General features: G+C 63.3%; 89 protein-coding genes and 5 tRNA genes. 51 read left to right on the plus strand and 43 right to left on the minus strand.

Annotation, left to right across the window (positions count from 1 at the left end; genetic code table 11):
* The 3 genes from AC2FMN_RS14560 to cls all read left to right on the plus strand — a co-directional run.
* Positions 1–338, plus strand: a 338-nt coding sequence (locus AC2FMN_RS14560) for a haloacid dehalogenase-like hydrolase (RefSeq protein ID WP_496689022.1), incomplete at its 5' end; no start/stop codon positions are given.
* A gap of 153 nt (positions 339–491) precedes the next feature.
* Positions 492–638 (plus strand): hypothetical protein, encoded by a 147-nt coding sequence (locus AC2FMN_RS14565; RefSeq protein ID WP_496689024.1) that lies wholly within the window; start codon positions 492–494, stop codon positions 636–638.
* A 75-nt stretch (positions 639–713) separates the two neighbouring features.
* On the plus strand, positions 714–2,126 hold the full coding sequence (cls, locus tag AC2FMN_RS14570) for a cardiolipin synthase (protein ID WP_496678259.1): 1,413 nt from the start codon (positions 714–716) through the stop codon (positions 2,124–2,126).
* Here the strand turns inward: cls and AC2FMN_RS14575 are convergent.
* A complete protein-coding gene (locus AC2FMN_RS14575) occupies positions 2,123–2,557 on the minus strand; it encodes a potassium channel family protein (protein WP_496678258.1) in 435 nt (144 codons plus the stop codon). The genes cls and AC2FMN_RS14575 overlap by 4 nt on opposite strands.
* A gap of 163 nt (positions 2,558–2,720) precedes the next feature.
* Here AC2FMN_RS14575 and AC2FMN_RS14580 point away from each other — a divergent pair, with 163 nt between their 5' ends.
* The 3 genes from AC2FMN_RS14580 to AC2FMN_RS14590 are packed head-to-tail and all read left to right on the plus strand — an operon-like array spanning position 2,721 to position 6,806.
* A complete protein-coding gene (locus AC2FMN_RS14580; RefSeq protein WP_496689142.1) occupies positions 2,721–3,368 on the plus strand; it encodes an ABC transporter ATP-binding protein in 648 nt (215 codons plus the stop codon).
* Positions 3,365–5,770 carry an ABC transporter permease gene (locus AC2FMN_RS14585; protein WP_496689026.1) on the plus strand — a complete coding sequence of 802 codons (2,406 nt, stop codon included), beginning with the start codon at positions 3,365–3,367 and terminating at the stop codon, positions 5,768–5,770. Before AC2FMN_RS14580 ends, AC2FMN_RS14585 begins: the two co-directional genes overlap by 4 nt.
* On the plus strand, positions 5,760–6,806 hold the full coding sequence (locus AC2FMN_RS14590) for a lipocalin-like domain-containing protein (RefSeq protein WP_496689028.1): 1,047 nt from the start codon (positions 5,760–5,762) through the stop codon (positions 6,804–6,806). The genes AC2FMN_RS14585 and AC2FMN_RS14590 overlap by 11 nt, the downstream gene beginning before the upstream one ends.
* Here the strand turns inward: AC2FMN_RS14590 and AC2FMN_RS14595 are convergent.
* The 4 genes from AC2FMN_RS14595 to AC2FMN_RS14610 all read right to left on the minus strand — a co-directional run bounded on the left by AC2FMN_RS14595 (position 6,803) and on the right by AC2FMN_RS14610 (position 11,433).
* Positions 6,803–7,234 (minus strand): universal stress protein, encoded by a 432-nt coding sequence (locus AC2FMN_RS14595; RefSeq protein WP_496678252.1) that lies wholly within the window; start codon positions 7,232–7,234, stop codon positions 6,803–6,805. The two genes, AC2FMN_RS14590 and AC2FMN_RS14595, sit on opposite strands and share 4 nt — an antisense overlap.
* Positions 7,231–9,840, minus strand: coding sequence for a TRAP transporter permease (locus tag AC2FMN_RS14600; RefSeq protein ID WP_496689030.1), 2,610 nt, complete (start codon positions 9,838–9,840; stop codon positions 7,231–7,233). The genes AC2FMN_RS14595 and AC2FMN_RS14600 overlap by 4 nt, the downstream gene beginning before the upstream one ends.
* 113 nt (positions 9,841–9,953) lie before the next feature.
* Positions 9,954–10,922 (minus strand): TAXI family TRAP transporter solute-binding subunit, encoded by a 969-nt coding sequence (locus tag AC2FMN_RS14605; RefSeq protein ID WP_496678249.1) that lies wholly within the window; start codon positions 10,920–10,922, stop codon positions 9,954–9,956.
* 425 nt (positions 10,923–11,347) lie between these two features.
* Positions 11,348–11,433: transfer RNA gene (locus AC2FMN_RS14610), tRNA-Leu, on the minus strand.
* A 145-nt stretch (positions 11,434–11,578) separates the two neighbouring features.
* Here AC2FMN_RS14610 and AC2FMN_RS14615 point away from each other — a divergent pair.
* Together AC2FMN_RS14615 and AC2FMN_RS14620 are read left to right on the plus strand one after the other, a co-directional pair.
* Positions 11,579–12,157 carry a YqaA family protein gene (locus tag AC2FMN_RS14615; RefSeq protein WP_496689143.1) on the plus strand — a complete coding sequence of 193 codons (579 nt, stop codon included), beginning with the start codon at positions 11,579–11,581 and terminating at the stop codon, positions 12,155–12,157.
* A complete protein-coding gene (locus tag AC2FMN_RS14620) occupies positions 12,154–12,618 on the plus strand; it encodes a disulfide bond formation protein B (RefSeq protein WP_496689032.1) in 465 nt (154 codons plus the stop codon). Before AC2FMN_RS14615 ends, AC2FMN_RS14620 begins: the two co-directional genes overlap by 4 nt.
* Before the next feature lie 2 nt (positions 12,619–12,620).
* Here AC2FMN_RS14620 and AC2FMN_RS14625 read toward each other — a convergent pair whose 3' ends face one another.
* Positions 12,621–13,208, minus strand: a complete 588-nt coding sequence (locus AC2FMN_RS14625; protein WP_496678242.1) for an HNH endonuclease — start codon at positions 13,206–13,208, stop codon at positions 12,621–12,623.
* Positions 13,209–13,420: 212 nt separating this feature from the next.
* Between AC2FMN_RS14625 and AC2FMN_RS14630 the strand changes: the two genes are divergently transcribed.
* Positions 13,421–14,026 carry a pseudouridine synthase gene (locus AC2FMN_RS14630; RefSeq protein ID WP_496689034.1) on the plus strand — a complete coding sequence of 202 codons (606 nt, stop codon included), beginning with the start codon at positions 13,421–13,423 and terminating at the stop codon, positions 14,024–14,026.
* Positions 14,027–14,057: 31 nt separating this feature from the next.
* Complete coding sequence (locus AC2FMN_RS14635) at positions 14,058–14,483, plus strand: VOC family protein (RefSeq protein WP_496689035.1); 426 nt, start codon at positions 14,058–14,060, stop codon at positions 14,481–14,483.
* A 10-nt stretch (positions 14,484–14,493) separates the two neighbouring features.
* On the opposite strand, the gene AC2FMN_RS14640 is transcribed toward AC2FMN_RS14635, so the two are convergent.
* On the minus strand, positions 14,494–15,159 hold the full coding sequence (locus tag AC2FMN_RS14640; RefSeq protein WP_496689037.1) for an alpha/beta hydrolase: 666 nt from the start codon (positions 15,157–15,159) through the stop codon (positions 14,494–14,496).
* A complete protein-coding gene (locus AC2FMN_RS14645; protein WP_496689039.1) occupies positions 15,156–15,788 on the minus strand; it encodes a DNA-3-methyladenine glycosylase family protein in 633 nt (210 codons plus the stop codon). The genes AC2FMN_RS14640 and AC2FMN_RS14645 overlap by 4 nt, the downstream gene beginning before the upstream one ends.
* A 97-nt stretch (positions 15,789–15,885) precedes the next feature.
* Between AC2FMN_RS14645 and AC2FMN_RS14650 the strand changes: the two genes are divergently transcribed.
* On the plus strand, positions 15,886–17,112 hold the full coding sequence (locus AC2FMN_RS14650) for an MFS transporter (RefSeq protein WP_496689041.1): 1,227 nt from the start codon (positions 15,886–15,888) through the stop codon (positions 17,110–17,112).
* Here AC2FMN_RS14650 and AC2FMN_RS14655 read toward each other — a convergent pair whose 3' ends face one another.
* Genes AC2FMN_RS14655 through cysS form a run of 3 tightly spaced genes read right to left on the minus strand, consistent with a single transcriptional unit; the run spans position 17,113 to position 21,025 of the window.
* Complete coding sequence (locus AC2FMN_RS14655; protein WP_496689145.1) at positions 17,113–17,889, minus strand: squalene/phytoene synthase family protein; 777 nt, start codon at positions 17,887–17,889, stop codon at positions 17,113–17,115.
* A 2-nt stretch (positions 17,890–17,891) separates the two neighbouring features.
* Positions 17,892–19,526, minus strand: a complete 1,635-nt coding sequence (gene cimA / locus AC2FMN_RS14660) for a citramalate synthase (RefSeq protein ID WP_496689043.1) — start codon at positions 19,524–19,526, stop codon at positions 17,892–17,894.
* The gene (gene cysS, locus AC2FMN_RS14665) at positions 19,523–21,025 is read right to left on the minus strand and encodes a cysteine--tRNA ligase (protein WP_496689044.1); all 1,503 of its coding nucleotides are present in this window, start codon (positions 21,023–21,025) and stop codon (positions 19,523–19,525) included. Before cysS ends, cimA begins: the two co-directional genes overlap by 4 nt.
* A 265-nt stretch (positions 21,026–21,290) precedes the next feature.
* On the opposite strand from cysS, the gene AC2FMN_RS14670 reads away from it, so the two are divergent.
* Positions 21,291–22,478 (plus strand): pyridoxal phosphate-dependent aminotransferase, encoded by a 1,188-nt coding sequence (locus AC2FMN_RS14670; RefSeq protein ID WP_496689046.1) that lies wholly within the window; start codon positions 21,291–21,293, stop codon positions 22,476–22,478.
* A 16-nt stretch (positions 22,479–22,494) separates the two neighbouring features.
* Here the strand turns inward: AC2FMN_RS14670 and AC2FMN_RS14675 are convergent, their stop codons facing one another.
* Positions 22,495–23,013 (minus strand): outer membrane protein, encoded by a 519-nt coding sequence (locus tag AC2FMN_RS14675; protein WP_496689047.1) that lies wholly within the window; start codon positions 23,011–23,013, stop codon positions 22,495–22,497.
* Positions 23,014–23,428: 415 nt separating this feature from the next.
* Here AC2FMN_RS14675 and AC2FMN_RS14680 point away from each other — a divergent pair, with 415 nt between their 5' ends.
* Positions 23,429–24,973, plus strand: a complete 1,545-nt coding sequence (locus AC2FMN_RS14680; protein ID WP_496689049.1) for a trimethylamine methyltransferase family protein — start codon at positions 23,429–23,431, stop codon at positions 24,971–24,973.
* Positions 24,974–25,025: 52 nt separating this feature from the next.
* On the opposite strand, the gene AC2FMN_RS14685 is transcribed toward AC2FMN_RS14680, so the two are convergent.
* The 3 genes from AC2FMN_RS14685 to AC2FMN_RS14695 all read right to left on the minus strand — a co-directional run bounded on the left by AC2FMN_RS14685 (position 25,026) and on the right by AC2FMN_RS14695 (position 29,875).
* Entirely contained in the window at positions 25,026–25,271 is a 246-nt protein-coding gene (locus AC2FMN_RS14685; protein ID WP_496689051.1) for an EF-hand domain-containing protein, read from the minus strand.
* Positions 25,272–25,791: 520 nt separating this feature from the next.
* On the minus strand, positions 25,792–29,421 hold the full coding sequence (locus AC2FMN_RS14690; RefSeq protein WP_496678216.1) for a vitamin B12-dependent ribonucleotide reductase: 3,630 nt from the start codon (positions 29,419–29,421) through the stop codon (positions 25,792–25,794).
* Between the two features lie 265 nt (positions 29,422–29,686).
* Positions 29,687–29,875: a hypothetical protein gene (locus AC2FMN_RS14695; protein WP_496689053.1), complete on the minus strand. Its 189-nt coding sequence runs from the start codon at positions 29,873–29,875 to the stop codon at positions 29,687–29,689.
* Between the two features lie 74 nt (positions 29,876–29,949).
* Between AC2FMN_RS14695 and AC2FMN_RS14700 the strand changes: the two genes are divergently transcribed.
* Positions 29,950–30,390 carry a hypothetical protein gene (locus AC2FMN_RS14700; RefSeq protein ID WP_496689055.1) on the plus strand — a complete coding sequence of 147 codons (441 nt, stop codon included), beginning with the start codon at positions 29,950–29,952 and terminating at the stop codon, positions 30,388–30,390.
* 8 nt (positions 30,391–30,398) lie between these two features.
* Here AC2FMN_RS14700 and AC2FMN_RS14705 read toward each other — a convergent pair.
* From AC2FMN_RS14705 to pdxH, 4 genes are all read right to left on the minus strand, one after another.
* Positions 30,399–30,475: transfer RNA gene (locus AC2FMN_RS14705), tRNA-Pro, on the minus strand.
* A 43-nt stretch (positions 30,476–30,518) separates the two neighbouring features.
* A complete protein-coding gene (locus tag AC2FMN_RS14710; RefSeq protein WP_496689057.1) occupies positions 30,519–30,983 on the minus strand; it encodes a DUF192 domain-containing protein in 465 nt (154 codons plus the stop codon).
* 7 nt (positions 30,984–30,990) lie between these two features.
* Positions 30,991–31,497 carry a cold-shock protein gene (locus AC2FMN_RS14715; protein WP_496678206.1) on the minus strand — a complete coding sequence of 169 codons (507 nt, stop codon included), beginning with the start codon at positions 31,495–31,497 and terminating at the stop codon, positions 30,991–30,993.
* Positions 31,498–31,639: 142 nt separating this feature from the next.
* Positions 31,640–32,245, minus strand: a complete 606-nt coding sequence (gene pdxH / locus AC2FMN_RS14720; RefSeq protein ID WP_496678204.1) for a pyridoxamine 5'-phosphate oxidase — start codon at positions 32,243–32,245, stop codon at positions 31,640–31,642.
* A gap of 135 nt (positions 32,246–32,380) precedes the next feature.
* Between pdxH and fabI the strand changes: the two genes are divergently transcribed.
* The 5 genes from fabI to trpE all read left to right on the plus strand — a co-directional run bounded on the left by fabI (position 32,381) and on the right by trpE (position 38,364).
* Positions 32,381–33,187 (plus strand): enoyl-ACP reductase FabI, encoded by an 807-nt coding sequence (gene fabI / locus AC2FMN_RS14725; protein ID WP_496689059.1) that lies wholly within the window; start codon positions 32,381–32,383, stop codon positions 33,185–33,187.
* 4 nt (positions 33,188–33,191) lie between these two features.
* Positions 33,192–33,701, plus strand: coding sequence for a xanthine phosphoribosyltransferase (gene gpt / locus AC2FMN_RS14730; RefSeq protein WP_093962173.1), 510 nt, complete (start codon positions 33,192–33,194; stop codon positions 33,699–33,701).
* Between the two features lie 40 nt (positions 33,702–33,741).
* A complete protein-coding gene (locus tag AC2FMN_RS14735; protein ID WP_496689061.1) occupies positions 33,742–34,917 on the plus strand; it encodes an aminotransferase in 1,176 nt (391 codons plus the stop codon).
* Between the two features lie 81 nt (positions 34,918–34,998).
* Positions 34,999–36,840 (plus strand): peptidyl-prolyl cis-trans isomerase, encoded by a 1,842-nt coding sequence (locus tag AC2FMN_RS14740; RefSeq protein WP_496689063.1) that lies wholly within the window; start codon positions 34,999–35,001, stop codon positions 36,838–36,840.
* Positions 36,841–36,852: 12 nt separating this feature from the next.
* Positions 36,853–38,364: an anthranilate synthase component I gene (gene trpE / locus AC2FMN_RS14745; protein WP_496689065.1), complete on the plus strand. Its 1,512-nt coding sequence runs from the start codon at positions 36,853–36,855 to the stop codon at positions 38,362–38,364.
* A gap of 54 nt (positions 38,365–38,418) precedes the next feature.
* Here trpE and AC2FMN_RS14750 read toward each other — a convergent pair whose 3' ends face one another.
* Complete coding sequence (locus tag AC2FMN_RS14750) at positions 38,419–39,894, minus strand: divergent polysaccharide deacetylase family protein (RefSeq protein WP_496678196.1); 1,476 nt, start codon at positions 39,892–39,894, stop codon at positions 38,419–38,421.
* A gap of 194 nt (positions 39,895–40,088) precedes the next feature.
* On the opposite strand from AC2FMN_RS14750, the gene AC2FMN_RS14755 reads away from it, so the two are divergent.
* The 6 genes from AC2FMN_RS14755 (at position 40,089) to lexA (ending at position 44,916) form a co-directional block, all read left to right on the plus strand.
* The gene (locus AC2FMN_RS14755; protein WP_496689067.1) at positions 40,089–40,670 is read left to right on the plus strand and encodes an anthranilate synthase component II; all 582 of its coding nucleotides are present in this window, start codon (positions 40,089–40,091) and stop codon (positions 40,668–40,670) included.
* Positions 40,667–41,686 carry an anthranilate phosphoribosyltransferase gene (gene trpD, locus AC2FMN_RS14760; RefSeq protein ID WP_496689069.1) on the plus strand — a complete coding sequence of 340 codons (1,020 nt, stop codon included), beginning with the start codon at positions 40,667–40,669 and terminating at the stop codon, positions 41,684–41,686. Before AC2FMN_RS14755 ends, trpD begins: the two co-directional genes overlap by 4 nt.
* A complete protein-coding gene (gene trpC / locus AC2FMN_RS14765; protein ID WP_496689070.1) occupies positions 41,683–42,495 on the plus strand; it encodes an indole-3-glycerol phosphate synthase TrpC in 813 nt (270 codons plus the stop codon). Before trpD ends, trpC begins: the two co-directional genes overlap by 4 nt.
* Positions 42,495–42,968 (plus strand): cyclic pyranopterin monophosphate synthase MoaC, encoded by a 474-nt coding sequence (gene moaC / locus AC2FMN_RS14770; protein ID WP_496678187.1) that lies wholly within the window; start codon positions 42,495–42,497, stop codon positions 42,966–42,968. The genes trpC and moaC overlap by 1 nt, the downstream gene beginning before the upstream one ends.
* The gene (locus AC2FMN_RS14775) at positions 42,965–44,137 is read left to right on the plus strand and encodes a molybdopterin molybdotransferase MoeA (RefSeq protein ID WP_496689072.1); all 1,173 of its coding nucleotides are present in this window, start codon (positions 42,965–42,967) and stop codon (positions 44,135–44,137) included. Before moaC ends, AC2FMN_RS14775 begins: the two co-directional genes overlap by 4 nt.
* A gap of 80 nt (positions 44,138–44,217) precedes the next feature.
* Entirely contained in the window at positions 44,218–44,916 is a 699-nt protein-coding gene (lexA, locus tag AC2FMN_RS14780) for a transcriptional repressor LexA (RefSeq protein WP_496689074.1), read from the plus strand.
* On the opposite strand, the gene AC2FMN_RS14785 is transcribed toward lexA, so the two are convergent.
* Positions 44,910–46,946: a ComEC/Rec2 family competence protein gene (locus AC2FMN_RS14785; RefSeq protein WP_496689076.1), complete on the minus strand. Its 2,037-nt coding sequence runs from the start codon at positions 46,944–46,946 to the stop codon at positions 44,910–44,912. The genes lexA and AC2FMN_RS14785 overlap by 7 nt on opposite strands.
* A 78-nt stretch (positions 46,947–47,024) precedes the next feature.
* Between AC2FMN_RS14785 and gltX the strand changes: the two genes are divergently transcribed.
* Together gltX and gltA are read left to right on the plus strand one after the other, a co-directional pair.
* Complete coding sequence (gene gltX / locus AC2FMN_RS14790) at positions 47,025–48,431, plus strand: glutamate--tRNA ligase (protein WP_496689077.1); 1,407 nt, start codon at positions 47,025–47,027, stop codon at positions 48,429–48,431.
* A gap of 102 nt (positions 48,432–48,533) precedes the next feature.
* The gene (gene gltA / locus AC2FMN_RS14795) at positions 48,534–49,829 is read left to right on the plus strand and encodes a citrate synthase (protein WP_496689079.1); all 1,296 of its coding nucleotides are present in this window, start codon (positions 48,534–48,536) and stop codon (positions 49,827–49,829) included.
* Positions 49,830–49,863: 34 nt separating this feature from the next.
* On the opposite strand, the gene AC2FMN_RS14800 is transcribed toward gltA, so the two are convergent.
* Complete coding sequence (locus tag AC2FMN_RS14800; RefSeq protein WP_496689081.1) at positions 49,864–50,934, minus strand: PA0069 family radical SAM protein; 1,071 nt, start codon at positions 50,932–50,934, stop codon at positions 49,864–49,866.
* 290 nt (positions 50,935–51,224) lie between these two features.
* On the opposite strand from AC2FMN_RS14800, the gene AC2FMN_RS14805 reads away from it, so the two are divergent.
* The 3 genes from AC2FMN_RS14805 (at position 51,225) to AC2FMN_RS14815 (ending at position 53,850) form a co-directional block, all read left to right on the plus strand.
* Positions 51,225–51,923 carry a corrinoid protein gene (locus AC2FMN_RS14805; protein ID WP_149774433.1) on the plus strand — a complete coding sequence of 233 codons (699 nt, stop codon included), beginning with the start codon at positions 51,225–51,227 and terminating at the stop codon, positions 51,921–51,923.
* Positions 51,924–52,069: 146 nt separating this feature from the next.
* Positions 52,070–53,104, plus strand: coding sequence for a Hint domain-containing protein (locus tag AC2FMN_RS14810; protein WP_496689083.1), 1,035 nt, complete (start codon positions 52,070–52,072; stop codon positions 53,102–53,104).
* 77 nt (positions 53,105–53,181) lie between these two features.
* On the plus strand, positions 53,182–53,850 hold the full coding sequence (locus AC2FMN_RS14815; protein WP_496689085.1) for a DUF1638 domain-containing protein: 669 nt from the start codon (positions 53,182–53,184) through the stop codon (positions 53,848–53,850).
* A gap of 9 nt (positions 53,851–53,859) precedes the next feature.
* On the opposite strand, the gene AC2FMN_RS14820 is transcribed toward AC2FMN_RS14815, so the two are convergent.
* The gene (locus AC2FMN_RS14820) at positions 53,860–54,270 is read right to left on the minus strand and encodes a SufE family protein (RefSeq protein WP_496689086.1); all 411 of its coding nucleotides are present in this window, start codon (positions 54,268–54,270) and stop codon (positions 53,860–53,862) included.
* 212 nt (positions 54,271–54,482) lie between these two features.
* On the opposite strand from AC2FMN_RS14820, the gene AC2FMN_RS14825 reads away from it, so the two are divergent.
* Complete coding sequence (locus tag AC2FMN_RS14825; protein ID WP_496678171.1) at positions 54,483–54,935, plus strand: hypothetical protein; 453 nt, start codon at positions 54,483–54,485, stop codon at positions 54,933–54,935.
* A 6-nt stretch (positions 54,936–54,941) separates the two neighbouring features.
* Here AC2FMN_RS14825 and rnd read toward each other — a convergent pair whose 3' ends face one another.
* The 3 genes from rnd to purM all read right to left on the minus strand — a co-directional run bounded on the left by rnd (position 54,942) and on the right by purM (position 57,853).
* Positions 54,942–56,099: a ribonuclease D gene (rnd, locus tag AC2FMN_RS14830; protein WP_496678169.1), complete on the minus strand. Its 1,158-nt coding sequence runs from the start codon at positions 56,097–56,099 to the stop codon at positions 54,942–54,944.
* 114 nt (positions 56,100–56,213) lie between these two features.
* Complete coding sequence (gene purN, locus AC2FMN_RS14835) at positions 56,214–56,810, minus strand: phosphoribosylglycinamide formyltransferase (protein ID WP_496689088.1); 597 nt, start codon at positions 56,808–56,810, stop codon at positions 56,214–56,216.
* Positions 56,807–57,853 (minus strand): phosphoribosylformylglycinamidine cyclo-ligase, encoded by a 1,047-nt coding sequence (gene purM, locus AC2FMN_RS14840; protein WP_496689089.1) that lies wholly within the window; start codon positions 57,851–57,853, stop codon positions 56,807–56,809. Before purM ends, purN begins: the two co-directional genes overlap by 4 nt.
* A gap of 106 nt (positions 57,854–57,959) precedes the next feature.
* Here purM and AC2FMN_RS14845 point away from each other — a divergent pair.
* Positions 57,960–58,036: transfer RNA gene (locus AC2FMN_RS14845), tRNA-Ile, on the plus strand.
* A 9-nt stretch (positions 58,037–58,045) separates the two neighbouring features.
* Here the strand turns inward: AC2FMN_RS14845 and AC2FMN_RS14850 are convergent.
* Positions 58,046–59,365, minus strand: a complete 1,320-nt coding sequence (locus AC2FMN_RS14850) for an ATP-binding protein (protein ID WP_496689091.1) — start codon at positions 59,363–59,365, stop codon at positions 58,046–58,048.
* 48 nt (positions 59,366–59,413) lie between these two features.
* Between AC2FMN_RS14850 and AC2FMN_RS14855 the strand changes: the two genes are divergently transcribed.
* From AC2FMN_RS14855 to AC2FMN_RS14865, 3 genes are all read left to right on the plus strand, one after another.
* A complete protein-coding gene (locus tag AC2FMN_RS14855; protein WP_496689093.1) occupies positions 59,414–60,325 on the plus strand; it encodes an MBL fold metallo-hydrolase in 912 nt (303 codons plus the stop codon).
* A 73-nt stretch (positions 60,326–60,398) separates the two neighbouring features.
* Positions 60,399–60,473 (plus strand) — tRNA-Asn (locus tag AC2FMN_RS14860).
* A gap of 139 nt (positions 60,474–60,612) precedes the next feature.
* A tRNA-Asn gene (locus tag AC2FMN_RS14865) sits at positions 60,613–60,687 on the plus strand.
* Positions 60,688–60,708: 21 nt separating this feature from the next.
* Here the strand turns inward: AC2FMN_RS14865 and AC2FMN_RS14870 are convergent.
* The 5 genes from AC2FMN_RS14870 to AC2FMN_RS14890 all read right to left on the minus strand — a co-directional run bounded on the left by AC2FMN_RS14870 (position 60,709) and on the right by AC2FMN_RS14890 (position 66,828).
* Positions 60,709–62,328, minus strand: coding sequence for a long-chain-fatty-acid--CoA ligase (locus tag AC2FMN_RS14870; RefSeq protein ID WP_496689095.1), 1,620 nt, complete (start codon positions 62,326–62,328; stop codon positions 60,709–60,711).
* 175 nt (positions 62,329–62,503) lie between these two features.
* The gene (pgi, locus tag AC2FMN_RS14875) at positions 62,504–64,114 is read right to left on the minus strand and encodes a glucose-6-phosphate isomerase (protein ID WP_496689097.1); all 1,611 of its coding nucleotides are present in this window, start codon (positions 64,112–64,114) and stop codon (positions 62,504–62,506) included.
* A 3-nt stretch (positions 64,115–64,117) separates the two neighbouring features.
* Positions 64,118–64,789 (minus strand): 6-phosphogluconolactonase, encoded by a 672-nt coding sequence (gene pgl, locus AC2FMN_RS14880; RefSeq protein WP_496689099.1) that lies wholly within the window; start codon positions 64,787–64,789, stop codon positions 64,118–64,120.
* Positions 64,786–66,240, minus strand: coding sequence for a glucose-6-phosphate dehydrogenase (zwf, locus tag AC2FMN_RS14885; RefSeq protein ID WP_496689101.1), 1,455 nt, complete (start codon positions 66,238–66,240; stop codon positions 64,786–64,788). The genes pgl and zwf overlap by 4 nt, the downstream gene beginning before the upstream one ends.
* A 318-nt stretch (positions 66,241–66,558) precedes the next feature.
* Positions 66,559–66,828 carry an usg protein gene (locus AC2FMN_RS14890; protein WP_149774447.1) on the minus strand — a complete coding sequence of 90 codons (270 nt, stop codon included), beginning with the start codon at positions 66,826–66,828 and terminating at the stop codon, positions 66,559–66,561.
* Positions 66,829–67,051: 223 nt separating this feature from the next.
* Between AC2FMN_RS14890 and gyrA the strand changes: the two genes are divergently transcribed.
* Positions 67,052–69,751 (plus strand): DNA gyrase subunit A, encoded by a 2,700-nt coding sequence (gene gyrA / locus AC2FMN_RS14895; protein WP_496689147.1) that lies wholly within the window; start codon positions 67,052–67,054, stop codon positions 69,749–69,751.
* 39 nt (positions 69,752–69,790) lie between these two features.
* Here the strand turns inward: gyrA and yghX are convergent, their stop codons facing one another.
* From yghX to AC2FMN_RS14915, 4 genes are all read right to left on the minus strand, one after another.
* Complete coding sequence (yghX, locus tag AC2FMN_RS14900; protein ID WP_496678152.1) at positions 69,791–70,687, minus strand: YghX family hydrolase; 897 nt, start codon at positions 70,685–70,687, stop codon at positions 69,791–69,793.
* A gap of 63 nt (positions 70,688–70,750) precedes the next feature.
* Positions 70,751–72,220, minus strand: a complete 1,470-nt coding sequence (locus AC2FMN_RS14905) for a carboxypeptidase M32 (RefSeq protein ID WP_496689102.1) — start codon at positions 72,218–72,220, stop codon at positions 70,751–70,753.
* A gap of 4 nt (positions 72,221–72,224) precedes the next feature.
* Positions 72,225–73,370, minus strand: a complete 1,146-nt coding sequence (gene ctaA / locus AC2FMN_RS14910; protein WP_496689104.1) for a heme A synthase — start codon at positions 73,368–73,370, stop codon at positions 72,225–72,227.
* A gap of 60 nt (positions 73,371–73,430) precedes the next feature.
* Positions 73,431–74,174, minus strand: a complete 744-nt coding sequence (locus tag AC2FMN_RS14915) for an RNA methyltransferase (protein WP_496678147.1) — start codon at positions 74,172–74,174, stop codon at positions 73,431–73,433.
* 162 nt (positions 74,175–74,336) lie between these two features.
* Here AC2FMN_RS14915 and AC2FMN_RS14920 point away from each other — a divergent pair, with 162 nt between their 5' ends.
* Complete coding sequence (locus AC2FMN_RS14920) at positions 74,337–74,957, plus strand: thiamine phosphate synthase (protein ID WP_496689106.1); 621 nt, start codon at positions 74,337–74,339, stop codon at positions 74,955–74,957.
* On the opposite strand, the gene AC2FMN_RS14925 is transcribed toward AC2FMN_RS14920, so the two are convergent.
* Entirely contained in the window at positions 74,954–76,096 is a 1,143-nt protein-coding gene (locus tag AC2FMN_RS14925; protein ID WP_496689108.1) for a HupE/UreJ family protein, read from the minus strand. The genes AC2FMN_RS14920 and AC2FMN_RS14925 overlap by 4 nt on opposite strands.
* A 143-nt stretch (positions 76,097–76,239) precedes the next feature.
* Here AC2FMN_RS14925 and AC2FMN_RS14930 point away from each other — a divergent pair, with 143 nt between their 5' ends.
* The 3 genes from AC2FMN_RS14930 to AC2FMN_RS14940 all read left to right on the plus strand — a co-directional run bounded on the left by AC2FMN_RS14930 (position 76,240) and on the right by AC2FMN_RS14940 (position 78,791).
* Positions 76,240–77,133 (plus strand): PfkB family carbohydrate kinase, encoded by an 894-nt coding sequence (locus tag AC2FMN_RS14930; protein WP_496689109.1) that lies wholly within the window; start codon positions 76,240–76,242, stop codon positions 77,131–77,133.
* Positions 77,130–78,044: a pseudouridine-5'-phosphate glycosidase gene (locus tag AC2FMN_RS14935; RefSeq protein WP_496689111.1), complete on the plus strand. Its 915-nt coding sequence runs from the start codon at positions 77,130–77,132 to the stop codon at positions 78,042–78,044. Before AC2FMN_RS14930 ends, AC2FMN_RS14935 begins: the two co-directional genes overlap by 4 nt.
* Before the next feature lie 69 nt (positions 78,045–78,113).
* Positions 78,114–78,791, plus strand: coding sequence for a DUF502 domain-containing protein (locus AC2FMN_RS14940; protein WP_149774457.1), 678 nt, complete (start codon positions 78,114–78,116; stop codon positions 78,789–78,791).
* On the opposite strand, the gene AC2FMN_RS14945 is transcribed toward AC2FMN_RS14940, so the two are convergent.
* Positions 78,792–79,820, minus strand: coding sequence for a patatin-like phospholipase family protein (locus AC2FMN_RS14945; protein WP_496689113.1), 1,029 nt, complete (start codon positions 79,818–79,820; stop codon positions 78,792–78,794).
* Between the two features lie 28 nt (positions 79,821–79,848).
* Positions 79,849–80,622 carry a 3-hydroxybutyrate dehydrogenase gene (locus AC2FMN_RS14950; RefSeq protein ID WP_496689115.1) on the minus strand — a complete coding sequence of 258 codons (774 nt, stop codon included), beginning with the start codon at positions 80,620–80,622 and terminating at the stop codon, positions 79,849–79,851.
* A 314-nt stretch (positions 80,623–80,936) separates the two neighbouring features.
* Here AC2FMN_RS14950 and AC2FMN_RS14955 point away from each other — a divergent pair, with 314 nt between their 5' ends.
* Positions 80,937–82,763 carry an extracellular solute-binding protein gene (locus tag AC2FMN_RS14955; protein ID WP_496689117.1) on the plus strand — a complete coding sequence of 609 codons (1,827 nt, stop codon included), beginning with the start codon at positions 80,937–80,939 and terminating at the stop codon, positions 82,761–82,763.
* A gap of 457 nt (positions 82,764–83,220) precedes the next feature.
* Positions 83,221–83,448 (plus strand): hypothetical protein, encoded by a 228-nt coding sequence (locus tag AC2FMN_RS14960; RefSeq protein ID WP_496678133.1) that lies wholly within the window; start codon positions 83,221–83,223, stop codon positions 83,446–83,448.
* Here the strand turns inward: AC2FMN_RS14960 and AC2FMN_RS14965 are convergent.
* On the minus strand, positions 83,445–84,068 hold the full coding sequence (locus tag AC2FMN_RS14965; RefSeq protein WP_496689119.1) for a helix-turn-helix domain-containing protein: 624 nt from the start codon (positions 84,066–84,068) through the stop codon (positions 83,445–83,447). The two genes, AC2FMN_RS14960 and AC2FMN_RS14965, sit on opposite strands and share 4 nt — an antisense overlap.
* Positions 84,069–84,133: 65 nt before the next feature.
* Between AC2FMN_RS14965 and AC2FMN_RS14970 the strand changes: the two genes are divergently transcribed.
* From AC2FMN_RS14970 to AC2FMN_RS14990, 5 genes are all read left to right on the plus strand, one after another.
* Positions 84,134–85,651 carry a class I adenylate-forming enzyme family protein gene (locus AC2FMN_RS14970; protein ID WP_496689121.1) on the plus strand — a complete coding sequence of 506 codons (1,518 nt, stop codon included), beginning with the start codon at positions 84,134–84,136 and terminating at the stop codon, positions 85,649–85,651.
* Positions 85,648–86,307: a DsbA family oxidoreductase gene (locus tag AC2FMN_RS14975; protein ID WP_496689123.1), complete on the plus strand. Its 660-nt coding sequence runs from the start codon at positions 85,648–85,650 to the stop codon at positions 86,305–86,307. Before AC2FMN_RS14970 ends, AC2FMN_RS14975 begins: the two co-directional genes overlap by 4 nt.
* 76 nt (positions 86,308–86,383) lie before the next feature.
* A complete protein-coding gene (locus AC2FMN_RS14980; RefSeq protein ID WP_496689124.1) occupies positions 86,384–87,592 on the plus strand; it encodes a multidrug effflux MFS transporter in 1,209 nt (402 codons plus the stop codon).
* 56 nt (positions 87,593–87,648) lie between these two features.
* Complete coding sequence (locus tag AC2FMN_RS14985; RefSeq protein ID WP_496689126.1) at positions 87,649–89,313, plus strand: tetratricopeptide repeat protein; 1,665 nt, start codon at positions 87,649–87,651, stop codon at positions 89,311–89,313.
* Entirely contained in the window at positions 89,310–89,987 is a 678-nt protein-coding gene (locus AC2FMN_RS14990) for an SH3 domain-containing protein (RefSeq protein ID WP_496689128.1), read from the plus strand. The genes AC2FMN_RS14985 and AC2FMN_RS14990 overlap by 4 nt, the downstream gene beginning before the upstream one ends.
* Before the next feature lie 9 nt (positions 89,988–89,996).
* Here the strand turns inward: AC2FMN_RS14990 and mfd are convergent, their stop codons facing one another.
* Together mfd and AC2FMN_RS15000 are read right to left on the minus strand one after the other, a co-directional pair.
* The gene (gene mfd / locus AC2FMN_RS14995; protein ID WP_496689130.1) at positions 89,997–93,455 is read right to left on the minus strand and encodes a transcription-repair coupling factor; all 3,459 of its coding nucleotides are present in this window, start codon (positions 93,453–93,455) and stop codon (positions 89,997–89,999) included.
* Positions 93,456–93,476: 21 nt separating this feature from the next.
* Positions 93,477–94,001: a component of SufBCD complex gene (locus AC2FMN_RS15000; protein ID WP_496689132.1), complete on the minus strand. Its 525-nt coding sequence runs from the start codon at positions 93,999–94,001 to the stop codon at positions 93,477–93,479.
* Between the two features lie 119 nt (positions 94,002–94,120).
* Between AC2FMN_RS15000 and hemB the strand changes: the two genes are divergently transcribed.
* The 4 genes from hemB to AC2FMN_RS15020 all read left to right on the plus strand — a co-directional run bounded on the left by hemB (position 94,121) and on the right by AC2FMN_RS15020 (position 98,962).
* Complete coding sequence (gene hemB / locus AC2FMN_RS15005) at positions 94,121–95,119, plus strand: porphobilinogen synthase (RefSeq protein ID WP_496689134.1); 999 nt, start codon at positions 94,121–94,123, stop codon at positions 95,117–95,119.
* Between the two features lie 144 nt (positions 95,120–95,263).
* On the plus strand, positions 95,264–95,836 hold the full coding sequence (locus tag AC2FMN_RS15010; protein WP_496678111.1) for a lipid-binding SYLF domain-containing protein: 573 nt from the start codon (positions 95,264–95,266) through the stop codon (positions 95,834–95,836).
* A 159-nt stretch (positions 95,837–95,995) separates the two neighbouring features.
* Complete coding sequence (locus AC2FMN_RS15015) at positions 95,996–98,458, plus strand: penicillin acylase family protein (protein ID WP_496689136.1); 2,463 nt, start codon at positions 95,996–95,998, stop codon at positions 98,456–98,458.
* A gap of 108 nt (positions 98,459–98,566) precedes the next feature.
* The gene (locus tag AC2FMN_RS15020; protein ID WP_496689138.1) at positions 98,567–98,962 is read left to right on the plus strand and encodes an SgcJ/EcaC family oxidoreductase; all 396 of its coding nucleotides are present in this window, start codon (positions 98,567–98,569) and stop codon (positions 98,960–98,962) included.
* 3 nt (positions 98,963–98,965) lie between these two features.
* Here the strand turns inward: AC2FMN_RS15020 and hflX are convergent.
* Positions 98,966–100,030: GTPase HflX (hflX, locus tag AC2FMN_RS15025; protein WP_496689140.1), on the minus strand; the 1,065-nt coding region annotated here is incomplete at its 5' end.

The raw sequence follows: 100,030 nt of genomic DNA on the forward strand, positions 1-100,030 counted from the left end.
CGCCGACGTTGGAAGCCGCCGCCAGGGGCGACGCCGAGACCGCATTGAGGGGCGGAGAGGACGCCCTGATCGAAGTCGTCAGCGCCACGCATTCGCGCCTGAGCGTCGAGGCGTTCCACCCAGCCGTCGCCGAATGGTTCCAGACCGTGCGCCATCCCCAAACGGGGCTGGCTTATGACCAGATGACCTATCAGCCCATGGTCGAGCTGCTCAGAGACCTGCGCGACGAAGGGTTCACGACCTATATCGTCTCGGGTGGCGGGGTACATTTCATGCGCGTCTTTACCCAGGATGCCTACGGGATACCCCCCAACCAGGTTCTGGGAACTTATGCCTAACGCGTTTACGAACTGGTGGATGGCGCGCCCACGATCATGAAGACGCCCGCGCTGGCGTTCATCGACGACAACGAGGGCAAGCCCATCAACACCGAGCGCACGATTGGCAAACGCCCCATCATGGCTGTCGGAAACTCGTAAGGTGATTTCGCAATGCTCGAATGGACCACCGCCGGCGACGGGCCGCGGATGGGGGTTCTGATCCACCACACCGACGCCGAACGGGAATGGGCATATGACCGCGACAGCCACATCGGGCGCCTTGTCGACGGTCTGGACAAAGGCCCGGAAATGGGCTGAGTTATCGTGGACATGGCCAAGGACTGGTCCCGGGTTTTCACCGGATCGAACTGAAGCGCGGAAGGGTTGCCCCCAATGTGGACATTCATCGCCTCGCTATCGGTCTTTGCCGTCTATTGCGTCGCGGTGTTTTTCTCGGTGCGGGCGGCGCAGACGGCGCGCACGCCGCAAGGGGCCGTCGGGTGGGCGGTGTTTCTGCTTTCGGCGCCCTTTCTGGCGGTTCCACTGTACCTGTTTCTCGGCCATCACCGGTTTCGCGGTTATCACATCGCACGCAAGGAAAGCGAACGCGTGGTCGAAGGCATTCGCGCCTTTTCCGACGCCGCCAAACCCGACCCTACCGGCCTTTCGATCAATCCTAGGCCGTTCGAGGCCCTAGCCCACCTGCCCGTCTGCCGTGGCAACAGCATGGACCTGCTGGTAGATGGCCAGGCGACGTTTGAGGCGATCTTCGCCGCGATCGATCGGGCGCAAAAATACGTTCTGATCCAGTTCTATATCGTGCGCGACGATGCGCTTGGGATCGAACTTCAGGAAAAGCTGATCGACGCGGCCAGCCGTGGCGTGCATGTACGCTTCATGACCGACGCGGTCGGCAGCTATGGCCTGCCATCGGCCTATCTGGAAGAGCTGCGCCGGGCCGGTGTGGACGTAGCCGACCCACGGGACCAGCGCGGACCGAATTTCAGGTTCCAGCTGAATTACCGCAACCACCGCAAGACCGTGATCGTCGATGGCGAGATCGGATTCATCGGCGGCCACAATGTCGGCATCGAATACCTTGGCCAGGATCCCGAATTCGGCCGCTGGCGCGACACCCACATCCGGATGACTGGCCATATCGTGCGCCAGTTGCAGTTGATCTTCACCGAGGACTGGCACTGGGCCCGCGGCGAAGACCTGATCGATCTGCTGGACTGGGCAGGCAGCGAATCCGACCGGAACATGAACGCGCTGCTGGTGGCGACCGGTCCCGGCGACGACACGGAAACCGGGGCGATGATGTTCTTCGCCGCGATTGCCGCGGCGACCGACCGCGTGTGGATTGCCTCGCCCTATTTCGTGCCCGACATCGACATCATGTCCGCGCTGAAGAATGCCGCCCTGCGGGGCGTGGACGTGCGCATCCTGGTGCCCGACGCGATCGACCATCGTCTGCCCTGGCTGGCGGCCTTCGCCTATTTCGACGAGATTCGCGACTGCGGCGTGCGCGTCCTGCGCTATACCGACGGGTTCATGCATCAAAAGGCCTTCGTGGTCGATGACACGCTGGCGGCCGTCGGTACCACAAATCTCGACAACCGCTCGTTCCGGCTGAACTTCGAGGCGATGGCCCTGTTCTTCGACAAACGCGCGGCCGAGGCAGTGGCCGACATGCTGCGCACCGATTTCGAGAACAGCTATGAGTTGACGCGCCGGCTGATCCAACAGCCGCCGCATATCCGCCATGGGGCCCCGCTGGCCCGCCTGTTCGCCCCTATCCTCTAGGGGTTCACGTGTTCTTCGAACATCCGGGTCATCAACGCGACGAGAAAGGCCGTGGACAGGCCAAAGGCCAGCAGCCCGGTCACGGATGCAAAAGCGCCGAAGATGCGTAACCCCTCCCCCAGAACGATGTCGCCGTAGCCCAGCGTGGTGAAGGTCACCAACGAAAAATACAGCGCCGAGTTCCAGTCGGGCAACACGTCACCCAGAACCCAGACCACCGCCCAGATCCAGACCTGAACGGTGTGCGCCGCGACGATCACACCCAGGGAAAAGGCGATGGGTCCGGCGGTACGCAGGATGCGGCTGCGGCTCTGCCAGTTCTGGTCCAGCCGGCGCAGCACCAAAACGCACCAGGTCAGCAACCCGATCTCGATCAGGAAACACAGCCCCAGATAGAAGCTGCCCCAAAGGATCTGTTGCAGCAATGTCATGTCTCACTCCGGCAATTGTCCAACCCCGAACTCGAAGAATGACGGCATCAAGAGCCCGGCACAAGGGACGTCCACGTGCGGCGAAATGAACGCGTGGAGTTCGGGCACTGGACACCGGCGCCGCGTGCCGCACATTCTGGGGTGGAGTATGACAGGCCCTGACATGTTGCTGGAGTTTCACGATATCCACAAAACCTATCCCGGCGGGCGCCCGGTTCTGAACGGTGTTTCGCTGTCTCTGGATCAGGGGCAGACCCTCGCCCTGACCGGCGAAAGCGGCAGCGGCAAGAGCACGCTGCTGAACCTCGCGGCCACCCTAGACCGGTTCGACAGCGGAGAGATTCTTCTGGATGGCACCGCTCTGTCGCGGCTCGGCGACGCCGACCGCGCGGCGCTGCGCCGGACGCATGTGGCGCTGGTGTTCCAGCAGTTCAACCTGATCCCGTCGCTGACCGTCTCGCAGAACCTGTCGTTCCATGCGCGGCTGGCAGCCCGGCACGACCCCGAGTGGGAGGCGCATCTGATCCGGCGGTTGGGGCTGTCCGATCTGACCGAGCGTTATCCTGAAGGCCTCTCGGGCGGACAGCAGCAACGGGTGGCCATCGGGCGCGCCCTGGCGGTTCGGCCTCGGCTGCTGCTGGCTGATGAGCCCACCGGCAACCTGGACGAAACCGCCAGCGCCGCGGTGCTGGATCTGATGCTGGCGCTGGTTGCGGAAACCGGCGCCGCGCTGCTGCTCGTCACGCATTCCCAGGCCATCGCGGCTCGCTTGGACAGGCAGGCACATCTGACCAATGGCCGGATCGCATGATCGGCACCGCCCTACAGGCGCTGTGGTCGCATTGGCGCTGGCACCGCGTGCAATTGGCCACCCTGCTGACCGGTATCGCCCTGGCGACCGGGTTGTGGTCGGCCGTTCAGGCCATCAATGCCGAGGCGCGCGCCAGCTATGACCGGGCCAATGCGCAACTGGGGCTGGGGCAACTGGACGAGTTGATCCATCCCTCGGGGCGCATCCCGTTGGAAAGCTACGTCGCGCTGCGCCGTTCGGGCTGGCAGGTCGCCGCGGTTCTGGACGACCGGATCGACGCAGGCGGACGATCCGTGCGCCTGATGGGGGTCGACATGGTCACCTACCCGGCCCTGCCGGCGCTGACTGATCCGCAGGGGAACCCACCCGCCCCCGAAACCGTATTGACCGCACCCGGTCGGTTGTTTGCCACACCCGATCTGGCTGCGCAGCTTTCTGAGCGGCCGGATCTGCCTCCGATCCTGACCAGCACGGCGCTGCCGCCGGATCTGGTCCTGACGGATATCGGCACCGCCGAAACCCTTCTGGGTCGGTCGGGCATTCTGACGCGCCTGGTGGTGCTGCCCGACCAGCCCCGTGCGCGACCGCCGCTGGATCAGGTTGCGCCCGACCTGCGCCGCCGGGGCCCGGACAGCCGAGTCGACACGGCGCGCCTGACCGACAGTTTTCACCTGAACCTCTCGGCCTTCGGGCTGTTGTCCTTTGCGGTGGGGCTGTTCATCGTTCATGGCACGGTCGGGCTGGCCTTCGCGCAGCGGCGCGGCATGGTTCGGACCCTGCGCGCGCTTGGAGTGCCGCTGGCTACACTGTCGCGGCTGATGTTGGCCGAACTGGTCGTAATTGCCCTGATCGGCGGAACGCTGGGTCTGATTCTGGGGCATCTGCTGGCTGGCGCGTTGTTGCCCGACGTGGCCGCCACCCTGCGCGGTCTGTACGGCGCACCGGTCCAGGGGCAGTTGCACCTGCGGCCGGAATGGGCCGCCGCCGGGCTGGCGATGGCCGTGGGCGGCACGATTCTGGCCAGCGGACAGGCGTTGTGGCGGCTGGCCAAGCTGCCTCTGCTGGCCGCGCCCGGCGTACAGGCGTGGCGCGGCGGAACCGGCCACCGCGCCAGCGCCTTGACCGGGCTGATTGTCTGTGTGGCAGGAATTGCCGCGTATTCCCTGTTCGACGGGCTGGTGGTGGGCTTTGTCCTGTTGGGCGGCATCCTGACCGGCAGCGCGCTGCTGCTGCCGATACTTGTGTCGACCGCCCTGCGCGTCTTTGGCCGGCGCGCAGGAAAGCCGGTGGCGCAATGGGTCTGGGCGGACATGCAGACGCAGTTGCCGGGGCTGTCTCTGGCGTTGATGGCGTTGCAGCTGGCGCTGGCGGCGAATATCGGCGTGGGCACAATGGTATCCAGCTTTCGGCTGACCTTCCTTGGCTGGCTCGATCAGCGGTTGGTGTCGGAACTGTACGTGACGGCCGAGGACTCGGATCAAGGCCGGCAGATCCAGGCCTGGCTTGAGCCGCGCGCCGAGGCGGTTCTGCCGATCCGCAACGTCGAGCTGTCCCATGAAACTGGGCCGTTGTTCCTGTATGGCATCGTCGATCACCCGACCTATCGCGAACACTGGCCGCTGGTCGCCGGCGACCCCGATGTCTGGGACACGCTGTTTCAAGGCGGGGGTATTCTGATCAACGAACAACTGGCCCGCCGCGCCGATCTGTGGCCCGGCAACCGCTTGCCCCTTGCGCCCGGCAAGACATTGACGATTACGGGGGTCTATTCCGACTATGGCAATCCGACTGGGCAGGCCATTGTGGCCATGGACCTTTTCGATCAGATCGCGCCCGAGGCCGAGAACCGCCGGTTCGGCGTACGGATCGACCCGACTCAGGCTGCCCCTCTGGCCGATGCCTTGCGCGCGCGGTTCGACCTGGGCCCGGGTGCCGTGGTGCCGCAAGCGACCATCAAGGCGCAGTCGCGTGCGATCTTCGAAAAGACGTTCGTCGTGACCTCGGCGTTGAACGTGCTGACGCTGGGCGTCGCCGGATTCGCCATATTCACCAGCCTGCTGACACTGTGGACACAGCGTTTGCCGCAGATCGCTCCGGTCTGGGCGCTTGGGCTGACCCGGCCTCGGCTGGCGGCATTGGAACTGTTGCGCAGCGTGCTGCTGGCCGCCCTGACCGCCTGCCTTGCCTTGCCCTTGGGGCTGGTGCTTGCCTGGATCCTGCTGTCGGTCATCAACGTTCAGGCGTTTGGCTGGCGTCTGCCCATGTTCCTGTTTCCCTGGGCCTGGGTGCAGCTTTTCGTCCTGACGGCCATCGCCGCCCTGCTGGCCGCCGCCCTGCCGGCGTGGCGATTGCGCCGCGTTCCACCCGCCGACCTGCTGAAGGTTTTTGCCAATGAACGTTAAGGCGCTTGTTTTTTTGCTGCTGGCCCCTTTTGCGGCATCTGCCCAAGGCTTTGCCGGTCTGGGCAGCAGCGCCGAAGGCTTTGAAATCCCGCAGCCGGGCTATCGCTTCGACTTCCCGGTCGATCACGGCCCGCACCCGACCTTCCGCATCGAATGGTGGTACCTGACCGCCAACCTGACCGGCGCGGACGGGCAGGAGTATGGCATCCAGTGGACCCTGTTCCGCTCGGCGCTGCGGCCATTCGAGGAGAGCGGCTGGCAGAGTCCACAGCTGTGGATGGGTCATGCCGGCCTGACGACACCGGACACCCACTTCTTTGCCGAACGCCTGGCGCGTGGCGGCATCGGGCAGGCCGGGGTCACAGCCAACCCGTTCGAGGCCTGGATCGACGAATGGCACATGCGCGGCGACACCATCGACGCGCTGACACTGCGCGCCAACGGGGCCGATTTCGGCTATGACCTGACCCTAGCGGCGGAAGGCCCCCTGGTGTTCCATGGCGACGGTGGGTATTCGGTCAAATCCGGTGAGGGGCAAGCCAGCTATTACTATTCGCAACCCAGATACGCGGTTTCAGGGATACTGCACCTGCCCGACCGCGATGTGCAAGTCACCGGCGAAGGCTGGCTGGATCGCGAGTGGTCCTCGCAACCGCTGGCTGCTGATCAGTCCGGGTGGGACTGGTTCTCGCTGACATTCGACACGGGCGACAAGATGATGGCCTTTCGGCTGCGCGGCGGGCGGGGCGATTTCACGGCCGCGACCTGGATCGATGCCGAAGGCACCAGCCAGTCCCTGCCCGATGGTCAGATCCGGTTCACGCCCGTGCAGACCAGTTTGGTGGACGGGCGCGACATCCCGACCGAATGGGCGATATCGCTACCGGCCAAGGGGGTCGATATTCGCGTCAATGCCCTGAACTCCGGCGCCTGGATGGGCACCCGATTTGCCTATTGGGAGGGGCCGGTCACCGTGTCAGGCAGCCACGTCGGGCGCGGCTACCTTGAAATGACGGGGTATGGATCGCCGCCCTAGCGGACGACGTAGACCGAAACATCCGAATGCCGCACGACCCGCGCGGCGTTCGGCCCCAGCAGGTAGTCCTTGAAATCCGGCTTGTGCGCACCGATCACGATCAAATCGCTGCCGGCGCTTTCGGCGGTTTTTAGAATCTCTTGATAGGCCGTGCCGGTGGCCACCACATGCCGGATCGAGGCATTGCGCTCGGCGCCCAGCACATCCTCGCACAGGGCGACCAACTGGTCATGGGCCTCTTGCGTGGCTTTTTCGTGGAAATCCGGCTTGAAGAATCCTGACACCCAGCTTTCACCGAAATCCGGTAATACGGTCACCACGTCCAGTTGCGCTCCGTCCAGATCGGCAAGTTTGACCGCTTCTTTCAGGACCGGGGCGTCGATCTTGCCGTTGCTGATGTCTACGGCGCACAGAACCGATTTGCTCATGCGGGTACCTCTTGTCTGGCGGCACGGCCGCGTTGCAGGAAGGCGATCAACCCCAGCAGCAACATGGCCGGGATGTAGATCAGCTGTTTCGGCGGCTGGCTGACCGGCAGATCGGCGGATGCGATGCGCACCGGCTCGTCGCCGTAATAGTCGAAATTGGCCAGACTGTCGGCGATGGGCGCGCCGAACATCGGTTCGTCCATCTTAACCAGTCCGTCCTCTTCGATCAGCAGAAAGCCCATGGCCTCGACCCGCGCCGCGCCATCGGCTTCGGACCCGACGGTGACGACGACCGTGGTCTCGGTCGAGTTGCCGGTGTCGAAATCCGGCCCGCTGACCACCACCCGCACCTCCGTGCCGGGCTCCGCCTCGCCCACGGCCTGCACGAACCCGGCCGGCTCGACCTCGAGATGCGAGGGCGAGATTCGATCCATGAGGAAATCCGGGCGGAACAGCGCGAAGGCGATCGCGATCAGGGCGACGCTTTCATAAATGCGATTGTGGGTCAGGAAATATCCCATCGTGCCAGCTGTGAACACAAGGATGGCAATCGTGGCGAATACGGCCACTATGATCCCTTCGACCCAGGTGACGTCGATCAGCAGCAGGTCGGTGTTGAAGATGAACACGAAAGGCAGCGCAACGGTGCGCAGGCTGTAAAAGAAGGCGATGAACCCGGTCCTGATCGCGTCGCCCCCCGACACGGCGGCCGCGGCAAAGCTGGCCAAGCCCACGGGCGGCGTCACGTCGGCCATGATACCGAAGTAGAACACGAACAGATGCACGGCGATCAACGGCACGATTAGGCCGCTTTGCGCGCCCAGTTCCACCACAACGCCCGCCATCAGCGAGCTGACGACGATATAGTTCGCGGTGGTCGGCAGCCCCATGCCCAGGATCAGGCTCAGCAGCCCGACCATGACCAACATCAGGATCAGGTTGCCGCCGGACAGGAACTCGACCAGATCGGCCATCACCTGCCCCACGCCAGTCAGGGTCACGGTGCCGACGATCACGCCCGCGGTGGCCGTGGCCAGCGCGATACCGATCATGTTGCGCGCACCGTCGATCAGGCCCTGCCACAGATCGGCGACCCCATCGACAAAGGCATTCGCCAGATCGCTTTGCCCGCGGAAAATCGCCTTGAGCGGTTTCTGTGTCAGCAGGATCACGAACAGCAGCGCCGTCGCCCAGAAGGCCGACAGACCCGGCGATTTCTGTTCGATCATCAGGAAATACACCAGAACGACGATCGGCAGGAGGTAATGCAGGCCGGCCTTGTAGATCTCGGAGATCACCGGCAGCTTCACTTCGGTCGCGTTCGGGTCGTCGGGCTCAAGGTCAGGCACCTGCGCGGCCAGATAGACCAAGGCCACATAGATCGCGCATACGATCAGGCTGAGGATCAGCCCCGCGCTGGACGGCGCCCAAGCGGTGACCGCTTCGACCGGGTATTGCGAGCCATAACACAGCCCCGCAAACACCAGGAAGAACATCAGCATCCCCACGACCGTGCGCGCCAGATGTACGTCGCGGTCGCCCAGGGTGGGCATGTTTCGCTTCACGGCCTCGAGATGCACGATATAGACCAGCGCGATGTAAGAAATCGCCGCCGGCAGGAAGGCGTGGGTGATCACCTCGACATACGAGATGCCCACGTATTCCACCATCAGAAAGGCGGCCGCCCCCATGACGGGCGGCATGATCTGGCCGTTGACCGAACTGGCAACCTCGACCGAGCCGGCCTGTTCGCTGGAAAAGCCCACGCGTTTCATCAGCGGGATGGTAAAGGTGCCGGTGGTGACGACGTTGGCGATGGACGAGCCTGAAATCAGGCCGGTTGCGGCCGAGCCGACGACGGCGGCCTTGGCCGGCCCTCCGCGCAGGTGGCCCAACGCGCCAAACGCCATCTTGATGAAGTAGTTCCCCGCACCGGCCTTGTCCAGCAGCGCGCCGAACAGAACGAACAGGAACACGAATTTGGTCGAAACACCCAAGGCGATGCCGAACACGCCCTCGGACGTGATCCACATGTGGCTCATGGCTTTTTTCAGGCTGGCACCTTTCCAGCGGATCACTTCGGGAACCCATTCGGACGAGCCGAAGAACACATAGGCCAGGAAGATCGTCGCGATGATCGCCATTGCCGGGCCGAGCGCACGTCGCGCGGCCTCGAACAGCAGCAGCAGACCACCCAAGGCGACCCATTTGTCCACGTCGTCAGCCAAGCCGCCGGCATTCACGATCTTGTCGTAGAAGAAATATCCATAAAGCGCCACGCCAGCGCCCAGAACGCCCATGATCCAGTCCTGGATCGGAATGTAGTTGCGCGGGCTGGATTTCAGCGCCGGATAGGCCGCAAAGGCCAGAAACAACGCGAAAGCCAGGTGGAACTGACGCGCGTTATTGACGATGCTGCCGGGCAGGATGACGTTCGACAGTGGCGAGGCCAGAATGACCTGGAAAATCGACCAGATCGCCGCGACGATGGCCAAGAACAGCCCGACGTTGCCCGCTGGATCACGCGCACCCGCGTCCGAGGATGCGACCAGTTCCTGCAGTTCTTCTTCGGATAGCGGACGATTGCCCTGAGGGTCAGCGCTCATTAAAAATCTCCCGTCCCGCGGCCGGTTCTTGGCCTGCTTTGTTTTTTGTCCGGCCTCCCGCCGGCGGAAACGAGGCGCCGTTGGGCGCCTCGCGGTCTTGGGTCAAAGCCGGATTACTGGATCCAGCCCTTTTCGCGATAGTATTTCTCGGCACCCGGGTGCAGCGGAGCGGACAGGCCGTCCTTGATCATTTCCTCAGGCTTGAGGTTGGCGAAGGCCGGGTGCAGCTTTTTGAAGTCTTCGAAGTTCTCGAAGACCGAGCTGACAACGGCATAGACCGCATCTTCCGACACATCGGCCGAGGTCACGAAGGTTGCGCCCACACCAAAGGTCTGCACGTCCTCGTCGGTGCCGCGATACATGCCGCCGGGGATGGAGGCCTTGCGGTAGAACGAGTTGTCCTCGACCAGCTTGTCGACCGCCGGGCCGGTCACGTTGACCAGTACGGAATCACATGCGGTGGTCGCTTCCTGGATCGAACCCGAGGGGTGGCCGACGGTATAGACCATCGCGTCGATCTGGTTGTCGCACAGGGCGGCCGACTGTTCGGCGGCTTTCAGCTCGGTGGCCAGTTCGAAATCATCCGTCGTCCAGCCCACCGCTTCCATAAGCACTTCCATGGTGCCGCGCTGACCGGAACCGGGGTTGCCGATGTTGACGCGCTTACCCTTCAGGTCTTCGAAGTTTTTGATGCCGGAATCGGCGCGGGCCACTACTGTGAACGGTTCAGGGTGCACCGAGAACACGGCGCGCAGGCCCTCGAACGGGCCGGCTTCTTCGAATTTCGAAGTGCCGTTATAGGCATGGTACTGCCAGTCCGACTGGGCCACACCGAACTCCAGCTCGCCTTCGCGGATGGTGTTGATGTTGTAGACCGACCCACCCGTCGATTCGACCGAGCAGCGCACGCCATGTTCCTTGCGGCCCTTGTTCACCAGACGGCAGATCGCGCCACCGGTCGGGTAGTACACGCCGGTCACGCCGCCGGTGCCGATGGTGATGAATTCTTCGGCATAGGCCGCGGGGGCCATCAGCGCGGCAGTGACGACCGCACCCAGGCTCAGCTTGCTTTTCTTGATCATTTGAGGACTCCCAAGATTTTTTGCTTTTTGACGGAAGACGGGTCAAGAACCCGGTCCGGGGATCGAGCGGATAGGGCAATCCGACGCGTCATGCAACGGATGCAACCATCTGTATTCCCAATTTCTCCCAACAGGTTCGAGGTTTGTGTCACCTTGACGCTTTGTCAAGCCTTCTGACCTTGGGGCACCCTACCCGCCGCAGATGTGACGATGGGCCGGAATAATTCCCCCCTGCCACACGACTCGGCACGCCGGCCTTTCGCGGCAAGTGGGCGCAGCAACCGCCCGTTGACCCTGCCGACCCGGCGCACCGCTATGTCACGGCCGTTCGTACCATGCCCGTCGCCACAACTGTCGTTGCAAGGAACGGCGGGCCGAACGCCGCTCTGGTCAACGCATTTTCGTGTTTTGGTGAAAATTCAGCGTGGTGCCCAAGGTGAGACTCGAACTCACACGGTATTGCTACCGGGGGATTTTGAATCCCCTGCGTCTACCATTCCGCCACTTGGGCCACGCGCATTGAATTACCGCCCAAGCGTGCGAAGGTCCAGAGGCAAAAATCACCAAAGACAGGGCAGCGCGATAGCGCAAGAGGTTGACGCTGGGGCGTGCACATGATTTGCCTCGTCAGACTTGAACAGTGGAATTTGGTGCAAATGCTGCGATCGCTGTATGACTGGACCATCCGTCTGGCCGATCACCCGCATGCCCTGTGGGCGCTGGCCGTCGTGGCATTCATCGAAAGCTCGTTCTTTCCGATCCCGCCCGATGTTCTGATGATCCCGATGATTCTTGCGCGCCCGTCGCGCGCCTGGCTGATCGCCACCGTGGCCCTGGTTGCCTCGGTGCTGGGTGGGATGCTCGGCTATGCCATCGGGGCCTTCTTCTACGAAAGCGTGGGCCAGCCTATCCTCGAGGCCATGGGCAAGGCCCACGCCATGGAAGAATTCAACCAGCGGTTCAACGATTTCGGGTTCTGGGCAGTTCTGACCGCCGGCGTCACGCCCTTCCCCTACAAGGTCATCACGATCATGTCCGGCTGGACGGGCATGCCGCTGGGCACCTTCATCGCGACATCCATTCTGGCGCGTGCGCTGCGGTTCTTCATGGTTGCCGGGCTGCTTTGGGGCTTTGGGGAACCGATCCGCGATTTCATCGAAAAACGTCTGGGTTTAATGTTCACCCTTTTCATCTTTCTGCTGATCGGCGGATTTCTGGTGGTGAAATACGTATGACGCGCAAACGCACACTCATTCTTCTGGCCGCCACCGGATCCCTGGGATTGCTGCTGGGGGCCTGGGCCTTTCAATACATCGGCGGAATGGCACCTTGCAAAATGTGCTTCTGGCAACGCTATCCACATGGCGCGGCGATCGCGATCGGCGCCTTGGCCTTCGCCCTGCCGGGCGTACGCCTCCTGCCGCTTCTCGGCGCGGCAGCCGCCGCTACCACCTCGGGCATCGGCATCTATCACGCCGGGGTCGAGCGCGGGCTATGGGAAGGCCCGTCCAGCTGCACCTCGGGCAGCATCAGCGGCCTGTCGACGGAAGAATTGATGGAACAGATCATGGCCGCCCCACTGGTGCGCTGCGACGAAATCCCGTGGGAGATGTTCGGCCTGTCCATGGCCGGTTGGAATGCACTGCTGTCCGCAGGTTTGGTTCTGGTCTGGCTGGCCGCCTGGCGCGCGCGCTGACCCTACTGGGCGTCCAGTTCCGCATCCCAATACAGAAAGTCGATCCAGCTTTCGTGCAGGTGGTTGGGCGGAAACTTCCGCCCGATGTTCTGCAGCATCTCGGCATCGGGCTGGCGCGGCGGCTTGCGCAGGCTCATCCCGGCTTGGCGCAACGATTTCGACCCCTTGCGCAGATTGCACGGGCTGCAGGCGGCGACCACGTTCTGCCAACTGGTGACGCCTCCGGCCGCGCGCGGCACCACATGGTCAAAAGTCAACTCGCCCCGGCTGCCGCAATACTGACAGCGGAACTCATCCCTCAGAAACAAATTAAAGCGCGTGAAGGCCACGCGCTTTCTGGGTTTCACGTAGTCTTTCAGGACAACCACCGACGGTATTCGGATCACCGTGCTGGGGCTGCGGACCACCTCGTCATATTCGGCGATGATATCGACCCGATCCAGCCAGGCGGCCTTTATCGCCTCCTGCCAGGGCCACAGCGACAGCGGATAGTAGGACAGCGGGCGGTAATCGGCGTTCAAAACCAAGGCCGGATGGTGCTTCAGCGCACCCGGCTCCCTGACAAATTCGGTCCTGAAATCTCCGTCCATCGCAGAATCGCTCCTCGCTCTCGGCTGCCTGTATGGGACACCAGAGCGGGGAGCACCCGCCCCGGTCTTGATTCAACTATATATCGTGGCAAAGCTCTGGCAAGCCCTGAGTTTCCACAATATCTCGAGAGCATGATAGGCAGCGGCCGTAACAAGCGCGTGACAGTTATCCACAGCTTGCGCTGGCGATGAACCGCGGGTATGCGAGCCCCATGTCCTGGTTCATCCGTTTCAACAAGCCGTTCGACGTGCTGCCGCAATTCACCGACCGGCAAAACGCCGACTCGCCGCGCCGCACCCTGTCGGATTTCATAGACTTGCCGGGTGTATATCCGGCCGGGCGGCTGGACCGCGACAGCGAGGGGCTGATGCTGCTGACCGACAATGGGCGGCTGCAATCCCATATCGCGGACCCCAAGCACAAGATTCCCAAAACCTATTGGGTCCAGGTCGAGGGCATCCCGGATGCGGCGGCCATTCGGGCCCTGCGCGACGGGGTGGAGTTGAATGACGGCATGACCCGCCCAGCCAAGGCGCGGCTGATCGACGAACCCCAAGGCCTGTGGCCGCGCACCCCACCGATCCGCGACCGCAAGACGGTGCCGGATTGCTGGCTGGAACTGACCCTGCGCGAAGGGCGCAACCGTCAGGTGCGCCGCATGACGGCCGCCGTGGGCCACCCCACCCTGCGCCTGATCCGCGCCAAGATCGGGGACTGGACCCTGGACGACCTCGCCCCCGGCAGCTGGGACAGTCTGCCGTTGCCCGTTCTGGAAACCGCCCCCCAACGCAAGCGGGACAGGCGTCCGCGGCGGTGACTTTTTCGGCGATGTCCGATATCATGTCGCCATGAAAGTAGCAGCCGGAATCCCGTCGCCTTCGGGCATTCTCGAGGCCGCGCTGTATGTCGATGATCTGGATGCCGCCGAACGGTTCTATGGCGAGGTTCTGGGCTTGGAACGCATTCAGCGCGTGGAGGGCCGGCACGTGTTCTTCCGGGTCGGCGCCTCGGTGTTGCTTTTGTTCAACGCTGACCAGACAGAACGGCCTCCGACCAACCCGGACCTGCCGGTGCCGCCGCATGGCGCTCGCGGTTCGGGGCATGTGTGCCTGATCCTGACGCGCGATCAGATCGCGTCGATGCGCAAGCATTTGTTGGACTGGAACGTCCCTGTCGAGGCCGAATTCGACTGGCCCAACGGGGCCCGGTCGCTCTATGTGCGCGACCCGGCCGGAAATTCGGTGGAATTTGCCGAGGGTCACCTGTGGGGGTGACTCTACCCAGTCACAGGCTCAGCTTGTCGCGCATGAAGGCCAGCGCGACGCCCAGCCCGTCGGGTGCGATTCCATGGCCGGTGCCCTTCATGATGTGGGCATAGACCTCCTTGAAACCCGCGCGCTGCAGGGCCTCGGCGGCCTCGGGTAGCGATTGCGGCGGCACCATGTCATCGGCATCGCCATGCACCAGCAGCACGGGCATCCGGCTGACCACCTCGTCGGCCAGCAGGTCAGGCTCCAACAGGCGGCCGGAAAACGCGATCACGCCAGCCACCGGGTCTTCGCGGCGCGGGGCCACGTGCAGGCCCATCATCGTGCCTTGGGAAAAGCCGAACAGCACCACCTGCTCGGGCAGCACGTCCTCGTCCACCATCAGGGCGTCGAGAAAGGCGTTGAAATCCTCGACCGCCATTTCCATGCCGCGTCGGGCCTCCTCTTCGGACGAACCGTCGATCCACGGGATCGGAAACCACTGGAAGCCGTTGGGCATGCCGGGGATCTGCTCGGGTGCGTCGGGGGCCACGAACAGCGTGTCGGGCAGGTGTTCGCCCAGAACATCCGCAAGCCCCAGCAGATCGGCCCCGTTGGCGCCATAGCCATGCACGAACACCACGACCGAGCGCGTGTCACCCGAAACCGGCTCTTTGCGGAGCGCGTTCAAAACCCTTGTCATCTGATCCCTTCCCTATCCTTGGCCACGCGGTAATAGGCCCACAGAACCCGGGCTGCAACCGACCGCCACGGCGACCACGCCTTGGCCATCTGCCGCAGCGCCTTGTCGGTCGGCCGATCTGGCAGGCTGTACAGCATCCGCGCGGCCTCCTGCAGGGCCAGATCGCCCGACGCGATCACATCCGCCCGCCCCAGCGAGAACATGGCATAAATCTCGGCCGTCCAGACCCCGATGCCCGGCACTTGGGTCAGCGTCGCAATGACCACGTTATCGGGTACCTCGCGCAGGGCTTTGTAGTCGATCCGCGCCTCGGCCAGCGCACGGGCATAGCGGATCTTCTGACGGCTCAGCCCGACTGCGCGCAGGTCATCATCGGTGGCCCATTTGATCTTGCGCGGCCCGGTCAGGCCGGCCTGCTGCATCCGCCCCCAAATCGCGTTGGCCGAGGCCACGCTGACCTGCTGGCTGACGATGGCGCTGAGCAGTTGCGCGAAACCGTCGGGCCGGCGGCGCAGGGGCAACGGGCGGGTCAGTTCGATCGCGTGCGCCATGCGCGGACAGGTGTCAGACAGCCACTCGGCCCCTTCCGCAACGCATTCTGGTGTCTCGATAATTCGACCAACGGTCATGGCGGCTCCGGGTGGCGGTTCAAGGCGCAGGTTAGGCTGCTTTGTCGCATATGCAACCCGCTTGTATGTCCGCCGGTTCGCCGATACCCATTTGCGCATGTCGATGACCAGCACAGCCCCCGACGATACCCGCGCCAAGCGCAACGTTGCCGTTCTGGTGGCGGCGCAGGCGATTCTGGGCGCACAGATGCCGATGATCTTCATCGTTGGCGGATTGGCGGGCCAGTCGCTGGCCAGCAACGCCTGCCTGGCCACGCTGCCGATTTCGCTGATCGTTTTGGGCTCGATGCTGGCGGCAACGCCGGTCTCGGCCATCATGCAGCGCTGGGGCCGCCGCGCCGGATTTCTGGTCGGTGCCACCGCCGGAGCGGTGGGCGGCGGCGTAGGAGCCTATGGCCTGTACCTGGGGTCGTTCCCTGTCTTTCTTGTCGGCAGCCTGCTGACCGGCATCTACATGAGCGCACATGGCTTCTATCGCTTTGCCGCCGCTGATACTGCTTCAGACGCATTCCGGCCCAAGGCGATCTCTTATGTCATGGCCGGCGGTCTGGCTGCCGCCATCATCGGGCCGCAGATCGTCAAGCTGACCTCGCAGGCCTATGTCATTCCGTTCCTGGGCACCTATTTCGCAGTGATCGCAGTGAACGTCATAGGGTCGGTCCTATTCCTGTTTCTGGACATTCCGACCCCCGACCGTCCGTCACAGTATGCGCCCAAAGGCCGGTCGCGGCTGGAGTTGCTGAAAACCCCACGTATTGCGGTGGCCATCATCTGTGCCATGGTCTCGTACGCATTGATGAACCTTGTGATGACCTCAACGCCGCTGGCCGTCGTCGGCTGTGGCTTCTCCGAAGGTGATGCGGCGGATGTGGTCACCAGCCACGTTCTGGCGATGTATGTTCCCAGTTTCTTCACCGGCCACCTGATCGCCCGGTTCGGGGCCGAGAAAATGGTCGCGATCGGTTTGGCGATTTTGGGCGGCGCGGGCGTTGTGGCCCTACAAGGCGTTGAGATCGGGAACTTCTTTCTGGCCCTCGTGCTGCTTGGCATTGGCTGGAACTTCGGTTTCATCGGCGCCACCAGCATGTTGGCGGCCCAGCACGATGTGCATGAACGCGGCCGCGTGCAGGGACTGAATGACCTGCTGGTGTTTGGAGGCGTGACGATTGCGTCGCTGGCCTCGGGCGGATTGATGAACTGTTCGGGCGGCTCCCCGGTCGAGGGATGGACGGCCGTCAACCTGGCGATGGTACCATTGCTGACCTTGGCGGGCGGCGCGCTGCTGTGGCTGGTGCTCAAACCCGATGCCGCGGATACGGCCTGATCACCACCGACCTGTGGTCGCGGTCCAGATCAGGGATGCCCGCCGACGAAACTCGCTTTGTTTCAAAGCGCCCGTGCTGACCGCTGTCGGGTCAGCGACCACGCGGCGCAACACCCATTCGGCCTGCCAACCGGCCACAAGCGCCGGGCGCGCCTGATCCGAAACATCGACGCGCCGTGCTCGGGCCGCGGCCATCCGGTCCAGCGCCCGCTCGGCCAATTGACGCACCCCGTCCGGCGTTCCGTCCAACAGGGGAATGCGCCCGCGGGCTTCAAGCTCGGGGATGGCGCGGAACCAGTTCGCCACACCGACCGCATAGCCAAAATCGCGCAGGACCGTTTCGTCGGCGGCACCCAGGGCTTGCGCCGCGGCGACCAGCAGCGACCCTGCGCTGTGGGTCAGATAGGCCTCGAAGTGTTCCTCATCCTCGAACGGATCGCGGTAGATATCCCAACGCCTTACGGCCACGAATTCATCCAGCATCGCCGCCAGATGCGGGGAAAGGACGCGCGACAGGGGCGTGACCACCTCGTGCCGCCGCACAGAGGGCCCTTCGGCGATCTCCTGCAGCGCGTCGCGCCACCATTGCAGGCGCATCTCGGCAATCATCGGCTCTTGGGTGACCCACGGCGCGCGGGCGACCTCGATATTCATCGCATAGATCGGAAACAGCACGGCCCGCGCCTGGACCGGCGCCGCCATCGCGGCCATGAACCGATCGGGGTCGGCCCGGTGGACCAGCGCCGCGCAGGCCTTGACGTCGTCGTCGAAGGGCACGCTCACTCGGCCACCACCGATTGCGGGCTGCAATCGCGCACCAGCTTCCACTGGATCGCCTCCAGCAGCGCCTCGAACGAGGCGTCGACGATGTTCGCGCTGACCCCCACCGTGGACCAGCGCCGCCCCTGCCCGTCTTCGCTGTCGATGATGACGCGGGTCACCGCCTCGGTCCCGCCCTGGGTGATGCGCACCTTGAAGTCCACCAGGTGCATATCGTCCAGGATGGGCGAGTACTGCCCCAGATCCTTGGCCAAAGCTTTGGCCAGCGCGTTCACCGGGCCACGGTCGCTGCCGTTTTCGTCCATCGACTCGCTGACCGAAAGCTTCTTCTCACCATCCACCTTCACCACGACGACCGCCTCGGACAGGCTGACCATCTGGTTGTACTTGTTCTTGCGCCGCTCGACCGTGACCTTGTAGCGCTTGACCTCGAAGAACTGCGGCAGCTGGCCCAGTTCATCGCGGGCCAGCAGCTCGAAACTAGCCTGCGCGGTGTCATAGGAATAGCCTTCGGCTTCGCGTGCCTTGATCCGTTCCAGAATGCGCCCCAGCGCCGGGTCGCCCGGCTCGACCTGCAATCCGGCTTCGGTCAGGCGTTTGCGCAGGTTAGATTGGCCCGCCTGGTTCGACATCGGAATGATCCGCGCATTGCCCACGGTGGCCGGGTCGACATGTTCATAGGTCGAAGGGTCCTTGAGAATCGCGCTGGCATGCAGCCCTGCCTTGTGCGCAAAGGCCGAGGCGCCAACATAGGCCGCCTGTTTGCTGGGCACCCGGTTCAGGATGTCGTCCAGCATGCGGCTGATGCGGGTCAGACCGGTCAGCGCGTCGCGACTGACGCCGATCTCGAAGGCCGAGGCATAGGGCTCCTTCAACAGCAGCGTCGGGATCAGGGCTGTCAGGTTGGCATTGCCGCAGCGCTCGCCCAGCCCGTTCAACGTTCCCTGAATCTGGCGCGCGCCGGCATCCACAGCGGCCAAGGAACAGGCCACGGCATTTTCGGTGTCGTTGTGGGTGTGAATGCCCAGCCGGTCGCCGGGGAAGCCCGCGGCAACCAGGTCGGACACGATCCGCCCCACTTCAGCCGGCAGCGCGCCGCCATTGGTGTCGCACAACACCACCCAGCGGGCACCGGCCTCCAGCGCCGCTTGGCAGACCTGCATGGCATAGGCGGGGTTGTCCTTGTAGCCGTCAAAGAAATGCTCGGCATCGAACAGCGCCTCGCGCCCCTGCGCCACGATATGCGCGACCGAGGCGCGGACGTTCTCGACATTTTCCTCCAGCGAGATCCCCAGCGCGTCGGTCACGTGATAGTCATGCGACTTGCCCACCAGACAGACCGCCCGCGTGCCGGCGTTCATGACGGCGGCCAACACGTCGTCATTCTCGGCCGAGCGCCCGGCCCGTTTGGTCATGCCAAAGGCGGTCAGGCAGGCGCGCGTCTTGGGCGCGGCGTCGAAAAATGCGCTGTCGGTGGGGTTCGCACCGGGCCAGCCGCCTTCGATATAGTCCACCCCCAAAGCATCCAGCGCCTGCGCGATCTGGACCTTTTCGGCGGTCGAGAACTGAACGCCCTGCGTCTGCTGCCCGTCGCGCAGCGTGGTGTCATAGAGGTACAGGCGCTCCTTGGTCATAACAATGCCTTCACGACGGAAGTTGATGGGTTCTCGTTCAAGCTAGCGATGCCTCCATTTACTCCATTCGCTGAACGAGTAGCGCGCAACTCTATGCCGACATTTAAAGCCGCTGACTTTAACGCGTCTGCTAGTTCCCAGTTTTTCTCCCGGCGATATCTCAACCACTTTCGAACTACGGCAAGCAACGCTTCCGACAAATCGTCCGAAATTTCACCCCAACCAATCACGCCGACTGTTGGTTGATAGTCTTCGCCTTCTAACAGGTAAGAACCATCAGTAGCCTCAACTGAAAATGGCTTGGCCCAAGGCGCCTCAGCAATTTTCATCAGATCCAAGCCCAGCAATTTAGCCGATGCGGTCAACGCTTCACGTTGATCTTCGTGGAATAGTTCATGCAATCGATCTAGCGCCGCCCATGTATTCAAGTCGTCCGCGAGGTCAAGCACTACTCGCCGGTCAACATGTGTAACATCAGCTTCAACAGCAACCTGAGCCCAGTTTCTGAGAGTTTCCTTTGCTTCGTTTGCCTTCTTCTCGGTCCAGTCCATCGGCTTGCGATAGTGGGTCTGCAGGAAGACGAACCGGATCACCTCACCCGGCACGCCCTGATCCAGCAGGTCATGCACGGTGAAGAAATTGCCCAGCGATTTGGACATCTTCTTGCCCTCGACCTGCAGCATCTCGTTATGCAGCCAATAGCGCGCGAATTCGCCGTGCGGATGGGCGCATTTGCTCTGGGCGATCTCGTTTTCGTGGTGCGGGAACATCAGGTCGTTGCCGCCGCCATGGATGTCAAAACTTTCGCCCAGCAACTCATAGCTCATGGCCGAGCATTCGATATGCCAGCCCGGACGCCCCCGGCCCCAGGGCGACTCCCAACCGGGCAGTTCATCGTCCGAGGGCTTCCACAGCACGAAATCCATCGGGTTCTTTTTATAGGGCGCCACCTCGACCCGCGCGCCCGCGATCATGTCATCGACTGACCGACCCGAAAGCTTGCCATACTCGTCGCGCCAGCTGTCCACCGCAAACAGAACATGCCCCTCGGCCTCATAGGCGTGGCCCTTGGCGATCAAGTCCTCGATCATCGCGATCATCTGGTCGATATACCGCGTGGCCCGCGGCATCTGGTCGGGCTCCAGCGCCCCCAGCGCGCCCATGTCGTGCAGGTACCAGCCGATCGTCTCGTCCGACCGCTCCTGCACCAACTGCTCAAGCGTTCCTTCGGCCCCGGCCTGTTTGCGCGCCAGGGCCGTCGCGTTGATCTTGTCATCGACGTCGGTGAAGTTGCGTACATAGGTCACATGCTCGGGCCCGTAAACGTGACGCAGCAGGCGGTATAGCACGTCAAACACTACCACGGGTCGCGCGTTGCCCAGATGCGCCCGGTCATACACGGTGGGTCCGCAGACATACATCCGCACGTTGTCGGAATCGATCGGAACGAAATCTTCTTTCGTCCGGGTCCGCGTGTTGTGCAGTTTGATCGTCGTCATGCGTCTGGCTCCTGGATACAGCAATAGCGTCCGCGTTGATGCGGGCTTAGCAACTTGTCTCAGGGAAGAAAACGAAAGAAACCAGCCCGCGTGAAAGTTCAGCAGGGAATGCAGCAGATAATGATGCAGGTCATCCGATTCATGGCCCACCGCGTAGCACGCCCGGTCCCGCGCGCCAAGACTTCTGTTGCCGGCGGGGGAAGCTGATTGACAAATCACCCCGGCTCTGACCCATTCGGCGGACTTGCCGCAACGGAGGCGCGCCATGAAACTTTCGCACCGCATCACGCATCTGACCGGAGGCGGTTCGGACGGGTGGGACGTGTTCTATCGCGCGCGCCGCATGATCGCGGAAGGCGAGGCCGTGACCGAGCTGACCATCGGCGAACATGACATCCGCACCCACCCCTCGATCCTGGCCGAGATGGACCGGTCGGCGCGCGCGGGCCATACCGGATACGCAATGGTGCCGGGCACGGATCTGCTGCGCGATACCGTGGCCGCGCGGGTGCAGACCCGCACGGGCGTTCCGACCACGCGCCACAACGTGCTGATCACCCCGGGCGGACAGGCCGCGCTGTTCGCCGCGCATATGGCAGCGTGCGACCCGGGCGATGTGGGCCTCTATCTCGACCCGTTCTACGCCACCTACCCCGGTACGATCCGCGGGGCTGGCGCGATCGCGCGCGCGGTTCAGACCCGGGCCGAGGACGCCTTTCAGCCCGACGCAACCCTGATCGCGGAACAGGCCGAGGGTGCCGCATCATTGCTGATCAACACGCCGAACAACCCGACCGGGGTCGTCTATTCCCGCGAGACCCTGACCGAGATCGCCGATCTGTGCCGCGAACGCGACATCTGGCTGATCTCGGACGAGGTCTATGACACGCAAGTCTGGGAAGGCGCGCACCTGTCGCCCCGCGCCCTGCCCGGTATGGCCGACCGCACACTGGTCGTGGGCTCGATGTCGAAGTCCCACGCCATGACCGGGTCGCGCTGCGGTTGGATCGTTGGCCCCGAAGAGGCCATCGAACATCTGATCAACCTTGCCACGCACACCACATACGGGGTTCCGGGTTTCATCCAGGACGCCGCCAGCTATGCGCTGACCGCGGGGGACGAACTTGAAGAAGAGGTTGCGGCCCCTTTCCGCCGCCGCCGCGCCCTGGCGATGCAGGTTCTGGCCCGACAGAACACGGTGGGCCTGATCCCCGCACAAGGCGCAATGTACCTGATGCTGGACATCCGCGCGACAGGGCAAAGCGGCGAAGACTTCGCCAATGCACTGCTGGACACCCACGCCATCGCGGTCATGCCCGGAGAAAGCTTCGGCCAAGCCGCCGCAGGGCATGTGCGCGTGGCCATGACCATCGATGATGACCGGTTCGCCGCTGCCCTTCAGACCCTATGCGAATTCGCAGCCCGGCTTGCGGGTCAGACAGCGGCCGAGTGACCGAGACGGGTTTCGTTCAGAACCGGAACGTCGTGCGCAGGTTAAAGGTGTTGGTATCCAGATCGCCCCGCGACCGTGTGACATCGTTAAAATTCTGCCGCAACGCTTCGCCACTGATGATCAGCCGTTCGCCCAGAGGATAGGCTACGCCGATTCCGTAGACCGCTGCTGTGTCGCTGTCGCCCGAAGTATTCGCCCGCGCGGCACCTACCACGACGTAACCCAAAGCGGGCCCGAACTCATATCCGCCGCGCAGTTTCACGCGGGACACGCTGTCCAAACTGCCCTCCGAGGCGCCCAGGTCGAGATTCAGCCGGTCATATTCCAGTTCACCCCCGACGACGAAGCTGCCAAGATCCAGATCGTATCCGATATTTGCGCCGATGCTGCCCGAATTGCTTCCACTGCCGCCGGGTCCGTCCGCGTCGGTATAACCGAAGGTGAACCCGGCGTAAGCGCCCGTCCAATCCTCGGCCAACGCCACCTGCGCCGCTGGAATCAGCAGGGCCGACAGCAAGGCGCGGATCAGTTTCATGCAAGCCTCCGGTTTTCGTTCAGCACCCTTTGCAATTGAAACAGATGCGGTGATGTGCACCTCTACTAAACATGTGCTTTGGTGCAGTCAGATCAATTCAAGTCACGCAAATCTTAACAATAAGTAATGGAAGCATAACATATTTCGCCATCTGCGTGAGGATTTCCTGCCGCGTTCATCAACGTTCCGAGTTTTTGAGGCCAAAAGCGACATCGGTCGCAAACGGGACAGATTACTTGCTCGGACCCTGACACCATTCGTCGCAGGAGTTGAGGGCCACATGCCAAACGATATCTGGAAGATTTGCCTGATTAGCCGCACCATTGGTGCCGATCGGGGGCGTGCGGCACGAGGACGGCCGTGACGGGTTGAAGCTTCCCCCCTTTGACCTGACTTTCAATTTGGAGTCCTCACCATGAACGACCAATCCCGCTCAACGTCCCGCAGTGGCGGCCGCGCCGCCCGTCGCGCCGCCCGTGCCGCAGCCCTGCCCGAACATCTTCGCCCCGTTCGTCCGGGGCTTGAGGGCGGCACGTACAAACCGCTCAGCCAGCAGGACATGGAGCGTATTCACGCCGCCGCGCTGGACGCGCTGGAAACCATCGGTTTGGCCGACGCGCCGCCCAGCGGCATCGATTACCTTGTCAATGCCGGCTGTACGCTGGGCGATGACGGGCGTATCCGCTTTCCCCGCGCGCTGGTCGAGGACACGATCGCCCGTGCCAACCGCTCGGTGACGCTCTACAGCCGCGACGGCAAGACCGATCTCGAACTTTCGGGCAACCGCGTGCACTACGGCACCGCCGGGGCGGCGGTCAGCATGGTCGATGCCCAGGGCCGCAACTATCGCGATTCGACCGTGCGGGACCTGCACGACGCGGCCCGGATCTGCGAGCAGTTGGACAATATTCATTTCGTGCAGCGCCCCATGGTCTGCCGCGACATCGCCGACAACCGCGAAATGGACCTGAACACGATCTATGCCTGCTGTTCCGGCACCTACAAACATATCGGCACCTCGTTCACCGACCCAAGCTATGTGGCGCCGGCGATGGAGATGCTGCACATGATCGCCGGCGGCGAGGACAAATGGCGCGAGCGGCCCTTCGTGTCGAATTCGAACTGTTTCGTCGTGCCGCCGATGAAATTCGCCACCGAAAGCTGCCAGGTGATGGAGGAATGCATCAAGGCAGGTATGCCGGTGCTGCTGCTGTCAGCGGGCATGGCAGGCGCGACGGCGCCTTCGACCATCGCGGGCGCGATCGTCCAGGCCACCGCCGAATGCCTGGCCGGGTTGGTTTATGTCAATGCCGTAAGCCCCGGTGCTCCGGCGGTTTTTGGCACCTGGCCCTTTGGGCTGGACCTGCGCACCGGCGCGATGTCGGTCGGTTCGGGCGAGCAGGCGCTGCTGAGCGCGGGCTGCGCCCAGATGCACAAGTTCTACGACCTGCCGGGCGGCGCCGCGGCCGGTGCTTCGGATGCGAAACTGCCCGACATGCAGGCCGGGTGGGAGCAGATGTGCTCGAACGTCATGGCCGGGCTTTCGGGATTGAACATGGTCTACGAAGCCGCGGGAATGCACGCCTCGTTGCTGGGCTTCTGCTTCGAGAGCCTGATTCTGGGCGATGACTTGATCGGGCAGGCCCTGCGTTGCGTCCGCGGGATCGAGGTGAATGAAGACACCCTGGCCGTCGACCAGATTGCCGAGGTCTGTCTGGGCGGGCCGGGCCATTATTTGGGCACCGATGCCACGCTCAGCCGGATGCAGGCCGATTATGTATATCCCATCCTGGGGGATCGGACCTCGCCCAAGGAATGGGCCGAGCTGGGCAAGCCCGACCTGATTGCCAAGGCCACCGCCCGGAAGGAAGAGATTCTAGGCCAGCCGTCACCAGCCCGGTTCGATCCGGTGCTGGACGCCGAGATCCGCAACAAGTTCAACATTCACTTACCCGCATAACCTATTGTAAAGCGGCCAGGGTTTCCCTGGGGCCGCGCTCCGCCGACAGGTGTCAGCCGTTGCTTGGGGGAAGCAACCCTGCCTCCTGCGCGACGGCGATTTCGGCCTGGTCCAACGCGCCGTCACCATTTGCATCCATCGCCGAGAACGTGTCTGCATCCATGTCCGGCAGAACGGCCTGCACCTCTTCGATGGTCAGAACGCCGTCGCCGTTGGCATCGGCGCTGCATTGGGCCAGAATAACTGCCGGAACGCTCAGGGCCACGGTGGCCAGAAGAGCCAGATTGCGAGGTTTCATTGTCAAATCTCCAAATAAGGGGTGTGTGGTAGTTTGTCCGGCCACCGGCACCAAACACCCCTGAGCGGCCCATCTCACCGCCGCCGAATCGCACAGCCCGATTCGCGCCGATCCCCGCCCCTTTTGCGAACCTGGCGCGCGATCTTTTGCCGTGCAAAATTCCGCCGGGACGTTGCGCCATGACTCCCCTCATGCGGGCGGCCCGATCCGGCAGAACGTCGCCCAAAAAGAAAGGGGGCCGAAGCCCCCTGTCAGTTTTGCCGTCCAGGCTCATTCTCATTGACCGCCCGGTGTTTTTTGCCTGCGGCCTGGACTGCACATGGGACGAGCGCACCCGCCCCGTGAAAGAGTGGGAAGGAGCAAATATTCCGCCCCACCCTGTTCGTGGCCGACACGGGCATGTCGGCCGGGCGGAGAAAGGCCAGATGGTAAGCCTTGCGACCTGTCTCCGTATTCGTCGGGACCGGCACCGTATTGGCAGCGTCCGGCCCCTGCGCCCCGGGTTGCCGGGGCGTTTAGCTCAGCTACACCCGCTGGTTGCGCCGCAGGTGTTGCATTTCATGCAGGTCCCGTTCCGCACCAGCGTGTAGTTCCCGCATTCCCCGCAGGGATCGCCCTCGTAGCCCTGCATCTTGGCCTTGGTTCGGGCATCCATCCCGGTGGCTGTCTCGGCAACGACGGTGGTCTCGCTTTTGGTCTCGAAGGTGACGGACGCCTCGGACATGCCGGTCGCGGCCGCCTGCCCTCCGTTGAACACCACCAGATCCTGCGGAAGACGCTTGCGCAGATAGCCGGTCGAGCTGATCTGTTTCAGCACCTCCAGCGATTTAGACGCCGCGCTGTCGCTGACCTCCGAGACGTTCGACACGCCCTCTTCCTCGCCGCGGCCCAGATCGTCGAAGGTTGCGCCTTGCGGCTTCACATGCGCCAGGTCGGTACGATCCAGATACGACACCGCCAGCTCGCGGAAGATGTAGTCGAGGATCGACGTGGCGTTCTTGATCGAGTCGTTGCCCTGCACCATGCCCGCCGGTTCGAACTTGGTGAAGGTAAAGGCATCGACGAACTCTTCCAGCGGCACGCCGTATTGCAGGCCGACTGAGACCGCGATGGCAAAGTTGTTCATCATCGCGCGGAAGCCGGCGCCTTCCTTGTGCATGTCGATGAAGATCTCGCCCAGTTTGCCGTCCTCAAACTCGCCGGTACGCAGGTAGACCTTGTGCCCGCCCACGATCGCCTTCTGGGTATAGCCCTTGCGGCGATGCGGGAGCTTTTCGCGGTGGCTGCGGATGACCTCCTTGACCACGACCTTCTCGATGACCTTTTCGGCCAGTGTCACGGCCTTTTCCCGCGCCGATCCGCTTTCGAGGATTTCCGCCGCCTCATCGTCATCCTCGACCAGCGCCGCCGCCAGCGGCTGGCTGAGCTTGGACCCGTCGCGATACAGCGCGTTTGCCTTGACGCCCAGGCTCCAGGACAGCTCGTAGGCCTTCTGGCAATCCTCGATGGTGGCATCATTGGGCATGTTGATCGTCTTGCTGATCGCGCCCGAAATGAAGCTTTGCGCCGCCGCCATCATCTTGATGTGGCTGTCGACACCCAGGAACCGCTTGCCCTTCTTGCCGCACGGGTTGGCGCAGTCGAAGATCGCGTAATGCTCAGGCTTCAGATGCGGGGCCCCTTCCAGGGTCATGGTGCCGCAGACATGGTCGTTGGCCGCGTCGATATCCGCCTTGCTGAAGCCCAGATGGCGCAGCATGTCAAAGGTCGGATCGTTCAGCTTGCTGGCCGGGATGCCCAGAACACCGGTGCAGAAATCTTCGCCCAGCGTCCACTGGTTGAAGACGAACCGGATGTCGAACGCACTTTCCAGCGCGGCGTCGATCTTGGCCAGCTCGTTCGGGCCGAACCCGTGACCGGTCAGCGAGGTGTGGTTGATCCCCGGCGCGTTGCCCAAGGTGCCGTGACCCACCGCGTAGGACACAATCTCTTCGATCTGGGCCGAAGAATAGCCCAGCTTCTCGAGCGCCGCGGGGACCGAGCGGTTGATGATCTTGAAGTAGCCGCCCCCGGCCAGTTTCTTGAACTTGACCAATGCAAAGTCAGGCTCGATCCCGGTGGTGTCGCAGTCCATCACCAGACCGATCGTGCCGGTCGGTGCGATCACGGTGGCCTGCGCGTTGCGGTAGCCGTTCTTCTCACCCAGGCTCAGCGCCTCGTCCCAGGCGCTCATGGCCAGATCGATCAGGCGCTTGTCCGGACAATTGGCGTGATCCAGCGGCACCGGCTTGACCGACAGCTTCTCGTAGCCCTCGGTCACACCCTGCGCAGCGCGACGGTGGTTGCGGATGACCCGCAGCATATGCTCGGCGTTGCGCTTGTAGCCGGCGAACGGCCCCAGCTCGCCGGCGATCTCGGCCGAGGTGGCATAGGCCACACCGGTCATGATCGCAGTCAGTGCGCCACAGATCGCGCGACCCTCGTCCGAGTCGTAGCCATAGCCCATATTCATCAGCAGGCCGCCGATGTTGGCATAGCCCAGACCCAGCGTACGGAAGTCATAAGACAACTGCGCGATCTCTTTCGACGGGAACTGCGCCATCGTCACCGAGATCTCGAGCGTCAGCGTCCAGAGACGGGCCGCGTGCATATAGTCGGCCGCCTGAAACTCGCCATCGTTCAGGAAGGTCAGCAGGTTCATCGACGCCAGGTTGCAGGCCGTGTCATCAAGGAACATGTATTCCGAGCACGGGTTCGAGCCGCGGATCTCGCCGTCTTCGGGGCAGGTGTGCCATTCGTTGACCGTGTCGTGGAATTGAATGCCCGGATCGGCGCAGGCCCAGGCCGCATGGCCGACCTTTTCCCACAGGTCGCGCGCCTTGACCACCTTGGCCACCTTGCCGTCGGTGCGGTTGATCAGTTCCCAGTCGGCATCCTTTTCAACCGCCTTGAGGAAGGCGTTGGTCACGCGGATCGAGTTGTTGGAGTTCTGACCCGAGACCGAATTGTAGGCTTCCGAATCCCAGTCGGTGTCGTAGGTCGGAAACTCGATGCTGTCGTGGCCCTGCTTGGCGTAATCCAGCACGCGCTTGATGTAAGTCTCAGGGATCGCGACCTTTTTCGCCTCGCGGATCGCCGATTTCAGCGCGTCGTTCTTCTTGGGATCATAAGCGTCGTCCTGTGCGCCGTCCCACGTGCGGATGGCCTCGAAAATGCCGTTCAACATCTTCTCGTGCATCTTCGATCCGGCAACGATCGAGGCCACCTTCTGCTCTTCGATCACCTTCCATTCGATGAATTGCTCGATATCAGGGTGATCTGCATCGACGATCACCATCTTTGCTGCTCGACGGGTTGTCCCGCCTGATTTGATCGCGCCAGCGGCGCGGTCGCCGATCTTGAGAAAGCCCATCAGGCCCGAGGACTTGCCGCCACCCGACAGCGCTTCGCCTTCTGCACGCAGATGGCTGAAGTTGGTCCCGGTACCCGAGCCGTATTTGAACAGGCGCGCCTCGCGCACCCAAAGATCCATGATCCCGCCTTCGTTCACCAGGTCGTCGTCGACGGACTGGATGAAGCACGCATGCGGCTGCGGGTGTTCATAGGCCGATTTCGACTTGGTCAGCTTGCCGGTTTTGTAGTCGACATAGTAGTGACCCTGCGCCGGGCCATCGATCCCGTAGGCCCAGTGCAGACCGGTGTTGAACCATTGCGGGCTGTTTGGTGCGGCGCGCTGGGTCGCCAGCATATAGCGCATCTCGTCGAAGTATGCGCGCGCGTCCTCCTCGGTCGAGAAATAGCCGCCCTTCCAGCCCCAATAGGCCCAGGCACCGGCCAGACGGTCGAACACCTGTTTGGAAGAAGTTTCACCACCAAACTCGGCGTCCTCTGCCGGAACCGAGCGCCAGAGGAATTCGGGCACGTCTTTTTCGCGGACCTTCTTGAGCTTGTTGGGAACGCCGGCCTTGCGGAAATATTTCTGTGCGATCACGTCGCTGGCGACCTGACTCCAGGTCGAGGGCACCTCGATGCCTTCCAGCCGGAACACGATGGTGCCGTCGGGGTTGCGGATTTCCGAGGTGACGGACACGAAGTCCAGATCGGCATAAGCGTCCTGCCCAGGTTTCGTAAACTTTCTTTCAATCTTCATGTCCGCAGCCCCAGATCATCAAACAGTGCTATTCATGTCCTCGGCACCCAATTCACATTCGGCGGGGTGCCGCCCGCCGTGCCTGCAAGAAACCTCTGGACGTACTGGCCCGGCGCCGCCAAAGCGGCGTGAACCCGACTGAGCGGTACACGTCAGTTTGAGTTTGCTTCCGGCCCTCGCCCGTTGCCCTCTGACTGGCTTTTTATACCAGATTTAGTGGCTATTGCTCCGGCCCATACAATCTGGCGTATCTACCCATAGTTGGTCAACGGCATTTTTTGCTCGAAACGCAGAACTTTTCAGTTGACCCCACCGTGTCCAGAATGCGCCCGCGCACCGAAACCGATTCATCCACAGGGCGATCGGTTTTTTTCTGGCCCGATGCCCATTCGGTTTTTCCGCCTTTTTTCAGACCGGTTGCAGCATAATGGTCAAGCAAGCGCTTCTGCCCCATACTGAATCGGGAATCACGGATCCGGGGCCGATCGGGTTCACGAATTTCGCGCCCATGAGTTGACAGGAATCGTTGTGAAAAAAGCACTCATCGCTCTCGCACTCGCACCGCCCTTTCTGTGGGGGTGTGCGTCGTCGCCCCCGGAACCGACCTCGCGCAGCGCCCAGTTCAGCGACTATCCTAGGCAATTGCTCGAAACATTCGAGATCAGCTGTGACGGCCCCGGCGAGCAATTCCGCAAAACGAAGTCGACACAGTTCGAATGCCTTTCGGCCCTACCACCCGACACCACCGCCTTTTTGATTCTGAATTATGACGGGTCGACCAAGGACTTGCCCAGGGGAATCCGGCGGATGTCCGCCCAACGCAACCCGGCAGGCTATCGTGTAGATGCCGAATTGTTCTTCCTTGTCCCTCAGAAAGACGGCGCACCGGTCAAGGTCCCCATAGAAAGCGCGACCCTGGATCAGGAACTCACGACTCTGTACCGGTATTTCGGTGGAATGCCGCTGTGAGTGAAAAGTGGTCGGGGCGGCGAGATTCGAACTCACGACCCCCTGTACCCAAAACAGGTGCGCTACCAGACTGCGCCACGCCCCGGACCGTGCGTCTTCCTAACCGCGACTTATTGATTTGAAAACCCCTAACAGGGCCAGATCGCAGGGCCGTCCGCAAAAATTTCGTGACGCAGTTGCGTGCCCGGGCCAATCCCGTATCGAGCCGCCAGCCCAGCATTGATTTCAAGAACCGCAAAGACCGCATCACCCCCGTCGATCGGCGTCAGATCACCCGGTATGGCACCGCGATGCACACGGGTGACGACGCCCTTGCGGTCGACAAAGATCATGTCGAGCGGGATCAGGGTGTTCTTCATCCAGAACGCCACAGGCTGCGGGGGGTCGAAAACGAACAGCATCCCGGACTGACGCGGCAGCGACTCTCGGAACATCAACCCACGCGCGCGGTCCTGCGGCGTGACGGCCAGTTCGACATCGAACCGCACCTGCGCCACCGCGTTGCGCAGAAAGACATAATCAGGGCGACAGCTGGCCATGGCAGCCTGCGCCCAGAAAAAGGTCAAAGCTGCCAGAACCAGAGCTCGTATCATTCCCTCATCAATTCTTCAGTGCGGATTCCCAGGCCAGGACCTGCACTGCCATCCGGCCGCGCTTGCCGTCAATGACCCGCATGGCCAGCGCCTCGCCGGGTTGCAGATCCGCAAACCCCGACCGGCGCAATACCTCGATATGCAGGAAGACGTCCTCGTCCCGGCCAAACACATTGGCAAAGCCGAACCCCTTGGCCTTGTCGAACCATTTCACGCGCGCGGCTTCCATCGGCATCTGGGCGATCTGCGCGGGATCCATCTCGGCAAAATCGGCCAGCATCGTCGAGTCGCCCCGCTCGGGCGGGTCGATGCCAAGCACCTCGACCGCCTGAACGCCACGGTCGGTACGGTGGGTCATGATCTCGATCCCGGCCCCGTCCGCGATCGAACTCTGACCGAAATTCCGCAACACGTTCACATGCAGCAAGATATCGGGACCACCCTCGTCGGACACGACGAAGCCGTACCCCTTGGCGGGGTCGAACCATTTTACGTGACCGCGAACGCGGTACATTGTGTTCTGGTCGTCTGACACGGTGCTTCCATCACGAATTATTGCTGCTTGTCCGAGGCTCGTAGATCCCGCAAATCGTTAACTAGTTCAAGGTTAAAAACCGCTGTCTTTTCCGAGTGTTGTATTTCACGTCGCACGAATATCACGGATTCAACCTCTGGATTGTCCAATTCTGACCGGGACTCTCACGCCGCCACTGAAACCTGTCATGCAGCCGGAACGCTCCATCAGCCCAGAATTCGATTTCCACCGGGGTCAGCCGATACCCGCCCCAGAACTCGGGGCGCGGCGGATTGGACCCCAGCCTTGCTGTGACCTTGGCAACTTCGGCCATCAAGGCCGCGCGGCTGCTCAGCGGTTCCGACTGCCGCGAGGCCCAAGCGCCCAAACGGCTTTTCAGTGACCGTGACGCATAATATTCGTCGGCCTTCGCCCCATCTTCCTTGGTGATTGTACCACGAACCCGGATCTGACGCCGCAGTGATTTCCAGTGCATCACAAAGGCGGCTTTGCCTGCCGAGTCCAGCTCTTGGGCCTTGGCGCTGTGATAGTTGGTATAGAAAACGAAGGAGTCGGCCTCGATATCTTTCAGCAACACCATCCGCGCGTTCGGCATACCATCTGGATCCACGGTCGCCAGGGCAATCGCGTTCGGATCGTTCGGTTCCGTCTTTTCGGCCTCGGCCAACCAACGGGCCGCGATCACGAACGGATCTTCACCGGCAAAGATGCCGTTTCGCTCACTCATGTCCATCCCCTGGAACAAATTGAACATGAGCCTAGGGCGAGAACCCGCCGCGGGCAAGGACAGATAGCCTTGATGCAGCGCAATCAATGGCCTAAACCAACGCAACGCAACGCGACGACAGGCGGAGAACCGAACATGTCAAATCAGTTGATGGCCGGCAAGCGCGGCCTCATCATGGGACTGGCCAATGACAAATCAATCGCATGGGGAATCGCCCGCGCCTTGTCCGAAGCCGGAGCCGAACTGGCTTTCTCTTATCAGGGGGATGCACTGAAAAAACGGGTCGACCCGTTGGCGGCCCAATTGGGTAGCGAGATTGTCCTGCCCTGTGACGTCAGCAACGAAGAATCGATTGACGAGCTGTTCGCGGCGCTGAAAGACAAATGGGGCAAGCTGGATTTCGTCGTCCACGCCATTGGTTTCTCGGACAAGAACGAACTTCGCGGCCGCTACGTCGACACGTCGCGCGCAAATTTCAAGCTGACGATGGACGTGTCGGTCTACTCCTTTACGGCGGTGATGCAACGCGCCGAAAAGCTGATGACGGACGGCGGCAGCGCCATCACTCTGACTTATTATGGTGCTGAGCAGGTCATGCCGCATTACAATGTCATGGGTGTGGCCAAGGCCGCGCTCGAGGCGTCGGTGAAATACCTGGCCGAGGACCTGGGCAAGGACAACATCCGCATCAACGCGATCTCGGCCGGGCCGATCAAGACCCTGGCCGCCAGCGGCATCGGCGACTTCCGCTACATCATGAAGTGGAATGAGTACAATTCGCCCCTGCGTCGCAACGTGACCATCGACGACGTGGGCAAATCGGCGCTGTATCTGCTGTCGGATCTCAGCAGCGGCGTGACCGGTGAAAACCTGCACGTGGATTCAGGTTATCACATCGTCGGCATGAAAGCCGTCGACGCGCCGGACGTGGAAAAGGGATAAGACCATGAGCGCAAAGGACCGCCTGCCCCACGAGAAAGGCTTTCACATCAGCTGGGACCAGATCCACCGCGACTCGCGCGCGCTGGCCTGGCGGCTGGACGGTCAGGGCCCCGATGACGGTGCCTGGCGCGCCGTCGTCGCGATCACGCGCGGCGGCATGGCACCGGCGATGATCGTCAGCCGCGAGCTGGACATCCGCACCGTCGATACGATCAGCGTCAAATCCTATCACCATCAGGAACGCGGCGAGGCCGAGGTGCTCAAGGCCCCCGATGCCGATTTGATGGGGGATGGTGAAGGCGTGCTGATCATCGACGACCTGGTCGACAGCGGCAAGACGCTGGAACTGGTGCGCAAGATGTACCCCAAGGCCCATTTCGCCACGGTTTATGCCAAGCCCAAGGGCCGCCCGATGGTTGACACGTATATCACCGAGGTCAGCCAGGACACCTGGATCTTCTTCCCCTGGGATATGGCCCTGCAATATGTCGAGCCCTACCGCGGCACCGACTGATCCCACTTTTCCACCACAAATCAGCAAGACCGGACACCCGATGACATTGACCCGCACCGCCGCCACCTTCGCCCCTCCGGTGATGGAGGCGCGGCGCTGGCTCGAGGGGGTCACGTTCTCGGAAGATCGCCCACTGATCAATGTCAGCCAGGCGGCGCCGGTCGATCCACCGCCGCTGGCTCTGCGGCAGGCGATGGCCGATTTTGCGGTCAATCAAGACGCGGCGCATCTCTACGGCCCGGTTCTAGGTAACCTCGATCTGCGCGCAGAACTCGCGCGTGAGATTGGTGACCACTACGGCGCCGAGGTTCGGCCGGAACAGACAGCCATCACCTCGGGCTGCAATCAGGCCTTCGCCTCAGTCATCTCGGCGATCACCGACCAAGGGGATGAGGTCATCCTGCCAACACCATGGTATTTCAACCACAAAATGTGGCTGGACATGGCCGGTGTTCGGGCGGTTGATCTGCCGACCGGGGCGGACCTGCTGCCCGATCCCGAACAGGCGCGCGCGCTGATCACCGACCGCACGCGCGCCATCGCGCTGGTGACGCCCAACAATCCGGGTGGGGTCGAATACCCGGCAGATTTGGTCAGTGCTTTCTATGACCTGGCGCAACAGCATGGCTTGCGCCTGCTGGTCGATGAAACCTATCGTGATTTCGACAGCCGCAGCGGCCCGCCGCACGCTTTGTTCCAGCAGCCCGACTGGGATCGGACGCTGGTGCATCTCTATTCCTTCTCGAAAGCCTACCGCCTGACCGGGCACCGCGTGGGCGCGATCGCCACCGGTGCGCCGCTGCTGGCCGAGGTCGAAAAATTCCTCGATACCGTCGCCATCTGCCCCGGCCAGATGGGTCAGTTCGCGGCGCTGTGGGGGATGCAGAACCTGTCTCAATGGCTGGCCGGAGAACGCGCCGAGATCCTTGATCGCCGCGCTGCAATCACCGAGAACATGCCCCGCCTGACGAACAAGGGCTGGCGGCTGTTGGGTCTGGGGGCCTATTTTGCCTATCTTGAACACCCGTTCGACATGCCGTCGGACGAACTGGCGCGCAGATTGGTCTCCGAGGCCGGTATTCTGCTGCTGCCGGGTACAATGTTCATGCCCGATCACGACCCCGCCGGGAAACGCCAGGTGCGCATTGCTTTTGCCAATCTGGACCGTGCTGGAATCGGGCTATTGTTCGACCGCTTGCAGGCTCTGTCCTTCTGAGCTTGCCCCCCGGCATCCCGCGTCGTATTCAGGGCCGCAACACAGACGGCAAAACCCTGCCGCAAGATCCAAGAGGGCACTATGGCCGCAGGCATGAAGAACCTTTCCAAAACCTTTGTTTGGATCCTGATGGGTCTGTTGATGTTGGGGCTTGCCGGGTTCGGCGCCGTCAACCTCAGTGGCACCGTGCGCACGGTCGCGCAGGTCGGGGACGAGGTCATCACCGTCGACGCCTATGCCCGCGAGCTTCAGCGCGAAATCCGCGCGGTCGAGGCGCAGACGGGCCAGCCGTTGCAGATGTCTCAGGCCCGCGACCTGGGACTGGACCAGCGCGCCCTGTCGCGGCTGGTCGCGCTGGCCGCGCTGGACAACGAGGTGGCGCAGCTGGGCATCTCGGTCGGCGATGAAAACCTGCAAAAGGAGATCCTGCGCATTCAGGCCTTCCAAGGCGCCGACGGATCCTTCGACCGCGAGGCCTATAGGTTCCAGTTGGAACAGATCGGCATGACCGAAGCGGAATTTGAGGAAGACCTGCGCAAGGAAACCGCCCGCACCCTGGTGCAAGGCGCCATCATGAACGGCATCGAAATGCCCGCAGTTCTGACCGACACGCTGGCCGATTATGTGCTGGCGCGCCGCAGCTTTACCGTGGCCACACTGTCGGAAGACGCGCTGGACGCACCGGCGCCCGAGCCGACTGACGCGGACATCCAGGCCTTCTATGACGCCAACACAGACCGCTTTACCCTGCCCCGCACGAAAAAGATCACCTATGCCGTTCTGTCGCCCGCGATGCTGCAGGACACGGTCGAGGTGGACGAGGACGCCCTGCGCCGCCTCTACGAGCAGCGCAAGGACCAGTATCAGCAGCCTGAGCGGCGTCTGGTCGAACGGCTGGTCTACCCGTCAGAAGCCGAGGCGACCGAAGCCAAGGCGCAGCTTGAAGTTGGCGGGGTGGATTTCGAACAGTTGGTGCGCGCGCGCGAACTGGAGCTCAGCGATGTCGATCTTGGCGATGTCACCCGCGACGATCTGGGCGAAGCGGCGGATGCCGTCTTTGCCGCCGAGGTCGGCGATGTGATCGGCCCGCTGCCGTCGGCCTTCGGCCCGGCGCTGTTCCGCGTGAACGGCACGCTGGCCGAACACAATGTCAGCTTTGACGAGGCCGAACCCGAACTGCGCGAGGAACTGGCCGCCGAACGCGCCCGCCGCGTGATCGAGTCGCAGGCCGAAGAGTTCAACGACATGCTGGCCGGCGGCGCGACGCTCGAGGAACTGGTAGCCGAGACCGAGATGGAACTGGGCCAGATTGACTGGACGACCCAGAGCGACGAGGCCCTTGCCGCCTATGACGCGTTCCGCAGCGCGGCCCAAGCCGTCGGCGAGGGCGACTTCCCCGAGATCGGCTTTCTCGAGGATGGCTCGGTCTTTGCCCTGCGTCTGGACGAGGAATTGCCGCCGCGCCCCGAGCCGCTGGCACAAGCGCGCGAGCGTGTGATCGAGGCATGGAAACAGGAAGAAATCGGCAAGGCTCTGCTGGAAAAGGCCAATACGGTCGTGACTGGTCTGGCCGTTGACGGGGATTTCACCGCCACGGGCCTGCCGTTCCGGGTGGAAAACGCCCTGACCCGCACCGCTTTCCTGGATGACGTTCCCGCCGATTTCATGAACCAGGTGTTCGAGATGGAGCCCGGCGAATTGCGGGTCATTCCCGGTCAGGGCGCGGTTTTCATCGTGCGTCTCGACGAGGTTCTTCCCCCGGCGGAAACCGACGAGCAACGCCAGATGAAAGACGCGGTTGCGGCGCAGCTGAACCAGGCGCTGGCGCAGAACATCTTTGACGCCTATGTGCGCGACGCGCAGACCCGCGCCCGACCTACGTTGGACCAACGCGCGCTGAACGCCGTTCAGGCCAATTTCTGACCGGATCGACAAATGGCTCTGACCCCCGATTTCGACAGCTTCGCCCGCGCCTATGACGTGGGTGAAAACCAAGTGGTCTATACCCGCCTGGCCGCAGATCTGGATACGCCGGTGTCGCTGATGCTCAAGCTGACGGGCGCGCAGAAAAACGCCTTTGTGCTGGAATCCGTGACCGGTGGCGAGGTGCGCGGGCGTTATTCGATCATCGGTATGAAGCCCGACCTGATCTGGCGCTGCCGGGGCGAGACATCCGAACTGAACCGCTCGGCCCGGTTCGACGAGGATGATTTTGCCGCTCAGGACGGCAACCCTATGGACAATCTGCGCGCGCTGCTGGCCGAGAGTCGCATCGCGCTGCCCGACGACTTGCCGCAGGCGGCGGCGGGGCTGTTCGGCTATCTGGGCTATGACATGGTGCGGCTGGTGGAATACCTGCCCGACGTCAACCCCGACCCGCTGGGCCTGCCTGACGCTATCCTGCTGCGGCCCTCGGTCGTGGCGGTTCTGGACGGTGTCAAGGGCGAGGTCACCATCGTCTCGCCCGCCTGGGTCACCGAGGGGCAATCGGCCAAGGCAGCCTATGCTCAGGCGGCGGAGCGGGTGATGGACGCGGTGCGCGATCTGGAACGCGCCATGCCCGCCGAGACCCGCGATCTGGGCGAGGCGCACGAGGTCGCGCCGCCGGTGTCGAATTTCACCAAGTCGGGCTATATGGAGGCGGTCGAAAAGGCCAAGGAATACATCCGTGCCGGCGACATCTTTCAGGTGGTGCCTGCTCAGCGCTGGACGCAGGATTTTCCGCTGCCGCCTTTTGCCCTGTACCGGTCGCTGCGGCGCACGAATCCGTCGCCATTCATGTTCTATTTCAATTTCGGCGGGTTCCAGGTGGTGGGCGCCAGCCCGGAAATCCTGGTGCGGGTCTTCGGCAACCAGGTGACGATCCGCCCGATCGCCGGCACCCGGCCACGCGGCGCCACCCCCGAGGAGGACAAGGCCAACGAGGCGGAGCTGCTGGCCGACCAGAAGGAACTGGCCGAGCATCTTATGCTACTGGATCTGGGCCGCAACGATGCGGGGCGTGTGTCCAAAATTGGAACCGTGCGCCCGACCGAGGAATTCATCATCGAGCGCTACAGCCACGTGATGCACATCGTGTCGAACGTGGTCGGTGAACTGGCCGAGGACAAGGACGCGCTTGACGCCTTCTTTGCCGGGATGCCCGCGGGTACGGTTTCAGGCGCGCCCAAGGTGCGTGCAATGGAGATCATCGACGAGTTGGAGCCCGAAAAGCGCGGCATCTATGGCGGCGGGGTCGGCTATTTCAGCGCCGGCGGTGACATGGACATGTGCATCGCGCTGCGCACGGCCATCGTGAAGGACAAGAAACTGTACATCCAGGCCGGCGGCGGCGTCGTCTATGACAGTGACCCCGAGGCCGAGTACATGGAGACGGTTCACAAATCCAACGCGATCAGGCGGGCTGCAGCGGATGCGGCTCGGTTCACCGGCTCGGGTAACGGCTGAACGGAAAGCGGGTGGCCCCACGACCACCCATTTTTTCATTCCGAAAGCGCCAGCCTACTGGATCTGGCTTTTCATGACCGCCGAGATCGGCGCCAGCGCGACCCTGCTGCTGCGATCTTCGAGCCCCCACAACAGCAGGGCCGAGATCGTCTCGGGCCGCAGACGTCCCAGCATCACCACCGCTCCTTCCTGACCGGCGCGGAACGCGGCCTGGTCCAAGAACCTGCGCATCACGTCGGAGTCCTGCCGCGCCCCATCGATGTCGCGAAACACCACGCTAGAAGGAACCCCGTTGCGCGCGGCCAGTTTGAACGCCGTGTTCAACCCGTTGTCCTGCAACACCAGCCCGCGCCCGGTCCCGTCCGCAATCGCGGCCACTTGATCGGCCAGTTTGCGGTTGCCCTGGATGCCGGTCTGAACGCCTTCGAGGATCCCGACCGTTTCGGGCAACGCGTCCAGCCAGACCGACAGCGAAACCTCGGCATCCTGCGCGCTGGCCGCGGTGGGCAGGTCGGCGATGGCCAGAACCTCGAACCCCGCTTCACGATACCGCTTCATCTTGTCAGCGGCCTCGGGGTCGGACGGGCTGACCGCGAATGTCAGCGGGTAGGGAAAATCCTGCAAGGCCTCTGCGCCGAATGCTCCCGCGTCGTCGATCAGGATGATCGACATCAACGGCTTGCCTTCCGGGTTTTCGAACGGCGCGGCATAGGCGTCGATGGGATCGGCGGGTGCCTTTTCAGCGACTTGAACCACGTCTTCCGCCGGGTCGTCGCGTTCGGTCAGGGGGATCACCCGCCGCCCGATGGTCGGAGAAGCCGAGGCAATCTGTTGTCCGCCGATCTGAGGCAAGGTGGCGATCCGCGCGCGCTTGCGCGGCTGGGTGTTCTCTTCGCCCTCGACGGCGATCGGGTTCGGAGCGGCAGCCTCGGGTTCAGTGACCGCGGCCTGCTGTTCCGGCAGGTCTGCGTCCGGCTCGGCGGCATCAGCCTCGGCCTCCGGGGATGCCGCGGCCTGGTCAGAGTCCGCACGCGGCGACGGCTGCGGCTCGGCAAGCGCGGTGGCTTCGGGCGGCTGAGGCGCGGCTGGCGGTGTCGGATCTACCGAAACCGGCTCGGCGCCTTGATCCTGCGTCACCGGGGCGGTCAACGGTGCAGGAGGTGCGGCCGGTGCAACGCGCGCAATCTCTACCGTCGCCGCAGCACCGGTGGTCGGCTTTTCGACCTGTCCGATCTGCCGTTTGACATCGGGGCGGGCATCGGGCTCGGCCGCGATGCCGATTGGGGCCTCCGCCTGACCTGTCGCGTCGTCCAGAGCATTCAACCCCCGCGGCGCCAATTCGACCAGATCGGCATCAGGTCCGGGCTCGGACAGATCCGTTGCCACGGCCTGCGGTGCGACGCCCTTGGCCTCGGGGGCGGTGGTCAGTAGTTCGGGCTTGCTGCCCAAGGGTGTGTTCAGAGAAAACACGGCCCCCAAAACCACGACGACAACCGCGCCGGTCACGACCCCGCCGAAAAATCCGCCCATCTCTCTTGCCTCTCGCCCTGCAATCTGCCTCGGTGAAACCGGCGCCATCTGTGCGGCGCTTGCCCGCGACCCGTCATCGGCAGCTTGTCCCCTTGACGCTGCCCTGCAAGCCTGAGCATGTATGTGCCAACACTATACCTTGGCACGCGGCTGGATCGCCAGTCCGAATTGCCCAAACACAAGACACGTGCAAAATGCTGCTGCTGATCGACAACTATGACTCGTTTACCTACAACCTCGTTCACTATCTGGGCGAGCTTGGCGCCGAAATGGTGGTGCGCCGCAACGACGCGCTGAACGTGCAGGAGGCCATGGCGATGAACCCCGCCGGCATCCTGCTCAGCCCCGGCCCCTGCGACCCGGACCAAGCCGGCATCTGCCTTGCGCTGACCCAGGCCGCGGCCGAGACCGGAACGCCGCTGATGGGCGTCTGCTTGGGCCACCAGACCATCGGGCAGGCCTTTGGCGGCAAGGTCGTGCGCTGCCACGAGATCGTGCACGGCAAGATGGGCACGATGCACCACACCGGCAAAGGGGTGTTCGCGGGCCTGCCCTCGCCTTTCGAGGCGACGCGCTATCACTCGCTGGTGGTTGACCGGGACAGCCTGCCCGATTGCCTTGAAATCACGGCCAAGCTTGAGGATGGAACGATCATGGGCCTGCAGCACAGGACGCTGCCCATCCACGGTGTGCAATTCCACCCGGAGTCGATCGCATCCGAGCATGGTCATGCCCTGCTCAAGAATTTCCTGAACGAGATGAAAGTCCCCGCATGAGCGACGCACTGAAACCGCTGATCGGGGCCGCAGCCGATCGCGCCCTGACCCGCGACGAGGCCGAACAAGCCTTTGAGATCCTGTTCGAAGGCGAAGCGACACCCAGCCAGATCGGCGGTCTGCTGATGGCCATGCGTACCCGCGGCGAAACGGTCGAGGAATACGCCGCGGCGGCGGCGGTGATGCGCGCAAAATGCAATGCGGTCAAGGCCCCGGAAGGCGCCATGGATATCGTCGGCACTGGCGGCGACGGCAAGGGCACACTGAACATTTCCACCGCCACCGCCTTCGTCGTGGCAGGGGCCGGTGTGACCGTGGCCAAGCACGGCAACCGCAATCTGAGTTCAAAATCGGGTGCGGCGGATGCACTGGGGCAAATGGGCATCAACGTGATGGTTGGCCCGCAAGTGGTTGAAAAGGCTTTGCAACAGGTCGGAATTGGGTTCATGATGGCACCCATGCATCACCCAGCCATCGCCCATGTCATGCCCACACGCCAGGAACTGGGCACCCGCACCATCTTCAACATCCTCGGGCCGCTGACCAACCCGGCCGGGGTGAAACGCCAACTGACCGGCGCCTTCAGTCGCGACCTGATCCGCCCGATGGCCGAAACGCTTGGCCTGCTGGGATCGGATCGCGCCTGGCTGGTGCATGGCTCGGACGGCACCGACGAACTGACGATCACCGGCATCAGCTGGGTCGCCGCGCTGGAAGACGGGCGCGTCAAAGAGGTCGAACTGCACCCTGAAGATGCCGGGCTGCCCGTGCATCCGTTCGAAGAGATCGTTGGCGGCACGCCTGAAGACAATGCCGCGGCCTTCCGCGCCCTGCTCGCGGGCGCACCGTCGGCCTATCGCGACGCCGTGTTGCTGAACGCGGCCGCCGCGCTGGTCGTGGCGGACGCTGCGGATGACCTGCGGGACGGCGTCGCCATGGCCGCCGAAAGCATCGACAGCGGCAAGGCCAAGGAAAAAATCGCCGCTCTGGCACGACTGACACAGGAAGCTGCATGACCGAAACCGTTCTCGACAGGATCAAGGCCTACAAGCTAGAGGAAATCGCCGCCGACAAGGCGCGCAAGCCGCTGGAGGCCGTCGAACAAGACGCCCGCGAGGCGCCTGAAATCCGCGGTTTCGCCGAGGCGCTGCAATGGGCCAGCCGCCAAGGATACGGGCTCATCGCAGAAATCAAGAAGGCAAGCCCCTCCAAGGGCCTGATCCGCGCGGACTTCGACCCGCCCGCATTGGCGCAAGCCTATGAAGAAGGCGGCGCGGCCTGCCTGTCGGTGCTGACCGACACACCCAGCTTTCAGGGCGCGAAGGAATACCTGACCGCCGCGCGCGCCGCCTGCAGCCTGCCAGCTCTGCGCAAGGATTTCATGTACGACCCCTATCAGGTGGTCGAGGCCCGGGCATTGGGGGCGGACTGCATCCTGATCATCATGGCCTCGGTCGAAGACGCGCAGGCGGCCGAACTGGAACAGACGGCCTTTGACTGGGGCATGGATGTTTTGATCGAGGTACATGACGAGGCCGAACTGGAACGCGCGACCGCGCTGAAAAGCCCGCTGATCGGCATAAACAACCGCAATCTCAAGACCTTCGAAACCTCGCTTGATACGACGCGCCGGCTGTCCAAACTGGTCCCGGCAGACCGTACGATCGTGTGCGAAAGCGGTCTGAACACCCCCGAGGACCTGGCCGATATCGCCCGCTATGGCGCGCGGTGTTTCCTGATCGGCGAAAGCCTGATGCGCCAGCAGGACGTGGCCGCCGCAACCCGCGGCCTGTTGGCGAGCCCGCTGGTGCCGGGGGTGATGTGATGCCGCTGACCCATTTCGACAGCGACGGCCAGGCGCATATGGTCGATGTCTCGGGCAAGCGCGTGACCAATCGCATCGCGGTGGCAGGCGGGTACGTCAAGATGGCCCGTGAAACCTTTGATATCATTTCGGAAGGTCGCGCCAAAAAGGGCGATGTGCTGGGGGTGGCCCGGCTGGCCGGGATCATGGGCGCCAAGAAAACCGCAGACCTGATCCCGTTGTGCCATCCGCTGCCGATCACCAAGGTCTCGGTTGACCTGTCCTTGGACCCAAAGCTGCCCGGTGTTCGGATCGAGGCCACCGTCAAGACGACCGGCCAGACCGGTGTCGAAATGGAGGCGCTGACCGCGGTATCGACCGCGGCGTTGACCGTCTATGACATGGCCAAGGCCGTGGACAAGGCAATGGAGATCGGCGGAATCCGCGTAACCTTGAAAGATGGCGGAAAATCGGGACGTTACGAAGCGTCATGATCACGGTGGACGAGGCGCGCGCTCTGGTTCTGGACCTGGCGCCGGACATGGAGACCGAACAGGTTCCGCTGGCCGAGGCGGCGGGGCGCGTCCTGGCCGCCGATCTCACTGCGAATCGTGACCAACCTCCCTTTGCGGCGTCCTCGATGGATGGCTACGCGGTCAAGGCGACCGAGTTCGAACTGCACGCGATGTTCAAAATCATCGGCGAAGCGACCGCAGGCCAGCGTTTTGACGGAACCGTCGGCCCCGGACAAGCGGTTCGGATCTTCACTGGCGCCCCGGTACCGGATGGCGCCGATTTCATCGTCATTCAGGAAGATTCGAAGCGACGTGGCGACCTTCTGACAATCACGAATGATCCGGGTCCCAAAAGCAATATCCGCCCGGCGGGCGTGGATTTCCGGGTTGGGTCCGCGCTCAGCGCACCCCGGAGGCTAAACGCCAAGGATCTGGCCCTGCTGGCCGCGATGAACGTTCCTGCGGTCCCGGTGGCCCGCAAGCCCCAGATCGCACTGATCGCCACGGGGAACGAACTGGTGATGCCCGGCGAAACCCCGGGACCGGACCAGATCATCGCGTCGAACTCCTTTGGCCTCAAGGCTTTGCTGGAAGACGCGGGCGCGCATGTGCGGATGCTGCCGATCGCGCGCGACACGATCAAGTCACTCGAGACCGCGCTGAATCTGGCGCAAGGTGCGGACGTCATCGTGACGATCGGCGGCGCCTCGGTCGGCGACTATGATCTGGTAGGCGAAGCCTCGGACAAGTTGGGCCTGCGGCAATCGTTCTACAAGGTCCGCATGCGCCCCGGGAAACCGCTGATGGCCGGGCGGCTGGGCGACGCCGCAATGGTCGGCTTGCCTGGAAACCCGGTCAGCGCCATGGTCTGCGGATATGTCTTCCTGGTGCCGATGGTGCGCCGGATGCTGGGCCTGACCCCGGCCGAACCTGAGATGAAGCAGGCGCGACTGGCCAAGCCCCTGCGCGCCAACGGCCCGCGCGAGCACTACATGCGTGCCTGGCTGGGCGATGAGGGGCTGAGCGCCTTCGACGATCAGGACAGTTCTCTGCTCAGCGTTCTGGCGCGATCCAACGCCTTGATCGTGCGCCCGCCCCACGACCCGGAACGCGCCAGCGGAGAATTCGTGCAATATCTGCCCATCTGACGTCAGCCACCGCCACCGTTGACACAAAAGGTGAACATGCGTAGAACAAAAGAAAACGCATGAGCGGCGAGGTTTGAGCGATGCTGACCAAGAAGCAGTTGGATTTGCTGGAATTCATCCACAAGCGGGTGCAGGCGGATGGTGTTCCGCCCAGCTTCGACGAAATGAAGACTGCGCTGGACCTGCGATCCAAATCGGGCATTCACCGCCTGATCACCGCGCTCGAGGAACGGGGCTTCATACGTCGCCTTGCCCACCGTGCCCGCGCGATCGAAATCGTCAAACTGCCGGAAAGCCTGGGTGGCGAACCCACTGTCGGCTTCAAGCCCACGGTGATTGAAGGCGACAAGCCCGACGGCCCTCGCCCCGCCAATTTCGAGCCCGTTTCCGTGGACGCGACCGAGCTTCCCGTCATGGGGCGGATCGCGGCCGGCGTGCCAATCGAAGCCATCAGCCATGTCTCGCATCATGTGGCCGTGCCCGGAGCCATGGTGTCCGGTCGCGGCGAGCACTACGCGCTCGAGGTGCGCGGAGATTCGATGATTGATGCCGGGATCAACGACGGGGATGTCGTGGTGATCCGCGAAACATCGACCGCCGACAATGGCGATATCGTCGTCGCCCTGGTAGAGGATCAGGAAGCCACTCTGAAGCGATTCTTTCGCAAGGGAAACGCCATCGCGCTGGAAGCGGCCAACCCGGCCTATGAAACCCGCGTGCTGCCCGAGGACAAGGTCAAGGTCCAAGGGCGTCTTGTCGGCCTGATCCGCACCTACTGAATTTTATCATCGCGCGGCACAACCGCAGACCACAGCCGGTTTCCGCCGATCTCGGCGCTGCTGACTAGCTGCCCGCCCTTCAGCGCAAGGCTGCCGCTGCGCCGCAGTTCCTTGGGTCCGAAAACCGCGCATCCACCGGTCAGTTGCAGCGGTACCGGGCTGACGACGATTTGGCCCTCGCTACAGCCGGTCAACGTTTTCGCCGCGCGTTTGCCGGTGACATGCACCAATTCGGTTTCTCCGACAACAATCCGGCGCACCAGCCCGCCATCGTCGGGCCAACGCCGGGCAGCCTGTTCCTGGGCCGCGCCGTCCCCGTCATTCTCCAGCCAGACCGAGGCGATGAATCCGCCGCCCTTTTCCTTGCTGAGCGCCCGCCCCTGATCGGTCATCACGCCGACCAGACCTCCGGTATCGGCAATCAGAACTTCGGGTCGGCTGGCCTGGTTCCACGCAAGGAACACCCACAAGGCCGGCACGGCACCCAGCCATCGCGCCGCGCCGCGCCACAACACGACCCACAGCGCCCCCAGGGCAAAGACCGGCAGCACATAGCCCGGAGGGCTGGGCACGAAACCGCGTGCCCCGTCCAACCCCGCCACCCAATCCGAAACTGTCAGGATCCAACCGAGCCCCAGACCCATCACCTGAATCCCCACGGCCTCGAACCCCAGTGGCGCCAGGATCGCTGCCGCCACCGCAGCCGGCACGACGACCGTGCCCATGACGGGGACCGACAGGACATTCGCCAACAAGCCATAATGCGAGACGCCGTTGAAATGCGCAGCCCCGATCGGAGCGGTGGCAAGACCCGCCACGGCGGACGACGCCACGAGTCCGCCGACCGCCTTCACCCATCGTGGCGCCTCTGTCAGGCGGAGCTCTCGAAAGGCTCCGAACACGGCGACCAGCGCTGTCGTTGCCGCGAAGGACATCTGAAAACCGGGGCTGAGCAGCGTTTCGGGCCGCAGCACCAATACGATCAGCGCGGCAACCGCAACTGCCCGCAGCGATATGGCGCGGCGGTCGATCAGCACCGCGCAGAACATCACGCCGACCATGACAAAGGCGCGCTCGGTCGCGACGTTGCCGCCGGACATCAACAGATAGAATGTGGCGGCCGCCAGTGCGCACACCGCCGCGACTTTGCGCACCGGAAGCCGCAGCCCAACTGGCGGGATCGCGGACAGTGCGATCCGGCAGGCCAGAAAGACGAACCCCGTCAGCAACCCCATGTGCAACCCGGAAATCGCCAGCAAATGCGCGAGGTTCGACGCCCGCAACCCTTCGAGCGTGGCACGCGACATGCCGCTTCGGTCGCCGGTCGTGACGGCGGCGGCAAAACCTCCGACATCGCCGGGCAGGATCGACTGGACATGCCGCGATATGGCCATACGCCAACCGGCGATGCGCACGCCCTCGGCACGCGGCGGCGCAACCGTCAGAACCGGCACGCGCGAATAGCCGACCGCCCCGAGCCGCTTGAACCAGACATGGCGGCGAAAGTCGAACCCGCCAGGTTCGACCGCGCCTTGCGGCGGGCTCAGATGCGCGGTGGTCATGATCCGCTGGCCCGGAACCGGCGGCACATGATCCCCGTGCAGCGAAAGCCGGACGCGCCGCGGTGTCTGGTCCGGCGGTACGTCCCCGATCCGCACCTGGTCCAATGTCACCCGCAGCGCGCCCGACGCAGACCGGTCCAGCGCCACGACCCTCCCCTCGACCGGGCCATAGAAACGCCATTGCAGAACCGGCTCTGCGACCATGTGGGCGCGCGCACCGGCCAGGAGGAACCCGGCGGCGATCAACGCCCCCCCAATTGCCAACGGCGCCCAGGCTTCGCGCATCCGCCATCCCGCCCACATGGCGAGCAGAGCCAGGGCGGACAGACCGAGATACAGGCTCGGACCGGGTTCGAACCGCAGTCCGAAATACAGGCCGATGCCGATTGCCAGACAGACCGGAGACCACGCAAAAAGATGCCCACGCTGGTTCAGCAGCGCGTCTTCGACCCGTGCCCGAACACGCATGGTTGCCCCCGTCCTTGAGGCTCGTTAGACAGGCGCCAGATTACGCCCACCACGGTTACCAAAAGGTTAATCACGCCCATGTCCGAACAGGTCGTCACACGTTTCGCCCCCTCGCCCACCGGTTTCCTGCATATCGGCGGCGCCCGCACCGCGCTGTTCAACTGGCTGTATGCGCGCGGTCGCGGCGGCAAGTTCCTGCTGCGGATCGAGGACACCGACCGTGAACGCTCGACCCCCGAGGCGACCGAGGCCATCCTGAAGGGTATGGCTTGGCTGGGGCTGGACCATGACGGCGAGGTCATCAGCCAGTTCGCCCGCGCCGGCCGGCACGCCGAGGTTGCCAACCAGTTGCTGGCCGAGGGCAAGGCGTACAAGTGTTTCTCGACCCAGGAAGAAATTGCGGCTTTCCGCGAACAGGCCCGGGCTGAGGGGAAATCGACCCTGTTCCGCAGCCCCTGGCGCGAGGCCGATCCCAGCACCCATCCCGACCGCCCGTTCGTGGTGCGCATCAAAGCGCCGCAAGACGGCGTTACGGTGATCCGCGACAAGGTGCAGGGGGACGTAACCATCCGCAACGACCAGTTGGACGACATGGTGCTGCTGCGCTCGGACGGGACACCGGTCTACATGCTGGCGGTGGTGGTCGATGACCATGACATGGGCGTCACCCATGTGATCCGCGGCGACGACCACCTGAACAACGCTGCGCGCCAGATGATGATATATCAGGCCATGGGCTGGGACGTTCCGGTCTGGGCGCATATCCCGCTGATTCACGGCCCCGACGGCAAGAAGCTCAGCAAGCGGCACGGCGCGCTGGGAGCGCAGGAATATCAGGCGATGGGATATCCCGCCGCCGGCATGCGCAACTATCTGGCGCGGCTGGGCTGGAGTCACGGGGACGATGAATTTTTCACCGACGAACAGGCACGGGAATGGTTCGATCTGGATGGAATCGGCAAAAGCCCGGCGCGTTTCGACCTGAAAAAGCTGGAAAACCTGTGCGGTCAGCACATCGCGATCTCGGGCGATGCTGCATTGCGGCAAGAAATTCAGGCTTATCTGGAGGCTGCGAATTTGCCGCAGCTGACCGAAGCGCAAGCGGCCGACTTGGATCGCGCGATGTATTGTCTCAAGGACCGGGCGCGCATTTTTCCGGAACTGCTTGAAAAAGCGCGGTTTGTTCTGGCCTCACGCCCGATCGACATGGATGAGAAGGCGCAAAAGGCGCTTGCTTCTGTATCCGATGGTATACTGGAGCAATTGACGCCGCACCTGCAAAGTGCTAGCTGGTCGCGTGATACGCTGGAGGAGGTTCTCAATTCGTTCGCCGAGGCGAACGGGCTGAAGTTCGGAAAGCTGGCCGGTCCGCTGCGTGCGGCCCTGGCAGGACGGACGGTGACCCCTTCGGTTTTTGACATGATGCTCGTGCTGGGGCGGGAAGAGACCTTGGCGCGGATATCCGACGCAGCGAACCGATCCTGACTTCACGTTCGGGTAACGCTGCTCGGCTAGGACCAACGACGCAAGGGTTGTGCGCACCATCGGTGCGGGCTCCGCCATACGCATGATTGAGGAAGGGATACCATGACAGAGAGCAACAAAACCGCCACGCTGACCGTCCACGGCGACACTTACGAACTGCCGGTGCTCTCGCCGACCGCCGGGCCGGACGTCATCGACATTCGCAAGCTGTACAGCCAGGCGGGCGTGTTCACCTATGACCCCGGCTTTACCTCGACCGCCAGCTGCGACAGCACCATCACCTATATCGACGGTGAAAAGGGTGAACTGCTGCACCGCGGCTATCCGATCGACCAACTGGCCGAGAAATCGCATTTCCTCGAGGTGTGCTTCCTGCTGCTGTATGGATATCTGCCCAAGGCAGACGAACTGGAACAGTTCGAAACGACCATCACCCACCACACGATGCTGCACGAGCAGATGCAGTATTTCTATCGCGGGTTCCGCCGCGACGCGCACCCGATGGCGATCATGGTGGGTGTCGTGGGCGCGATGTCGGCCTTCTATCATGACTCGACCGACATCTCGGATCCGCGCCAGCGCGAGATCGCGTCGCACCGCTTGATCGCCAAGATGCCCACCATCGCGGCCTGGGCCTACAAGTACCATATCGGTCAGCCCTTCGTTTATCCGCGGAACGATCTGGACTATGCGTCGAACTTCCTGCGCATGTGCTTTGCTGTTCCGGCCGAGGATTACGAGGTCAACCCGATCCTCAGCCGCGCCATGGACCGCATCTTTACCCTGCACGCAGATCACGAGCAGAACGCCTCGACCTCGACCGTGCGTCTGGCGTCGTCCTCGGGCGCTAACCCGTTCGCCTGCATCGCTGCCGGCATCGCCTGTCTGTGGGGCCCGGCCCATGGCGGCGCCAACCAGGCCTGCCTGGAGATGCTGGAAGAGATCGGCAGCGTCGACCGTATCCCCGAATACATCGCCCGCGCCAAGGACAAGAATGACCCGTTCCGCCTGATGGGCTTTGGCCACCGCGTGTACAAGAACTTCGACCCGCGGGCCAAGGTGATGAAGCAATCGGCCGACGAGGTTCTGGACCTGCTGGGCATTGAGAACAACCCGAAACTGCAGGTCGCCAAGGCGCTTGAGAAACAGGCGCTGGAAGATCCGTATTTCGCCGAGAAGAAGCTGTTCCCGAACGTCGATTTCTACTCGGGCATCATCCTCGAGGCGATGGGCTTCCCGACCTCGATGTTCACCCCGATCTTTGCCCTGTCGCGGACCGTCGGCTGGGTCAGCCAGTGGAAAGAGATGATCGCCGATCCGCAGAATAAGATCGGCCGTCCGCGCCAGCTGTACCTGGGCGAGACCATGCGCGACTATGTCGACATCGAAAACCGCTGAAGAACCCGACCCCGCCACAGAGCGGGGTCTTTTCCTATTGGAACAGTGACAGCTGGTCGCCGGGCTGAAGCGGCCGCGCGAATAGGTCGCAACGCAGATCGGGCGTTCGCACTGCTAGTCCCAACCGGGTCACGGCTGCGTTGAACCGCTTGGCGATCAGCTCGGCAAAGACGCCCTCGCCCCGCATCCGATGTCCCCAGCGCGGGTCATAGTCCTTGCCGCCATGCATCTCGCGCAGCCGCGCCATCACCTTTTCCGCGCGGCCCGGTTCGTGATCCGCCAGCCATTCCCGCCACAGGTCTGAAACCTCGCGCGGCAGGCGCAGCATGATCCAGCTGGCCGCATCCGCCCCCGCATCTCGTCCTGCCTCCAGCAGGGCCTCAAGCTCGTGGTCGGTCAGGCCGGGAATGACGGGCGAGGTCATCACCCGCACCGGGATCCCGGCCTCGGTCAGCGCCCGAATGGTCTGCAACCGCCGTTGCGGCGACGGCGCGCGCGGCTCCATCCGCCGCGACAGGCTGCCATCCAGCGTGGTCAGCGAAATGCCGACCCGCACCAGCCCCTTGGCCGCCATGGGGGCAAGCAAGTCCAAGTCTCGTTCGATCATCGTTCCCTTTGTCACGATGGCCACCGGGTGGTTGAAGTCATGCAATACCGCGAGGCAACGTCTTGTTATCTCATGCGTCTTTTCGATCGGCTGGTACGGGTCTGTGTTGGTTCCCAACGCGATCGGCGCCACTTTGTAGCGGCGCGTCGAAAGCTCGACTCGCAGGATCTCGGGCGCGTTCGGCCGGGCGATCAGGCGGGTTTCGAAATCCAGCCCCGGTGACAGGCCCAGATAAGCGTGGGTTGGCCGGGCAAAGCAATAGACGCACCCGTGTTCACACCCCCGATACGGGTTGATCGACCGGTCGAACGGCAGGTCCGGCGACCTGTTGTAGGTGATGAGTGACCGCGCGGTTTCGTACCGGACATCCGTGCGTAAGGGCGGCAGAACCTCGGGGATATCCCAGCCATCATCGAAGTCTTCATGCGCGAACTGTTCGTACCGGCCGGCTTGGTTGGACCGGGCGCCCCGCGTACGTTTTTCCTGCTGAACACGCATGTTTGTTCACCTATTGTTCTCACTGCCCAGTGATAACGACGGGACGATCTCGGCGCAAGCCGAACCGCGTTCTTGCATACCTCGGTCAAACTCTGAGGATGGAATCCACGTGAAATTTCTACAGAATGATCATGTGAAATTTTCGTTCGTTGGACGTAAGATTTTCGCCTATACGTCGGTCCCGGAACCGCCGAGGTCGCAATCGTCACAGTCCGACTGCGACGTTTTGGCCAAAACGGAAAAAACAGCCACCACGGGCCCATGGCCCCAACAGCTCAGGGATTTGCCCCATGTCCGATGAAGAAGACATCGTCCTGTCGGAACTGAATGACGACGAACTCGTCGAACAGATGTTTGATGACCTGTATGACGGCCTGAAGGAAGAGATCGAGGAAGGCGTCAACATTCTGCTGGAACGCGGCTGGGCCCCGTACGACATTCTGACCAAGGCTCTGGTCGGCGGCATGACCATCGTGGGGCATGACTTCCGCGACGGCATCCTGTTCGTACCCGAGGTTCTGCTGGCCGCCAACGCGATGAAGGGCGGCATGGCGATTCTCAAGCCTCTGCTGGCCGAAACCGGCGCGCCGCGGGTCGGCAAGATGGTGATTGGAACCGTCAAGGGCGACATCCACGACATCGGCAAGAACCTCGTATCCATGATGATGGAAGGCGCCGGGTTCGAGGTGGTGGACATCGGCATCAACAACCCCGTCGAGAACTATCTGGAAGCACTGGAGACCGAACAGCCGGACATTCTGGGCATGTCGGCCCTGCTGACCACGACCATGCCCTATATGAAGGTCGTCATCGACACGCTGGTCGAACAGGGCAAGCGCGACGACTATATCGTGCTGGTGGGCGGCGCCCCCCTGAACGAAGAATTCGGCAAGGCAATCGGTGCCGATGCCTATTGTCGCGACGCCGCGGTGGCAGTTGAAACGGCCAAGGAATTCGTGTCGCGCAAGCACAATCAGCTGGCCGGCTGAACGCAACGCCCGACCCGATCAACAAACCGCCTCTCTGGGGGCGGTTTTTTTATTTCTTGACAACAGGTTGAGTGTTTTGATTTCCGGCTTAACCTTCCGGAAATCTTTGGCTAGTAGAGCACCGTTAACGAGCATACGAGGTTCCTGTGCCAACGACGTTCACGGCCATCTATCTCGGCAATCTAGCCGACATCGACACCTTCGAAGGAAACAACCGCGCCGAAAACGCACAAGCCCTTGTTGGGTCTCAATTCGGCGGACCGGGCAATGCTCTTCTCAACAACGCCGTCACCTGGAACCCCGCAGGCAATCCCGGCCAAGTGTACGAGATGAACAACGCCAACGGCGATCAGTTCTCGATCGACGGCGGCCCGCCCCAGACTTTCGATGGCACGTCGATCTACAACGCGACGATCACTTATGTCGATGGGACGACGGCCAATATCACCGCAGTCGTCGCGCAGGATATCGACGGCAACACCTATCTTATGCCCGAGTTCTCTCCAAACCCCGATCAGACGGCCCTGTCGGCTGGGCCGATCCAGTCCATCCGTCTGGACAGTCTGGCGGGGCGCGACTTTCGCGGCCTGACTGCGGATCGTCAAACCTGGGACTTGGTCACCTGTTTCACGCAGGGCACCCGAATCCGTACCGAAAGCGGTGATCGCCCTGTCGAGACTCTGAAACCCGGCGACATGGTGGCCACGGTCGATCACGGCCTGCAGCCGCTGCGCTGGATCGGGCGTTGCACGGTACCCGCGCATGCCGCTTTCGCTCCGGTCCTGTTTCGGCGTGGGGCAATCGGCAACGATCGTGACCTTTTGGTCTCGCAGCAGCATCGCATGTTGGTGCGCAACTGGCGGGTCGAGTTGAACACCGGTCACCCCGAAGCGCTGGCCCCCGCAAAACATCTGGTGAACGGCCACTCGATCGTGCTGCGCCCCGGCGGCAATGTCACCTATCTGCATTTGCTGTTCGACCGCCACGAACTTGTCTGGTCCGAGGGATGCATCAGCGAAAGCTTCCACCCCGGCGCCCTGGGGTGGACCAGTTTGGACGAGGCCTCCCGCACAGAAGTTCTGAGCCTCTTCCCCGAGCTTGCGCACCGCGGGCTGCAGGCCTTTGGCCCAACGGCACGCCCTGCCCTGCGCGCGTACGAGACCCAGGCGTCGGTCGCCTGACCGACCATGTCGGAACCGAGCTTGCATCGCCGGCCCGGACGGTATCTGCTGGGTATGGCACCAAAGGAAACCCGCACATGCACTGCAACGATCTTCCGGATGACGAAAGCCTGACGATCCGCGGATATACGGACGCGGGCGCGCGGCAGAACGTTCTTCTGATCGCTTGCGGCGCGTTGGCGCGCGAAATCCTCGATCTGAAACGGCGCAACGGATGGGACCATCTGGCCCTGACCTGCCTGCCGGCGATCCTGCATGTTCACCCTGAACGGATCACCCAGGCGGTCGAGGACGCAGTGGCTAGGCACCGCAACGACTTCGACCGCATCTTCGTGGTCTATGCCGACTGCGGCACCGGTGGCCTCTTGGAGCAGGCCTGCGAACGGCTGGGCGTCGAGATGGTGAAGGGACCACACTGCTATTCGTTTTTCGAGGGCAACGACCGGTTTGCCCAACATGGCGACGAAGAGGCCACGGCCTTCTATCTGACCGATTTCCTGGCGCGTCAGTTCGATGCCTTCGTCTGGAAACCTCTGGGGCTCGACCGTCATCCGCAGCTACGCGACATGTATTTCGGGAACTACACCAAGCTGGTCTATCAGGCACAGACCGACGACCCTGAGTTGACAAAGCGAGCCAAGGAATGCGCCGACCGTATGGGCTTGGCTTTCGAACGCCGCTTCACCGGGTATGGCGATCTGGAGCGAACTCTGTCGGACTGGGCCAGCCGCGCGCCCAGCAAGTGACGCCCCGGATCAGGCGTGTTCGCTGGCGGCGCTTCGAATGCGCTGCACCATCGCCCGCACCCCGTTGGACCGCTGCGAAGACAGATGCTCGTTCAGCCCCAGCCGCGCCAGTTCGGCTGCCGCATCCACCTTGGGCACCTCGGAGACCGGCAGGCCGTTGTACAACGCCCGCAACACCGCAATCAGTCCGCGCACGATCAGGGCGTCGCTGTCTCCGTCGAACCGGAAAACTCCGTTTTCGACAATCGGGTGCAGCCAGACCTGGCTGGCGCAGCCGTCCACCTTGGTGGCCGGAACCTTCAGCGCGTCGTCCAGGGGCGGCATGGCCTTGCCCTGCTCAATCACATAGCGATAGCGATCTTCCCAGTCCTCCAGGAATTCGAAATCCTCTACGATGTCTTCGAACGCGGGGGTTGCCATGGGCACAGATCCTCTGGTTTCCATTTAAGGCCTGACCTAAGCCGCCAAACCGGGCCTGTCCACCCCAAGCGCGCCTTTTCAAACCACTGGAATTAGGCTAATCGGTATCGGGTAACTTTGTGCAAAGCGTTGGGTCCATGCAAAAAACTCTGTCCGTTCTCATGATCGCGTCCTTGACCCTTTCGGCTTGCAGTGGTTGGCGGGATTCGCGGGTGAACCCGTCGAACTGGTTCGGCCGCAGCACCCCCGCCGCCCCGGTCGAAACGCCTGCAGATGACGCCAACGCTTTGGTCCCCGATCAGGGTTCCGGGCGTGGATTCTTCGCCCGGCCCGAAGCCGAGGACATCAGCGTTCTGGTCACCACGATCGACGAGTTGCGGATCGACCGCAAGCCCTCGGGCGCGATCGTTCTGGCCAGCGGTACGGCCTTTCGTCAGGGCGCCTATGACGCCCAACTGCGTCCGGTTGAGTCGGAGGAAAACCGCAAGAACGGCGTGCTTGAACTCGAATTCCGCGTGAACTATCCGCCCTATGCCACTCCGCAGGGACCCGAGCGGACGCGCGAAGTAACCGACGCGATCGACATCAGCCAGGATGACCTGGACGGCATCCGCCTGATCCGCGTCAGGGGCCAACAGAATGCGCTGGAATCGCGGCGGCGCTGAGCCGCCCTACAGTGGCACGACCTTGACGTTCTGCCCCTTGGCGGCCAGTGCGATCTTTCCCTCGCACAGTTTCAGAGCGTCCTCGCCGAACACCTCGTAGCGCCAGCCCGACATGGCCGGCACGTCGCGCTGACCCGCCGCGATCTGGTCCAGCTCCGAGCTGTTGGCGATCAGCTTTGCGGCCACGCCGGCGCTTTCGGTCTTGGATTTGAGCAGCACCCGCAGCAGATCGGCCAGGGCCGGGTTGACCTTCAGCTTGTCACGGCTGTTGTCAACCTTGGGCATGTCCTCGGGCGGGCAGTTGACGCCCCGTTTGACCGCTTCGAGGATACCATCTGCGATCGCACCCTTGCGGGCCTCGCGCAGCAACAGGCGCGACCCGCCCAGATCCGCATGGGTGCGGGGCTTGGTCGAGGCCAGTTCGATCAGCGCGTCATCCTTAAACACCCGGTTTCTGGGAATGTTGTTCTCTTGCGCATAGGTTTCTCGGAACTTGGCCAATTCACGCACCACGGCCAGAAACTTGCCAGAATTGGTGCGGGTCTTGACCCGTCGCCAGGCCTCTTCGGGTCGGATGTCATAGGTGTCGGGATTGGTCAGAACCTGCAGTTCTTCCGCAACCCAGCGGCTGCGGCCGGTCTTTTCAAGTTCGGCGGCGAGGTGTTCGTAGATCTGGCGCAAATGGGTCACATCGGCCAGCGCATAGGTCTTTTGCGCTTCGCTCAGCGGACGGCGCGACCAGTCGGTAAAGCGCGAGGTCTTGTCCAGACCCTGCTTGCAGATCTTGCGCACCAGCGTTTCATAGCCCACCTGCTCGCCAAAGCCGCAGACCATTGCGGCGACCTGGGTATCGAACAGCGGCTTGGGAAAGACCCCGGCTTCGACCCAGAAGATCTCAAGATCCTGCCGCGCGGCGTGGAACACCTTGACGACATTTTCGTCCCGGAAAAGGTCATACAGCGGGTCGAGCGAGATCCCCTCGGACAGAGGATCGACCAGAACCGCACTGTCATCGTCGTCCGACGGCACAGCGAGCTGCACGAGGCAGAGTTTCGAGTAATAGGTCCGTTCGCGCAGAAACTCGGTATCGACGGTCACATAGGGAAACTTGGCCGCAGCCGTGCAGAAGTCGGCCAGGTCTTGCGTGGTCTTCAGGGTCTTCATGCGCGCGCTGTTCTTGCTCTTTCTGTGGTCAATGCCCGTTGGTCTTTCATCGCTACGAGCGCTTCGGCAGACCATAAGCCGATTGCGCGCCGCATGTAAATCTCCGGCGGGATATCAAGGCAACATGACCGGTGCCTTGTCGCCACGGGCAAATCGCTCCAAAACCGCCGGGTACAGTTTGTGTTCCCACGCCAGAACCTTCCGCGCCAAGGTCTCGGGCGTGTCATCCGGCGCGATCTTGACCCGAGCCTGACCCAGGATCGGGCCGTCATCCAACGCCGCTGTGACCTCGTGCACGGTGCAGCCATGTTCGGCATCTCCGGCGGCGATAGCCCGGGCGTGGGTGTTGAGCCCCTTGTATTTAGGCAGCAGCGAAGGGTGAATATTCAACATCCGCCCCTGAAACCGGGACACGAAATCGCCCGTTAGCACGCGCATGAACCCGGCCAGGCAGATGATGTCGGGCTTGGCCTCGAGCAACGGCTTGCATAGCTCGGCCTCAAACGCGGCACGGTCGCCGCCGAACGGCCGGTGATCGACCACGGCGGTGGCGATCCCGCGATCCGCCGCCTTGGCCAGTCCGCCCGCATCTGCATTGTTCGACAGAACCAGACAGGGGCGCGCCGGGTGGTGGCCGGTCATGCTGTCGACCAGCGACACCATGTTCGACCCGCCCCCGGAAATCAGGATGGCGACGCGCTTGTGGCTCACAGCAGCTTGCCTGCGTAGGAAACGCCCGCCCCTTCGGTGACCGATCCGATGCGCGCGACGGTCTCGCCGGCATCCGACAGCAGGGCGGCCAGGTCATCGGCGCGGTCGGCGGCGCAGACGACGATCATGCCGATCCCGCAGTTGAAGGTCTTGAGCATCTCCGCCTCGGCGATGCCCCCGGTTTCCGCCATCCAGCGGAACACCGGCGGCAGATCCCAAGCGTTCAGGTCGATCTGAGCCCCCAGATCGTCGGGCAGCACGCGCGGCAGGTTCTCGGTCAACCCGCCGCCAGTGATGTGCGCCAGCGCATGTACACCACCCGCCCGGATCGCGGCGAGGGCCGGTTTGACGTAAAGCCGCGTGGGCGTCAGCAGCGCTTCTCCCAAAGGCCCGTCACAGAACGGCGAATCCGCATCCCAGCCCAGCCCCGAGATCTCGACCAGCTTGCGTACCAGCGAATAGCCGTTGGAATGCACCCCGTCCGAGGCTAGCCCCAGCAGAACATCCCCGGCCTGCACACCGGCGGGCAGATCGCTGCCGCGCTCCATCGCGCCGACGGCAAACCCGGCCAGATCGAAATCGCCATCGGGGTACATCCCCGGCATCTCGGCGGTCTCACCCCCGATCAAGGCACAGCCCGAGCGGACACACCCCTCGGCGATACCCTCGATGATTCGCGCGGCGGTGCTGGTGTCCAGCTTGCCCGTGGCGAAATAGTCCAGGAAGAACAGCGGTTCGGCGCCCTGGCAAATCAGATCGTTCACGCACATGGCAACCAGGTCGATGCCCACGCCGTCGACCACGCCCGTGTCGATCGCGATCCGTAGCTTGGTACCCACGCCGTCGGTTGCGCCCACCAGGATCGGGTCGGAATACCCCGCCCCTTTCAGATCGAACAACGCGCCAAACCCGCCAAGGCCGCTCATGACGCCGGGGCGGTTCGTCCGCTTGGCGGCGGGCTTGATCCGGTCGACCAGCGCGTTGCCTGCATCGATATCCACGCCCGCATCTGCATAGGTGATGCCGTTCTTGCCCGCTGTCATGGCCGTTCCCTCATGAATGCTTTCAGCGCGGGTTAGTCGATTGTGCGCCGCGTTGCAACGGTCAGGCTTGACGCGGCCGTTCTGCGTGATACCCAAGCGGTCGGGCGGGCCTGTAGCTCAATTGGTTAGAGCAGAGCGCTCATAACGCTTTGGTTGGGGGTTCGAGTCCCTCCGGGCCTACCATTTCCCTGTTCATCGCCCGATGATGATATCCGCACACAATCCGCCCAGGCTTTCGCTTTTGCCCAGGCGCAGCAAGCCGCCATGGGCGCGGGCCACATCGGCCACGATAGCCAGCCCGAGCCCGACGCCGCTGCCCCGATTCTGGTTGCGCGCCGGGTCAAGACGGCTGAACGGGCGCACCGCCTCGGTGCGCTGGTCCGGCGGAATGCCCGGCCCATCATCTTCGACCCGAATCCGCAGCGATTTGCCAGTCAGGGTGACGCTGACCACGGCCCGCGTCCCATAGCGGACGGCATTGCCGATCAGGTTCTCGACCGCGCGCCGGATGGCAACCGGGCGCAGCTTGATCGTGCCTTCGCCCTCGATGGTCCCAAGGGCGGCATTCTGGCCGGCCCTCTGGGCATCGTCGACGATCTGCCGCACCAGCGCGGCCGGATCGACATCGACGGCGTCGCCCTCGGACACACCCTGCGAGAACTGAAGGAACGCATCCACTAACGACTGCATCTCGGCCACGTCCTGCAAAAGAGGCGCGGCGTCTTCCTCGGGTAGCAGCGACAGACCCAGCCTGAGCCGCGTCAAAGGCGTGCGCAGGTCATGGCTGACACCCGACAGGATCAAGGTCCGCTGTTCGATCTGCCGTTCGATGCGAGCGCGCATGTCCAAAAACGCATTGCCCGCGGCGCGCACTTCGACCGCGCCGCCCGGCGAGAACGGCACGACTCGACCCCGCCCGAAGGCCTGCGCCGCCTCGGCCAGCCGGGTAATCGGCCGCAATTGGTTGCGCATGTACAGAAACGACACCGACGTCATGAGCACTGCGAAGAACACCATCGTCACGATCAACTGATGCGGCGCCACGGTCGAAAGACGCCGCCGGTCGAAGCGCAATTCGAGCAACCCCAGATCGGTCTGTAGATACAGGGTGGCGGTCTGGCTGTTGGGCAATGAAACCGCCGATAGCTCAGGCAGTTCAAAGCGCAGATCCGATTCGACCTGCGGCGCGATAAAATCATACCAGCGGCGCGCCTCGATCGTCGGAGACTCGCTTGGCCCCAGAAACCGGGCCTGCATAGCCAGCCCCTTCAGAAGCGGACGTACCTTGGCCAGGCCTTCGTTCTGTGTTTCCGAGCCCGCCATCGTGTCGAGGACCAGTTGCACCTCGCGCGACGCGGCACGGGTCATCTGTTGCGTCACGTCCTTGAGATGCTCGCGTACGAAGGCGATGGACACGACCAGCAGGACGACCACCACCGGCACCACCAGAATCAGCGCCGCGCGCGCGTACAGGCTGCGCGGCATATAGGGTTTGAGCCAGCGTGCGTTCATGCGCTAAACCTAGCGGGCCGTTCAGACATGCGAAAGAGGCGACGACGGATGACGGACCACGAATTCGACCCGCAGCCCGGACTTCCCGTCCAGCTGCAACCAGGTTTAAGGCGCATCGTGGCCCCGAATCCGTCGCCCATGACCCATCGCGGCACGAACACCTACCTTCTCGGCACCCGCGACGTCGCCGTGATCGACCCCGGCCCACTCGACGAGTCCCATCTTCTGGCCATTCTGGCCGCTTTGTCCCCGGTTCAGCGCATCAGCCACATCATCGTGACGCACAGCCATCTGGACCACTCCCCGCTTGCCGCGCCTCTGGCCAAGCGGACCGGCGCGCCCATTCTGGCCTTCGGAGGCCCCGAGGCCGGGCGCAGCGCGGTCATGGCCCGACTGGCCGCGCAGGGGATGGCCGGCGGCGGCGAAGGCATCGACGCCACGTTCCGCCCCGACATCGAACTGGCCGACCAAGACCGGGTCGAAGGGGACGGCTGGTCGCTGGAGGTGATCCACACGCCGGGCCATCTGGGCAATCACGTCGCGCTGGGATGGGGTGATGTCTGCTTCACCGCCGATCATGTGATGGGATGGGCCAGTTCGCTGGTGTCTCCACCCGACGGAGACCTGACCGACTTCATGGCCTCCTGCCACAAGTTACGAGCCCGGACCTGGTCGGTGTTCCATGCCGGTCACGGTGCGCCGATCACCGATCCCGCAGGCCGGCTGGATTGGCTGATTGGGCACCGGCAATCGCGCGAGGCACAGATACTTGACGCCCTGTCACAGGCACCGGGAACAGCGCGGGAGCTGGCGCGACGAATTTATTCCGACACGCCCCCTGCCCTGCTGCCCGCGGCCGAGCGCAACGTGTTTGCCCATCTGGTCGACCTAACCGGGAAACGGCGCGTTGCCCCGAACGGCGCGCTTGGCATTCAGGCTGAATTCGCCCGGGTCGCCTGACGTCGAAAAAATTCGCATCGACGGCTTTTCCCCTCTGGACCTCGAAAATTCGGGTTGCTATATCCGCCTCAGTTCCGGCGTAGCTCAGCGGTAGAGCAGTTGACTGTTAATCAATTGGTCGTAGGTTCGATCCCTACCGCCGGAGCCAAAATCTCCCCGAAAACGCTTCTAAAATCCGCGTCGTGGCGCGCTTTTGTCGGCGTTCGCGCAACCTGAAAATCGATCAAAAAAAACTTGCTTCGACCTCTGGACGCCGCCGGACCGGGTTGCTATACGGCGCGCACCGTTCCGGCGTAGCTCAGCGGTAGAGCAGTTGACTGTTAATCAATTGGTCGTAGGTTCGATCCCTACCGCCGGAGCCATTTCTCAAAGACCCGCACAAGTCACCCCTTCAGGGCGTCCTTGAACTCGTCCCGCAGTTTGCGTTTCAAAACCTTGCCAGTCGCATTCAGTGGCAGCGCATCGACGAAGACCACTTTGTCCGGCACCTGCCACTTGGCGATCTTGCCGTCGAAAAACTCCAGCAGCTCGGCCTCGGACGGGTCCTCGCCCTCGGCCTTGACGGCCACCAGCAGCGGGCGTTCGTCCCATTTGGGATGCGGCACGCCAATCACCGCCGCGGTGGCCAGTTTCGGGTGCGCTACGGCGATGTTTTCCAGCTCGACCGAGCTGATCCATTCACCGCCCGACTTGATGATGTCCTTGGAGCGGTCGCGGATGGTCATGTAGCCGTCCGGGTCCAGCGTCGCCACATCGCCCGTAGCGAACCAGCCATCCTGCAGAAGCTCTTGGTCCTGCAGCTGGAAATAGCTGTCCAGCACCCAATGTCCGCGCACCATCAGGTCGCCCTGCGTGACCCCGTCATGCGGCAGGACGTTGCCATCGTCATCGACGATCTTCAGCTCGACCCCAAAGGGCGGACGACCCTGATTCTCGCGCAGTTTGTGCTGTTCCTCAATCGGCATCTTGCGATGCTTGGCCAGCGGAATGTTGGCGGTGCCCAGCGGGCTCATCTCGCTCATCCCCCAGGCGTGCACGGTGTCGACGCCGTATTTTTCCCGGAAGGTTTCGATCATCGAGGGCGGGCAAGCCGCGCCGCCGATTACCGTACGTTCGAGGCTTTCCAGCTTTGTGCCGCATTTGGCGGCATGCGCCAGCAGGCCCTGCCAGATCGTGGGAACCCCCATCGCCAGCGTCACGCCATAGGTGTCGATCAGGTTCACCAGCGCCTCGCCATGCAGGTCCGGCCCGGGCAGCACCATCTGCGAACCGGACATGGCGCAGCCATAGGGTGAGCCCCAGGCGTTGACATGGAACATCGGCACCACCGGCATCACCACGTCCATCGCCGAATACCCAATCACGTCGCGGGTGTTCGACGCAAAGCTGTGCAGAACGGTCGAACGGTGCGAATACAGAACGCCCTTGGGGTGGCCGGTCGTGCCCGAGGTGTAGCACAGGCTCGAGGCTGTGTTTTCATCGAAGACGGGCCATTCGAAATCGGCGTCGCCGGTCTCGATTAACTCGTCATAGAACTCCAGGCCGGGGATCTGCTGCAGCGCGTCCTCGTTGCGCGGCCCCATCAGGACAAAATGCTTCACCTCGGTCAGTTGATCGCGGATCGCGGCAACCAGCGGGAGAAAGGCGGCGTCGAAGAACAGCACCCTGTCTTGCGCGTGGTTGATGATGTAAACCAGCTGTTCGGGGAACAGGCGCGGGTTGATCGTGTGGCAGACGAATCCTGCGCCCGAGGCCGCATAGTAGATCTCAAGATGCCGGCGGTTGTTCCAGGCCAGGGTGCCGATCCGATCCTGCGACTGCAGGCCCAGCTTGGTCAGCGCCGACCCCATGCGCCGGGCATTGGCAGCGATCTCACCCCAGCTCGTCCGGGTGACGGTTCCATCGGTTTCGACCGACACGATCTCGGTCTGACCATGATAGCGCGCAGCATGATCGATCAGTGACGAAATCAACAGCGGCTGCGTCATCATCTGTCCCAGCATGGACATCCTCCCATTAATCGCGCCGGCTTGATGCGGCGTCTGTTGCGGCCCGGCGGCACGGCGGCGTGGCCGGCCCCGGGGCTTCTCCTCGGGGCCGATCCTGCCAATCATTCAATTGTCTGACAATAAGGAAATGCGACCTGCCGCTGCGGCAGGTCGTCAGATTTGCTGGGCTTCAGCCCCGGTGCCGCAGCGCATAGGCCACAAGTGCGGCGGTCGAGCCGTCCTTGCCCTCGGTGCCCGCATCGCCATCGACGATCGGCCCCAGCGAGGTGGCCAGTTCCTTGCCCAGCTCTACCCCCCACTGGTCGAACGAGTTGATGCCCAACAGCACGCCTTCGACGAACACCCGGTGCTCATAGAGCGCAATGATCTGGCCCAGAACGAAGGGCGTCAGCTGCGGATAGATCAGCGTGGTCGAGGGCCGGTTGCCCGGAAACACGCGATGCCGGGCCTGACGCTCCAACTCGTCACCCTGCAGTCCCTTCTCGGCCATGCGCGCCCGCGCTTCCTCCAGCGACCGGCCGCGCATCAACGCCTCGGACTGGGCCAGGCAATTGGCCAGCAGCAGACGGTGATGATGGGCCAGCTCGGGCTCGTGCCCTTCGGCGGCCACCATGAATTCGCAAGGGATCACGTCGGTGCCCTGGTGGATCAACTGATAAAACGCGTGCTGCCCATTGGTGCCGGGCTCACCCCAGACCACCGGCCCCGAAGGCACGCTCAGCGCCGAGCCGTCCATGGCCACCGATTTGCCGTTCGATTCCATCTCGAGCTGCTGGAAATAGGCCGGCAACCGCAGCAGCCGTTGGTCATAGGGCAACACCGCGCGGCTGACATGGCCCAGCACCTGACGGTGCCAGATGCCCACCAGCGCCAGCATCACCGGCATGTTCTCGACCCAGTCCGCGGCGCGGAAATGCACGTCCATCGCCTGTCCGCCGCGCAGGAACGCGTCAAAGGCGTTCGAGCCCACCGCGATCATCACCGGCAGCCCAACCGGCCCCCAGACCGAATAGCGCCCGCCGACCCAATCTGCAAAGCCGAACACGCGGTCAGACGGGATGCCGAAATCCGCTGTCTTGTCCACGGCGCTGGACACGGCCGCAAACTGCCGCGCCGGGTCGCCCCCGCCGTCCAGCATCCAGGCCCGCGCCGTCCGCGCGTTGGTCATGGTTTCGATGGTTGTAAAGGTCTTGGACGCCACGATCACCAGCGTCCGCGTCGGGTCCAGTTCTCGCAGCGTGTCGGCGATGTGCGCGCCATCCACGTTCGAGACGTAGTGCAGGCGCGGCCCATCGTGATAGGGCGCCAGCGCCAGCGTCGCCATCACCGGCCCAAGGTCCGAACCACCGATGCCGATATTTACCACGTCGGTAATGGTACCCCCTGCCCCCTGGGCCGTTCCGCCCCGGACCTCTTCGGCGAACACACGCATGCGCTGCAGGGTGTCCAGAACTTCGGGCATGACGTCCTGGCCATCAACCTCGACCGGGCCGCCATCCAGATTGCGCAGCGCCGTATGCAGCACCGCGCGGCCCTCGGTTTCGTTGATCTTGTCGCCCTGGAACATCGCGTCGCGCCGTTCGGCAAGACCGGCCTGATCGCACAGGTCGATCAGCGCCGCGCGGATATCCGCGTCGATCAGGGTTTTCGAATAGTCGAACAGCAAATCGCCGGTCGAGGCCGAGAATCTCTGCGCCCGGTCGGGATCCTGCGCGAACAGATCGAGGATTCGGGTGTCTTCCGCCTGCGCGGCAAGGGTTCTGAGTTTGTCGAGCTGCATGTCCTACTCCGCCCAATGTACCGTAATGCCGTCCAGCACCGCCGCAATCGGAGCTTCTTCGGGCGGCAGAGACATGGCCCGCTCCAACGCGTCGCGCTTTTTCGATCCGAAAATTACAAGATGCTTGGACAACGCCCCGTTCAGCACAGGCGCAGTCAGCGTGATGCGCGGCTCGGGCTGCGATTGCGGCCGGGCGACCGCCAGCGGGGGCGCATCCCCGTCCAACGCCGCGTCCAGCCCGGCCATCCCCGGGAACAGCGAGGCCGTGTGCATGTCGTCGCCCATGCCCAGCACCAGAACCGACAGCGGCAGAACCGGGACAATCAGCGCCTCGATCTCGGGCAGGATGTCTTCGGGTGCCTTGCCGGGAATGAACAGCGGCACGAACTCGGCCGCAGCGGCGCGGTTGGTCAGCAGACGCTCGCGGATCAGCCGTTCGTTCGACCGGTCGCTGTCGGCCGGAACGCAGCGTTCGTCGGTGGGCAGAACCCGCACGCGGTCCCAGTCCAGGTCGGCCGCACACAGGTTGTCGAAGATCGGCCCGGGCGTGGTACCGCCGGGCACGGCAAAGGCCACGACGTCATTGTGCAGCAGTGCGGCCTCTAGCTCTCCGGCCAACGCATTGGCCACGTCAATGGCCAGCATGTCGCGGTCAGCGTATTCCTGAATGTTCATGGCTTGATCCCCTGCCATTGGCGACCGTCGCGTTTCATCAGCAGCTCGGCGTCGCCGGGGCCGGTGCTGCCGCTGTCATAAGGTTTGGGAACGTCGCCGCGCGCCTGCCATCCGGCGATGATCGGGTCGGTCCAAGCCCAGGCGGCCTCGACCTCGTCGCCGCGCATGAACAGGGTCTGGTTGCCGCGGATCACGTCCATCACCAGGCGCTCATAGGCGTCGGGGGCCTGATGGTTCTCAGGCCCCAGTGCCTCGGCAAAGCTCATGTCCAATGGGACGTCGATCAGGCGCATGCCACCCTGTCCCGGCTCTTTGATCGTGACCTTCAGCGTGATGCCTTCGTTCGGTTGCAGGCGGATCGACAGCGTGTTGGCATGCCGCCCGGCCGCAGCCCCGAAGATTGAGTGCGGGGCGTCCTTGAAGATCACGTTGATCACCGAGGACCGCGCCACCAACCGCTTGCCGGTGCGCAAATAGAACGGTGTGCCCGCCCACCGCCAATTGCTGACATGCGCCCGCAGCGCCACATAGCTTTCGGTCGTCGAACGCGGATTGCCCACCGCCTCACGATAGCCCGGCCCGTCGGGGCCGCCGGTATACTGACCCCGCACGATGTGATGCGGCTGCACCGGGTCCAGCGCGCGGATCACCTTGAGCTTTTCGTCCCGGACAGCGTCCGAATCGAACTTGGCGGGCGGTTCCATCGCGATCAGGCACAGAAGCTGCATCAGGTGGTTCTGCACCATGTCGCGCATGGCGCCGGCACGCTCATAGTACTCCTCGCGCCCGTCCACGCCCACGGTTTCGGCGACGGTGATCTGGATGTGGTCGACATACTGGCTGTTCCACAGCGGTTCAAACAGCATGTTTCCGAACCGGACGGCCATCAGGTTCTGGACCGTCTCCTTTCCCAGGTAATGGTCGATCCGATAGATCTGATTCTCGTTGAAATAGGCAGCCAGCGTGGCGTTCAGCGCGCGTGCGCTGTCCAGATCGTGACCGAACGGCTTTTCCACCACGATGCGCGTCTGCGGGGTGGCCAGCCCATGCTGCCGGATCCGCTCGGCCAGCGGTCCGAACAGGCTGGGCCCGACAGAGAAATAAAAAGCCCGGATCCGATCGTCGGTCAGCTTACGCGCCAGAACGTCCCAGCCGGAATCGGCCCCGGCGTCCAGTTGCACATAGTCCAGGCGTTGCAGGAACCCGCTGCGCAGGTCGACCTGCCCTGCGTGTTCTGGCACGAATTCGGCCAGTGACCGCGCGACGATCGCACGAAAAGCGTCGGAATCATAATCCGACCGCGCCGCCGCGATGATGCGGACGCTTTCATGCCATTGCCCGGCACAGTAGCGGCGGAACAAGGCCGGCAGGATCTTGCGCTGTGCAAGGTCGCCGGTGCCGCCGAAGATGACCAGATCGAACGGATCGACAGGTATGACGCGTGAAACCATGAAGCGTCCTTAACCCGCCCACACGCACATGTCCAATGTTAGCGCAATCATTTCCCCGACCGTTCTGAAACGTCCGGATGAAAATCCGTGTTCAATCAAACTTCTGTCGGAATCGCAGTGTTGCAGAGGCGCGTGAAGCCAAAAAACGCTGAAATTGCAGGTTCCGCCAGAATTGAAATCGCCTTTTCCGAACAGGCCAAGGAAAACAATCAATACCGCTACAAGCCGTCGAAACGTCAGACAAGTCCCGGTCAGCCCCGTTGGATCAGGGGCCAGCCCCCAAGAGCGCCAAGGCACAGGCTCTTGCAGCTACCGCGCCTAGTTCAGCCGGTATTCACCTACGACATTCTGCCACTCGCCGGGGGCAATCATCTTGCGGTGGGTGAAGCGGACCGAATGCAGCGGCCCCTCGATCTCGCGCTGCCAGAATTCGATGAACTTGAACAGCTTGGGATGATCCGGCGCCAGGTCGTAGTCCTGCCAGATGAACGTGTTCAGGACATGGATATAGTCGGGCATGCGATAGAAGAATTCCGCCGTCGTCAGGCCGTACCCTTTCAGCATCAGTTCGGTTTCGGTTTGCTTCATTCAGACCTCCAATTTCTCAAAAGGTCTCTTCAGCCTAGCATGATTCTCATTCAAATTTCATTAAAACAACATGTTAAGAGATCCGAGCCCGAGATTCGCGCGGCATCTGCGCTGCTTGCTTGCACCTTATGTGCCGGGTCTGATAAGATGCATCCACAAGATATAGACCCAGCACAAAAAACGGGCAGTTTACGTGAGCGATACGCCAGAAATCCCCGAAAACATGGATGAAACCCCGCCCGAGCGTCCGGTTTACGACGGCCCGACGGTATCCATCGAATCCGAGATGCGTACGTCCTATCTGGACTATGCGATGTCGGTCATCGTGTCCCGTGCGATCCCCGATCTGCGCGACGGTTTGAAACCGGTGCATCGGCGCATCCTCTACGCGATGCACGAGACCGGGAACACCCATGACAAACCCTATCGCAAGTCGGCTCGTCCAGTGGGCGATGTGATGGGTAAGTACCACCCGCACGGTGACAGCGCGATCTATGACGCTTTGGTGCGGATGGCGCAGGATTTCTCAATGTCGCTGCCGCTGCTGGACGGCCAAGGCAACTTCGGCTCGATGGACGGCGACAACCCGGCGGCCATGCGCTACACCGAGGTCCGCATGGACAAGCCCGCCGCCGCCCTGCTGGCGGATATCGAGAAAGAGACGGTCGATTTCCAGGACAACTACGACGGCAAGGACAAGGAACCCACCGTCCTGCCCGCGCGGTTCCCGAACATGCTGGTCAACGGCGCCGGCGGCATCGCGGTGGGGATGGCGACGAACATCCCGCCGCACAACCTGGGCGAAGTGGTCGACGCGACGCTGGCGCTGATCGAAGACCCGGACCTGACCAGCGAACAGCTGATCGAGTACATTCCCGGCCCCGACTTCCCCACCGGCGGCGTGATGCTGGGCCGGTCCGGCGCGCGCAAGGCCTATCTTGAAGGCCGCGGCAGCGTCATCATCCGCGCCAAGACCCGCGTCGAGGAGTTGCGCAAGGATCGCTATGCCATCATCGTGGACGAGATCCCCTATCAGGTGAACAAGGCCTCGATGATCGAGAAAATCGCCGAAGCCGTGCGCGAAAAGCGCATCGAAGGTGTCAGCCATGTTCAGGACGAATCCGACCGGAACGGCGTGCGGGTGGTGGTCGAGCTGAAACGCGACGCAACGCCCGAGGTGGTGCTGAATCAGCTGTACCGGTTCACGCCGATGCAGACCTCGTTCGGCTGCAACATGCTGGCGCTGAACGGCGGCCGCCCCGAGCAGCTGACCCTGCGCCGTTTCCTGACCAGCTTCATCGACTTCCGCGAAGATGTCGTTGCCCGCCGCACCGCCTATGACCTGCGCAAGGCGCGGGAACGCAGTCATATCCTGTGTGGTCTGGCCGTGGCGGTCTCGAACGTGGACGAGGTCGTTGCCACGATCCGGTCCTCGGCCGATGCGGCCGAGGCGCGCGAAAAGCTGATGACCCGCCGCTGGCCCGCAGCCGAGATCGAGAGCTATCTGCGGCTGATCGACGATCCGCTGTCCAAGATGAACGACGACGGCACCTACAACCTGACCGAGGTTCAGGCCCGCGCCATCCTTGATCTACGCCTGCAACGCCTGACCCAGATCGGCGTCAAAGAGGTGACGGACGAGCTGGAAGACCTGGCCGCCAAGATCAAGGAATACCTGGATATCCTGTCCTCGCGCGAACGCATCATGGGCATCATCGCCGACGAATTGCGCGAAGTGAAAGAGAACTTTGCCGTTCCGCGCCGCACCGAGATCGTCGACTGGTCGGGCGACATGGAGGACGAAGACCTGATCGAACGCGAAGACATGGTCGTGACCGTGACTTCGGGTGGCTATATCAAGCGCACCCCGCTGGCCGATTTCCGCGCGCAAAAGCGCGGCGGCAAGGGGCTGTCGGGCATGCAGACAAAGGAAGAGGACGTGGTCACCACCCTCTTCGTGGCCAACACGCATACCCAGCTGTTGTTCTTCACCACCGACGGGATGGTCTACAAGCTCAAGACCTGGCGCCTGCCCCAGTCGGGGCGCACCGGCAAGGGTAAGGCGATCGTCAACATCCTGCCGATTCCCACTGGCGTTTCGATTGCGGCGATCATGCCGGTCGACGTGCCGGATGAAGAATGGGAAAACCTCCAGATCGTCTTCGCCACCAGCGCCGGCGACGTGCGCCGCAACGCGCTGAGCGACTTCACCAACGTCAAGCGCAACGGCAAGATTGCTATGGACCTGCCCGAAGGCGTGGAACTCGTCAACGCACGCATCTGCTCGGACGAGGACGATGTTATGCTGGTCACCAATTCCGGCCGGGCGATCCGTTTCCCCACGACCGACGTGCGGGTGTTCAAGGGGCGAAAATCGACCGGCGTGCGCGGCATCCGGCTGAACGCGGGCGACCGCGTGGTCTCAATGTCGGTTATCCGCCATTTCGAGGCCACCCCGGACGAGCGCGCCGCCTATCTGAAGATGCGTCGCCTGATGGCCGGCGTGACCGACGATACTGAGACCGACGAGGATGGCGGCAATGCTGACAGCATCCTGCCGCAGGAACGCTATGCCGAGATGTCGGCGGCCGAGAACCTGATCCTGACCATCACGGCCAAGGGATCGGGCAAGCTCAGCTCGTCGCATGACTATCCGGTGCGCGGCCGTGGCGGCATGGGCGTGACGGCGATGGACAAGGCGATGCGGGGCGGCCCTCTGGTGGCCTCGTTCCCGGTCGAAATCGACGACCAGATCATGCTGGCCACCTCCAAGGGGCAGTCGATCCGGGTCCCGGTCGACGGCATCTCGTTCCGGTCCCGCAGCGCCGGAGGGGTCAAGGTGTTCAACACCGGCAAGGGTGAAGAGGTCGTCAGTGTCGCCCGGATCGCCGATCAGGGTGATGACGAAGGCTCCGCAGAGTGAAAAACAAAGACCCGGCTCCAATCGGAGCCGGGTTTTTTGTCAACTAAGGTAGTTTTCAAAAAACACCAGCGTCCGCTTCCAGGCGAGGGTCGCAGCCGCGTCGTCGTAGCGCGGCGTCGTGTCGTTGTGGAAGCCGTGGTTCACGTTCGGATAGAAATGGACGCTGAACTTTTTCTGATTGGCTTTCAAGGCCTCGGAATAAGCGGGCCAGCCTGCGTTGATCCTGTCATCCAAACCGGCGTAGTGGATCATCAGCGGTGCTTGAATCGCCGGAACATCCTCGGCCGGTGGTTGGCGACCATAGAAGGGAACCGACGCCGCCAAATCGGGATACGCAACAGCCAAAGCGTTGCACACGCCTCCGCCATAGCAGAACCCAACCGCCCCGACCTTTCCGGTTGATCCCGGGTGATCCCGCAAAAATTCGAACGCCGCAAAAAAATCCGACATCAGCTTTCCCGCATCCATCGACTTTTGCATCTCCCGCCCTTGTTCATCCGTACCGGGATAACCGCCCAAAGGCCTCAGCCCGTCGGGTGCGAAGGCTAGGAACCCGGATTTCCCAAGGCGGCGCGCAACATCTTCGATATAGGGATTGAGCCCGCGGTTTTCATGCACGACCAGCACCGCTGGCAATGGACCTTCCGCGGCGGAGGGGCGCACCATGAGCCCGCCTGTTCCCTCATGTCCGTCAGGGCTTTCGAATTCGACAATTGCGGTTTCGATATCGGGATCGTCCGGCGCAACCTGCTGCGCCCAGGCATAGTTGGGCTGCAATTGCTCCAGGATCATCGCTCCCGTGACCCCGGCGGCCGTGTACCGCCCGGCTTTCGCGATGAATTCCCGTTTTGTCATCTTGCCGTGAACATAACCGTCGAAGATCTCTAGGATTCGAGGGTCAAAATCACTGGCTTTCTTTCGGGCAGTTCCTGTCATTGGCTGGTCCTCCGCGATGGCAACGCCAATACCAGCTTAACCGTTCACCCCGGATCAAGAAACTTACAAGTCGTAGAGTTCGCCGAATTTCTCTTCGAGATAGTCCAGCAGTGGCTCGGGGCTCGGCTCCTGACCGCTGGCCCGCCGGATCACCTCGCGGGGTGCGTACAGACCGCCATGCTGCTGAACATGCTCGCGCAGCCAGCCGGTCGCAGCACTGGTATCGCCCTGCGCCAGTTGATCATCTAGACCTGGAACTGCCGCCCGCAGCGCCTTGTACAGACAGCCTGCGTACACATTGCCCAGCGAATAGGTCGGGAAGTAGCCAAACAGGCCGACCGACCAATGCACGTCCTGCAGGCACCCGTTCGACGGCTTGTCGACCGCATAGCCGAAATCAGCGTGGAAGCGGTCGTTCCACGCGGCTTCGAGGTCCTGAACCTTCAGATCGCCCGACATCAGCGCGCGCTCCAGATCGAACCGCAGCATGACGTGCAGATTGTACTGAACCTCGTCCGCTTCGGTGCGGATGTATCCGTTGTGCACCCGGTTTACGGCGGCATAGAAGGAATCTTCATCCGTGATGCCGAAATCACCGAAGGTGTCCGTCATCTGCCGGAACAACCAGCCAGTGAAGGCGCGCGAGCGGCCCAGCTGATTTTCATAGATGCGGCTCTGGCTTTCATGAACGCCCATCGACACGCCCTGGCCGAGCGGTGTCAGAGCGTAAGCCGGGTCGATGCCCTGCTCATAGCAGGCGTGCCCGACCTCGTGAATGGTCGAGTAGAAGCAGTTGAAAGGATCGGTTTCGCTGGTACGGGTGGTGACGCGCACGTCGTCGCCGCTGCCCGAACAGAACGGGTGTACGGCCTTGTCCACCCGCCCCCGTTTCAGGTCGTACCCGAAAGTGACCGCCAGCTTTTGCGTCAGCTTCATCTGGGCCGCTTCGTCGAACGTTCCGGTCACGCCCGCAGGGGACGGCCGGTCCAGCACAGCCGCGCGCAGCGCAACCAGACGCGGGCGCATGGCGTCGAAGATGTCGGCGATCTGGGCGGCTGTCGTGTACGGCTCATAGTCCTCGACCAGCGCGTCATAGACATCGCCGCCCTGTGCCAGAGCCGCGCCTTCTTCGCGTTTCAGCGCCACGACCTCCTCGAGAACCGGCAGAAACGCGGGCACGTCCTCGTCGGCGCGGGCCTGTGCCCACTTGCCCTGCGCGGCCGAGGTCACGCGGGCTATGGCCGTGGCCAGATCAGCAGGCACTTTGATCGTGCGCTCGTAAGTGCGGCGGATTTCGCGCAGCTGCGCCTGGCCGACCTCGGTGTCGGCATGGGCGTTCTCCAGCCACTCGGCCACACGCGGATCCGAACGGCGCGCGTGCAACACGGCTTCGATCGCGGCCATTTCCTCGGCGCGCTGGTTGACGGCGCCGCGCGGCATGACGGTCTCCTGGTCCCAGCCCAGCCGGCCGGAAATCTGTGCCAGCGCCTCGGTTTCGCGCTGAAAGGCCATCAGGTCATTGAATGCAGTCATTGGGTCAAGCTCCGCGCAGCGAGGTTGCGATGGGATAAGCGGTCAGGAACCGGGCGCGCAGGATCAGGGTCCAGACGATCACGGCCATAAACTGGTGGAAGATGGCGATCTGCCAGGGCGCGCCGTAGACCACGGTGAGGATGCCCACGACCACCTGCAGCGAAAGCGCCGCGAACATGGCGTTGAAGGCGAACCGCGTCTGCGGGTGGGCGCTGCTGCTGCCGCGCCGCCAGACGAAAATGGCGAAGGCGAACAGTGCATAGCCTACGCAGCGGTGGATGAACTGCACCAGTCCCGGACTTTCGAAGAAATTGCGCCACAGCGGTTCAAGCGCGGTGGCGTCCGGCGGCAGCAGTTGCCCGCCGATCAGCGGCCAGTCGGTATAGGACCGGCCGGCGTCGATGCCAGCCACCAATGCGCCGATCAGAATCTGCAGAAAGGCAAAGTGCAGCAGCCCGGTCGACAGGGAGGACAGCCGAGCCTCTTTAGCGCGGCGGGCTTGCATCAGGTCGCGTTCCTCGCGCCCTAGCATGAAGATGTACCAGGCCAGAAAGCCCAGGATCACGAACGCAAGGCCAAGATGGGTGGCCAAACGATAACTGGCAACCGCGGTCATCCCCTCGCCCTGCGTCACCCCCGAGGCCACCATCCACCAACCGACAGCGCCTTGAACGCCGCCCAGCAGTCCTGGGATCACAAGGCGCCCGGTCCAGCCTGCGGGGATCTTGCGCAGCACCAGAAAGCCAAAGAAACCAAGCGCCCAGACAAGACCGATCACCCGGCCCAGCTGCCGGTGGCCCCATTCCCACCAGTAGATGGTCTTGAAGTCATCCAGCTCCATCCACTGGTTCATGATCCGCCACTGGTCGATCTGTTTGTACTTGTCGAACTCGGCCTGCCAGTCCGCCTCCGACATCGGCGGGATCGCCCCAGTGACTGGGCGCCATTCGGTGATCGACAGGCCGCTGTCGGTCAGGCGGGTCAACCCGCCCACTGCGATCATCACGACGACAAGTGCGAACAGGATCATAAGCCAGGTACGGATGGCCTTGCGCGCGCCACCCCGGCCGCGGTCGATCATGCCGGGCTGGACCATTTCATGCTTTTGTTCACCCGAGACTTCTTCGAAGATGCTGCGCTTGCCGCTCATGCCGTCCTCATGTCCTTGATTTTCCCGCAAGCTAGGGCCAGTGCCCGCGAAGGTCCAGCCTCAGCCCTTGTCCTTCCAGCGGACCATCTGACGCATGATCCCGTGCAGCATCTGCACATCGGCCCGCGTCATGCGCATGCGCGACCACAGGTTGCGCAGGTTCACCTTCATCCCTTCGGCCTTTTCCGGAGGGTAGAAGAACCCGGCCTCCTCCAGCCGCTGCTCGTAATGCTCGGCCAGTTTCTCGACCTCGATGCCGGTGGCCCAGTCGCCTTTGCCCAGATCGGTGGCCTCGTGCACCACGTCGCCGGTCTGGCGCATCCACTCATAGGCGGTCAGCAACACGCACTGCCCCAGGTTCAGCGAGGCATATTCGGGGTTCACAGGCACCGAGATGATCGCATTGGCCTTGGCGATGTCCTCATTCTCCAGACCGGCCCGCTCAGGCCCGAACAGCACGGCCACCTTTTCGCCCGCCGCCACCTTCTGGGCCGCGATCTGCATGGCGCGCTCGGGGCTGTAGACGGGCTTGGTCAGGCCGCGCTGACGGGCGGTGGTGGCAAACACAAATGTGCGGTCGCCCAAAGCGCCGGCCAGATCGTCGAACAGCTGCGCCTCGTCCAGCAGCCGCCCGGCACCGCTCGACATGGCCACGGCTTTGGGGTTGGGCCAGCCGTCGCGCGGGGCAACGATGCGCATCCGGTCCAGGCCGAAATTCCACATCGCCCGGGCCGCGGCGCCGATGTTTTCGCCCATCTGCGGGCGCACAAGCACGAATGAGGGCTGGGGTCTGTCGCTAGGCATCCTGATCTCCGAAAGTTGCGCCTGCCATACTGCCGCCTTTGCCACAGGGCAAGCCCGGCCGCCCTGCCCGATTGCAAATCGGCCGGTCTGCGGGCAATAAAGTTTGCTTCCCCGCCGCAATCGGCTAAACCGCGCCAACGACCAACCGCGAAGGATCCGCCAATGGACACCCCCGAGCAGCCTCAGATCTATCTGATCACCCCGCCGACCATCGACCCGGCCACCTTCCCCGACCGGCTGGCCCGCGTTCTGGACGGGACCGAGATCGCCTGCATCCGGCTGGCGCTGGCCGGCAGCGACGAGGACGCCATCGCCCGCGCGGCCGACGCCTGCCGCGAGGTGGCCCATGCGCACGACGTGGCGCTGGTGATCTCGAACCATGTCCTGCTGGCGCAACGGCTGGGGCTGGACGGGGTGCATCTGGACGATGCGGCCCGCTCGGTCCGGGCCGCGCGCAAGGAGTTGGGGGCGGATGCCATCGTAGGCAGCTTCTGCGGAACCTCGCGCCATGACGGGATGACCGCGGGCGAAGCCGGGGCCGACTATGTGGCCTTCGGACCCGTGGGAGATATGTCTCTGGGCAAAGGAGCCCGCGCGGAACGCGACCTGTTCCAATGGTGGTCCGAGATGATCGAGGTTCCGGTGGTCGCCGAAGGCGGCCTGACGCCCGAGTTGGTGGCCGACCTCGCGCCCTGCACCGATTTTTTCGGGGTCGGTGACGAGATCTGGGGCGACGACGACCCGCTGCGCGCGCTCGACACCCTGCTGGCGCCGATGCGCTAGAGCGGCAGGACCGGCAGCGCGACCCAGTAGAGACCCAGACCCGCCAGCATCAGCGATGCGACAGTCGAAATGCGTCCCCGCAACCGGGGTACATCGGGCAGCAACACGGTCACTGCGGCATATGCAAGTCCGGCGACACCCGCGATTCCCAGCAAGACCCCGCCCGAATAGCCCAGCAGGGCCGGCACGACGTGAAGGGGTGGAACCCCCAACCGGATCAGTTCGTGCGACAGGCCCAGGCCAAGTATCGCGCCGGTCACGAAGACGGCCCCCAACCGAAACGCTCCGGCCCGCGACCCGATCAGGTTCCATGTCGCCAGAATGACGACGGCCCCGGCGACCGCCAGCCAATACGCCTCGTCCCCGAACCGAAGCAGGCGGGACAATCCCAGCGGCTGCGCCAGCAGAACACCCAGCGCCAGGGCGGCGAATTGCGCCAGAAGGGGGCGCACCCGCAGGTTTAGAAAAACCAGCACCAAGGCCAATGCCAGAACTTGCCCCTTGTCTTGCCAAACCCGCGCTACGCCGTGCCGAAAGAAGGTCTCGGCGGTCTGTCGTGGCCCCATCCCTGCCCCGCCGCGCAAGGGAATGGCGGGGCTGGTCTCGCCCCCCTCCAGCAACCCGGTATAGGGTGCGTCGACGCCCGTCTGCCTGAGAACTACCGGGCCGAACCCGGCAGGCCAGGTCAGGCGCACCTCGGTCGCCCCGGGCGGCAAGGTACCGACCAGCAACACCCGAGACAGCCTGGGTTTGTCGGAATCGCCCACCACAGGAATACGCGCACCCTCGTAGGACAGTTCGACCGGGCCGTTCGCATCGATCGTCAGCGCGTTTTTCCACACCGCCACACGCGCGTGCAGCAAAGGTTCCAATTCCGAGGAAGGCAAGCGGCGTAACCGTGCATAGTCGGCGCTGCCGCCCCCCTGCGCCACGGTCTGCGGGTCAAGCCCGGCCAGCAACGCCTCGGCATTCAGGATGATTTCCACAAGCACCCGGTCGCCTTTGACCTGAAACTCCACGACGGACCGGCCTGCGCCTTGCGCCGCAACCGGCCCGGCCAGAACAAGAAAAGCACAAAGGTAACGGATAGGCCGAAAATGGTGCCAAAGAACCGCCAGCAAGCGAATGATCAAAACCATCCCGAAGGATCCAGAAATAAATCTAAGCACTGGCCCCGAGTGTTTCCGGGATACAGGCGTTTGACAAGCCCGATTGGTCAGGGCGGCCCGTTTCCGCACCCTTCCGGCTTGCGCCCATGGCGACCCTGCGGCATGACGAGGACATGACTCGGAATTCTGACATCCTGTGTATCGGGTCCGTCCTGTGGGACGTGATCGGACGATCCGCCAGCCACATGCGGCAGGGTTCGGATGTGCCCGGCCGCATCACGCGCCTGCCCGGTGGCGTGGCGATGAACATCGCCATGACGCTTGTGCGCTTCGGCATGACACCGACCCTTTTGACCGCCATCGGCAGCGACCCCGAGGGCGACGAGCTGGTTCACGCCTGCAAGCGGCTGGGCATGGACACGACACATGTCTACCGCTCGCAAGACCTGCCCACCGACCGTTACATGGCGGTCGAAGGCGCAAACGGCCTGATCGCCGCTATCGCCGACGCCCATTCTCTCGAGGCTGCCGGTGCCAAGATCCTGCGCCCGCTGATCCATGGCCCGCTGGGGTATGAAAACACCCCGTTCGAGGGCCAGATCGCGCTGGACGGCAACCTGACGCTGGACCTTCTGGAAGAAATCGCCGTCAGCCCGGCCTTCGCCCGTGCCGACCTGCGCGTGGCCCCGGCGTCGCCCGGCAAGGCCGAGCGGCTGCTGCCTTTCCTCAAGCACGGACGGGCCACGCTGTATGTGAACCTCGAGGAAGCCGGGCTGCTGTGCCAGCGCGAGTTTGCCGATTCCGAAACCGCCGCCCGCGCGCTGCTGGACAGGGGCGCGCTGCGTGCGCTGGTGACCGACGGGGGCAACTCGGCCACCGTGGCCAGTGCCGAAGCGGTGATCACCCAGAAACCCCCGTCGGTTCTGGTCACGCGCGTGACCGGCGCAGGCGACACGTTCATGGCGGCCCATATCGCCGCCGAAGCCAATGGCGCGAGGATCGACGAGGCGCTGACCCGCGCCTTGCATGCCGCCGCAACCTATGTATCCGGAGAGACCCCCCTGTGATCGACATCCAGTATTCCGCCGAAGTGCGCGCGGCCAAGGACGACGAAACCCCCATCGTTGCCCTAGAAAGCACCATCATCACCCACGGCATGCCCTACCCGCAGAACATCGAGGTGGCGGCCCAGGTCGAGCAGGACATCCGCGACGCGGGTGCCGTTCCTGCCACGATCGCAGTGATTGACGGCCGGCTGCATGTGGGGCTGGAGCCCGATCAGCTGAAGGATCTGGGACAGGCGCAGGGTGTGGCCAAGATCTCGCGCGCGGACATGGCGGCCTGCATCGCTTCGGGCGGCACCGGGGCCACCACCGTGGCCGCCACGATGATCGCCGCCCATTTTGCGGGGATCGAGGTCTTTGCCACCGGCGGCATCGGCGGGGTGCACCGTGGTGCGGAAACCAGCTTTGACATCTCGGCCGACCTGCACGAACTGGCGCAGACCCCCGTCACGGTCGTGGCCGCCGGGGCCAAGGCGATCCTCGATCTAGCTAAGACGCTCGAGGTACTGGAAACGCTGGGCGTGCCGGTCATCGCCCATGGGCAGGATGAATTCCCGGCTTTTTGGTCGGCCAAGTCGCCCTTTGCCGCGCCCCTGCGGATGGATACGGCCGAGCAGATCGCCAAGGCCCATGCGACGCGCCGCGCGCTGGGTCTGCCCGGCGGGCAACTGGTGGCTAACCCGATCCCGCAGGCCGATCAGATCCCATCCGAGGAACTGGACCCGATTATCGCCTCGGCGCAGCAGGACGCTGAAGCACACCGCATCACCGGCAAAGCCGTCACGCCCTATCTGCTGCAGCGCATCTACGAGCGGACCGAGGGCCGATCCCTGATCGCCAACATCGCCCTGGTGCGCAACAATGCGCGCCTTGCGGCTGGCATCGCCAAGGCTTTGAAGGCTCAGGCGGACTGAACGCCAATCGGACCTATTGTACCAAGGCGCCGGACTGATTAACTATCCGGTAAACCGCTCGGAACCGCGATGAACACACCGTTTGATGAAGAACCCCACCGCCGCCCCGGCCTGCTGTCGCGGCTACGCGCGTCGTTTCTGACGGGTATCGTCGTCATCGCACCAGTCTGGCTGACGCTGTGGTTGATCCTGTCGGTAGTCGGCTGGATCGACAGCGCGGTTCTGCCCCTGATCCCGCACCAGTTCCGCCCTGAACAATATGTGGGCATCAACCTGCGCGGCGTAGGCGTACTGTTCTTCCTGATCTTCACGGTTCTGGTCGGCTGGATCGCCAAAGGTATTTTAGGTCGGTCACTGATCCATTTTGCCGAAAGCCTGGTCAACCGGATGCCCGTCGTCCGGTCGATCTATTCCGGGATCAAGCAGATCTCGGAAACCGTCTTTGCCCAGACCGAGCGGTCATTCGAGAAGGCCTGCCTGGTGCAGTACCCCCGCCGGGGCATCTGGGCCATCGGCTTCGTCTCGACCGAGGCCAAGGGCGAGATCAACAAACGCGCCGAAACCGGCGGCGGCCTGCTGAGCGTGTTCATCCCAACCACGCCGAACCCGACTTCGGGTTTTCTGCTGTTCTTCCCCGAGGAAGACGTGATCCTGCTGGACATGACGATCGAGGATGCCGCCAAGCTGGTGATCTCGGCCGGGTTGGTCTATCCGAACCAGAAAGACCCCACACAGCCGCCCGAGTGATCAGCCGAACATCGCGGGCAGATCGACGGTGCTGCGTGCACCCAGATCGGGTTTGTGATCGGCCAGAAACCGGTCGGCCGCGGCCCGTCCCGCCTGTTTCAGGCTGTGCAGAACCACCGGGTTTGGCACCGTCTTGGTCGCAACCGACAGGCTGTTCATCAGGGCGTCATCTGCAATCATGTGCACGAAGACACGGCTCATCTCGCCCGCTTTCAACTTGCCCTCGGCCAGCAGGCGCTGCACGAAGTTGATCGCCCGCAATTCGCGCAGAAGGGACGAGTTGAAGCTGATCTCGTTGATCCGGTTCTGGATCTGCTGCGGGGTCTTCGGAACCTCGTCGCGCTCCAGCGGGTTGATGTTCACGATCACCACATCCTTGGGCAGACCCGCGTTGAACAGAGGGAACAGCGCCGGGTTGCCGGTATAGCCGCCATCCCAATAGGCTTCGGTCCGGCCGCTTTCGGGGTCGTAAATTTCAACGGCCTGGAAAAGGTTCGGCAGGCAGGCCGAGGCGAGGATCGCTTCGGTCGTCACCTCATCGCCCGTGAACACCCGGATCTTGCCGCTGCGCACGCAGGTGGCGCAGACGAACAGACGCGGCCCCTGATCGGCGCAGACCTCGCCAAAATCAAAGGCCTCGACCACTGGGGCCAGCGGATTGCGGTAGAACGGCCCATAGGCATAGGGCGACACCATCCGCGACCAGGTATCGGCCACCGAGAACGGCACGGAATACTCCATCGCCTGCGCGATCTGGGCGGGCTCCATCCCGGCCAGCCAGTTGGCGATGCGCATGTCGCCCACCGCGCCCATCCGCTCCCATAGGGCGTTCAGGGTCTCGCGCGCGCCATCGCGACCGGCATGAACCATGCCGGCCTTGAACGCAGCCCCGTTCAGCGCCCCGGCCGAGGTTCCGGTGATCGCCGCAACCTCGATGTCTTCGTCGTCCAGCAGACGGTCCAGCACGCCCCAAGTAAAGGCGCCATGCGCGCCGCCGCCCTGCAGGGCGAGATTGATGCGCTTTACCATGTCCGCCGGCCCCGGCGCGCGCCGCGGATCACAGCGCGGTCCAGCCGCCGTCGACCGAGATCGTGGTGCCGGTGATTTGGGCCGCCGCGTCCGAGCACAGGAACACCGTGGTTCCACCCAGTTGTTCGACGGTCGCGAACTCTTTCGAGGGTTGCCGTTCGAGCATGACGTTCTTGATTACGTCCTCGCGGCTCATGTTGTATTCCTTCATCGTGTCGGGGATCTGCGCCTCGACCAGCGGCGTCAGCACATAGCCCGGACAGATGGCGTTGCAGGTGATCGGCTCCTGCGCGGTTTCAAGCGCAACGGTCTTGGTCATGCCCACGACCCCATGCTTGGCCGCCACATAAGCCGCCTTGTAGGGCGACGCCGTCAGCCCATGCGCCGAGGCGATGTTGACGATCCGCCCCCACCCGGCCTTGCGCATCATCGGCAGCGCCGCCGCCGTCGTGTGAAAGGCCGAGTTCATGTTGATGGCGATGATCGCGTCCCATTTCTCGACCGGAAACTGGTCGATCGGTGCCACGTGCTGAATGCCTGCGTTGTTGACCAGTATATCGCAGGCTCCGGCCTGTTCGACCAACGCCCGGCATTCCTCGCTCTTGGACATGTCGGCCTTAATGTAGCGCGCCGTGGTTCCGGTTTCCTTGCTGATCTCGGCCGCAAGCGCGTGATCTTCATCGCGGTCGGTGAACGAGTTCAGAACCACGTCGGCCCCCGCCTTGGCCAATTCGCGCGCGATGCCCAACCCGATGCCCGAATTCGATCCGGTAATGATTGCAGTTTTTCCCGACAGGTTCATTTGGGGTCTCCCACAGACTCATGATTTGGAGACACAGTGCCATGCTGCACCTGCAAAATAAACGGGGAAAGACCCGGTTGCGGATACGGTCAATTTATGGGCGGGAAACTCGGAGCTCGTGGCAGAAAAAAACGCCCGCACGAAGCGGGCGTTAAGTTATTGAGGCAGGTTTCATACAGGCAAGAAACCTATCGAGCAGTGGAACCTTTATAAGCAATTCCGCGCCGTCATCCAAGCTAAAAGTTTGAAAATAAGAAAAATCATCGGTACGGTGAATCCCAACAAAATAAGGCCAGAGCAGGATTGTTTCCAAAATGAGCCCCGATTTTCTTCGCCCGCTTCGCCCTGTGATCGCGGGAATCACCGCCGCGCTTTCCGTTACGTCAGCGCTCGCAGATTCGGCCCATGGCATAGCTATGTATGGCGACCCTGCCCTACCACCGGATTTTGTGTCTCTGCCCTATGCCAACCCGGATGCGCCCAAGGGCGGCAAGGTCGTGTTCGGCAACACCGGCGGCTTTAACAGTTTGAACCCGTTCGTGCAAAAAGGCACCGCCCCCTGGCAGCTGAGGTTCTGGACGCACGAGGGGTTGATGGGCCGGTCCTGGGACGAACCATTCACACTTTATGGGCTTCTGGCCGAATCAATCGACACCGCGCCCGACCGATCTTGGGTCGAATTCACCCTGCGGGAGAATGGCCGATTCTCGGACGGGTCCCCAGTCACGGTGGACGACGTGATCTGGTCATACGAGACGCTGGGCACCCAGGGGCACCTGCGCTATCGCGGTCTTTGGTCCAAGTTCGACAGCATCGAACAGACCGGGCCGCGCTCGGTCCGGATAACGTTCAACGAACCCGACCGCGAACTGGCCCTCATCGCGGGCCTGCGTCCGATCCTTAAAAAGGCCCAGTGGGAGGGCAAGGATTTCGCCGAGGCGCCACTGCAGGACATTCCAATCGGCACCGGCCCTTACGTGATCGACGACTACGAAGCCGGGCGTTTCGTGAATTTCAAGCGCAACCCCGACTATTGGGGCAAGGATGTCCCCTTCCGGCGCGGCACGATGAATTTCGACGAGATGCGGATCGAATTCTACGGCGATCAGACCGTTCTGTTCGAGGCTTTCAAGGCCGGCAAGTTGTCGGCCATCCGCGAATTCAACGCCGACAAATGGACCACGCAGTACGATTTCCCTGCCGTCCAGCGGGGCGACATCGTCACAACCGAGATCCCGCACAAGAAACCGTCGGGGATGACCGGGCTGGTCATGAATACCCGACGCGCGCCGTTCGACGACTGGCGCGTGCGCGAGGCGCTGATCCTCGCCTTCAACTTCGAATACATCAACGGCACCTTCACCGGCGGGGCACAGCCGCGGATCACCTCGTATTTCTCGGGGTCCGACCTGGCCATGCAGCCCGGGCCGGCCAAAGGGCGCGTGGCCGAGTTGTTGCAGCCCTATGCCGATGATCTGCCCCCCGGTGCGCTGGAAGGGTACGATCTGCCCAAGGGCGACGCCTCGGTCCGCAACCGAAGGGACATCCGCAAGGCGGCCGACCTGCTGGAACAGGCCGGCTGGACCATCCAGGACGGGGTGCTCCGCAACGCCGAAGGCCAGCCATTCAAGGTGAACCTGATCATCAGCCAAGGCGGCCTGAACGTGGTGCAGAACGTCGACGCCATCGCCGAGATCTATGCCCGAGCGCTGGAACGGCTGGGGATCGAGCTGACCATCGACAAGGTGGATGACGCCCAATACACCCAACGCATTTCCGAGTTGGATTTCGACATGACCCCGTTTCGCCGCGCGCTGTCGCTGTCGCCGGGCAATGAACAGCGCCTGTACTGGGGCAGCGAAGGCGCCGACACGCCGGGCACACGCAACCTGATGGGCGTAGCCTCGCCCGCCGTCGACGGGCTAATTGACGCGATGCTGGCCTCGGAGAGCCGCGAGGATTTCGTGGCCGCCACCCGCGCGCTGGACCGGGTTCTGACGGCGGGCCGCTACGTCATTCCGATCTGGAGCTTTGACGTGGGCCGTATCGCCCATGTCAAGCAGATGCGACAACCTGAAATTCTGCCGATCTATGGCGACGGCCCGCAATTCATGCCCGACGTCTGGTGGTACGAGGACTGACTCACGGCCCGCGGGGGCGGTTGACCCTGCGGGCGGATTCAGACTTGAGTGCGCCAGCGGAAGATCGGCGAAAAACGGCACATCGCCCAACCACAAGATAATGACCCGGCCCGGGCACGTCCGACCGCATACCGGGTTGGACGGCAGATCAAGCGGCTGCGATCGAACGCACCCCCAAATATTGGAACAGCTTGCACGAAAGCCCGGTTAGTTATCGCAGCTTCTTTTAGGAAAATGCACGACATGAAAAGAGTTTGCAGGCGCGGGCCGACGATTGAGGCCGATCGTTTCAGACGGGGTCGATGTCGTACCCAAGCTCCGTTGTCCTGCTTACGCCCGGCTGTACACAGCGCGAGACGAACTGCGACATTTTGTCATGTCTTACATAGCATCACCTCCTCCTTACGCTGATCTGGGGAAGAGCAGTCCTGAAACCCGAACCGCGGGAGGCTCACAGATGTTGAACTGGACTGATTTGACACAAGACTGGAGCGCGACCTATGCCCGCGCCAAGCGCCGTTTTCCGAACCTGCGCGACCAGGATATGGCGCGCGTCAGGGCCGACAGAAAACGGTTCGAGGCCTACCTGGCCGAACGTCATCACCTGACGATGACCGAGGCCCATGAAGAAGTCGAAGATTTCCTGTTCACCGAAGGACTGAACCGCGAGCTGGCCCGCAGCTAGGCCAGCGACGTGACCCACAGGATGGTCGCGTCTTCCTCGCTGACCGAGATCACGTTGTGACCCATGCTGCCGTCGTAATAGGCGCTGTCGCCCCGGCGCATTTCGACGGGCTCGTAGAACTCGGTATACAGGCGGATTACGCCGGTGAGCACATACAGGAACTCTTCGCCGTCGTGACGCACCCAGCCATCGAACTCGTCCATCGACCGCGCCCGCACGCGCGCACGATAGGGCAGCATCTGCTTTTTCGTCAGCGTCTCGGCCAGCAGCTCGTGTTCATAGGTCGTGGTGGCATGGGCGGTGCCCTGCCCGTTTCGCGTCACCGCCATGCGGCCGATGACCTGATCGCGCTCAGGCGGGGTGAACAGCTGCGGCACCGAAATCTCAAGTCCTGTCGCCAGCTTTTTCAGCGCATCATAGGTGGGCGACATCTGGCCGTTTTCGATCTTGGACAGGGTCGAGCGCGCCAGTCCGGCCTGATTGGCCGCCTGTTCCAGCGTCCAGTTGCGCGCCTTGCGCAGCTCGCGCACGCGTGCGCCCAGATCGACCGGCTCGGGCTCGGACTGGGCGCCGTTGTCGCGGGCGATGCGTACGATGGATTTGTGGTCTTTGCTCGTCATGCGTCATTCTATAGGGCCAGCGCCGCGCGCTTGCAACGCGTGACAAAGGGCAATAGCCAAGGCGCATGTTGTCAATCTTTGATCAAGGGCCACCGCCGCCCTGTCCTACGCCATTCAACCTGGCCGCCCACGTGTTGCGGCGCGCCGATGCCACGCCGGACAAGGTAGCTCTGTCCGTGCTGCGCGCCGACGGTTCGGACGATTGGTCCTATGCGCAGCTGAAATCCGCAGTTCTGGGCACCGGAACCGGGCTGCTGCGCGCGGGCCTTGTGCCCGGAGACATCGTGCTGATGCGCCTGGGCAATACGGTCGATTTTCCAATCGCCTATCTGGGGGCAATCGCAGTCGGTCTGATCCCGGTGCCGACATCCTCGCAACTGACCCAGCCCGAAACGGAACGAATGATCCGGGATCTGTCCCCAGCCGCCATTCTGCGCGATCCGTCCGTGGCCTGTGCCGCGCATCCCCAGCAGATCGGCCTGACCGACCTTGCCGCCATGCGCGACCTGCCGCCCGCGTCGTTCGACATGGGCGACCCGGAACGCATGGCCTATATCGTCTATACCTCAGGCACCTCGGGCAAGCCACGCGCCGTGGCCCATGCGCATCGCGCGATCTGGGCGCGGCAGATGATGGTCGATGGCTGGTACGGTCTGCGCGAGGCCGACCGCCTGTGCCACGCGGGCGCGTTCAACTGGACCTACACGCTGGGCACCGGCCTGATGGACCCGTGGACCATCGGCGCCACTGCGCTGATCCCCGAACCCGGAATCGACCCGGCAGCCCTGCCCGGGTTGCTGCGCCGCCACCGCGCCTCGATCTTTGCGGCCGCCCCCGGCGTGTACCGCAAGATGCTGAACGCGGCAGACACGCTGCCTCTGCCCGATCTGCGCCACGGCCTGAGCGCCGGCGAGAAACTGTCGCGCGCCCTGCACGAACGCTGGGTTCAGGCCACCGGGACAGAGCTGTACGAGGCTTACGGCATGTCGGAATGCTCGACCTTCATCTCATCGAGCCCATCCCACCCTGCGCGCGGAGACTCTCTGGGCCAGCCGCAACCGGGGCGCCGCGTGGCGATCCTGGGGCCTGACGGGCCGGTTCCGCAGGGGCAGGAAGGCACCATCGCCATTCACCGCTCGGACCCGGGGCTGATGCTGACTTACCTCAACGCCCCGGACGAGGCCCGCGCGCGCATGCAGGGCGACTGGTTCCTGACCGGCGATCAAGGGGCGATGGCCGTGGATGGGCAGATCACCTATCTGGGGCGCGACGACGACATGATGAACGCCGGCGGCTACCGGGTATCTCCGGTCGAGGTCGAATCCGTCCTGTCACGCTTTCCCGGAATCTCGCAGGTCGGCGCGGCGGCGGTCGAGGTCAAACCGGACACCTTCGTGATCGCTGCCTTTTATTCCGGGCCGGAAAAACTGGACGAAACCGCCCTGCGCGCTTATGTCGAGGCCAACCTGGCGCGCTACAAGCAACCCCGCGCCTTCATCCATCTTCCCGAACTGCCCACCGGGGGCAACGGAAAACTCCTGCGCCGCGCACTGCCGGCCTATTTCAAGGCACCCTCCGAATGACCCAGACCGTCAAGCTTGATATCCTGTCCGACCCGATCTGCCCGTGGTGCTATATCGGCAAGACCAACCTGGACAAGGCCCTGGCCTCGGTCCCGGACCATCCGTTCGTGATCGAATGGCATCCGTTCCAGCTGAACCCCGACATGCCCGAAGGCGGCATGGACCGGCGCGAATACCTGGAACGCAAGTTCGGTGGCAAGGAAGGTGCGGTCAAAGCTTATGCGCCGGTGGTGGAGCATGCCGAAAAGGCCGGCCTGAACATCAATTTCGAGGCCATGAAGCGCACCCCTAACACGCTGGACGCCCATCGCCTGATCCACTGGGCCGGGATCGAAGGCAAGCAGAACGAGGTGGTGGATGCGCTGTTCGACGCCTATTTCGTGCAGGGCCGCGACATCGGCGACCACGAGGTGTTGGCCGACATCGCCGACAGCGTGGGCTTGGACGCCGCTGTGGTTCTGAAACTGTTGAAATCCGACGCCGACCGGGACGACATCCGCAAACGCGACGCCCATTCACGCGAGATGGGGGTGAACTCGGTGCCGACCTTTATCGTCGCCAACCAGCACGCAGTACCTGGCGCCCAGCCGCCCGAGCTATGGAAGCAGGTCATCGATGAAATCATGTCTCAGTTTGAGCCCTCATCTGCAGAATAGCACAGAGTTCTGTGCGCGGTTGCACCTAGCCCACCTTGCCCTGTCGTGTTAGCGCGTTGGGGCAAGGAGTCCCCGCATGGCTGACCGTATTTCCAGGGCCGAATTCATCCCGCTGATCGCGATGATGTTTGCCACCATCGCATTTTCGATTGATTCAATGCTGCCTGCCCTGCCCGAGATCGGCGCGCAGCTCAGCCCTGATGACGTGAACCGGGCGCAGCTGATCCTGACCAGCTTTGTTCTCGGCATGGGGATCGGCACGTTCTTCACCGGTCCGATCTCGGATGCGGTCGGACGCCGGCCGGTGATCTTCGCCGGCGCGGCGCTCTATATTCTGGCATCGGCCGTGGCCTGGGCAAGTTCATCGCTGGAGCTGGTTCTGGCAGCCCGGGTGGCTCAGGGGCTGGGGGCCGCCGGTCCGCGTGTCGTGGCCATGGCCATCATCCGTGATCTGTTCTCGGGCCGGGAAATGGCGCGGATCGTGTCGATCGCGATGATGATCTTTACACTGGTGCCTGCCATCGCGCCCATGGCCGGTGCCGCCGTGATCGCCTTCGCCGGTTGGCGCGGTGTGTTCATGTCGTTCATCCTGTTCGCGCTGGTGATCATTGTCTGGATGGGGTTCCGACTGCCGGAGTCCCTCGCCCCGGAAAACCGCCGCCCGTTCCGCCTGCCGCTGATGGTCGGTGCGGTGAAAGAGATGTTCGCCCACCCCACCGTGCGCTTGTCGATCTTTGTTCAGACCCTTTGCATGGGCATGTTGTTCACCATGCTGACCATGGTGCAGCCGGTCTATGACGTGATCCACCACCGCGCCGACAGCTTCCCCTTCTGGTTCGGGTTCGTGGCGCTGATGTCCGGCTCGGCCAGCCTGCTGAACGCGGCCGTCGTGGTGCGCGTGGGGATGCGCCGCATGGTGACCTGGGCACTGGCCGGACAGATCCTGATCACCTCGCTGGTGATTGCCCTAAATATGTCGAACCTGTCGCCGCAGGCCTCGTTTGCGCTGTTCGTGTTCTGGCAGACTACGGTCTTTTTCATGGCCGGCGTCACGATGGGCAACCTGAATGCCATCGCGATGGAGCCGATGGGTCATATCGCCGGCATGGCGGCCTCGGTCATCGGGTCGATCTCGACCGTGCTGGCCGCCGCGATCGCCGCACCGGTGGGGCTGCTGTTCGACGGCACGCTGGGGCCGTTGACCATCGGCATCCTGACCATGTGCGTGCTGGCCTTCGGCCTGATGGTCCACATGGGCCGGATCGAAGACCGCGTTCCCGCCTGACCTGTGCAGCGCACCTGAACTGCGCTAGGCTCGCCCCATTCAGGGGGGAATCCGGAATGAGCGACTATTACGATCTGGGCACGCATAGCTGCCCCGTCACCACGTCCTCGGATCAGGCGCAGCTGTGGTTCGACCGGGGCCTTGTCTGGACCTACGGCTACAATCACGAAGAGGCGGTCGTGTGTTTCCAGCGCGCGCTGGAGCATGACCCGGACTGCGCCATGGCCCATTGGGGCGTGGCCTATGCCGCCGGGCCGAACTACAACCTGCCCTGGGAGCTGCTGGACGATGCGGGCAAGGCCAAAGCGCTGGCCTGCGCCTATGACGCGACCCAGTGCGCACTGGCCCTGCTGGATCGCTGCACGCCTGTCGAACGCGAACTGATCCGCGCCCTGCCCGCCCGCTATCCCCAGCGTGACCCGGCGTCCGACATGCACCGCTGGGACCACGACTTCGCCGACGCCATGCGCGCCGCCTTCGCGGCCCGACCCGATCATCTGGACTTGCGCACCATCTATGTGGAGTCATTGCTGAACCTGACCCCATGGCAGATGTGGGACCTGAGGACAGGCCAGCCCGCCGAGGGCGCCGCCACGGTTGAAGCGCAGGAGGCGTTGGAATGGGCCATGGCCCATGATCCGGCGGCGATGTCGCATCCGGGCCTGCTGCACCTCTACGTGCACCTGATGGAGATGTCGCCCACGCCGGAAAAGGCACTGAAGGCCGGTGACGTGCTGCGCACGCTGGTGCCGGATGCCGGGCATCTGGTGCACATGCCAAGCCATATCGACGTGCTGTGCGGCCACTACCAGAACGTCGTCCACTGGAACGAACAGGCCGTCATCGCCGATCTGAAATATTACCAGCGCGAAGGCGCGTTCAACATCTATACCGGCTATCGCCAGCACAATTACCACTTCGTCATCTATGGCGCGTTGTTCCTGGGTCAGATGGAGCCCGCCCTACGCGCCAACAAGGGCCTGTGGGCCACCACGCCCGAGGAAATGCTGCGCATCGAAAGCCCGCCCATGGCGGATTACTTCGAAAGCTACATGGCCATGGGACCGCATATCCTGATCCGTTTCGGCCGGTGGGAGGAAGCCAAGGCTCTGCCCCTGCCCCCCGATCCCGACCTGTACCTGACGGTGACGGCCACCACGCATTATGCCCGCGCAGTCGCCCATGCCGCCACGGGCGACGTGGCCGAGGCCGAAGCCGAAGAACGGCTGTTCCTGGTCGCCAAGGACCGGGTGCCCGAAACCCGCCTGTTGCACAACAACCGCGTGATCGACCTGCTGGAGATCGCGCGCGAGATGCTGCGGGGCGAGATCGAGTACCGCAAAGGCAACTTCGACACGGCCTTCGCCCATCTGCGCCGCTCGGTCGAGTTGGACGACAACCTGCCCTATGACGAGCCTTGGGGCTGGATGCAGCCCACCCGCCACGCGCTGGGGGCGTTGCTGTTCGAACAGGGCCATGTGGCTGAGGCCGAAGCCGTCTATCGCGAGGATCTAGGCCTGGGCGGCACCCTCAGCCGCGCCTCGATCCATCCCGACAATGTCTGGAGCCTCAAGGGCTTGCACGATTGCTTCAAGGCGCGTGGCGCGCAAGAGGAGTTGCAGCTGATCCGACAACGACTTGACCTGGCCCTGGCGCGGGCCGACCACAGCGTCGGCGCCTCATGCTTCTGCGCCCAGGCCGCGATGAGAGCCGCTGAATGAAACTGTTGAACGCTGCGCTGGTCGCACTGTTCTGCGGCCCCGCCTGGGCCGACCGTCAGACCTTTCCGCCTGTGGACGAGGCCAGCAACGACCCGGCGCTTGAAGCCTTCCGTGCGGAGCTGCGCGCCAAGGTCGCTGCCCGCGACCTGGAGGGCGTCATGGCCGCCACCTGCCCCGAGATCTACACCAGCCACGGCGACCCGGACGGCCCCGAGACGTTCCGCGCCAACCTGACGGTCGATCCCGAGACCCTGCCCGAATCCGACCGCCGCCACGCCGCCACGATCCGCGAGGACTACTGGCGCGACCTCGAGACCACGCTGGCCCAGCCCGGCTATTTCGACGAGGATGGCGAGTTCTGGATGCCGCACCAGTGGCGCATCACCCTGCCGGCGGCGCTGGACCCGTTCACCGCCTATTTCGTGACCGGCCAGGATGTCACCCTGCGCCAGACTCCCAACCGTGGCGCGCCCATTCTGGACCTGATCAGCCACGAGGTGGTGATCGTGCCGGAATATCTGGAAGAGGCCGAGTATCAGGGCGTCATCCTGACCGACGGAACGCGCGGCTATATCTATTCCGATTTCCTGTGGTCGATGGTCGGCTATCGCGCGGCCTTGGTGAAATCGGACAGCGGTGCCTGGCAGCTGTGCACATTCGTGGCCGGGGACTAGGCCGCGCCCTCAGGCGCTGGCCTTCTTCTTTTTCTCGGCCGCCACCTTCTCGGCCAGATCGCGGGCAATGGCAAAGGCGCCCTTGATCTTGTCGCTGTCCTTCTTCCAGTCGCGCCGCACCACGATCTTGTTGTCCTTGACCTTGGCCAGCCCGCGCTGGTTCTGGATGAACTCGACCAAACCTTGCGGTGAGGCGAACTTGTCATTGTGGAACTGGATCGTGGCCCCTTTGGGTCCGCCGTCCAGCTTGGCAATGCCCGCGCGTTTGCACATCGCCTTGATCCGCACCACCAAGAGCAGCGTGTTCACCTCTTTCGGCAGCGGGCCAAACCGGTCGATCAACTCGGCGGCAAAGCCCTCCAGCTCGACCTTGGTCGACAGCGACGACAGGCGGCGATAGAGGCCCAGCCGCACGTCCAGATCGGGCACATAGTCTTCGGGGATCAGCACCGGAACGCCCAGGTTGATCTGCGGCGCCCACTGGTCGTCGGCTTCGCTCAGCCCCTCCATCTCACCGGCCTTGATCTTGGCAATCGCCTCTTCCAGCATCGATTGGTAGAGTTCATACCCCACGTCGCGCATCTGGCCCGACTGTTCCTCGCCCAGCAGGTTGCCCGCGCCGCGAATGTCCAGGTCCTGGCTCGCCAGCGTGAACCCGGCCCCCAGCGTATCGAGCGAGCCCAGAACCCGCAGGCGCTTTTCGGCGGCCGGGGTCAGACGTGCGCGCGGCTTGGTGGTCAGATAGGCGTAGGCGCGGGTCTTGGACCGCCCCACCCGGCCCCGGATCTGATAGAGCTGCGCCAGCCCGAACATGTCGGCCCGGTGCACCACCATCGTGTTTGCGGTGGGAATGTCCAGCCCGCTTTCCACGATCGTGGTGGCCAGCAGAATGTCATACTTGCCGTCGTAAAAGGCATTCATCCTGTCGTCCAGCTCACCCGCCGCCATCTGGCCGTGGGCCACCACATAAGTCAGCTCCGGCAGCTGCTCTTTCAGGAATTCCTCGATCTCGGGCAGGTCCGAGATGCGCGGCACCACATAGAAACTTTGCCCGCCGCGATAGTGCTCGCGCAGCAGCGCCTCGCGGATGGTGACGGCATCGAATTCGCTGACATAGGTGCGGATCGCCAGGCGATCGACGGGCGGTGTGCCGATGATCGACAGGTCGCGCACCCCGGTCAGGCTCAGTTGCAGGGTGCGCGGGATCGGCGTCGCGGTCAGCGTCAGCACATGCACGTCCGAGCGCAGTTGCTTGAGCCTTTCCTTGTGGGCCACGCCGAAATGCTGCTCTTCGTCGATGATCAACAGCCCGAGGTTCTGGAACCGGATGCCCTTGGCCAGCAGCGCATGGGTGCCGATCACGATATCGACCGTCCCCTTGGCCAGCCCTTCGCGGGTCTGTTGCGCCTCTTTGGCCGAGACGAAACGTGACAATTGCCGGACTTCCAGCGGGAAGCCCCGGAACCGTTCCTTGAAGCTGGCGGCGTGCTGACGCGCCAGCAATGTTGTGGGCGCGATCACCGCCACCTGCAGCCCGGACATAGCCGCAACAAAGGCCGCGCGCATGGCGACCTCGGTCTTGCCAAAGCCCACGTCGCCGCAGATCAGGCGATCCATCGGCGTGCCCGAGTGCAGGTCCTCCATCACGTCGGCGATGGCGCGCAGTTGATCCTCGGTCTCTTGATAAGGAAAGCGGGCACTGAACTCCTCCCAGGCGTGGGGAGGCGGGTCCATGATCGGGGCCTTGCGCAGGGCGCGTTCGGCCGCGATGCGGATCAGCCGGTCGGCCATCTCGCGGATGCGTTCCTTGAGCTTGGCCTTCTTGGCCTGCCACGCGCCACCGCCCAGCTTGTCGAGCAAACCTTCCTCGTGCCCGTATTTCGATAGCAGTTCGATGTTTTCGACCGGCAGGTACAGCTTGGCGCCTTCGGCATATTCCAGCAGCAGGCATTCATGCGCGGCGCCCAGGGCGGTCACGACCTCCATGCCCATGTACCGGCCGATGCCGTGATCGACATGCACCACCAGATCGCCGGGGCTGAGCGACTGGGTCTCGGTCAGGAAATTCTCGGCCTTGCGGCGTTTCTTGGGCTGGCGGATCAGGCGGTCGCCCAGCACGTCCTGTTCCGAAATCACCGTCATGTCGGGCGTCTCGAACCCGTGTTCCAGCGCCCAGACCGCCAGATGCAGGCCGCGCTTGCCGATGCGTGAGCCGTCGGTCACAGGGATTGCCTCGGCCAGGCCCTCATCCTCGATCAACCCGGTCAGGCGTTCGCGCGCGCCCTCGGAATAGGACGCGACCAGAACCGGCCCCTTCTCAAGCTTGTTCTTGATGTGGCTGGCCAGCGCGCCGAACAGGCTGATGCTTTCCTGCTGGCGCTCGGGGGCAAAGTTGCGCCCGATCCGACCGCCCGCGTCGATCACCCCCGGGCCACTGGCCTGCGGCAGAGGACTGAACTGCAGCACCCGCCGCTGCGTCACCGCCTGGGTCCAAGCAGCATCGTCCAGATACAGCAGACCCGGCGGCGTGGGTTTATAGACCGAATCCATCCGCGAGCGGTTCTCGAGCGCCAGACGCCGGGTTTCGTATTGATCGGCGATGCTGTCCCACCGGGCCAGACGCGCGGGCGTGACCTGATCGTCCAGCGTGATCGTCGCGCCCGGAAGGTAGTCGAACAACGTTTCCAGCTTTTCGTGGAACAGGGGCAGCCAGTGCTCCATGCCCTGATGCTTGCGTCCGGCGCTGACCGCTTCGTACAGCGGATCATCCGTACCGGCCGCACCGAATTCGATGCGATAGTTCTGACGGAACCGGGTGATGGCGGCTTCGTCCAGTATCACCTCGGAGACCGGGGCCAATTCGACCAGATCGAGCTTTTCTGTGGTGCGCTGGGTGGCCGGATCGAACCGGCGCGCGCCGTCCAGCACGTCACCGAACAGGTCCAGCCGCACTGGCCCTGCCTCGCCCGGCGGGAAGATGTCGATGATCCCGCCGCGCACGGCATAGTCGCCGGGCTCCATCACCGTGGGGCTTTGGCTGAACCCCATCCGCACCAGAAAGTCACGCAACGCGGCCTCGTCGATGCGTTGTCCGACCCGTGCGGTAAACGCCGCCTGCCGCAGCACGTCGCGCGCCGGCACGCGCTGGGTGGCAGCGTTCAGCGTGGTCAGCAGAACAAAGCGTTCGGGCATCTGGTGCACCAGCGCCGCCAGGGTCGCCACCCGCGCCGCCGCAATGTCGGGGTTGGGCGAAACCCGGTCATAGGGCAGGCAATCCCAACCGGGAAACAGGATCACGGGCATGTCGGGCGCAAAGAAACGCAACGCCGCGCGCATCGCCTCGGCACGTTTGTCGTCGCGCGCCACATGCAGAACCGGCCCGCCCGAGCGGGCGACCTCGTTCAGCACCAACTGCGCGTCGAACCCCTCGGGGGCGCCGCCAACTGTCACGTGGTTCGGAGCCTTCATCGCCTCGCCTTTCCGAATTTTCTATCCCAGAACGCCGATCGAAAAGTTCTGATACATGCCCCACATCGAAGTGACCAGTATCGCCAGCATACCGATGATCTGGGTTGCCAGCCGGCACCGGTGCAATGCCTTGGATACACCTTCAACCGTCAATTCCTGCCGCCGCAGGTTCCGGGCCACCCGCAGGCTGTTTGCGCCGACAAGAACCATCGGGAACAACAGCAGAAACACGGCCTGTGCGAACTCGACCTGATAGTAGAATCCCAGCGTGGCCAGCCCGGCGAACAGGAAGCAGCACAATGTCAGAAGAATGACGCCCGAAACTTCGGCCACATAGAGAATTCGGTTGGTGTTGATCCGCACGATGTCCAGCAGGTCAGCCTCGGCCTGGCCTCCGACGCGGCGGGCACGCACGACCAGATCATAGGGAACGCCCAGCACCCAATGGCTGGCCGTCGACCACAGGACCGCAAGCGCAATCCAGTACCACAGATTCGAAAAGCTGCGCATGTCGATGAGCTCGAAGATCGTGGAGTACCAGTCCAAACTCGGTCCTTTTTTCAAAATTCTCAGGCGGTTCTATCGCAACGGCGCGGCCATTGGTACCCTTGAGACCTGCGCGAATTCATGCCACCCAATGCGCGACTGTTCAAGGAGAACGCGCCATGAAACCGACAATCGCTCCCTACCCCCACGGCCGCTTTCGCCGCGCCCGCCAGTCCGAGGCGATCAGGGGCCTGGTGCGCGAAAACACCCTGACCGTTGACGACCTGATCTGGCCGGTCTTCGTGCGCGACGGCGAGGGCATTGAAGAGCCCGTGCCCTCGATGCCCGGCGTGGTACGCCGTTCGGTCGATCTGATCGCCGGGGCCGCTGCCGAGGCACAAGCGATGGGCATCCCGGCGATCTGCCTGTTTCCCTACACCGATCCCAGCCTCAAGACGCAGGATTGCGCCGAGGCGTGGAACCCCGACAACCTGTCGAACCGCGCCATCCGCGCGATCAAGCAGGCCGCGCCCGAAATCGCCGTGATGACCGACGTGGCGCTGGACCCTTACAACATCAACGGCCACGACGGATACGTAGTGGACGGCAAGATCGTGAATGACGAGACCGTCGAGGCGCTGGTCAAGATGACGCTGGCCCAGGCCGAGGCCGGAGCCGACATCATCGGCCCGTCTGACATGATGGACGGCCGGGTTGGCGCGATGCGGCAGGCGCTCGAGGCCGCCGGCCATCATGACGTCATGATCCTCAGCTATGCCGCGAAATATGCCAGCGCCTTCTACGGGCCTTTCCGTGATGCGGTGGGGGCTTCGGGCGCGCTCACCGGCGACAAGAAGACGTATCAGATGGACCCGGCCAACTCGAACGAGGCGCTGCGCCTGATCCAGCGCGACCTGACTGAGGGCGCCGACATGGTGATGATCAAGCCAGGGATGCCCTATCTGGACATCTGCCGGAGGGTCAAGGACACGTTCGGCGCACCCACCTATGCCTATCAGGTGTCGGGTGAATACGCGATGATCCAGGCCGCAGCGCAGAACGGTTGGATCGACGGCGACAAGGTGATGCTGGAAAGCCTGCTGGCCTTCAAACGCGCGGGTTGCGACGGCATCCTGACCTATTTCGCGCCGCAGGTCGCCAAGCTGCTGCAAGGCTAATCCCATTGGAATCCGCGATTTTTCGCCGATTAGCCGGCCTTGGTCTGCCGGTTTTCCCGTGACACCCCACGCCGTTCGGCGTATTCTTGCACACAAGACCGGGACCACCCGGCTTTTCAGGCACATCGACAGAGAAAAAGAAACATGAGCAGTTCCAACACACCACGACTGAGCCGTCGCGGCTTTGCCTTCGGCATGGCCGGACTGACCCTGACCGCCGCTTGCGGCAACGGCGTCGGCAATTCGAACGCGGCCACGATCGACGCCCGCGTCGATGCCACGCTGAACGAGATGTTCGCCCGGTATCCCAACACGGTCGAAATCGCCAACAAAGCCAACGGTATGCTGGTCATGCCGCTGATCACCGAGGCCGGATTCGTCTTTGGCGGCGGCTATGGTCGCGGCGCGCTGCGCATCAACGGTGCCACGGTCGATTACTACTCGTCCGTCAAGGGAACGGCGGGGCTGCAGATCGGCGCCCAGCAATATGCGCATGTTCTGTTCTTCATGACCCAGGACGCACTGAACGAGTTCCGCCGCTCGAGCGGTTGGACCGCGGGCGCCGATATCGGCTATGTGATCAGCGACGAGGGCGACCAGCTGTCGGCCGATCTGACCACCCTGCGCAAACCGGTTCTCGCTGCCGTCTTCGGTCAGGCCGGGCTGCAGATCGGCGCCACCGTAGAAGGCGTCAAATACACGCGCATCATCCCGTGATCATCCGAACAGGACCGGGCCCCAACCCTGCCCTCCGCGCGGCGTGACGGCAGGGTTTTTCATTTCCAGCCGGTATTTTCCGGGGGCGGGCTCTTTTGGTCGGCGGCGGCATGATTTAACCTCCGCCGCGATTGGATGGGTTGATTTGGGGCGCTGCTGATGGGTCTAGTCTTTCGCTGGTTGTTGCGGATCGCCTCGGGGCTGGTTGTTCTGGCGGTGGCCGCGATCGGGCTTGTCTATTACCTCGCCAGCCAATCCCTGCCCGACTATGACCAGACGCTGGAGGTCAAGGGCCTGTCGGCACCGGTCGAGATCGTGCGCGACAACGCCAACGTGCCGCACATCCTGGGCCAGTCCGACCCCGACGTCTTTTTCGGCCTTGGCTACGCCCACGCGCAGGACCGGCTGTGGCAGATGACCGTTATGCGCCGCACCGTCCAGGGACGCCTGTCCGAACTGTTCGGCCCGCGCACCGTCCAGATCGACAAGCTGATGCGGCGGCTGGACCTTTACACGCTGGCGCATCGGTCCTTGGAGGTTCAGGACGACTATACCAAGGCTGCCCTGCGCGCCTATGCGGCCGGGGTGAACGCGCGCCTCAACGAGATCAACGACCGCGCCTTGGGTCGTGGCGCGCCCGAAATGTTCCTGTTCGACGCTCCCGTGGCCCCCTGGCAACCCGGCGACAGCATTGCCCTGATCAAGCTCATGGCGGTGCAATTGTCCGGCCACCTGGCCGACGAGGTGCTTCGCGCGCGCGTATCGCTGATGTTGAACGATCCCGCGCGTCTGGCCGATATCCTGCCCGACGTGCCCGGTGACGGTATCGCCGCGCTGCCGGAATATTCCGCGCTTTTTCCCGGCATGCCACGCTATGCCCAAGGGACAGACATGCCGGATTCACCACTGTCACCCTTTCCCGAACGCGGTTTGGCGGGGGCGTCGAATGCCTGGTCTGCTGCGCCGTCTCGCTCGGCCAGCGGCGGCACCCTGTTGGCCAACGATCCGCATCTGGGCCTGACCGCGCCGGGGATCTGGTATCTGGCGCGGCTGGAACTGGCCAAGGGCGGCGTCATCGGCGCAACCATCCCCGGCATTCCGGCGGTTATGTCCGGACGCAGCGACCGGTTGGGATGGGGGCTGACCTCGTCCTACCTCGACGATCAGGACGTGCATATCGAAAAGATCAACCCCGACAACCCCGAGGAATACCTGACGCCCGACGGCTACAAACGCTTCAAGACGCGCCCCTCGATCATCGAAATCAAGGGCGCGCCACCGATCACCCTGACTCTGCGCTGGACCGAGAACGGCCCCGTCTTGCCCGGCACGCATTACAACCTGGAAACCATCACGCCGCCGGGCCATGTGGCTTCGCTGTCCTGGACGGCGCTCAGCCCGCGCGACACCTCGATCAGCGCCTCGATGGCCCTAATGAACGCGGACAGCGTTGGCGAAGCCATCGACGCGGCCGAGAAGTACATCGCGCCGTCCCAGAACCTGTCGGTGGTCGACAAGACGACCGTCGGCATGAAACTCATCGGCGCAATGCCAAGCCGCGACCTTAACAACCAGAGCCTCGGGCGCATCCCGACCCCGGGCTGGATCGCAGCAAACCGCTGGCAGGGCCGTCTGCCCTATTCCGACAACCCCGAATTTGTGGCGCCGACCGGCGGCGTTCTGGGCAACACCAACAACAAGATCATCGACCGGCCCTTCCCCCTGCATGTGTCCTATGAATGGGGCGATACGCAGCGAGTCCACCGCTGGGAATACCTGATGCAATCGCGCGAGGTGCACACCCGCGACAGCTTCATCGAGGCGCAACTGGACACGGTCAGCTTTACCGCGCGGTCACTGTTGCCGTTGATCGGTGCCGACCTGTGGTTCACCGGCGAGGCCGCGCCTGAAGGCACCCCCGAACGCCAGCGCCAGATTGCCTTGACCCTGCTAGCCGAATGGAACGGTGAAATGAACGAGCACCTGCCCGAGCCGCTGATCTATGCGGCCTGGGTCCGCGCGCTGCAAAACCGCCTAATCGCCGATGACCTCGGGCCACTGGCCAAGGAATTCAAGCATGTCGAGCCCTTGTTCATCGAACGCGTCTTCCGCGACATCGACGGGGCCTCGGCCTGGTGCGACGTCCGGCAGAGCGCACCGGTGGAAACCTGCACCGACATGGCCCGGCTGGCCTTGGACGACGCGCTGGTCTGGATTTCCGAGCGCTATGGCAGCCAACTGGAATCCCTGCGCTGGGGCGATGCCCACCAAGCCACCCATGACCACCCGGTGCTGGGCGAGGTTCCGGTGCTGCGCTATTTCGTTAACATCCGCCAATCGACCAGCGGGGGCGACAACACCTTGCTGCGCGGGCGCACCTCGGGCGACGGGCCGGATCCGTTTCAGAACGTGCACGGTGCGGGCTATCGCGGAGTCTATGACTTTGCCGACCCCGACAACTCGGTCTTCATCACGGCCACAGGGCAATCGGGCCACTTCCTGTCGCGCTACTATGACGATCAAGCGCAACTGTGGCGCCGGGGTGAGTACATTCCGATGTCGCTGGACCTGGATCTCGCCCGCGCCGCCGCCGTCGGGACCACCCACCTGATGCCGCAATAGGCGAGGTTTCGGCGGACCCCCGCCCCTTTTTTGCCGCCCCGTGGACGTGGCCCCGTGGCTTGGCCTACCATTCCGGAGCGTCCAGACCGTAGCGCGAGGGGGAAAATAATGGCCAGTTTGCGCGATACCCTGAACAATCTTGCCCGCGACTATGCCATCGCCTGGAGCTCGGGTGACGCCGATGCCGTGGCCCAATTCTTTACGTCGGATGGGCAGATCACGATCAATCGCGGCGACCCCATCGTCGGGCGCGCGGCCATAGCGGACATGGCGCGCGGTTTTCATACCGACTTTCCCGATCTTGAGGTGCGCTGCGATATGCTGCGATGGGCCGGTCCCCACGCCATTTTCGTCTGGACCCTTGAAGGGCATCATGCCCGGACCGGCAATGCAGTCATCACACGCGGCTGGGAAGAATGGGAGCTGGATGCAGATTACAAAATCCAGTCGTCGTCGGGCTGGTTCGATGCCGACGACCATCAGCGCCAGATCAACGGGGCCTGAGCGTCAGAGGCCCGCGAACTGATTGGCCTGCTTGTCGGTCCACAGAACGGTGATCTCGAACCCGTTCTCAGTCTGTTTTTCTCCGCGCACCACGTCCTGCCGGAACAGCCAGGCGCGTTTGTTGCCGTCGGCAAACCCCAGTTTCAGAACCTCTTCCCGGCGCACGCCCTGCAGGATCGTGGCAATCTCGGTCAGCAGCGGATCGATCCCCTCGCCGGTCACGGCCGAGATCGGGAACACCGCCGGATCGCGCCCGGCCCGCGCCTGCACGGCTTGCCGGTCTTCATCGGACAGCAGGTCGATCTTATTCCAGACTTCAAGCTGAGGGCGGGTATCGTCCACACCCAGCGAGGCCATGATCGTGCGCACATCCTCGGCCTGCTCCTCGGTCTCGGCATGACTGATGTCGCGCACATGCACGATCAGGTCGGCGGCCAGAACCTCCTCGAGCGTGGCGCGGAAGGCCGCGACCAGTTCGGTCGGCAGGTTCGAGATGAATCCCACCGTGTCCGACAAGATCACCTCGGGCCCGTCGGGCAGTTCGATCCGGCGCATGGTCGGGTCCAGCGTGGCAAACAGCATGTCCTTGGCCATGACTTCGGCCCCGGTCAGGCGGTTGAACAGCGTGGATTTGCCCGCGTTGGTGTAGCCGACCAGCGCCACGATCGGATAGGGAACCTTGGCCCGCGCGGCCCGGTGGAGCGTCCGTGTCTTCACGACCTTCTGCAACTGACGGCGCAAGCGCACCAATTGATCGTCGATCGCACGACGGTCGGCCTCGATCTGGGTTTCCCCCGGTCCGCCGACAAAGCCCAGCCCACCGCGCTGACGTTCCAGGTGGGTCCAGGCCCGCACCAGTCGCGTGCGCTGATAGCTGAGCGCGGCCATCTCGACCTGCAACACGCCCTCACGCGTGCGGGCGCGGTCCGAGAAGATCTCAAGGATCAACCCCGTTCGGTCGAGAATCTTGACCTTCCAAGCCTTCTCCAGATTGCGCTGCTGAACCGGCGTGACCGGCCCGTCGATCAGGACCAGCTCGATTTCGTTTTCAGCAAAACGCGCGCCCAG

The sequence above is a fragment of the Ruegeria sp. BHSC037 genome (assembly GCF_059613045.1).

Coding starts and splice junctions, on each gene's coding strand:
- ctaA (WP_496689104.1), bottom strand. CDS start 73,370: ATGAGCGGCAAGCGCAGCATCTTCGAAGAAGTCTCGGGTGAACAAAAG.
- AC2FMN_RS14620 (WP_496689032.1), top strand. CDS start 12,154: ATGACGCGCAAACGCACACTCATTCTTCTGGCCGCCACCGGATCCCTG.
- AC2FMN_RS14670 (WP_496689046.1), top strand. CDS start 21,291: ATGAAACTTTCGCACCGCATCACGCATCTGACCGGAGGCGGTTCGGAC.
- AC2FMN_RS14675 (WP_496689047.1), bottom strand. CDS start 23,013: ATGAAACTGATCCGCGCCTTGCTGTCGGCCCTGCTGATTCCAGCGGCG.
- AC2FMN_RS14820 (WP_496689086.1), bottom strand. CDS start 54,270: ATGGCAACCCCCGCGTTCGAAGACATCGTAGAGGATTTCGAATTCCTG.
- zwf (WP_496689101.1), bottom strand. CDS start 66,240: ATGGTTTCACGCGTCATACCTGTCGATCCGTTCGATCTGGTCATCTTC.
- AC2FMN_RS14695 (WP_496689053.1), bottom strand. CDS start 29,875: ATGGGGCAGAAGCGCTTGCTTGACCATTATGCTGCAACCGGTCTGAAA.
- AC2FMN_RS14890 (WP_149774447.1), bottom strand. CDS start 66,828: ATGAAGCAAACCGAAACCGAACTGATGCTGAAAGGGTACGGCCTGACG.
- AC2FMN_RS14645 (WP_496689039.1), bottom strand. CDS start 15,788: ATGACCGTTGGTCGAATTATCGAGACACCAGAATGCGTTGCGGAAGGG.
- AC2FMN_RS14690 (WP_496678216.1), bottom strand. CDS start 29,421: ATGAAGATTGAAAGAAAGTTTACGAAACCTGGGCAGGACGCTTATGCC.
- AC2FMN_RS14985 (WP_496689126.1), top strand. CDS start 87,649: ATGAGCGACTATTACGATCTGGGCACGCATAGCTGCCCCGTCACCACG.
- AC2FMN_RS14590 (WP_496689028.1), top strand. CDS start 5,760: ATGAACGTTAAGGCGCTTGTTTTTTTGCTGCTGGCCCCTTTTGCGGCA.
- AC2FMN_RS14930 (WP_496689109.1), top strand. CDS start 76,240: ATGACTCGGAATTCTGACATCCTGTGTATCGGGTCCGTCCTGTGGGAC.
- gyrA (WP_496689147.1), top strand. CDS start 67,052: ATGGATGAAACCCCGCCCGAGCGTCCGGTTTACGACGGCCCGACGGTA.
- AC2FMN_RS14740 (WP_496689063.1), top strand. CDS start 34,999: ATGGCCGCAGGCATGAAGAACCTTTCCAAAACCTTTGTTTGGATCCTG.
- AC2FMN_RS14615 (WP_496689143.1), top strand. CDS start 11,579: ATGCTGCGATCGCTGTATGACTGGACCATCCGTCTGGCCGATCACCCG.
- AC2FMN_RS14925 (WP_496689108.1), bottom strand. CDS start 76,096: ATGGTTTTGATCATTCGCTTGCTGGCGGTTCTTTGGCACCATTTTCGG.
- gpt (WP_093962173.1), top strand. CDS start 33,192: ATGAGCGCAAAGGACCGCCTGCCCCACGAGAAAGGCTTTCACATCAGC.
- AC2FMN_RS14850 (WP_496689091.1), bottom strand. CDS start 59,365: ATGAACGCACGCTGGCTCAAACCCTATATGCCGCGCAGCCTGTACGCG.
- AC2FMN_RS14805 (WP_149774433.1), top strand. CDS start 51,225: ATGTCCGATGAAGAAGACATCGTCCTGTCGGAACTGAATGACGACGAA.
- yghX (WP_496678152.1), bottom strand. CDS start 70,687: ATGACAGGAACTGCCCGAAAGAAAGCCAGTGATTTTGACCCTCGAATC.
- AC2FMN_RS14680 (WP_496689049.1), top strand. CDS start 23,429: ATGAACGACCAATCCCGCTCAACGTCCCGCAGTGGCGGCCGCGCCGCC.
- AC2FMN_RS14605 (WP_496678249.1), bottom strand. CDS start 10,922: ATGATCAAGAAAAGCAAGCTGAGCCTGGGTGCGGTCGTCACTGCCGCG.
- AC2FMN_RS14575 (WP_496678258.1), bottom strand. CDS start 2,557: ATGACATTGCTGCAACAGATCCTTTGGGGCAGCTTCTATCTGGGGCTG.
- gltA (WP_496689079.1), top strand. CDS start 48,534: ATGACAGAGAGCAACAAAACCGCCACGCTGACCGTCCACGGCGACACT.
- AC2FMN_RS14815 (WP_496689085.1), top strand. CDS start 53,182: ATGCACTGCAACGATCTTCCGGATGACGAAAGCCTGACGATCCGCGGA.
- AC2FMN_RS14960 (WP_496678133.1), top strand. CDS start 83,221: ATGTTGAACTGGACTGATTTGACACAAGACTGGAGCGCGACCTATGCC.
- AC2FMN_RS14920 (WP_496689106.1), top strand. CDS start 74,337: ATGGACACCCCCGAGCAGCCTCAGATCTATCTGATCACCCCGCCGACC.
- AC2FMN_RS14595 (WP_496678252.1), bottom strand. CDS start 7,234: ATGAGCAAATCGGTTCTGTGCGCCGTAGACATCAGCAACGGCAAGATC.
- AC2FMN_RS14580 (WP_496689142.1), top strand. CDS start 2,721: ATGTTGCTGGAGTTTCACGATATCCACAAAACCTATCCCGGCGGGCGC.
- AC2FMN_RS15015 (WP_496689136.1), top strand. CDS start 95,996: ATGGGTCTAGTCTTTCGCTGGTTGTTGCGGATCGCCTCGGGGCTGGTT.
- AC2FMN_RS14565 (WP_496689024.1), top strand. CDS start 492: ATGCTCGAATGGACCACCGCCGGCGACGGGCCGCGGATGGGGGTTCTG.
- AC2FMN_RS14630 (WP_496689034.1), top strand. CDS start 13,421: ATGTCCTGGTTCATCCGTTTCAACAAGCCGTTCGACGTGCTGCCGCAA.
- AC2FMN_RS14640 (WP_496689037.1), bottom strand. CDS start 15,159: ATGACAAGGGTTTTGAACGCGCTCCGCAAAGAGCCGGTTTCGGGTGAC.
- pgi (WP_496689097.1), bottom strand. CDS start 64,114: ATGCAGCTCGACAAACTCAGAACCCTTGCCGCGCAGGCGGAAGACACC.
- AC2FMN_RS14990 (WP_496689128.1), top strand. CDS start 89,310: ATGAAACTGTTGAACGCTGCGCTGGTCGCACTGTTCTGCGGCCCCGCC.
- trpE (WP_496689065.1), top strand. CDS start 36,853: ATGGCTCTGACCCCCGATTTCGACAGCTTCGCCCGCGCCTATGACGTG.
- AC2FMN_RS14940 (WP_149774457.1), top strand. CDS start 78,114: ATGAACACACCGTTTGATGAAGAACCCCACCGCCGCCCCGGCCTGCTG.
- AC2FMN_RS14710 (WP_496689057.1), bottom strand. CDS start 30,983: ATGATACGAGCTCTGGTTCTGGCAGCTTTGACCTTTTTCTGGGCGCAG.
- lexA (WP_496689074.1), top strand. CDS start 44,218: ATGCTGACCAAGAAGCAGTTGGATTTGCTGGAATTCATCCACAAGCGG.
- purM (WP_496689089.1), bottom strand. CDS start 57,853: ATGACAGCGGGCAAGAACGGCATCACCTATGCAGATGCGGGCGTGGAT.
- AC2FMN_RS14650 (WP_496689041.1), top strand. CDS start 15,886: ATGTCGATGACCAGCACAGCCCCCGACGATACCCGCGCCAAGCGCAAC.
- AC2FMN_RS14915 (WP_496678147.1), bottom strand. CDS start 74,174: ATGCCTAGCGACAGACCCCAGCCCTCATTCGTGCTTGTGCGCCCGCAG.
- AC2FMN_RS14975 (WP_496689123.1), top strand. CDS start 85,648: ATGACCCAGACCGTCAAGCTTGATATCCTGTCCGACCCGATCTGCCCG.
- AC2FMN_RS14965 (WP_496689119.1), bottom strand. CDS start 84,068: ATGACGAGCAAAGACCACAAATCCATCGTACGCATCGCCCGCGACAAC.
- trpC (WP_496689070.1), top strand. CDS start 41,683: ATGACCGAAACCGTTCTCGACAGGATCAAGGCCTACAAGCTAGAGGAA.
- AC2FMN_RS14870 (WP_496689095.1), bottom strand. CDS start 62,328: ATGCTGGGACAGATGATGACGCAGCCGCTGTTGATTTCGTCACTGATC.
- AC2FMN_RS14945 (WP_496689113.1), bottom strand. CDS start 79,820: ATGGTAAAGCGCATCAATCTCGCCCTGCAGGGCGGCGGCGCGCATGGC.
- AC2FMN_RS14755 (WP_496689067.1), top strand. CDS start 40,089: ATGCTGCTGCTGATCGACAACTATGACTCGTTTACCTACAACCTCGTT.
- AC2FMN_RS14635 (WP_496689035.1), top strand. CDS start 14,058: ATGAAAGTAGCAGCCGGAATCCCGTCGCCTTCGGGCATTCTCGAGGCC.
- rnd (WP_496678169.1), bottom strand. CDS start 56,099: ATGAAGACCCTGAAGACCACGCAAGACCTGGCCGACTTCTGCACGGCT.
- AC2FMN_RS14855 (WP_496689093.1), top strand. CDS start 59,414: ATGACGGACCACGAATTCGACCCGCAGCCCGGACTTCCCGTCCAGCTG.
- gltX (WP_496689077.1), top strand. CDS start 47,025: ATGTCCGAACAGGTCGTCACACGTTTCGCCCCCTCGCCCACCGGTTTC.
- AC2FMN_RS14585 (WP_496689026.1), top strand. CDS start 3,365: ATGATCGGCACCGCCCTACAGGCGCTGTGGTCGCATTGGCGCTGGCAC.
- AC2FMN_RS14715 (WP_496678206.1), bottom strand. CDS start 31,497: ATGTACCGCGTTCGCGGTCACGTAAAATGGTTCGACCCCGCCAAGGGG.
- AC2FMN_RS14625 (WP_496678242.1), bottom strand. CDS start 13,208: ATGGACGGAGATTTCAGGACCGAATTTGTCAGGGAGCCGGGTGCGCTG.
- AC2FMN_RS14980 (WP_496689124.1), top strand. CDS start 86,384: ATGGCTGACCGTATTTCCAGGGCCGAATTCATCCCGCTGATCGCGATG.
- AC2FMN_RS14775 (WP_496689072.1), top strand. CDS start 42,965: ATGATCACGGTGGACGAGGCGCGCGCTCTGGTTCTGGACCTGGCGCCG.
- fabI (WP_496689059.1), top strand. CDS start 32,381: ATGTCAAATCAGTTGATGGCCGGCAAGCGCGGCCTCATCATGGGACTG.
- hemB (WP_496689134.1), top strand. CDS start 94,121: ATGAAACCGACAATCGCTCCCTACCCCCACGGCCGCTTTCGCCGCGCC.
- pgl (WP_496689099.1), bottom strand. CDS start 64,789: ATGAACATTCAGGAATACGCTGACCGCGACATGCTGGCCATTGACGTG.
- AC2FMN_RS14955 (WP_496689117.1), top strand. CDS start 80,937: ATGAGCCCCGATTTTCTTCGCCCGCTTCGCCCTGTGATCGCGGGAATC.
- AC2FMN_RS14735 (WP_496689061.1), top strand. CDS start 33,742: ATGACATTGACCCGCACCGCCGCCACCTTCGCCCCTCCGGTGATGGAG.
- AC2FMN_RS14950 (WP_496689115.1), bottom strand. CDS start 80,622: ATGAACCTGTCGGGAAAAACTGCAATCATTACCGGATCGAATTCGGGC.
- AC2FMN_RS15010 (WP_496678111.1), top strand. CDS start 95,264: ATGAGCAGTTCCAACACACCACGACTGAGCCGTCGCGGCTTTGCCTTC.
- cysS (WP_496689044.1), bottom strand. CDS start 21,025: ATGACGACGATCAAACTGCACAACACGCGGACCCGGACGAAAGAAGAT.
- mfd (WP_496689130.1), bottom strand. CDS start 93,455: ATGAAGGCTCCGAACCACGTGACAGTTGGCGGCGCCCCCGAGGGGTTC.
- AC2FMN_RS14685 (WP_496689051.1), bottom strand. CDS start 25,271: ATGAAACCTCGCAATCTGGCTCTTCTGGCCACCGTGGCCCTGAGCGTT.
- AC2FMN_RS14970 (WP_496689121.1), top strand. CDS start 84,134: ATGTTGTCAATCTTTGATCAAGGGCCACCGCCGCCCTGTCCTACGCCA.
- AC2FMN_RS14800 (WP_496689081.1), bottom strand. CDS start 50,934: ATGCGTGTTCAGCAGGAAAAACGTACGCGGGGCGCCCGGTCCAACCAA.
- AC2FMN_RS15020 (WP_496689138.1), top strand. CDS start 98,567: ATGGCCAGTTTGCGCGATACCCTGAACAATCTTGCCCGCGACTATGCC.
- AC2FMN_RS14600 (WP_496689030.1), bottom strand. CDS start 9,840: ATGAGCGCTGACCCTCAGGGCAATCGTCCGCTATCCGAAGAAGAACTG.
- cls (WP_496678259.1), top strand. CDS start 714: ATGTGGACATTCATCGCCTCGCTATCGGTCTTTGCCGTCTATTGCGTC.
- AC2FMN_RS14785 (WP_496689076.1), bottom strand. CDS start 46,946: ATGCGTGTTCGGGCACGGGTCGAAGACGCGCTGCTGAACCAGCGTGGG.
- trpD (WP_496689069.1), top strand. CDS start 40,667: ATGAGCGACGCACTGAAACCGCTGATCGGGGCCGCAGCCGATCGCGCC.
- moaC (WP_496678187.1), top strand. CDS start 42,495: ATGCCGCTGACCCATTTCGACAGCGACGGCCAGGCGCATATGGTCGAT.
- pdxH (WP_496678204.1), bottom strand. CDS start 32,245: ATGAGTGAGCGAAACGGCATCTTTGCCGGTGAAGATCCGTTCGTGATC.
- AC2FMN_RS14750 (WP_496678196.1), bottom strand. CDS start 39,894: ATGGGCGGATTTTTCGGCGGGGTCGTGACCGGCGCGGTTGTCGTCGTG.
- AC2FMN_RS14905 (WP_496689102.1), bottom strand. CDS start 72,220: ATGACTGCATTCAATGACCTGATGGCCTTTCAGCGCGAAACCGAGGCG.
- cimA (WP_496689043.1), bottom strand. CDS start 19,526: ATGACCAAGGAGCGCCTGTACCTCTATGACACCACGCTGCGCGACGGG.